The organism is Actinobacillus suis ATCC 33415, assembly GCF_000739435.1.
In the GTDB taxonomy this organism is placed as follows: domain Bacteria; phylum Pseudomonadota; class Gammaproteobacteria; order Enterobacterales; family Pasteurellaceae; genus Actinobacillus; species Actinobacillus suis.
In genome coordinates, this window is record NZ_CP009159.1 from 1,902,587 (window position 1) to 2,017,929 (window position 115,343).

118 protein-coding genes, 6 tRNA genes, 1 other RNA gene and 3 pseudogenes (1 of these 128 cut by a window edge) are annotated in these 115,343 nt (G+C 41.2%); 61 read left to right on the top strand and 67 right to left on the bottom strand.

Features of this window, described 5'->3' with window-relative positions; translation table 11 throughout:
- The 30 genes from rimM to rpsJ all read right to left on the bottom strand — a co-directional run.
- On the bottom strand, positions 1 to 467 hold the 5' portion of the coding sequence (gene rimM, locus ASU1_RS08655; protein WP_039195411.1) for a ribosome maturation factor RimM. 61 nt of this gene lie to the left of the window's left edge; only the first 467 of its 528 coding nucleotides appear in the window; the start codon lies at positions 465 to 467; the stop codon falls past the left edge of the window.
- Positions 468 to 500: 33 nt separating this feature from the next.
- On the bottom strand, positions 501 to 749 hold the full coding sequence (gene rpsP / locus ASU1_RS08660) for a 30S ribosomal protein S16 (RefSeq protein WP_005625134.1): 249 nt from the start codon (positions 747 to 749) through the stop codon (positions 501 to 503).
- A 239-nt stretch (positions 750 to 988) separates the two neighbouring features.
- On the bottom strand, positions 989 to 1,372 hold the full coding sequence (rplQ, locus tag ASU1_RS08665) for a 50S ribosomal protein L17 (protein ID WP_014992360.1): 384 nt from the start codon (positions 1,370 to 1,372) through the stop codon (positions 989 to 991).
- Positions 1,373 to 1,407: 35 nt separating this feature from the next.
- A complete protein-coding gene (locus ASU1_RS08670) occupies positions 1,408 to 2,397 on the bottom strand; it encodes a DNA-directed RNA polymerase subunit alpha (protein WP_014992361.1) in 990 nt (329 codons plus the stop codon).
- 66 nt (positions 2,398 to 2,463) lie between these two features.
- Positions 2,464 to 3,090 (bottom strand): 30S ribosomal protein S4, encoded by a 627-nt coding sequence (gene rpsD, locus ASU1_RS08675; RefSeq protein WP_005599325.1) that lies wholly within the window; start codon positions 3,088 to 3,090, stop codon positions 2,464 to 2,466.
- Positions 3,091 to 3,118: 28 nt separating this feature from the next.
- Positions 3,119 to 3,508, bottom strand: a complete 390-nt coding sequence (rpsK, locus tag ASU1_RS08680; protein ID WP_005599323.1) for a 30S ribosomal protein S11 — start codon at positions 3,506 to 3,508, stop codon at positions 3,119 to 3,121.
- 16 nt (positions 3,509 to 3,524) lie between these two features.
- Entirely contained in the window at positions 3,525 to 3,881 is a 357-nt protein-coding gene (gene rpsM, locus ASU1_RS08685; protein WP_005599322.1) for a 30S ribosomal protein S13, read from the bottom strand.
- Positions 3,882 to 4,017: 136 nt separating this feature from the next.
- Complete coding sequence (gene rpmJ, locus ASU1_RS08690; protein WP_005599318.1) at positions 4,018 to 4,131, bottom strand: 50S ribosomal protein L36; 114 nt, start codon at positions 4,129 to 4,131, stop codon at positions 4,018 to 4,020.
- A gap of 25 nt (positions 4,132 to 4,156) precedes the next feature.
- On the bottom strand, positions 4,157 to 5,479 hold the full coding sequence (gene secY / locus ASU1_RS08695; protein WP_014992362.1) for a preprotein translocase subunit SecY: 1,323 nt from the start codon (positions 5,477 to 5,479) through the stop codon (positions 4,157 to 4,159).
- Between the two features lie 3 nt (positions 5,480 to 5,482).
- Positions 5,483 to 5,917 (bottom strand): 50S ribosomal protein L15, encoded by a 435-nt coding sequence (gene rplO / locus ASU1_RS08700; RefSeq protein WP_014992363.1) that lies wholly within the window; start codon positions 5,915 to 5,917, stop codon positions 5,483 to 5,485.
- Between the two features lie 4 nt (positions 5,918 to 5,921).
- Positions 5,922 to 6,101, bottom strand: coding sequence for a 50S ribosomal protein L30 (gene rpmD / locus ASU1_RS08705; RefSeq protein WP_005599315.1), 180 nt, complete (start codon positions 6,099 to 6,101; stop codon positions 5,922 to 5,924).
- A gap of 6 nt (positions 6,102 to 6,107) precedes the next feature.
- Positions 6,108 to 6,608, bottom strand: coding sequence for a 30S ribosomal protein S5 (gene rpsE, locus ASU1_RS08710; protein WP_005625147.1), 501 nt, complete (start codon positions 6,606 to 6,608; stop codon positions 6,108 to 6,110).
- A 14-nt stretch (positions 6,609 to 6,622) separates the two neighbouring features.
- Positions 6,623 to 6,976: a 50S ribosomal protein L18 gene (rplR, locus tag ASU1_RS08715; RefSeq protein ID WP_005625149.1), complete on the bottom strand. Its 354-nt coding sequence runs from the start codon at positions 6,974 to 6,976 to the stop codon at positions 6,623 to 6,625.
- Between the two features lie 14 nt (positions 6,977 to 6,990).
- Positions 6,991 to 7,524 carry a 50S ribosomal protein L6 gene (gene rplF / locus ASU1_RS08720; RefSeq protein ID WP_014992364.1) on the bottom strand — a complete coding sequence of 178 codons (534 nt, stop codon included), beginning with the start codon at positions 7,522 to 7,524 and terminating at the stop codon, positions 6,991 to 6,993.
- Positions 7,525 to 7,540: 16 nt separating this feature from the next.
- Positions 7,541 to 7,933 (bottom strand): 30S ribosomal protein S8, encoded by a 393-nt coding sequence (rpsH, locus tag ASU1_RS08725; RefSeq protein ID WP_005619408.1) that lies wholly within the window; start codon positions 7,931 to 7,933, stop codon positions 7,541 to 7,543.
- Positions 7,934 to 7,969: 36 nt separating this feature from the next.
- Positions 7,970 to 8,275: a 30S ribosomal protein S14 gene (gene rpsN / locus ASU1_RS08730; protein WP_005625153.1), complete on the bottom strand. Its 306-nt coding sequence runs from the start codon at positions 8,273 to 8,275 to the stop codon at positions 7,970 to 7,972.
- An 11-nt stretch (positions 8,276 to 8,286) separates the two neighbouring features.
- On the bottom strand, positions 8,287 to 8,826 hold the full coding sequence (rplE, locus tag ASU1_RS08735) for a 50S ribosomal protein L5 (protein WP_005619405.1): 540 nt from the start codon (positions 8,824 to 8,826) through the stop codon (positions 8,287 to 8,289).
- A 17-nt stretch (positions 8,827 to 8,843) separates the two neighbouring features.
- On the bottom strand, positions 8,844 to 9,155 hold the full coding sequence (gene rplX / locus ASU1_RS08740; RefSeq protein WP_014992365.1) for a 50S ribosomal protein L24: 312 nt from the start codon (positions 9,153 to 9,155) through the stop codon (positions 8,844 to 8,846).
- A gap of 10 nt (positions 9,156 to 9,165) precedes the next feature.
- The gene (gene rplN, locus ASU1_RS08745) at positions 9,166 to 9,537 is read right to left on the bottom strand and encodes a 50S ribosomal protein L14 (protein WP_005619403.1); all 372 of its coding nucleotides are present in this window, start codon (positions 9,535 to 9,537) and stop codon (positions 9,166 to 9,168) included.
- Positions 9,538 to 9,777: 240 nt separating this feature from the next.
- Positions 9,778 to 10,032, bottom strand: coding sequence for a 30S ribosomal protein S17 (gene rpsQ, locus ASU1_RS08750; RefSeq protein WP_014992366.1), 255 nt, complete (start codon positions 10,030 to 10,032; stop codon positions 9,778 to 9,780).
- Positions 10,032 to 10,223: a 50S ribosomal protein L29 gene (gene rpmC / locus ASU1_RS08755; protein ID WP_005599295.1), complete on the bottom strand. Its 192-nt coding sequence runs from the start codon at positions 10,221 to 10,223 to the stop codon at positions 10,032 to 10,034. Before rpmC ends, rpsQ begins: the two co-directional genes overlap by 1 nt.
- Positions 10,223 to 10,633 (bottom strand): 50S ribosomal protein L16, encoded by a 411-nt coding sequence (rplP, locus tag ASU1_RS08760; RefSeq protein WP_005625160.1) that lies wholly within the window; start codon positions 10,631 to 10,633, stop codon positions 10,223 to 10,225. Before rplP ends, rpmC begins: the two co-directional genes overlap by 1 nt.
- Positions 10,634 to 10,646: 13 nt before the next feature.
- The gene (rpsC, locus tag ASU1_RS08765) at positions 10,647 to 11,351 is read right to left on the bottom strand and encodes a 30S ribosomal protein S3 (protein WP_014992367.1); all 705 of its coding nucleotides are present in this window, start codon (positions 11,349 to 11,351) and stop codon (positions 10,647 to 10,649) included.
- A gap of 18 nt (positions 11,352 to 11,369) precedes the next feature.
- Complete coding sequence (gene rplV, locus ASU1_RS08770) at positions 11,370 to 11,702, bottom strand: 50S ribosomal protein L22 (protein WP_005599292.1); 333 nt, start codon at positions 11,700 to 11,702, stop codon at positions 11,370 to 11,372.
- A gap of 10 nt (positions 11,703 to 11,712) precedes the next feature.
- Entirely contained in the window at positions 11,713 to 11,988 is a 276-nt protein-coding gene (gene rpsS / locus ASU1_RS08775; RefSeq protein WP_005539416.1) for a 30S ribosomal protein S19, read from the bottom strand.
- Between the two features lie 27 nt (positions 11,989 to 12,015).
- Positions 12,016 to 12,837 (bottom strand): 50S ribosomal protein L2, encoded by an 822-nt coding sequence (gene rplB, locus ASU1_RS08780; RefSeq protein WP_014992368.1) that lies wholly within the window; start codon positions 12,835 to 12,837, stop codon positions 12,016 to 12,018.
- 20 nt (positions 12,838 to 12,857) lie between these two features.
- Positions 12,858 to 13,163 carry a 50S ribosomal protein L23 gene (gene rplW / locus ASU1_RS08785; RefSeq protein WP_005599290.1) on the bottom strand — a complete coding sequence of 102 codons (306 nt, stop codon included), beginning with the start codon at positions 13,161 to 13,163 and terminating at the stop codon, positions 12,858 to 12,860.
- Entirely contained in the window at positions 13,160 to 13,762 is a 603-nt protein-coding gene (gene rplD / locus ASU1_RS08790; protein WP_005599282.1) for a 50S ribosomal protein L4, read from the bottom strand. The genes rplW and rplD overlap by 4 nt, the downstream gene beginning before the upstream one ends.
- Positions 13,763 to 13,777: 15 nt before the next feature.
- On the bottom strand, positions 13,778 to 14,404 hold the full coding sequence (gene rplC / locus ASU1_RS08795; RefSeq protein WP_014992369.1) for a 50S ribosomal protein L3: 627 nt from the start codon (positions 14,402 to 14,404) through the stop codon (positions 13,778 to 13,780).
- 25 nt (positions 14,405 to 14,429) lie between these two features.
- A complete protein-coding gene (gene rpsJ, locus ASU1_RS08800) occupies positions 14,430 to 14,741 on the bottom strand; it encodes a 30S ribosomal protein S10 (RefSeq protein ID WP_001181005.1) in 312 nt (103 codons plus the stop codon).
- A gap of 420 nt (positions 14,742 to 15,161) precedes the next feature.
- Here rpsJ and ASU1_RS08805 point away from each other — a divergent pair, with 420 nt between their 5' ends.
- The gene (locus tag ASU1_RS08805) at positions 15,162 to 15,806 is read left to right on the top strand and encodes a TfoX/Sxy family DNA transformation protein (protein WP_015674037.1); all 645 of its coding nucleotides are present in this window, start codon (positions 15,162 to 15,164) and stop codon (positions 15,804 to 15,806) included.
- Positions 15,807 to 15,859: 53 nt separating this feature from the next.
- On the opposite strand, the gene rpsT is transcribed toward ASU1_RS08805, so the two are convergent.
- Positions 15,860 to 16,123 (bottom strand): 30S ribosomal protein S20, encoded by a 264-nt coding sequence (rpsT, locus tag ASU1_RS08810; protein ID WP_005619152.1) that lies wholly within the window; start codon positions 16,121 to 16,123, stop codon positions 15,860 to 15,862.
- A gap of 406 nt (positions 16,124 to 16,529) precedes the next feature.
- Between rpsT and murJ the strand changes: the two genes are divergently transcribed.
- Positions 16,530 to 18,098: a murein biosynthesis integral membrane protein MurJ gene (gene murJ, locus ASU1_RS08815; RefSeq protein WP_015674038.1), complete on the top strand. Its 1,569-nt coding sequence runs from the start codon at positions 16,530 to 16,532 to the stop codon at positions 18,096 to 18,098.
- 21 nt (positions 18,099 to 18,119) lie between these two features.
- Positions 18,120 to 19,187: an MFS transporter gene (locus ASU1_RS08820; RefSeq protein WP_039195458.1), complete on the top strand. Its 1,068-nt coding sequence runs from the start codon at positions 18,120 to 18,122 to the stop codon at positions 19,185 to 19,187.
- Positions 19,188 to 19,318: 131 nt separating this feature from the next.
- On the opposite strand, the gene ASU1_RS08825 is transcribed toward ASU1_RS08820, so the two are convergent.
- Positions 19,319 to 19,413 (bottom strand) — tRNA-Sec (locus ASU1_RS08825).
- A gap of 69 nt (positions 19,414 to 19,482) precedes the next feature.
- Between ASU1_RS08825 and selA the strand changes: the two genes are divergently transcribed.
- The 5 genes from selA to fumC all read left to right on the top strand — a co-directional run bounded on the left by selA (position 19,483) and on the right by fumC (position 27,004).
- Positions 19,483 to 20,868: an L-seryl-tRNA(Sec) selenium transferase gene (selA, locus tag ASU1_RS08830; protein WP_015674040.1), complete on the top strand. Its 1,386-nt coding sequence runs from the start codon at positions 19,483 to 19,485 to the stop codon at positions 20,866 to 20,868.
- Positions 20,865 to 22,715: a selenocysteine-specific translation elongation factor gene (selB, locus tag ASU1_RS08835; protein ID WP_015674041.1), complete on the top strand. Its 1,851-nt coding sequence runs from the start codon at positions 20,865 to 20,867 to the stop codon at positions 22,713 to 22,715. The genes selA and selB overlap by 4 nt, the downstream gene beginning before the upstream one ends.
- Position 22,716: 1 nt before the next feature.
- Positions 22,717 to 24,024: a 16S rRNA (cytosine(967)-C(5))-methyltransferase RsmB gene (rsmB, locus tag ASU1_RS08840; protein ID WP_039195459.1), complete on the top strand. Its 1,308-nt coding sequence runs from the start codon at positions 22,717 to 22,719 to the stop codon at positions 24,022 to 24,024.
- Positions 24,021 to 25,397 (top strand): Trk system potassium transporter TrkA, encoded by a 1,377-nt coding sequence (trkA, locus tag ASU1_RS08845; protein WP_015674043.1) that lies wholly within the window; start codon positions 24,021 to 24,023, stop codon positions 25,395 to 25,397. The genes rsmB and trkA overlap by 4 nt, the downstream gene beginning before the upstream one ends.
- Positions 25,398 to 25,609: 212 nt before the next feature.
- The gene (gene fumC, locus ASU1_RS08850; RefSeq protein WP_015674044.1) at positions 25,610 to 27,004 is read left to right on the top strand and encodes a class II fumarate hydratase; all 1,395 of its coding nucleotides are present in this window, start codon (positions 25,610 to 25,612) and stop codon (positions 27,002 to 27,004) included.
- Positions 27,005 to 27,114: 110 nt separating this feature from the next.
- Here the strand turns inward: fumC and prmA are convergent, their stop codons facing one another.
- From prmA to tldD, 4 genes are all read right to left on the bottom strand, one after another.
- On the bottom strand, positions 27,115 to 27,996 hold the full coding sequence (gene prmA / locus ASU1_RS08855) for a 50S ribosomal protein L11 methyltransferase (RefSeq protein ID WP_015674045.1): 882 nt from the start codon (positions 27,994 to 27,996) through the stop codon (positions 27,115 to 27,117).
- 82 nt (positions 27,997 to 28,078) lie between these two features.
- A complete protein-coding gene (locus tag ASU1_RS08860; RefSeq protein WP_015674046.1) occupies positions 28,079 to 28,546 on the bottom strand; it encodes a GNAT family N-acetyltransferase in 468 nt (155 codons plus the stop codon).
- 3 nt (positions 28,547 to 28,549) lie between these two features.
- Positions 28,550 to 28,810, bottom strand: a complete 261-nt coding sequence (locus ASU1_RS08865; RefSeq protein WP_015674047.1) for a type II toxin-antitoxin system TacA family antitoxin — start codon at positions 28,808 to 28,810, stop codon at positions 28,550 to 28,552.
- A 120-nt stretch (positions 28,811 to 28,930) separates the two neighbouring features.
- Positions 28,931 to 30,391, bottom strand: a complete 1,461-nt coding sequence (tldD, locus tag ASU1_RS08870) for a metalloprotease TldD (RefSeq protein WP_015674048.1) — start codon at positions 30,389 to 30,391, stop codon at positions 28,931 to 28,933.
- A gap of 129 nt (positions 30,392 to 30,520) precedes the next feature.
- Between tldD and tilS the strand changes: the two genes are divergently transcribed.
- Positions 30,521 to 31,780 carry a tRNA lysidine(34) synthetase TilS gene (gene tilS, locus ASU1_RS08875; protein WP_015674049.1) on the top strand — a complete coding sequence of 420 codons (1,260 nt, stop codon included), beginning with the start codon at positions 30,521 to 30,523 and terminating at the stop codon, positions 31,778 to 31,780.
- A gap of 100 nt (positions 31,781 to 31,880) precedes the next feature.
- Here tilS and tpx read toward each other — a convergent pair whose 3' ends face one another.
- Positions 31,881 to 32,381 (bottom strand): thiol peroxidase, encoded by a 501-nt coding sequence (gene tpx, locus ASU1_RS08880; RefSeq protein ID WP_015674050.1) that lies wholly within the window; start codon positions 32,379 to 32,381, stop codon positions 31,881 to 31,883.
- Positions 32,382 to 32,513: 132 nt separating this feature from the next.
- Here tpx and ASU1_RS08885 point away from each other — a divergent pair, with 132 nt between their 5' ends.
- The 3 genes from ASU1_RS08885 (at position 32,514) to accA (ending at position 35,734) form a co-directional block, all read left to right on the top strand.
- Entirely contained in the window at positions 32,514 to 33,239 is a 726-nt protein-coding gene (locus ASU1_RS08885; protein ID WP_015674051.1) for a 1-acylglycerol-3-phosphate O-acyltransferase, read from the top strand.
- A gap of 7 nt (positions 33,240 to 33,246) precedes the next feature.
- On the top strand, positions 33,247 to 34,662 hold the full coding sequence (locus ASU1_RS08890) for a multicopper oxidase domain-containing protein (protein ID WP_015674052.1): 1,416 nt from the start codon (positions 33,247 to 33,249) through the stop codon (positions 34,660 to 34,662).
- A 118-nt stretch (positions 34,663 to 34,780) separates the two neighbouring features.
- A complete protein-coding gene (gene accA, locus ASU1_RS08895) occupies positions 34,781 to 35,734 on the top strand; it encodes an acetyl-CoA carboxylase carboxyl transferase subunit alpha (RefSeq protein ID WP_005625202.1) in 954 nt (317 codons plus the stop codon).
- 141 nt (positions 35,735 to 35,875) lie between these two features.
- On the opposite strand, the gene ASU1_RS08900 is transcribed toward accA, so the two are convergent.
- Positions 35,876 to 35,951: transfer RNA gene (locus tag ASU1_RS08900), tRNA-Thr, on the bottom strand.
- Between the two features lie 102 nt (positions 35,952 to 36,053).
- On the opposite strand from ASU1_RS08900, the gene pdxY reads away from it, so the two are divergent.
- Positions 36,054 to 36,914, top strand: a complete 861-nt coding sequence (gene pdxY, locus ASU1_RS08905) for a pyridoxal kinase PdxY (RefSeq protein WP_015674053.1) — start codon at positions 36,054 to 36,056, stop codon at positions 36,912 to 36,914.
- Between the two features lie 37 nt (positions 36,915 to 36,951).
- On the opposite strand, the gene ASU1_RS08910 is transcribed toward pdxY, so the two are convergent.
- The 6 genes from ASU1_RS08910 to ASU1_RS08935 form a co-directional block, all read right to left on the bottom strand.
- Positions 36,952 to 38,157: a hypothetical protein gene (locus tag ASU1_RS08910; RefSeq protein ID WP_015674054.1), complete on the bottom strand. Its 1,206-nt coding sequence runs from the start codon at positions 38,155 to 38,157 to the stop codon at positions 36,952 to 36,954.
- Between the two features lie 228 nt (positions 38,158 to 38,385).
- Positions 38,386 to 39,570 carry an elongation factor Tu gene (gene tuf / locus ASU1_RS08915; RefSeq protein ID WP_015674055.1) on the bottom strand — a complete coding sequence of 395 codons (1,185 nt, stop codon included), beginning with the start codon at positions 39,568 to 39,570 and terminating at the stop codon, positions 38,386 to 38,388.
- Positions 39,571 to 39,683: 113 nt separating this feature from the next.
- Positions 39,684 to 39,759 (bottom strand) — tRNA-Thr (locus ASU1_RS08920).
- Positions 39,760 to 39,762: 3 nt separating this feature from the next.
- Positions 39,763 to 39,837 (bottom strand) — tRNA-Gly (locus ASU1_RS08925).
- Between the two features lie 51 nt (positions 39,838 to 39,888).
- Positions 39,889 to 39,973: transfer RNA gene (locus ASU1_RS08930), tRNA-Tyr, on the bottom strand.
- Between the two features lie 35 nt (positions 39,974 to 40,008).
- Positions 40,009 to 40,084: transfer RNA gene (locus ASU1_RS08935), tRNA-Thr, on the bottom strand.
- 246 nt (positions 40,085 to 40,330) lie between these two features.
- Here ASU1_RS08935 and coaA point away from each other — a divergent pair.
- The 10 genes from coaA to ASU1_RS08985 all read left to right on the top strand — a co-directional run bounded on the left by coaA (position 40,331) and on the right by ASU1_RS08985 (position 46,748).
- Positions 40,331 to 41,281: a type I pantothenate kinase gene (coaA, locus tag ASU1_RS08940; protein WP_015674056.1), complete on the top strand. Its 951-nt coding sequence runs from the start codon at positions 40,331 to 40,333 to the stop codon at positions 41,279 to 41,281.
- A 165-nt stretch (positions 41,282 to 41,446) separates the two neighbouring features.
- The gene (locus ASU1_RS08945; RefSeq protein ID WP_015674057.1) at positions 41,447 to 41,992 is read left to right on the top strand and encodes a DsbE family thiol:disulfide interchange protein; all 546 of its coding nucleotides are present in this window, start codon (positions 41,447 to 41,449) and stop codon (positions 41,990 to 41,992) included.
- The gene (locus ASU1_RS08950) at positions 41,970 to 42,461 is read left to right on the top strand and encodes a cytochrome c-type biogenesis protein (protein ID WP_015674058.1); all 492 of its coding nucleotides are present in this window, start codon (positions 41,970 to 41,972) and stop codon (positions 42,459 to 42,461) included. The genes ASU1_RS08945 and ASU1_RS08950 overlap by 23 nt, the downstream gene beginning before the upstream one ends.
- On the top strand, positions 42,461 to 43,375 hold the full coding sequence (ccmI, locus tag ASU1_RS08955) for a c-type cytochrome biogenesis protein CcmI (RefSeq protein ID WP_015674059.1): 915 nt from the start codon (positions 42,461 to 42,463) through the stop codon (positions 43,373 to 43,375). The genes ASU1_RS08950 and ccmI overlap by 1 nt, the downstream gene beginning before the upstream one ends.
- 72 nt (positions 43,376 to 43,447) lie before the next feature.
- A complete protein-coding gene (gene mog, locus ASU1_RS08960) occupies positions 43,448 to 44,032 on the top strand; it encodes a molybdopterin adenylyltransferase (RefSeq protein ID WP_005621363.1) in 585 nt (194 codons plus the stop codon).
- Between the two features lie 121 nt (positions 44,033 to 44,153).
- Entirely contained in the window at positions 44,154 to 44,492 is a 339-nt protein-coding gene (glnB, locus tag ASU1_RS08965) for a nitrogen regulatory protein P-II (protein WP_015674060.1), read from the top strand.
- A 79-nt stretch (positions 44,493 to 44,571) separates the two neighbouring features.
- Positions 44,572 to 45,054: a signal peptidase II gene (gene lspA, locus ASU1_RS08970; RefSeq protein ID WP_015674061.1), complete on the top strand. Its 483-nt coding sequence runs from the start codon at positions 44,572 to 44,574 to the stop codon at positions 45,052 to 45,054.
- The gene (gene ispH, locus ASU1_RS08975; protein ID WP_015674062.1) at positions 45,055 to 45,999 is read left to right on the top strand and encodes a 4-hydroxy-3-methylbut-2-enyl diphosphate reductase; all 945 of its coding nucleotides are present in this window, start codon (positions 45,055 to 45,057) and stop codon (positions 45,997 to 45,999) included.
- Positions 45,999 to 46,247 carry an FAD assembly factor SdhE gene (locus ASU1_RS08980; RefSeq protein WP_015674063.1) on the top strand — a complete coding sequence of 83 codons (249 nt, stop codon included), beginning with the start codon at positions 45,999 to 46,001 and terminating at the stop codon, positions 46,245 to 46,247. The genes ispH and ASU1_RS08980 overlap by 1 nt, the downstream gene beginning before the upstream one ends.
- Positions 46,248 to 46,322: 75 nt before the next feature.
- Entirely contained in the window at positions 46,323 to 46,748 is a 426-nt protein-coding gene (locus ASU1_RS08985) for a PACE efflux transporter (RefSeq protein ID WP_081906454.1), read from the top strand.
- Positions 46,749 to 46,856: 108 nt separating this feature from the next.
- Here the strand turns inward: ASU1_RS08985 and ASU1_RS08990 are convergent, their stop codons facing one another.
- Positions 46,857 to 47,228 (bottom strand): glycine zipper family protein, encoded by a 372-nt coding sequence (locus tag ASU1_RS08990; RefSeq protein WP_015674065.1) that lies wholly within the window; start codon positions 47,226 to 47,228, stop codon positions 46,857 to 46,859.
- A 278-nt stretch (positions 47,229 to 47,506) separates the two neighbouring features.
- On the opposite strand from ASU1_RS08990, the gene ASU1_RS08995 reads away from it, so the two are divergent.
- The 4 genes from ASU1_RS08995 to ASU1_RS09010 all read left to right on the top strand — a co-directional run bounded on the left by ASU1_RS08995 (position 47,507) and on the right by ASU1_RS09010 (position 50,626).
- The gene (locus tag ASU1_RS08995) at positions 47,507 to 48,013 is read left to right on the top strand and encodes a TetR/AcrR family transcriptional regulator (protein ID WP_015674066.1); all 507 of its coding nucleotides are present in this window, start codon (positions 47,507 to 47,509) and stop codon (positions 48,011 to 48,013) included.
- A gap of 257 nt (positions 48,014 to 48,270) precedes the next feature.
- A complete protein-coding gene (locus tag ASU1_RS09000; protein ID WP_005621387.1) occupies positions 48,271 to 48,579 on the top strand; it encodes a helix-turn-helix domain-containing protein in 309 nt (102 codons plus the stop codon).
- Between the two features lie 249 nt (positions 48,580 to 48,828).
- On the top strand, positions 48,829 to 49,491 hold the full coding sequence (locus ASU1_RS09005; protein WP_039195464.1) for an NAD(P)H-dependent oxidoreductase: 663 nt from the start codon (positions 48,829 to 48,831) through the stop codon (positions 49,489 to 49,491).
- A 76-nt stretch (positions 49,492 to 49,567) separates the two neighbouring features.
- Positions 49,568 to 50,626: an NAD(P)-dependent alcohol dehydrogenase gene (locus ASU1_RS09010; protein WP_015674068.1), complete on the top strand. Its 1,059-nt coding sequence runs from the start codon at positions 49,568 to 49,570 to the stop codon at positions 50,624 to 50,626.
- Between the two features lie 109 nt (positions 50,627 to 50,735).
- Here the strand turns inward: ASU1_RS09010 and ASU1_RS09015 are convergent, their stop codons facing one another.
- Genes ASU1_RS09015 through ASU1_RS09025 form a run of 3 tightly spaced genes read right to left on the bottom strand, consistent with a single transcriptional unit; the run spans position 50,736 to position 54,125 of the window.
- Positions 50,736 to 51,161 (bottom strand): very short patch repair endonuclease, encoded by a 426-nt coding sequence (locus ASU1_RS09015; RefSeq protein WP_015674069.1) that lies wholly within the window; start codon positions 51,159 to 51,161, stop codon positions 50,736 to 50,738.
- Positions 51,158 to 53,056: an ATP-binding protein gene (locus ASU1_RS09020; protein WP_039195466.1), complete on the bottom strand. Its 1,899-nt coding sequence runs from the start codon at positions 53,054 to 53,056 to the stop codon at positions 51,158 to 51,160. Before ASU1_RS09020 ends, ASU1_RS09015 begins: the two co-directional genes overlap by 4 nt.
- 1 nt (position 53,057) lies before the next feature.
- A complete protein-coding gene (locus tag ASU1_RS09025) occupies positions 53,058 to 54,125 on the bottom strand; it encodes a DNA cytosine methyltransferase (protein WP_039195788.1) in 1,068 nt (355 codons plus the stop codon).
- A gap of 335 nt (positions 54,126 to 54,460) precedes the next feature.
- On the opposite strand from ASU1_RS09025, the gene ASU1_RS09030 reads away from it, so the two are divergent.
- The gene (locus ASU1_RS09030) at positions 54,461 to 55,072 is read left to right on the top strand and encodes an ACP phosphodiesterase (RefSeq protein WP_015674071.1); all 612 of its coding nucleotides are present in this window, start codon (positions 54,461 to 54,463) and stop codon (positions 55,070 to 55,072) included.
- Between the two features lie 56 nt (positions 55,073 to 55,128).
- Here the strand turns inward: ASU1_RS09030 and ASU1_RS09035 are convergent, their stop codons facing one another.
- From ASU1_RS09035 to ASU1_RS09045, 3 genes are all read right to left on the bottom strand, one after another.
- Positions 55,129 to 55,611, bottom strand: coding sequence for a pyridoxamine 5'-phosphate oxidase family protein (locus ASU1_RS09035; RefSeq protein ID WP_039195468.1), 483 nt, complete (start codon positions 55,609 to 55,611; stop codon positions 55,129 to 55,131).
- An 87-nt stretch (positions 55,612 to 55,698) separates the two neighbouring features.
- Positions 55,699 to 57,507 (bottom strand): monovalent cation:proton antiporter-2 (CPA2) family protein, encoded by a 1,809-nt coding sequence (locus tag ASU1_RS09040; RefSeq protein WP_015674073.1) that lies wholly within the window; start codon positions 57,505 to 57,507, stop codon positions 55,699 to 55,701.
- Positions 57,508 to 57,707: 200 nt separating this feature from the next.
- Positions 57,708 to 58,550, bottom strand: a complete 843-nt coding sequence (locus ASU1_RS09045) for a patatin-like phospholipase family protein (protein WP_015674074.1) — start codon at positions 58,548 to 58,550, stop codon at positions 57,708 to 57,710.
- Between the two features lie 229 nt (positions 58,551 to 58,779).
- Between ASU1_RS09045 and mglB the strand changes: the two genes are divergently transcribed.
- Genes mglB through mglC form a run of 3 tightly spaced genes read left to right on the top strand, consistent with a single transcriptional unit; the run spans position 58,780 to position 62,355 of the window.
- Positions 58,780 to 59,772 (top strand): galactose/glucose ABC transporter substrate-binding protein MglB, encoded by a 993-nt coding sequence (mglB, locus tag ASU1_RS09050; RefSeq protein WP_015674075.1) that lies wholly within the window; start codon positions 58,780 to 58,782, stop codon positions 59,770 to 59,772.
- 56 nt (positions 59,773 to 59,828) lie between these two features.
- Positions 59,829 to 61,328 carry a galactose/methyl galactoside ABC transporter ATP-binding protein MglA gene (mglA, locus tag ASU1_RS09055; RefSeq protein WP_015674076.1) on the top strand — a complete coding sequence of 500 codons (1,500 nt, stop codon included), beginning with the start codon at positions 59,829 to 59,831 and terminating at the stop codon, positions 61,326 to 61,328.
- A 16-nt stretch (positions 61,329 to 61,344) separates the two neighbouring features.
- Positions 61,345 to 62,355, top strand: a complete 1,011-nt coding sequence (gene mglC / locus ASU1_RS09060; protein ID WP_015674077.1) for a galactose/methyl galactoside ABC transporter permease MglC — start codon at positions 61,345 to 61,347, stop codon at positions 62,353 to 62,355.
- 109 nt (positions 62,356 to 62,464) lie between these two features.
- Here mglC and rpoH read toward each other — a convergent pair whose 3' ends face one another.
- Both rpoH and ASU1_RS09070 read right to left on the bottom strand, forming a co-directional pair.
- Complete coding sequence (gene rpoH, locus ASU1_RS09065; RefSeq protein WP_015674078.1) at positions 62,465 to 63,409, bottom strand: RNA polymerase sigma factor RpoH; 945 nt, start codon at positions 63,407 to 63,409, stop codon at positions 62,465 to 62,467.
- Between the two features lie 144 nt (positions 63,410 to 63,553).
- On the bottom strand, positions 63,554 to 64,891 hold the full coding sequence (locus ASU1_RS09070; RefSeq protein WP_015674079.1) for an MFS transporter: 1,338 nt from the start codon (positions 64,889 to 64,891) through the stop codon (positions 63,554 to 63,556).
- 179 nt (positions 64,892 to 65,070) lie between these two features.
- Between ASU1_RS09070 and ssrA the strand changes: the two genes are divergently transcribed.
- Both ssrA and ASU1_RS11910 read left to right on the top strand, forming a co-directional pair.
- Positions 65,071 to 65,436, top strand: a transfer-messenger RNA (tmRNA) gene (gene ssrA / locus ASU1_RS11830).
- Between the two features lie 349 nt (positions 65,437 to 65,785).
- Positions 65,786 to 65,866 (top strand): annotated as a pseudogene (locus tag ASU1_RS11910) (IS1595 family transposase); the annotation flags it as partial.
- Positions 65,867 to 65,933: 67 nt separating this feature from the next.
- On the opposite strand, the gene ASU1_RS09075 reads toward ASU1_RS11910, so the two are convergent.
- On the bottom strand, positions 65,934 to 66,824 hold the full coding sequence (locus ASU1_RS09075; protein ID WP_015674080.1) for a LysR family transcriptional regulator: 891 nt from the start codon (positions 66,822 to 66,824) through the stop codon (positions 65,934 to 65,936).
- Between the two features lie 116 nt (positions 66,825 to 66,940).
- On the opposite strand from ASU1_RS09075, the gene ASU1_RS09080 reads away from it, so the two are divergent.
- The 13 genes and pseudogenes from ASU1_RS09080 to ASU1_RS09140 all read left to right on the top strand — a co-directional run bounded on the left by ASU1_RS09080 (position 66,941) and on the right by ASU1_RS09140 (position 79,682).
- Positions 66,941 to 67,783: an aldo/keto reductase gene (locus ASU1_RS09080; protein WP_039195470.1), complete on the top strand. Its 843-nt coding sequence runs from the start codon at positions 66,941 to 66,943 to the stop codon at positions 67,781 to 67,783.
- A gap of 70 nt (positions 67,784 to 67,853) precedes the next feature.
- Complete coding sequence (locus ASU1_RS09085) at positions 67,854 to 69,509, top strand: carboxylesterase/lipase family protein (RefSeq protein ID WP_039195472.1); 1,656 nt, start codon at positions 67,854 to 67,856, stop codon at positions 69,507 to 69,509.
- A gap of 11 nt (positions 69,510 to 69,520) precedes the next feature.
- A complete protein-coding gene (locus ASU1_RS09090) occupies positions 69,521 to 70,630 on the top strand; it encodes an alpha/beta hydrolase (protein WP_015674082.1) in 1,110 nt (369 codons plus the stop codon).
- Positions 70,631 to 70,707: 77 nt separating this feature from the next.
- Positions 70,708 to 71,691: a Gfo/Idh/MocA family protein gene (locus ASU1_RS09095; protein WP_015674083.1), complete on the top strand. Its 984-nt coding sequence runs from the start codon at positions 70,708 to 70,710 to the stop codon at positions 71,689 to 71,691.
- A gap of 211 nt (positions 71,692 to 71,902) precedes the next feature.
- A pseudogene (locus ASU1_RS09100) lies at positions 71,903 to 72,978 on the top strand (alpha/beta hydrolase).
- Between the two features lie 96 nt (positions 72,979 to 73,074).
- Positions 73,075 to 74,178, top strand: coding sequence for a carboxymuconolactone decarboxylase family protein (locus tag ASU1_RS09105; protein WP_015674085.1), 1,104 nt, complete (start codon positions 73,075 to 73,077; stop codon positions 74,176 to 74,178).
- Between the two features lie 246 nt (positions 74,179 to 74,424).
- Positions 74,425 to 75,369 carry a DMT family transporter gene (locus tag ASU1_RS09110; protein WP_015674086.1) on the top strand — a complete coding sequence of 315 codons (945 nt, stop codon included), beginning with the start codon at positions 74,425 to 74,427 and terminating at the stop codon, positions 75,367 to 75,369.
- 10 nt (positions 75,370 to 75,379) lie between these two features.
- The gene (locus ASU1_RS09115; protein WP_015674087.1) at positions 75,380 to 76,159 is read left to right on the top strand and encodes an SDR family oxidoreductase; all 780 of its coding nucleotides are present in this window, start codon (positions 75,380 to 75,382) and stop codon (positions 76,157 to 76,159) included.
- Positions 76,160 to 76,170: 11 nt separating this feature from the next.
- A complete protein-coding gene (locus ASU1_RS09120) occupies positions 76,171 to 77,106 on the top strand; it encodes an alpha/beta hydrolase (RefSeq protein ID WP_039195474.1) in 936 nt (311 codons plus the stop codon).
- A 155-nt stretch (positions 77,107 to 77,261) separates the two neighbouring features.
- Entirely contained in the window at positions 77,262 to 77,891 is a 630-nt protein-coding gene (locus ASU1_RS09125; RefSeq protein ID WP_015674089.1) for a flavodoxin, read from the top strand.
- 81 nt (positions 77,892 to 77,972) lie between these two features.
- Positions 77,973 to 78,659 carry a DUF4405 domain-containing protein gene (locus tag ASU1_RS09130; protein WP_015674090.1) on the top strand — a complete coding sequence of 229 codons (687 nt, stop codon included), beginning with the start codon at positions 77,973 to 77,975 and terminating at the stop codon, positions 78,657 to 78,659.
- The gene (locus tag ASU1_RS09135) at positions 78,646 to 79,185 is read left to right on the top strand and encodes an MFS transporter (protein WP_015674091.1); all 540 of its coding nucleotides are present in this window, start codon (positions 78,646 to 78,648) and stop codon (positions 79,183 to 79,185) included. Before ASU1_RS09130 ends, ASU1_RS09135 begins: the two co-directional genes overlap by 14 nt.
- Complete coding sequence (locus ASU1_RS09140; protein WP_081541485.1) at positions 79,125 to 79,682, top strand: LysR substrate-binding domain-containing protein; 558 nt, start codon at positions 79,125 to 79,127, stop codon at positions 79,680 to 79,682. Before ASU1_RS09135 ends, ASU1_RS09140 begins: the two co-directional genes overlap by 61 nt.
- Before the next feature lie 88 nt (positions 79,683 to 79,770).
- Here ASU1_RS09140 and lldD read toward each other — a convergent pair whose 3' ends face one another.
- From lldD to yccS, 6 genes are all read right to left on the bottom strand, one after another.
- A complete protein-coding gene (gene lldD / locus ASU1_RS09145; protein ID WP_015674093.1) occupies positions 79,771 to 80,916 on the bottom strand; it encodes an FMN-dependent L-lactate dehydrogenase LldD in 1,146 nt (381 codons plus the stop codon).
- Between the two features lie 233 nt (positions 80,917 to 81,149).
- On the bottom strand, positions 81,150 to 82,628 hold the full coding sequence (mqo, locus tag ASU1_RS09150; RefSeq protein WP_015674094.1) for a malate dehydrogenase (quinone): 1,479 nt from the start codon (positions 82,626 to 82,628) through the stop codon (positions 81,150 to 81,152).
- Between the two features lie 177 nt (positions 82,629 to 82,805).
- Complete coding sequence (locus ASU1_RS09155; RefSeq protein ID WP_015674095.1) at positions 82,806 to 83,315, bottom strand: hypothetical protein; 510 nt, start codon at positions 83,313 to 83,315, stop codon at positions 82,806 to 82,808.
- A 73-nt stretch (positions 83,316 to 83,388) separates the two neighbouring features.
- Positions 83,389 to 85,017, bottom strand: coding sequence for a tannase/feruloyl esterase family alpha/beta hydrolase (locus ASU1_RS09160; protein WP_015674096.1), 1,629 nt, complete (start codon positions 85,015 to 85,017; stop codon positions 83,389 to 83,391).
- Positions 85,018 to 85,059: 42 nt separating this feature from the next.
- Positions 85,060 to 85,473, bottom strand: a complete 414-nt coding sequence (locus ASU1_RS09165) for a hypothetical protein (RefSeq protein WP_005621446.1) — start codon at positions 85,471 to 85,473, stop codon at positions 85,060 to 85,062.
- A gap of 185 nt (positions 85,474 to 85,658) precedes the next feature.
- Complete coding sequence (gene yccS / locus ASU1_RS09170; RefSeq protein WP_015674097.1) at positions 85,659 to 87,842, bottom strand: YccS family putative transporter; 2,184 nt, start codon at positions 87,840 to 87,842, stop codon at positions 85,659 to 85,661.
- 212 nt (positions 87,843 to 88,054) lie between these two features.
- Here yccS and thrC point away from each other — a divergent pair, with 212 nt between their 5' ends.
- Together thrC and ASU1_RS09180 are read left to right on the top strand one after the other, a co-directional pair.
- A complete protein-coding gene (gene thrC / locus ASU1_RS09175; protein WP_015674098.1) occupies positions 88,055 to 89,335 on the top strand; it encodes a threonine synthase in 1,281 nt (426 codons plus the stop codon).
- Between the two features lie 77 nt (positions 89,336 to 89,412).
- The gene (locus ASU1_RS09180; RefSeq protein ID WP_015674099.1) at positions 89,413 to 89,751 is read left to right on the top strand and encodes a hypothetical protein; all 339 of its coding nucleotides are present in this window, start codon (positions 89,413 to 89,415) and stop codon (positions 89,749 to 89,751) included.
- Positions 89,752 to 90,048: 297 nt separating this feature from the next.
- Here the strand turns inward: ASU1_RS09180 and uhpC are convergent, their stop codons facing one another.
- The 3 genes from uhpC to ASU1_RS09195 all read right to left on the bottom strand — a co-directional run bounded on the left by uhpC (position 90,049) and on the right by ASU1_RS09195 (position 93,325).
- A complete protein-coding gene (gene uhpC / locus ASU1_RS09185; RefSeq protein ID WP_015674100.1) occupies positions 90,049 to 91,374 on the bottom strand; it encodes an MFS transporter family glucose-6-phosphate receptor UhpC in 1,326 nt (441 codons plus the stop codon).
- Positions 91,375 to 91,667: 293 nt separating this feature from the next.
- Positions 91,668 to 91,997 (bottom strand): helix-turn-helix domain-containing protein, encoded by a 330-nt coding sequence (locus ASU1_RS09190; protein WP_015674101.1) that lies wholly within the window; start codon positions 91,995 to 91,997, stop codon positions 91,668 to 91,670.
- Positions 91,994 to 93,325: a type II toxin-antitoxin system HipA family toxin gene (locus ASU1_RS09195; RefSeq protein ID WP_015674102.1), complete on the bottom strand. Its 1,332-nt coding sequence runs from the start codon at positions 93,323 to 93,325 to the stop codon at positions 91,994 to 91,996. The genes ASU1_RS09190 and ASU1_RS09195 overlap by 4 nt, the downstream gene beginning before the upstream one ends.
- Before the next feature lie 396 nt (positions 93,326 to 93,721).
- Here ASU1_RS09195 and ASU1_RS11835 point away from each other — a divergent pair.
- Positions 93,722 to 94,750, top strand: a pseudogene (locus ASU1_RS11835) (Abi family protein).
- A 156-nt stretch (positions 94,751 to 94,906) separates the two neighbouring features.
- On the opposite strand, the gene ASU1_RS09210 reads toward ASU1_RS11835, so the two are convergent.
- Both ASU1_RS09210 and purL read right to left on the bottom strand, forming a co-directional pair.
- Positions 94,907 to 95,944 carry a YiiX/YebB-like N1pC/P60 family cysteine hydrolase gene (locus ASU1_RS09210; RefSeq protein WP_015674105.1) on the bottom strand — a complete coding sequence of 346 codons (1,038 nt, stop codon included), beginning with the start codon at positions 95,942 to 95,944 and terminating at the stop codon, positions 94,907 to 94,909.
- A 169-nt stretch (positions 95,945 to 96,113) separates the two neighbouring features.
- Entirely contained in the window at positions 96,114 to 100,010 is a 3,897-nt protein-coding gene (purL, locus tag ASU1_RS09215; protein ID WP_015674106.1) for a phosphoribosylformylglycinamidine synthase, read from the bottom strand.
- A 198-nt stretch (positions 100,011 to 100,208) separates the two neighbouring features.
- Between purL and ASU1_RS09220 the strand changes: the two genes are divergently transcribed.
- The 12 genes from ASU1_RS09220 to ASU1_RS09275 all read left to right on the top strand — a co-directional run bounded on the left by ASU1_RS09220 (position 100,209) and on the right by ASU1_RS09275 (position 113,395).
- The gene (locus tag ASU1_RS09220) at positions 100,209 to 101,051 is read left to right on the top strand and encodes a ChaN family lipoprotein (protein ID WP_039195478.1); all 843 of its coding nucleotides are present in this window, start codon (positions 100,209 to 100,211) and stop codon (positions 101,049 to 101,051) included.
- A 31-nt stretch (positions 101,052 to 101,082) separates the two neighbouring features.
- Positions 101,083 to 103,320 carry a TonB-dependent receptor domain-containing protein gene (locus ASU1_RS09225; protein WP_015674108.1) on the top strand — a complete coding sequence of 746 codons (2,238 nt, stop codon included), beginning with the start codon at positions 101,083 to 101,085 and terminating at the stop codon, positions 103,318 to 103,320.
- A 24-nt stretch (positions 103,321 to 103,344) separates the two neighbouring features.
- Positions 103,345 to 104,178, top strand: a complete 834-nt coding sequence (locus tag ASU1_RS09230) for a heme/hemin ABC transporter substrate-binding protein (RefSeq protein WP_015674109.1) — start codon at positions 103,345 to 103,347, stop codon at positions 104,176 to 104,178.
- A complete protein-coding gene (locus ASU1_RS09235) occupies positions 104,171 to 105,157 on the top strand; it encodes a FecCD family ABC transporter permease (RefSeq protein ID WP_015674110.1) in 987 nt (328 codons plus the stop codon). Before ASU1_RS09230 ends, ASU1_RS09235 begins: the two co-directional genes overlap by 8 nt.
- Positions 105,154 to 105,960 carry a heme ABC transporter ATP-binding protein gene (locus ASU1_RS09240; protein WP_015674111.1) on the top strand — a complete coding sequence of 269 codons (807 nt, stop codon included), beginning with the start codon at positions 105,154 to 105,156 and terminating at the stop codon, positions 105,958 to 105,960. The genes ASU1_RS09235 and ASU1_RS09240 overlap by 4 nt, the downstream gene beginning before the upstream one ends.
- Before the next feature lie 209 nt (positions 105,961 to 106,169).
- Positions 106,170 to 106,811: a YagU family protein gene (locus tag ASU1_RS09245; RefSeq protein WP_015674112.1), complete on the top strand. Its 642-nt coding sequence runs from the start codon at positions 106,170 to 106,172 to the stop codon at positions 106,809 to 106,811.
- A gap of 163 nt (positions 106,812 to 106,974) precedes the next feature.
- Entirely contained in the window at positions 106,975 to 107,634 is a 660-nt protein-coding gene (locus ASU1_RS09250; RefSeq protein WP_015674113.1) for an amino acid ABC transporter permease, read from the top strand.
- The gene (locus tag ASU1_RS09255; protein ID WP_015674114.1) at positions 107,624 to 108,292 is read left to right on the top strand and encodes an amino acid ABC transporter permease; all 669 of its coding nucleotides are present in this window, start codon (positions 107,624 to 107,626) and stop codon (positions 108,290 to 108,292) included. The genes ASU1_RS09250 and ASU1_RS09255 overlap by 11 nt, the downstream gene beginning before the upstream one ends.
- On the top strand, positions 108,293 to 109,024 hold the full coding sequence (locus ASU1_RS09260) for an amino acid ABC transporter ATP-binding protein (protein ID WP_015674115.1): 732 nt from the start codon (positions 108,293 to 108,295) through the stop codon (positions 109,022 to 109,024). It abuts the gene before it with no gap.
- A gap of 86 nt (positions 109,025 to 109,110) precedes the next feature.
- Positions 109,111 to 109,944, top strand: coding sequence for a cysteine ABC transporter substrate-binding protein (locus ASU1_RS09265; protein ID WP_015674116.1), 834 nt, complete (start codon positions 109,111 to 109,113; stop codon positions 109,942 to 109,944).
- Between the two features lie 144 nt (positions 109,945 to 110,088).
- Positions 110,089 to 112,146 carry a capsular polysaccharide biosynthesis protein gene (locus ASU1_RS09270; protein ID WP_015674117.1) on the top strand — a complete coding sequence of 686 codons (2,058 nt, stop codon included), beginning with the start codon at positions 110,089 to 110,091 and terminating at the stop codon, positions 112,144 to 112,146.
- A 28-nt stretch (positions 112,147 to 112,174) separates the two neighbouring features.
- Positions 112,175 to 113,395, top strand: a complete 1,221-nt coding sequence (locus ASU1_RS09275; protein WP_015674118.1) for a capsule biosynthesis protein — start codon at positions 112,175 to 112,177, stop codon at positions 113,393 to 113,395.
- 89 nt (positions 113,396 to 113,484) lie between these two features.
- Here the strand turns inward: ASU1_RS09275 and ASU1_RS09280 are convergent, their stop codons facing one another.
- Positions 113,485 to 114,447 carry a hypothetical protein gene (locus ASU1_RS09280; RefSeq protein ID WP_015674119.1) on the bottom strand — a complete coding sequence of 321 codons (963 nt, stop codon included), beginning with the start codon at positions 114,445 to 114,447 and terminating at the stop codon, positions 113,485 to 113,487.
- Positions 114,448 to 114,600: 153 nt separating this feature from the next.
- Entirely contained in the window at positions 114,601 to 115,281 is a 681-nt protein-coding gene (locus ASU1_RS09285; RefSeq protein WP_015674120.1) for a 3-keto-L-gulonate-6-phosphate decarboxylase UlaD, read from the bottom strand.
- Positions 115,282 to 115,343 lie beyond the last annotated feature (62 nt).

Below are 115,343 nucleotides of genomic sequence, written 5' to 3' on the forward strand. Positions count from 1 at the left end.
ACTTGTTCATATAAGAACGGAATTAATCGTTCTTGCTTACCGAAAGCATCTTTACTGTTAGCACGCACAACCAATACATCATTTGAACCTGTTTCCATTAATTCAGTCACAACGCCCATGGTATAGCCTTCGAGATTTACCACTTGGCAGCCGATTAAATCGTGCCAATAATAATCCCCTTCTTCCAATTCAGGAAACACAGATAAATCCACACCGATTTCGGCATTCGTTAGTAACTGCGCGCTTTCACGGTCGTCAGTACCTTTTAATTTCACAATCAAATCATTGCTGTGGTAACGCCAACTTTCTAATTCGATTGGTTGCCATTGTCCCTTAATTTTTAAGAACCAAGGCTGATAATCGAAGATACTTTCAGTTTCTTCAGTTGATGAATAGAGGCGTAACCAGCCACGAATCCCATAGGTTGACCCCAGTTTTCCGACAACTTCAATTTTTTGTTCGCTCATGCTACTCACCTACTTTGCAAAATTTTTAATAAATTAAGCCGCTTTACGAGCTTCTTTCACTAAAGATGCAACACGATCTGAAAGCTCAGCACCTTTAGCAACCCAAGCATCAACTTTAGCCACGTCTAAACGTAAACGTTCAGCTTGGCCTGCAGCTAATGGATTGAAGAAACCGATACGCTCGATGAAACGACCGTCACGTGGTGAACGGCTGTCTGCTACCACGATTTGATAGAATGGGCGTTTTTTAGCTCCGCCACGAGTTAAACGAATGGTTACCATAACCTTCCTCTAAAAATGTTGATAGTAAAAAAGAAAACCCTCGTTCGAGGTGAGGGTACTGATATGCTTTAATCATCTAAAAAAGATAGAAAAAGCGGATAGATTATACCGATTTTCCACTAAATTACAAGAAAAGATCTTTGCTACGATAAAGCAAATCGGTAAGAAAAAGTTTAAAAGTATTAGAAAAAAACAAAGCCCGAGATAACTCGGGCTTTTCAAATTAAGCTATTTAGCTATTATTCCGCAGCTGCTTCAGCAACTTCTGGACGGTCAACTAACTCAATGTAAGCCATTGGTGCGTTGTCGCCTGCACGGAAACCACATTTTAAGATACGAGTATAACCACCCGCACGTTGTGCAAAACGTGGACCTAATTCATTGAATAATTTAGCAACTGTTTCTACGTTGCGAGTACGAGCAAAAGCTAAGCGGCGATTTGCAACGCTATCTTCTTTTGCTAAAGTAATTAATGGTTCAACTACACGACGTAACTCTTTAGCTTTAGGTAAAGTTGTTTTAATGATCTCGTGACCGATTAAAGAACTTGCCATATTACGGAACATCGCTTGGCGATGGCTGCTGTTACGGTTTAATTGACGTCCACTCTTACGATGGCGCATAACCTATTCCTTCTTAGAAAATCTAATACCTAAAATTAGTCTTCAGCAATACTTGCTGGAGGCCAATTCTCAAGGCGCATACCCAGTGATAAGCCACGAGAAGCAAGCACATCCTTAATCTCAGTAAGTGATTTCTTACCAAGGTTAGGGGTTTTTAATAACTCAACTTCTGTACGTTGTACTAAATCACCGATATAGTGAATTGTCTCTGCTTTCAAACAGTTAGCAGAACGAACCGTCAACTCTAAGTCATCTACTGGACGAAGTAAAATCGGATCAAATTCCGGTTTCTCTTCTTTAACTTCAGGCTGACGAACATCACGTAAATCAACGAATGCATCTAGCTGTTCTGCTAAAATCGTTGCAGCGCGACGAATGGCTTCTTCTGGATCGATTGTGCCATTAGTTTCCATCTCAATGATAAGTTTATCTAAGTCTGTACGTTGTTCTACACGAGCAGCTTCAACATTATAAGCAATGCGATCTACTGGGCTAAAACGAGCGTCAACTAATAAACGACCGATTGGACGATCTTCATCTTGAGAATGTACACGAGCTGATGCTGGCACATAACCACGACCGCGTTGAACACGGATACGCATATTGATTGATGCGTTTTTATCTGTCAAATGACAAATAACGTGATTTGGATTTACAATTTCTACGTCACCATCGTGCGTAATGTCGGCTGCAGTCACAGGGCCAATTCCAGACTTATTAAGTGTCAGGATGATATCATCTTTATTTGACACTTTTACCGCTAGACCTTTAAGGTTTAACAATACTTCAAGAATATCTTCTTGTACGCCTTCTTTGCTGCTGTATTCATGTAATACACCATCAATTTCAACTTCTGTTACTGCACAGCCTGGCATAGACGAAAGTAAAATGCGACGAAGTGCGTTACCTAATGTATGGCCAAAACCACGTTCTAACGGCTCTAAGGTCACTTTTGCGTGAGTTGAACTAATTTGTTCAATGTTCACTAAGTGCGGCTTTAAAAATTCTGTCACAGAACCCTGCATTTTATCCTCTCTTTGTTTTTAAGCTTTATTTACTAATTTAATAATGTAATTTTAAAAAATTAACTATTATTTAGAGTAAAGCTCAACGATCAGATGTTCGTTAATATCTGCTGATAAGTCAGAGCGTTCAGGAGTACGTTTAAATACACCTTCCATCTTAGTTGCATCAACTTCTAACCAAGTTGGTTTTTCACGTTGAGTTGCTAATTCTAATGATGCTTTGATACGTGCTTGTTTTTTAGATTTCTCACGAACAGCAACTACATCATCAACAGAAACTTGATAAGAAGGAATATTCACTACACGACCGTTTACTACGATAGATTTGTGGCTTACAAGCTGACGTGCTTCAGCACGAGTTGCAGCAAAACCCATACGGTAAACTACGTTGTCTAAACGACCTTCTAATAATACTAATAAGTTCTCACCGGTATTACCTTTTAAGCGGTTTGCTTCTGTATAGTAATTACGGAATTGACGTTCTAAGATACCATAGATACGGCGAACTTTTTGTTTTTCACGTAACTGACTACCGTAGTCAGATAAACGTGGCTTGCGTGCACCGTGTTGACCTGGTGCTACATCAAGACGATTTCTACATTTTGATTCAATCGCACGAACGCCTGATTTAAGGAATAAATCAGTACCTTCACGACGGCTTAGCTTGAGCTTAGGACCCAAATATCTTGCCATTTTCTTTCTCCAATTATTCTAACGTCAATTAAACGCGACGTTTTTTCGGTGGACGACAACCGTTATGAGGAATCGGAGTCACATCAGTAATGTTCGTGATACGGAAACCTGCTGCATTTAATGCACGGATTGTTGATTCACGACCTGGACCCGGACCTTTAACCATAACTTCCAAGTTCTTTAAGCCGAATTCTTTAACAGCTTCAGCACAACGTTCTGCAGCAACTTGTGCAGCAAACGGAGTTGATTTACGAGAACCACGGAAACCTGAACCACCTGCAGTTGCCCATGCTAGAGCGTTACCTTGACGGTCAGTAATAGTCACGATTGTGTTATTGAAAGATGCGTGGATATGAGCTACGCCATCTGCAATCTGTTTTTTAACGCGCTTACGTGCGCGAACTGGTGTTTTAGCCATTATTTATCTACTCCGATTATTTTTTGATCGGTTTGCGTGGACCCTTACGAGTACGCGCATTAGTCTTAGTACGTTGACCACGTACTGGTAAACTACGACGATGACGTAAACCACGGTAGCAACCTAAGTCTAAAAGACGTTTGATGCTTAATGTTACTTCACGACGTAAATCACCTTCGACAGTAAATTTACCAACTTCTTCACGCAGTTTTTCAATCTGCTCTTCAGACAATTCTCTGATCTTTACATCTTCAGCAATACCCGTTGCTGCACAGATAGCTTTAGCACGAGTTTTACCGATACCGTAAATTGCAGTTAATGCGATTACAGTGTGTTTTTGATCAGGAATGTTAATGCCTGCAATACGGGCCACTATGCACTCCTATTATTTAAGTTTATTGATATGCTGATCTTGAAAAGCCCGTTTCAGGATACTCAAACAGCATATCAGGACGAATGAGCTGAGCAGTATACCTGCTCAGCGGGTTCTTTGCAAGAAAGAATACTAATTAACCTTGACGTTGTTTGTGTTTAGGATCGCTACAAATTACGCGAACAACACCTTCACGTTTAACAACTTTACAGTTACGGCATAATTTCTTAACTGAAGCACGAACTTTCATTGCTTATCCTTTTTGATCTAAGGGACTACTGCCCTAAGCCTTTCAAATTGGCTTTCTTCAACACAGAGTCATATTGTAATGACATTAAATGACTTTGAACCTGTGCGATGAAATCCATAATAACTACCACTACGATTAACAGTGAAGTACCGCCTAATTGGAATGGTACTTTCCATAAAGATGTAATGATATAAGGAACCAAACAAACAAAAGTAATATACAACGCACCGATTAAGGTTAAGCGTGTCATCACTTTATCAATATAACGTGATGTTTGTTCGCCTGGTCGATAACCTGGTACAAACGCACCTGATTTCTTCAAATTATCCGCTGTATCACGAGGATTATATTGCATTCCCGTATAGAAGAATGCAAAGAAGATTACTGCCATTGTGAATAACACAATATATAACGGTTGTCCTGGCTGTAATAATTGTGATAAGTCAAATAACCATTCAAGTCCTTCGCTTTGACCAAACCACTGCGTAATACTCGCAGGGAATAAGATGATACTTGACGCGAAGATTGCAGGAATTACACCTGCCATATTAACTTTTAATGGTAAATGAGAAGATCTAGCTGGCGCCATCATTCTGCCTTGCTGGCGACTTGCATAATTTACCACAATTCTTCTTTGTCCGCGTTCAACAAAGACAACAAAATATGTTACCGCAAATGCGATTACAGCTACTAATAAAAGAACAAGTGGAGAAATTTCGCCTTGACGAGCTTGCTCAATTGTTTGCCCAATTGTCGCCGGTAAATCCGCAACAATACCTGCAAAGATAATCAAAGAGATACCGTTACCGATACCACGCTCAGTGATTTGCTCACCTAACCACATTAGGAACATTGTTCCCGTAACTAGGCTGATTACAGAAGTTACATAGAATAAGATACTTGGATTAGGAACTAATCCTTGCAACATATTCGGTAGGGCAATGGAAATACCAATAGACTGAATAAATGCTAATAACAAAGTAGCATAGCGAGTATATTTACTAATTTTTCGACGTCCCGCTTCACCTTCTTTTTTTAGCTCAGCTAAAGGAGGATGAATCGCTGTCAATAATTGAACAATAATTGACGCCGAAATATAAGGCATAATACCTAACGCAAATATAGACGCTCGGCTTAAAGCACCACCAGAGAACATATTAAACATATCAATGATGGTGCCTTGCTGTTGTCGAACTAATTCGGATAATACAGAAGCATCAATGCCAGGAACAGGTATAAAAGAACCGATACGGAAAACGATTAACGCACCTAAAACAAATAATAATCTTGATTTAAGCTCGCCAGTCCCTTTTTGTGTACTACCTTGGTACCCTGGTTGCTTTGCCATCTATTATTCCTCGATAGAACCGCCAGCAGCTTCGATAGCAGCTTTAGCACCTTTAGTTACACGTAAACCTTTAACTATAACCGCTTTTTCAATTTTACCTGCTAAAATTACTTTTGCAGATAAAATATCTTTAGTGATTACGTTAGCAGCTTTAAGAGCTTCTAAAGTTACTTCGTTACCATCTACTTTAGCTAAGTCGTTTAAACGAATTTCAGCTACGTGGAATGATTTTAATGAAGTAAAACCAAATTTTGGTAAACGACGGTATAAAGGCATTTGACCACCCTCGAAACCACGACGAACGCCGCTGCCTGTACGAGATTTTTGACCTTTATGACCACGACCACCAGTTTTACCTAAACCAGAACCGATACCACGACCTAAACGTTTAGCACTGTGCTTAGCACCTTCAGCTGGAGAAAGAGAATTTAAACGCATTCTATTATTCCTCCACTTTAACCATATATGACACTTGATTAATCATACCACGAACTGCCGGAGTATCGATTAATTCAACTGTATGACGAATATGACGAAGACCTAAGCCTTTTAACGTTGCTTTATGTTTCGGTAAACGAGCGATAGAGCTACGAGTTTGAGTTACTTTAATTGTTTTTGCCATATTCAATTACCCCAAAATTTCTTCAACAGTTTTACCACGTTTAGCGGCAACCATTTCAGGTGATTTCATATTTGCAAGTGCATCAATTGTTGCACGAACAACGTTGATTGGGTTGGTTGAACCGTATGCTTTAGAAAGAACGTTGTGAACGCCTGCTACTTCTAACACAGCACGCATTGCACCACCAGCGATGATACCAGTACCTTCGCTAGCTGGCTGCATGAATACACGTGAACCAGTGTGTGAACCTTTAACAGGGTGTTGTAATGTGCCTTCGTTTAAAGCTACGTTAATCATATTGCGACGAGCTTTTTCCATCGCTTTTTGGATCGCTGCTGGAACTTCACGTGCTTTACCGTAACCAAAACCAACACGACCGTTACCATCGCCTACTACTGTTAAAGCAGTGAAGCTCATGATACGACCACCTTTTACGGTTTTTGATACACGGTTAACCGCGATTAGCTTTTCCTGCAGTTCACCAGCTTGTTTTTCGATGTTTGACATCTCAAATTCCTCTATTAGAACTGTAGACCAGCTTCACGAGCAGCGTCTGCTAATACTTGCACACGACCGTGGTATTTGAAACCTGAACGATCAAATGCAACTGCTTGAATACCTTTAGCTAAAGCACGCTCTGCAACTAATTTACCAACTACTGCAGCTGCGTCTTTATTACCAGTGTATTTAACTTGCTCTTTAATTACTTTCTCAACAGTTGAAGCTGCTGCTAGTACTTCTGAGCCATTAGGTGCAATAACCTGCGCATAAATATGGCGAGGTGTGCGATGCACAACCAAACGGGTTGCACCTTGCTCTCTCATTAAATGACGTGCACGGCTTGCACGACGGATACGAGCTACTTTCTTATCCATAGTGTTACCTTACTTTACTTTTTCTTCGCTTCTTTTGTACGAACTACTTCATCAGAGTAACGTACACCTTTGCCTTTATAAGGCTCTGGACGGCGATATGCACGAATATCAGCTGCTACTTGGCCGATTAACTGTTTGTCTGCACTCTTAAGAACGATTTCTGTTTGAGATGGACATTCACCAGTTACGCCAGCTGGCAACGTATGTTCAATTGGGTGTGAATAGCCTAAACTTAAAGCAACTACGTTACCTTTCATTTGTGCTCTATAACCAACACCTACTAATTGCAATTTCTTAGTAAAGCCTTCAGTAACACCGATAACCATAGCATTAACAAGTGCACGAGCAGTACCTGCTTGAGCATCTGCATTTGCAACACCAGCACGTGGTGCGAAAGTTAATGCGTTAGCATCTTGATTTACTTCAACTGCATTATGAATTTCACGAGATAACTCGCCGTTTTTACCTTTAACTGTTAATAGCTGACCGTTGAGTTTTACTTCAACACCGGCAGGAATATTAACAGGTGCTTTTGCAACACGAGACATTCTTCCTACCTCTCTATTATGCTACGTAACAGATAATTTCACCGCCGAGGCCCGCTTGACGCGCTGCACGGTCGGTCATTACACCTTTAGATGTAGAAACAACTGCGATACCTAAACCACCCATAACTTTTGGTAATTCGTCTTTACGTTTGTAAATACGAAGACCTGGACGGCTTACGCGTTGGATACTTTCTACAACTGGTTTATTTTGGAAATATTTTAAAGTGATTTCCAATTCAGGTTTTGAACCTTCAACAATTTTGAAGCTCTCAACATAACCTTCTTCAGCTAAAACGCTTGCAATAGCAACTTTTAACTTAGATGAAGGCATACTGATTGCAACTTTATTCGCAGCTTGACCGTTACGAATACGGGTCAGCATATCTGCGATTGGATCTTGCATGCTCATGTATTTACTCCCATGATTCCAAATTAAAAGAGGTTATTACCAGCTTGCTTTCTTAAGGCCTGGAATTTCACCGCGCATTGCAGCTTCACGTACCTTAATACGGCTTAAACCAAACTTACGAAGTACACCGTGTGGACGACCAGTTTGGCGGCAACGGTTACGCTGACGGCTAGGACTTGAATCGCGTGGAAGTGTTTGTAATTTTAACACTGCTGCCCAACGATCTTCGTCTGAAGAATTTACATCAGAGATGATTTTCTTTAACTCTTCACGTTTAGCGTAGAATTTATCAGCTAATTTAGCACGTTTAACATCACGTGCAATCATTGATTGTTTTGCCACGATAACCTACCTTATTTACGGAATGGGAAATTGAAAGCAGCTAATAAAGCTTGACCTTCTTCATCACTTTTCGCAGTTGTGGTGATAGTAATATCTAAACCACGTACACGATCTACTTTATCATAGTCGATTTCTGGGAAAATGATTTGTTCACGAACACCCATACTGTAATTACCACGACCGTCGAATGACTTCGCATTTAAACCGCGGAAGTCACGGATACGTGGAACAGCGATAGTAATCAATCTTTCAAAGAATTCCCACATACGTTCGCCACGTAGGGTTACTTTGCATCCGATTGGATATCCCTGACGGATTTTAAAGCCTGCAACAGATTTGCGTGCTTTAGTAATTAAAGGTTTCTGACCGCTAATTGCTGTTAGATCCGCTACTGCGTTATCTAAAAGTTTTTTATCGGTCAATGCTTCACCCACACCCATATTCAGGGTAATCTTTTCGATTCGTGGGACTTGCATGACAGATGAGTAGTTGAATTTAGCTTTTAATTCATTAACTACTTGATCTCTGTAGTAATCATGCAGTTTCGCCATCGCATTACTCCAGTTAATTAAATAATTTCATTATTAGATTTGAAGAAACGTACTTTTTTACCATCTTCGAATCTAAAACCTACACGGTCAGCTTTATTTGTTTTCGGGTTGAAAATTGCAACGTTTGATGCATCAATCGCAGCTTCTTTCTTCACTAAGCCACCAGCTTTACCTAAAGCAGGAACTGGTTTTTCATGTTTAGTGATGATTTTAACACCTTCAACAATCACTTTACCGTTTGGTAACACTTGAGTTACCTTACCACGTTTGCCCTTATCTTTACCGGTAAGAACAATTACTTCATCATTTTGACGGATTTTAGCAGCCATTACATTCCCCTTACAGTACTTCTGGAGCTAATGAAATGATCTTCATAAACTTCTCAGAACGAAGTTCACGAGTCACAGGTCCAAAAATACGAGTACCGATTGGTTGCTCAGTGTTATTGTTTAAAATTACACAAGCGTTACCATCGAAACGAATAACTGAGCCATCTGGGCGACGAACACCCTTCTTGGTGCGCACAACAACTGCTTTTAACACATCACCTTTTTTAACTTTACCGCGTGGAATTGCTTCTTTTACAGTAACTTTGATAATGTCGCCAATTGCAGCGTAACGACGGTGCGATCCACCTAGAACCTTGATACACATTACGCTACGAGCCCCTGAGTTATCAGCAACATCCAGCATAGTCTGTTCTTGGATCATATTAGTGCTCCGTTAAATTAAAAAAAACCCTTTCGGGACGAAAATCTACTTGCCCTATGCAAGTAGGTGGCGAATTATACCTCAATAACTCACCCGAAATCAAATAAAATTTACGGGCAAGCGGTAATATTTCCCTCAAAAATTGCAAATAAAAAAGCCCTAATCGCTTATAGCTTTAGGGCTTAAAATTTGCAAAAAACAAGCGGTATTAAACCGCTTGTTTTTAAATAGATTCGTAGATTAAGCTACTGCTTTTTCTACAACACGAACTAAAGTATGTGATTTAGTTTTTGAAACAGGACGACATTCCTTAATTTCTACTACATCACCTAATTTAGCTTCGTTATTTTCATCGTGTACGTGTAATTTAGTAGTACGACGAATGAATTTACCGTATAAAGGGTGTTTCACTGTACGTTCGATAGCAATAACAAATGATTTGTCCATTTTATCGCTAACTACTTTACCTTGTACTGTACGAATTTTATCAGTCATTACTCACCCGCCTTTTCGGTTAATACAGTTTTAACTTGTGCAATACTACGACGCACTTGTTTTAACTGATGGGTTTGTTGAAGCTGACCGGTGGCTGCTTGCATACGCAATTTGAATTGCTCACCTAAAAGGTTGATTAATTCAGCATTCAGCTCTTCAACATTTTTGTTACGTAGTTCTTGAGCTTTCATTACATCACCGTCTTAGTTACAAATGTGGTTTTAAACGGAAGTTTCGCTGCCGCTAACGCAAATGCGTGACGTGCGATTTCTTCAGAAACACCATCCATTTCATATAAAACTTTACCCGGTTGGATTAAAGCTACCCAGTACTCAACGTTACCTTTACCTTTACCCATACGGACTTCTAATGGTTTTTCAGTAATTGGTTTATCTGGGAACACACGGATCCAGATTTTACCTTGACGTTTTACCGCACGAGTCATCGCACGACGAGCAGCTTCGATTTGACGAGCTGTTAAACGACCACGGCCAATTGCTTTTAAACCGAATGTGCCGAAGCTCACTTCTGTACCGCCCGCGATACCACGGTTACGGCCTTTGTGTACTTTACGGAATTTTGTGCGTTTTGGTTGTAACATTCAGTGATTCTCCTTATTTACGACCTTTGCGAGCTGGCTTTTTAGGCTGTGCCGCTGGTTGTTGTTCTGATTCAATCACTGCAGCCATACCACCAAGAATTTCACCTTTGAAGATCCACACTTTAACGCCGATTACGCCGTAAGTTGTGTGAGCTTCTGCAGTGTTATAATCGATGTCTGCACGAAGAGTATGTAATGGCACACGGCCTTCACGATACCATTCTGAGCGAGCAATTTCTGCACCACCTAAACGACCGCTAACTTCAACTTTGATACCTTTAGCACCTAAACGCATTGCGTTTTGTACTGCACGTTTCATTGCACGACGGAACATTACACGACGTTCAAGTTGAGAAGCGATGCTATCAGCAACTAATTTTGCATCTAGCTCTGGTTTTTTCACTTCAGCAATGTTGATTTGAGCAGGAACGCCAGCAATTTGAGATACTGCGTTACGTAATTTTTCAACATCTTCGCCTTTTTTACCGATAACGATACCAGGACGCGCTGTGTGGATAGTTACACGAATGCTTTTCGCAGGACGTTCAATAGTGATACGTGATACTGAAGCGTTCGCTAACTCTTTATTTAAGAATTTACGTACTTTGAAATCGCCTTCTAAGTTATCAGCGAAATCTTGTGTATTCGCGAACCAAGTAGAGTTCCATGGTTTAACAATACCAAGGCGAATACCATTAGGATGTACTTTCTGACCCATTTGTTATTCTCCTACCGATTAACGATCTGACACAACCACTGTAATGTGGCTTGTACGTTTTAAGATACGATCTGCACGACCTTTTGCACGTGGCATTACACGTTTCATGCTTGGACCTTCATCTACGAAGATTTTAGCAACTTTAAGATCGTCTACATCTGCACCATCATTGTGCTCTGCGTTCGCAATAGCTGATTCTAATACTTTCTTAACTAAAGCAGCTGCTTTTTTGTTAGTGAAAGTTAAAATTTCTAATGCTTGCGCAACTTTTTTACCGCGAATTAAGTCAGCAACTAAGCGAGCTTTTTGTGCAGAGGTACGAGCGTAACGATGTTTAGCAATAGTTTCCATCTTTTACCTCTTATTTCTTAGCTTTCTTATCTGCGGCATGACCGCGGTATGTACGAGTCGGTGCAAATTCACCTAATTTATGACCGATCATTTCGTCTGATACATAAACTGGAACATGCTGACGACCATTATGGACTGCGATGGTCAAACCAATCATTGATGGAATGATCATTGAACGACGGGACCAAGTTTTAATTGGTTTTTTATCCCCGCTTTCCACCGCCTTCTCTACCTTCTTCAACAAGTGTAGGTCAAGGAAAGGACCTTTCTTGAGGGAACGTGGCATTGGACTATCCTATATTAATGAATAAAATTATTTGCCACGACGACGTACGATGTATTTATCAGTACGTTTGTTGTGACGAGTTTTCTTACCTTTGGTTTGAACGCCCCAAGGTGTAACAGGGTGTTTACCGAAGTTACGACCCTCACCACCACCGTGTGGGTGGTCTACCGGGTTCATCGCAGTACCACGAACTGTAGGGCGAACGCCTCTCCAGCGGTTAGCACCTGCTTTACCAAGAACGCGAAGCATATGCTCTGAGTTACCTACTTCACCGATGGTTGCAGTACACTCAGCTAATACTTTACGCATTTCGCCTGAACGAAGACGTAAAGTTACATAGTTACCTTCACGAGCGATAATTTGTACGTAAGCACCAGCAGAACGTGCAATTTGACCACCTTTACCAGGTTTTAATTCCACGTTATGAACTGTAGTACCTACTGGGATATTACGCATTGGTAACGCATTACCAGCTTTAATTGGAGCTGAAGCACCCGCTTGAATCGTATCACCAACAGATAAACCTTTTGGTGCTAAGATATAACGGCGTTCACCATCTTTATAAAGCACTAATGCAATGTTCGCAGAACGGTTTGGATCGTATTCTAAACGCTCAACTACTGCAGGGATATCTAACTTATTACGTTTGAAATCCACTAAACGGTAGTGTTGTTTATGACCGCCACCAATGTGACGAGTTGTGATACGACCTAAATTGTTACGACCACCAGTTTTAGATTTGCTATCTAATAAAGGTGCATAAGGTTTACCCTTATGTAATTCTGCGTTAACAACTTTAACTACGTGACGACGACCAGCGGAGGTCGGCTTACATTTAACGATAGCCATTTATAAATTCTCCTCCGTAATTACTCTGCCGCACCTTCAACGAAGTCAAGTGATTGACCTTCTTGAAGAGTAACATAAGCTTTTTTCCAGTCACTACGACGACCTGATTTAGCACCGTGACGTTTAGTTTTACCTTTAACAACAACAGTACGTACAGAATCCACTTTCACTTCAAATAATTGTTCAACTGCGTTAGCAATTTCAACTTTGTTAGCATCTAATGCTACTTTGAAAACGATAGTGTTGCCTTTTTCAGCATTATTCGTCGCTTTTTCAGAGATATGTGGTGCTTTAAGCACTTTTAGCAAACGTTCTTGTTGAATCATGCTAACATCTCCTCAATTTGTTTTACCGCATCAGCTGTGATAACCACTTTATCGAAAGCGATTAAACTTACTGGATCGATACCTTGAACATCACGAACATCTACTTTGTATAAGTTACGTGCTGCTAAGAATAGATTCTCATCTAAGTTTGCAGTAATGATTAAAGCGTCGTTTAACGCTAAATCTTTTAATTTTTGTACTAATACTTTAGTTTTTGGTGCTTCGATTTCGAATTTCTCAACAACCACTAAACGTTCTTGACGAACTAATTCAGAAAGGATGCTTTTGATTGCACCACGGTACATTTTTTTGTTCACTTTTTGGCTGTGATCTTGTGGTTTCGCAGCGAATGTGATACCACCTGAACGCCAGATTGGTGATTTGATATCACCTGAACGTGCGCGACCTGTACCTTTTTGACGCCAAGGTTTTTTACCTGAACCAGACACTTCAGCACGAGTTTTTTGAGCACGTGAACCTTGACGAGCACCTGCTGCATATGCAACAACTACTTGGTGGATTAACGCTTCGTTAAACTCACGTCCGAAGGTAGTTTCAGAAACAGTTAGTGCGTTTGCACCTACAACTTGTAATTCCATCTCTATCTCCTAGACTTATGCTTTAACTGCTGGTTTTACGATAACATCACTATTAGTTGCGCCTGGAACAGCACCTTTAACTAATAATAATTTACGCTCAGCATCTACACGAACAACTTCAAGTGATTGAACGGTTACACGCTCAGCACCTAAGTGTCCTGCCATTTTTTTACCTTTAAACACACGACCTGGAGTTTGGTTTTGACCAATAGAACCAAGTACACGATGTGATAAAGAGTTACCGTGGGTAGCATCTTGAGTACGGAAGTTCCAGCGTTTAACACCGCCAGCAAAACCTTTACCTTTAGAAGTACCAGTAACATCTACTTTTTTAACATCTGTGAAGATGTCAACATTGATTTCTTGACCTAAAGTGAATTCTTCACCTTCAGTACGAAATTCCCATAAACCGCGACCAGCTTCAACACCTGCTTTCACGAAATGGCCTGCTTCTGGCTTAGTTACACGACTAGCTTTTTTAGTACCAGTAGTAACTTGAATTGCAGAATAGCCATCGTTTTCAAGGGTTTTAACTTGAGTAACACGGTTGGCTTCGATTTCGATAACGGTAACTGGAATTGACACGCCGTCTTCAGTGAAAACGCGGGTCATACCAACTTTACGACCGACTAAACCAATCATTGTAATAACCTCTTAAAATTCCCAATTAACCTAGACTAATCTGAACGTCAACGCCAGCAGCTAGATCTAAACGCATTAATGCATCAACAGTTTTTTCTGTTGGTTCAACAATATCAACTAAACGTTTGTGAGTACGGATTTCATATTGGTCACGTGCATCTTTGTTCACGTGTGGAGAAATCAATACAGTAAAACGTTCTTTACGAGTTGGTAAAGGAATTGGACCACGAACTTGTGCACCAGTACGTTTAGCTGTTTCTACGATCTCCGCAGTAGATTGATCAATTAAACGATGATCAAATGCTTTTAAGCGGATACGGATTCTTTGGTTCTGCATTAGACCAGAGCTCCAATTAAAATTTAGCTAATAAAAAAACCGAACTACCACTTAAACCATATAGAATAAGGGAGCGCAGTTATACCTGTATAGTTTCCAAATCGGAAACATTGTATGTACTACAATATCTGTAGTACCGCTTAATAAATGATTACATTAAGCGACTTTAAAATCTTCGTATCTACATCGTAAATACGATGAGTATCAAAGTGCGCGTATATTACACTACTTCTCTGGTAAGCGCAAGAACAATGTGCATCGAAATAAACCATTAATAAAATATGGTTTTTAAATCACAAATCATTGACATTACTTAATTTATTTTACATTATTATACAGCCTCTTAATAGCTTATAGCTATAAGTAAGTGGCCCATAATGAATATAAAGTTACAAAAGTAAATCATCAAAAGGAGCTCGTATGAAATACACAACAAAGGAGTTAGAAAGACTTAAAGCGCTATTGTCCCCTCTCGGGGAGGTGACCTTTAAGCCTTATTTTTCATTCTTAGGTATCTTTAAAAACGATACCATGTTTGCCCTCTACAAAGATCAACATTTATATGTACGCAAATCAGCCCAATATTTAGAAGAAATAACTCAAACAATATCGATTCATTTTCTGGTTGATCGTCATATCAACTGTCGTTCCAAAATATTTTATCTTCTTCCTTCCTCAATTCTTAACAACCTACAAACTTACTCTCACTGGATCACTTCAGCCATTCACGAATATCAACAATCTAAAGCAAAAATTGAAAATCAAAATCAAAACAAAATTCGTATGTTACCAAACTTAAATATCAGTATTGAGAGATTATTGGCTAAAGTCGGTATTTATACAGTAACAGATTTAAAAGCGACAGGTGCTATTAACGTTTTTGTACGTTTAATCCAGCAAGGTTTGGAAGCAACCGCATTGTTATTATTTAAACTATATAGTGCGATTCAATATAAATATATTTATATGCTGACAGAACAAGAAAAACAGAATTTATTAATTGAAGCCGACAATGCGCTTTATCAAGCAGGATTACGGAAAAGATTCATGCTGTGCGTAAAATAAAGTCAGACATAAAAAAACCGACCATTTGGTCGGTTCTTTTATACAAAAAGCAATTACGCTAATTTTTTGATTTGAGCTGCTAATTTTGCTTTGTGGTTAGCTGCTTTGTTAGCGTGGATTAAGCCTTTAGATGCCATACGATCCACTACTTTTTGCATTTCAACGAAAGCTGCTTGTGAAGCTGCTTTATCGCCTGCTGCTACTGCTGCGTATACTTTCTTGATGAATGTACGCATCATTGAGCGTTGGCTTGCGTTGTGTTGGCGGCGTTTTTCAGATTGAACCGCACGTTTTTTTGCTGACTTGATATTAGCCAAGGTCAAACTCCTAAAATATCTGTGTAAAAATTAAAAAACATAAACTTTGGTTTATGTTTAGCTATCGATAGTTTAAATTCATTTTCAACGAGACACGTGCTTGAAAATAACACCGTTTTACTGATAGAAAACGATAGGCGGAGATTTTATCAGTTTTTTTCTGATTTTCCTACAACAAACTGATAAAATTCCATTCAATTTATATGAAGATCTTCATGCAAGCGGTCGGATCCTCGCAATTTTTTGCAAAAAATCACCTAAAAATGACCGCTTATGGAGAAAAAGTGAACTATTCCTCTATTATTTCTATGTTCTATCTCTAACAGGCATATGTGGTTCTTCACTTTTTTGTATTAACCTTTGTTAAACTAACTTTTTCTTTCCTATTTATAGTAAGCGATATTCTATGAGCAAAAAACTTCTTAAATCGGGCATATTAGTAAGTAGTATGACTCTCATTTCTCGCATCTTAGGTTTAGTACGAGACGTAGTTATCGCCGGATTACTCGGTGCCGGAGCGATGTCAGATGTATTCCTATTTGCTAATCGTATTCCGAACTTTTTACGCCGCCTATTTGCGGAAGGCGCCTTTTCAAAGGCATTCGTGCCGGTACTTGCCGAATATAACGCCGATAACGATTTGGATAAAACCCGTGAATTTGTCGCAAAAGTATCGGGTACATTAGGCGGTTTAGTCACCATTGTGACTTTGGTGGCAATGATTGGCTCACCGGTAGTTGCAGCATTATTCGGTACCGGTTGGTTTATGGATTGGGTCAATGACGGCCCTGACGCACAAAAATTCACCCAAGCTTCATTACTGCTGAAAATCACTTTTCCTTATTTATGGTTTATTACCTTCGTGGCACTGTCCGGTGCAGTATTAAATACCATTGGTAAGTTTGGGGTAATGGCGTTTTCGCCGGTATTACTGAATATTGCGATGATCAGTATGGCGTTATTCGGTGCAGATTACTTCGAACAACCCGATGTTGCCTTAGCTTGGGGGATCTTTCTCGGCGGCTTGCTGCAATTCTTATTCCAAATCCCATTTATGAAAAAAGAAGGTTTACTGGTTAAACCGAAATGGGCGTGGAAAGATGAAGGGGTCACCAAAGTCCGCAACTTAATGATTCCGGCATTGTTTGGGGTTTCCGTTACCCAACTCAACCTGTTAATCAACCAAATTATTGCCAGTTTCTTGGTCACCGGTTCAATTACATGGCTCTATTATTCCGACCGCTTAATCGAGTTTCCGCTCGGGCTATTCGGTATAGCGATTTCAACGGTAGTATTACCGAGTTTATCTCGTATTGCGAAGAAAAAAGAAATTGACGACGCACAGCGTGCGGTCGAATTCCAAGGCACGATGGACTGGGGTGTGAGAATGGTGCTATTACTCGGCATTCCGGCAATGATTGGTATCGCAGTATTAGCACAGCCGCTAATGATGACTATCTTTATGCGAGGCAAATTCGGTTTATCGGATGTGGTAGCCACCTCTCATGCATTATGGATTATGTGCCTAGGCTTAAACAGTTATATGTTAATCAGTATTTTGGCAAACGGCTTCTATGCCCGCCAAAATACCAAAACACCAGTCAAAATCGGCATTATTGCCACCATTTGTAATATCTGTTTCGGTGTGTTAGCCATTCCATTCGGCTATCTAGGCTTGGCAATGGCATCGGCACTGTCAGCGGCAGTGAATGCTTCGTTACTTTATCGTGGTCTTGCTAAAGAAGGAGCTTATCGTATTACCGGAAAAACTGCGCTCTTTGTATTAAAAGTCGCTATTTCGGCTTGCTTAATGGGGGCATTGGTTGCTTATTTCTCACCAAGTTTGGAAGGTTGGTATGCGATGACAACTTGGATGAAGGTGTATTGGCTGGCTTGGTTAATTGTCCTAGCAGCGATTGTTTATTTTAGTGCATTATTTGTACTTGGGATTCGTAAGCGAGATTTCAGAGCTTAATAAATATAGAAGGTAAATAATATGGATATGCAAAATATTATTTTATGGCGTAGGTTCTTTTCTGGACTCGCTTATACCGCAATGCAGAGCGTATTTTTTATTTATCTGACAAAATATAAAGGGTTTGATACAACACAGATTGCCAGTGCATTCTCGTTATTGGTGTTTGCCAGCCAAGCTTTCTCCTTATTTGCCGGCTCATGGGGAGATCGCTTCGGGCGAATGCCGATAATGTTGTTCGGATGCTTGCTCGATTCGTTAGCTTATATATTGTTACTTACCACTGATCATTATGCTCTACTCTTGCTGGCAACATTCTGCTTTGGTTTAGGTAGCACACTGTTTAGTACTAATGCCAGAGCATTTTTACTCTCCTCTGCCGAGGATAATTATGCGTCTAAAACCAAAGCGCAAGGAAAGTTTCTCAAAATCTCCAGTATGGCGTCTATGGTTGCACCATTAGTTTCCATTCCTTTTATTCATTATCAAAAAGCGGAATGGTTGATTTGGTGTAGCTGTGCAATTGAAGTCACGATGTTACTTTTTATGTGGCGGACAATGCCGAGAAGAAAATGCAACTTCCGTTTTACCCCTTTCCGCTTCGCACAATTTAAAGAAGTGATTAACAAGCGGTTTATTTTCGTGCATTTATTGCTATTTATTCCGCTCGGTATGGGCTCGGCATTTTATGTGATTTTCCCTTACATTTTTACCGAGCTGTTGGATCAGCAAGAATTAGTGCCGATTGCATTTTTTATCAATAATCTGATCGCAGTGCTGCTGCAAGCACAGTTCTCTCGCAAGGTAAATTTCGGCGTAGTGAAACTGAATTATATCGCACCGCTGCTTATCGCATTACTGATTGTGCCATGGTTTTATGCGCTGGAATATATTTCAGAAGTGACTGCTTTTTTATACCTGATTATCTTTTCGCTAGTCAGTTTATTTGCCAATACCGCATTAGCGAATATGTTGGTTAAACTGGATAAAGGTGAAAACCAAGGATTAATGTTCGGTTTATCTAAGCTCATTTTGGCAATTACGACTGCCGGGGTAATGAATATACTGCCTTATATATTCCTCGTGTAACAAGCGGTCGTTTTTGGGTAAAAATTTGCAAAACTTTGGCGAAATTAGACCGCTTGTAAAAAGTGCTAAAAAGCAAAAAGGCTTAACTTACATCGCATAAAAGCATTAAGTTAAGCCTTTTTAATTGAATTTGGCGGAAGTGAATGGGAGTCGAACCCACCCAAGAACGCTGGCGTCCTCAACAGGATTTGAAGTCCTGTCGCCTCACCGGAGACGACTCACTTCCATGGAAAAAGTAGCGGTATTCTACTTTATTTATTAAAATTGTTCAAAATCCTCCTATTCTTTTTTGATTATGCAAGCATTATTTCGACTCATTCCCTCAATGGATAAATTGATAAAAAGCCCGCAAGGTACTGATTTAATTCATCAATTTGGGCATCACGCCTTCGTCACACAGGCGAGATCCTTTATTGAAGAAGCACGACAGCAAATTGTCAAAAACCAAATGTTGCCAGCTTTTCTACAAGACGAGTCTGCGCTGTTTGCGCTGATTGAAGCGAATTTACAAGCTATGCGCCAGCCGCAAATCAAAAAAGTATTCAATCTGACCGGTACGGTGCTGCATACCAATTTAGGCAGAGGATTATGGTCGGAATCTGCTATTACTGCGGCAACCGATGCAATGCGTCATAACGTTGCCTTAGAATTCGATATTGAGCAAGGTCAGCGTTCCCATCGAGATAATGCTGTTTCCGCCTTAATTTCACAACTCACCGGTGCTGAAGCCGCTTGCGTTGTGAATAATAATGCGGCAGCGGTGTTACTCATGCTCGCTACATTTGCCCAGGGCAAAGAAGTGATTGTATCACGGGGAGAATTGGTGGAAATCGGCGGTGCATTCCGCATTCCGGATATTATGCAACAAGCCGGGTGCAAACTAGTGGAAGTCGGTACGACTAACCGTACTCATTTAAGAGATTATCGCAATGCGATTACTGAAAATACCGCCTTGTTAATGAAAGTACACACCAGTAACTATCAGATTCAAGGATTCACAAGCAGCGTCTCCGAAGAAGAATTAGTCGAACTGGGTAAAGCATTTAATTTACCGGTTATCAGTGATTTAGGCAGCGGCTCATTAACCGATATGACGCTGCTTCACTTACCTGCAGAGCCGATGGTGCAACAAAAAGTGGCTGCCGGCGTTGATTTAGTGTCGTTTTCCGGTGATAAGTTACTGGGCGGCCCTCAAGCCGGTATTATTGTCGGCAAACAAGCTCAAATCGCCGCATTACAAGCGCACCCGCTCAAACGCGTGCTACGTTGCGATAAAGTGATCTTATCGGCACTGGAAGCCACATTGCGCCACTATTTATTTCCAGAAAAATTAGCGGATGAATTACCTACGTTACATTTGCTCACGCAGCCGCTTTATGTATTAAAAGTTAAGGCGGAACAATTAAAACAAGCGCTAAGTAAGTATTTGACCTCGAATTTTAACGTGCAAATTGAGGAGAGTGTCGCCCAAATCGGCAGCGGCGCACTTCCGACCGAAACCTTACCTTCAATCGCTCTCACGATTAGCGCCGATAAACAAAGCGACTTATTAGCATTAGAGCAACGCTTTAAAGCCTTTAGTTGCCCAATTATTGGGCGTTTTGCACAGCAGAAGTTTTGGTTAGATTTGAGATCGGTTACGCAGTTTGAGCAATTAATTACCATGTTGGAGAAAGAATGATTATTGTCACGGCAGGCCATGTCGATCATGGCAAAAGTGCCCTTTTGCATGCTATCACCGGCACTCACACCGCCCATTTACCGGAAGAAAAAAAGCGTGGCTTAACCATTGATTTAGGCTACGCTTATTTGCCGATACACACAGATTCAAACCAAACCGATACGCTTGGTTTTATTGACGTGCCGGGTCACCAAAAATTTTTATCGAATATGTTGGCAGGATTAGGCGGTGTAGAACATGCTCTGTTAGTCGTTTCGGCGGAAGAAGGGATTAAACCGCAAACGCTTGAACATTTTGAAATTCTTAACTTGCTGAATTTCAAGCATATTATGGTGGTATTAACCAAAGCGGATAAGGTTGAACCGGCGCAAATTGATCTGCTTATTTCGCAGATCAAGCAACAATTACCTTCGCTCAATAGCGCACCTTTTTTTGTGACTTCTTGTATAACAGGTGCCGGCATTGCCGAATTAAAAGCATATTTAATTGCGCAAAACCGACAAGTGACGAATAACCAGCCGTTTCGTTATGTTATCGACCGTGTGTTCCACATTAAAGGCGCCGGGCAGGTAGTGACCGGTACGGCAGTTGCCGGTAAAGTTGTTGTTGGTGATGAAATCTATTTGTCCGATGGAACAAAAGTACGAGTTAAAGCGATTCACGCACAAAATCATCCGTCAGAATCTGGCGTTGCCGGACAGCGTTTAGCGCTGAACCTCGCTAATGTGGATAAACAAAAAATCGCCCGAGGTCACTGTCTCACTGAGTTAGCACCAACATTTGCAACCGACCGTATTACGGTAAAACTGAGCGCTGCACAGCCATTAAAAGAAACGTCAGTGGTGCATATTTACCATTTTGCCTCGCATATCACTGGCAAATTAAGCTTACTCAATGCGAAACAAGCGGTCAAAAATACCGAATATTTTGCAGAAGTACTATTAGATGAGCCGTTACACATTGCATTCAATGATAAACTGATTATACGTAATGGTGATGACAGCCAAACCGTTGCCGGCGCACAGGTATTAGAAATTCACTCACCGAAACGCCATAAACGTAGCGAAGCTCGTTTAGCTTATTTAACCGCTTTGGCACAAGCCGGTAATCATGCACAACGTATCGCGCTTTATCTGCAACACAATGTTCTTGCGCTGGAACGTTTATTATGGGACGAACAATTATTTGCGACAGAGATTGCCAGACTTGGTTTTGATACGAATGCCGAATGGCTTTATAGCTCGACTTTCAAACAAACAGCTCAACAAAAAGTGTTAACTAAACTAGCGGAATATCATTCGCTCCATCAAGATCAATTAGGCGTAGCGAAAGCCCGCCTACGTAGAATGGCATTATTGGAATTGCCTGAAAAGCTCGGATTGGCATTTATTGATGATCTGTTAACCACACAACTATTAGCCCAAACACGTGGCTGGTTGCATCTGCCCGATCATCGCATTGAGTTTAATCCGCAAGAATTGCAAATTTGGCAACAAATTCGACCGCTTTTCGAAGCAACCAACCAAGCATTATGGGTACGAGATATTGCAAATCAATTGGCAATTGATGAAACCGAAATGCGAAATTTATTATATAAAGCAGGGAAATTAGGCTATTTAATCCCTATTGTGAAAGACCGTTTCTTATTAAATGAACAAATTGAAGCCTTTGCGCAATTGATTCGAGACTTTATTCTCCAACACGGCGAAATCTCGGTAAATCAACTACGAGACGAACTTCAATACGGACGCAAGCTCACCGTACAATTAATTGAATATTTTGACCGCTCCGGCTTTTTACGCCGTAAAGGCAATGTACATTTATTAAGAGACCACGACATTTTTTAATATGAAAAACAAAAAACAAAATACACGTGCGATTGCCGCACAAATTATCTTACAAGTTTTAGAGCAGGGGAAATCACTTTCCAGCCTACTGCCGGAAGCACAAACCCAACTTGATCCGAAAGATGTTCCCTTAGTGCAAGAAATCACGTTTGGGATTTGTCGTGTATTACCACGTTTGGAACTAGTGATTAAACAGTTAGTCGCAAAGCCGCTTAAAGGCAAAACTCGCTTAGTCCACTGCTTATTACTGGTAGGGCTATATCAATTACTCTATATGCGAGTGCCTGCACACGCTGCGGTAGATGAAGTGGTTAACGCTACTAAAGTGCTAAAACTGGATAGCTTCAGAGCGCTAACCAACGGGGTATTGCGTCGCTTCTTACGTGAACAAGCACAGATTTTAGCAGTTGCCGATAAACATTGGCAGACGCTACATCCGGACTGGTTTGTGAATCGCATCAAAAAAGTGTACCCGCACTGGCGCGAGATTGTGGAAGCGAATAATCAGCGCCCACCAATGTGGATTCGAGCAAATCAGCAACATATTAAAGCACAAGACTATGCGGTATTACTCGGTGAATTAGTTGTAAAAAATTCTGAAAATTCGACCGCTTGTGTGCCGGATTGCGCCATTTTGCTTGAGAATCCGGTACCGGTGGCTAAACTTATGCATTTCGAGCAAGGTTGGGCGACCGTGCAAGATGCGCATGCACAATGGTCTGCCGAATTACTCGGTGCAAAAAACGGCGAATTAGTGCTGGACGCTTGTGCCGCACCCGGTGGCAAAACCACCCATATTTTAGAAAAAGCACCGCAAGCACAAGTGATTGCATTAGACATTGAAGAAAACCGTCTCAAACGTGTGCGAGAAAACTTAGCACGTTTAGGGCAAACCGCTAAGGTAATTTGCGGAGATGCTTCAAAGCCGCAAGAATGGCTTGAACCGGATGTGATGTTTGATCGTATCCTACTAGATGCGCCTTGCTCGGCAACCGGTGTAATTCGCCGCCACCCGGATATTAAATGGCTGCGTAAAGAACAAGATATTGCCGAACTTGCCGAATTGCAAAGCAAAATCCTACATGCATTATGGCAAAGGCTCAAACCAAACGGCGTTTTATTATATGCAACCTGCTCTATTCTGCCTGAAGAAAACGAACAACAAATCAACCGCTTTGTCGCCCAGCAAACGGATGCCAAACTGGTAGAAATGGATTTTAACGGTGAAAAAACAGCAATGAAGCAATTCTTCCCTCAGGAAAAAGGCGGAGACGGGTTCTTCTATGCAAAGTTGGTAAAAACTGAATGAAAATAATTATTTTAGGAGCCGGTCAAGTCGGCTCCACTCTCGCAGAAAATCTGGTAAGTGAAGATAACGACATTACCTTAATCGATGACGATCAGGGGCGTTTAAACACGTTACAAGATAAACACGATTTACAAGTATTAAAGGGGAACGGTGCATCGCCGCAAGTATTACGAGATGCGGGTGCCAGTGATGCAGACTTAATTGTCGCAGTAACCGAAAGCGATGAAACCAATATGATTGCGTGCCAAATCGCTCATACATTGTTTCATATTCCAACCAAAATCGCCCGTATTCGTAATTCCGATTACGTACGAGAAAAGGAAAAGCTCTTTACCGATAGTGCGTTGCCAATCGATCATATTATTGCGCCGGAAGTATTGGTAAAAAAAGAAATTCTGCGCCTAATTGATTATCCGGGTGCGTTGCAAGTGGCACATTTTGCCAATGAGCTTGTCAGCCTCGTCAGTGTGAAAGCTTATTATGGTGGCCCGTTAGTCGGCTACCCGATTTCGGCATTACGTGACCATTTGCCTTATATCGAAGCACGTATTGTCTCGATTTTCCGCCAAGACCGTGCCATCATTCCGCAAGGCTCAACCATTATCGAAGCCGGCGATGAAGTATTCTTTATCTGCGCAACCCATAATATCAAAGCGGTTATGAGTGAGTTACAACGCTTGGACAGACCGCATAAGCGAGTGATGATTGTCGGTGGCGGCAGTATTGGTACCGGTCTGGCAAAAGATCTCGAAGAACAATGCAGCGTTAAAATGATTGAACGAGATCCTCGTAAGGCGGAGAAGCTTGCTGAAAAATTAGAAAAAGCGTTAGTGTTGTGCGGTGATGCATCCGACCAAGAGTTACTGTTTGAAGAACATATCGAAAATATTGATTTATTCCTCGCACTCACCAGCGATGATGAAGCCAATATTATGTCGGCGTTATTAGCAAAACGACTTGGTGCGAAAAAAGCGATTGTTCTGGTACAGAAAATGGCTTACTTACACTTAATTCAAGGCGGAACCATTGATATTGCTCTATCACCTAAACAGGCAACCATTTCCGCCCTCTCCAGCCATGTTCGCAAAGGTGATATTGTGCAGGTCGCTTCATTAAAACAAGGGCAGGCGGAATGTATCGAAGCCATTGCGCATGGTGATGCGGAATCGTCTAAAGTTGTCGGACGTACCGTACGAGAATTGAAACTGCCGCAAGGTGCGATTGTCGGCGCTATTGTGCGAAATGAAGAAATTATCATCGCCCATAAATCAACCCAAATTGAAGAAAACGACAGAGTGATTGTATTTGTGAACGACAAGAAACAAGTCAGCGAGATTGAAAAACTCTTCCAATTAAGCACTTTCTTCTTATAAATTGTAATAAATAAAAGCCATAGTGAAAAATCGTTACTATGGCTATTTTTTTAGCTAATTCGGTAAATTCTGATCCATATCACAAAATAATAAAAAAAGTAGAACGGAATGTTTTGAGCCGGTTTCTTTCTTCTTTTGCCAGTGCTACTATCCTACCTAGAAATTATTAGATACCCAAATTAAACATTTACATTATCCACAGGAGAACACAAATGGAATATCGTATTGAGAAAGATACAATGGGCAAAGTTCAAGTACCTGCTAATCGTTATTGGGCGGCGCAAACCGAGCGCTCTCGTAATAACTTCAAAATTGGCCCGGAAGCATCGATGCCCGCTGAAATCATCGAAGCGTTCGCTTACTTGAAAAAAGCCGCAGCCTTTGCAAATACCGATTTAGGCGTGCTTCCTGCTGAAAAACGTGACCTAATTGCAACCGCTTGCGATGAAATTCTTGATCATAAACTAGACGGCGAATTCCCATTAGTGATTTGGCAAACCGGTTCAGGTACACAGTCAAATATGAACCTCAATGAAGTTATCGCTAACCGTGCCCACGTAATTAATGGCGGCAAATTAGGTGAAAAATCAATTATTCATCCGAATGATGATGTAAACAAATCACAATCTTCAAACGATACCTACCCGACAGCAATGCACATTGCGGCATACAAAAAAGTGGTAGAACACACCTTACCTTGTGTAAAACGCTTACAAAAAACCTTTGCAGAAAAAGCGGAAGCATTCAAAGACGTGGTAAAAATCGGTCGTACTCACTTAATGGACGCAACGCCGTTAACATTAGGTCAAGAGTTCTCTGCATACGCGGCACAATTGGCATTCGGTATTAAAGCGTTGGAAAATACTTTACCGCACTTATCTGAATTAGCATTAGGCGGTACAGCGGTAGGTACCGGTTTAAATACACCGAAAGGTTATGATGTAACAGTAGCGAACTATATCGCTAAGTTCACCGGTTTACCGTTTATCACTGCGCAAAATAAATTCGAAGCGCTTGCAACACACGATGCAATCGTAGAAACCCACGGTGCATTAAAACAAATTGCAGTATCACTTTATAAAATTGCTAACGACATTCGTTTACTTGCTTCAGGCCCTCGTTCAGGTATCGGTGAAATCTTAATTCCTGAAAATGAGCCGGGTTCATCAATCATGCCGGGTAAAGTAAACCCAACACAGTGTGAAGCAATGACCATGGTTGCGGCACAAGTATTAGGTAACGATACAACCATTTCATTTGCTGGTACGCAAGGTCATTTCCAATTGAATGTATTCAAACCGGTTATGGCGGCAAACTTCTTACAATCAGCGCAATTATTAGGTGATGTTTGCGTATCATTCGACGAACACTGTGCAACCGGTATTGAGCCAAACTTCCCACGCATTAAGCAACAACTTGAGCAATCATTAATGTTGGTAACCGCATTAAACACACATATCGGTTATGAAAATGCAGCGAAAATTGCGAAAACCGCACACAAAAACGGCACAACCTTAAAAGAAGAAGCGATTAACTTAGGTTTAGTAACTGCTGAACAATTCGATGAATGGGTTCGTCCGGAAGATATGGTAGGCAGCTTAAAATAAGCTGTTAGCTGACAGATAAAAGAAGGGCTATCGTTTGATAGCCCTTTTTACTGTTTACAAGCGGTCTAATTTTCTGCTTTTTTTGCAAATAATCTGATAAAAATGACCGCTTATTTCTTCACGCCGGTAATACGGCACCACTCTTCTTTTTCTACTACCGGATCAAGATTGAAGTCCGGCGCATAGGCTTCGCAGACCGATTCCGCTTGCGTTGCTAAAATACCGGATAAACCTAAATCACCTTGTGGTTTCACCAAAGTAATAATATTTGGTGCAAGCTCTTTCAACGGGCCGGCAAGAATATTCGCTACCACCACATCGGCTTGTAGATCTTGCGGTTGATCTTTCGCTAAGAATAACTGTAAACGATCCGCCACACCGTTTGCTTCCGCATTATTGGTAGAAGCTAAAATCGCCTGCGGGTCGATATCAATCCCGATCGCTTGCTTTGCACCGAGTTTAAGTGCCGCAATCGCTAAAATACCTGAACCACAACCAAAATCGATCACCGTTTTACCAGCTAAATCTAAGCTATCCAACCATTGCAAACAAAGTGCGGTTGTCGGGTGCGTACCGGTACCGAAAGCAAGCCCTGGATCAAGCATCACGTTCACCGCATTCGGATCCGGTACTTCACGCCAACTTGGGCAAATCCATAAGCGTTTACCGAATTGCATCGGGTGGAAGTTATCCATCCATTCACGCTCCCAGTCTTTATCTTCGATTTGCTCGATCTTATGTGCAAAATCCGCTTCGACTAAACGGCTGGCAATTAATGCTTCAACAATCGCTTTCATATCGGTTTCCGCATCAAATAAACCCACTACATCCGTGTTACCCCATAAACGGGTTTCACCCGGTAACGGCTCAAAAATCGGTGTATCCTGACTGTCCATAAAAGTTACCGACACCGCCCCGATTTCTTCTAAAAAATCACTGATTTGCTCAGCCTGTTTATCCGTACTATTTAAACGAATTTGTACCCATGCCATATTATTTTTTCCTTGTTTTTATCCACTTTCCTCAAACGAAAACCGATAATTTGTAAAATATCAGTCAAAAATGACTGCTTGTTTAGAGTTTTAACATTAAAACCATCTCATCAATGGGTGAACATGAAAAACCATACTTTAAATAAAATTGTTTTGCTTGCGGGTTTAACGCATGAACAAGCAATGCTTTTACCCCGATTTGGTTCGCCACCGTCTTCGACTTTAAGACCGCATCTTTTAACATTGATACGCCTAACTGCTTACCCTGTGCTGAGCAATCGACCGCTAATCTACCTAAAATAATCACGGGAATCGGATCGGGCATATTACGTCTTAATGCGCCTGCAACAAACTGACGACTCACCGAACCGGCAGATAAACAATAAAATCCCATCACCTGTTTATTCTCATCACACACAACAAAAGTTTTACTGGCATTATTTTGCTGATTTTTCAATGCAGTACGTTGTAGCCATTGGTCTAGTACGACCTCACCGCATTGAAAATGTTGCACAATATGTTGCTCGGAAAGCAGTTCCGGTGCGTGCATTTTCTACTCCCACACCGCTTTGGTATTTAACAGTTTATCTAACCCCGGATTATCTGCTGTTGGTTGTTCTAGCAATCGGTTAAATTGCTCAAAAGTCTGCTCATTTAATTGGAAAACAGTGCGATCTAAAATCACATTTTGGGCAGCTTGGCATGCGGTTTCTAACATAAAGTCAGAACGTGTCTTACCTAAAATACTTGCCGCATAATCAATTAAATCACGCTGATCAGGCATCGCTCGTAAATTAATTGGCGCAGTTCTCATGCTTCCTCCACTTCCACAGATACACAATAGATATACATCTTAAAAGATTTAACGAAGTAAGGCAATCACAATCGCTTTAGTATAAAAAACAGCAAGATCGTTGAATCTTGCTGCCTTTATTTACCCTCGTCCACCAACCGTAATCTTATCTAACTTCACGGTCGGTTGGCCTACACCGACCGGTACGGATTGCCCTTCTTTACCGCAAGTGCCGATACCTGGGTCGAGCTCCATTTTCTTACCGACCATAGAAACCTGCTGCATAGCATCAATACCGCTGCCGATTAAGGTTGCACCGGTAACCGGTTTAGTGATTTTACCTTTTTCGATTAAATAAGCTTCTGCAGTTGAGAACACAAATTTACCCGAAGTAATATCCACCTGACCGCCGCTGAAATGCGGTGCGTAAATACCGTAATCAACTGATTCAATCATTTCTTCAAAGCTGTGCGAGCCTTCTGTGAGATAGGTATTGGTCATACGGGGCATTGGTAAGTGTGCATACGACTCACGGCGGCCATTGCCAGTTGGAGCAACTCCCATTAAACGGGCGTTAAGTTTATCTTGGATATAGCCTTTTAAAATCCCGTTTTCAATCAATACGTTACGTTGCGAAGGAACTCCCTCGTCATCCACCGTAATCGAACCTCGAACATCCGGTACCGTACCGTCATCAATGATCGTACAAAGTGGCGAAGTTACTAGTTCGCCAATTTTGCCGGTAAATAGCGAAGATTCTTTACGGTTAAAATCGCCCTCTAAACCGTGCCCAACCGCTTCATGTAATAAAATACCTGGCCAACCCGCACCCAATACAATCGGCATCGTGCCGGCTGGTGCCGGCATTGCGCCTAAATTGACTAATGCCATACGTACCGCTTCTTTCGCCAGATAAACCGCTCGAGTGTCACCGGTCATTTCCCCGTTAACCACTTGCGGTTCAAAGAACCAGTTTAAGCCGAAACGTCCACCGGCACCGGCAGAACCTCGCTCACGTTTACCATTTTCTTCTACCAATACCGAAACCGATAAACGTACCAACGGGCGAATATCCGCCGCAAGCGTGCCGTCTGTTGCCGCTACCAACATTTCTTCATAGACCGCTGAAAGCCCCGCATTGACTTGAATCACACGAGGGTCTTCCGCACGTGCAACTTTATCGACTAAATGGAGTAGCTCAACTTTTTGCTCACGGCTTAACGTATCTAACGGATTGACCGACGCATAACGTTTGATCGCATTCGTTTGTTTGAAACTTTTTACCGATAATTGACCGCTTGCATTAGTAATCGAGCGAGCTGCGGTCGCACATTGTTCAAGCTGGCTCAAGCCGATTTGGTCTGCATACGCAAAGCCGGTTTTCTCGCCCGATACTGCACGCACACCGAAACCACGGTCAATATAAAAACCGCCCTCTTTGATAATCGAATCTTCTAACGACCAACTCTCGTCTTGGCTTAATTGAAAATAGAGATCCGCATAATCAATTTGGCGATTCGCAAAATGATCAAGCACTTTACTCAAGTGCGATAACTCAAGCCCACTTGGCGCAAGCAAGCTTTCTGAAACTTGATTTAACATTGTTTTTCTCTTCTTAATAAAATTCTTTAAATTTTAACATATTAAAACCGGCTCTCACTGCTCTTTTTCAAAAACAGTCGCTGAATAATGATAGAATGAGGAAAATGACCGACACAGATAAGGCGCAATATGTTACTGGATACACTTCAAACACAGTTTAGGCACTATTTCCCGACTCAGCGGGATTTTGTGCTTGGCTTAAGCGGTGGTATTGATTCGATTGTGTTATTGCACCTGTTAGCCGAATTACAGCTCAACCTAAGAGCGGTACATATTCACCATGGGCTTAGCCCGAATGCCGACAGTTGGGCAGCTTTTTGTGAACAAGTTTGCAAGCGGTTAAAAATCCCATTTATTTTGCAAAAAGTTACGGTGGATCGCAGTGAAGGTATCGAAGCCGGCGCCAGAGCGGCACGTTATCAGGCAATCGGTGAAATCATTCTGCCTAACGAAGTGTTAGTGACCGCTCATCATCTTGATGATCAAGCGGAAACCTTCCTGCTTGCCCTAAAACGTGGCAGTGGAACCAAAGGGCTATCGGCGATGCAAGCGGTCGGATTTTGGCAAAATTTTACCATTTTTAGACCGCTTCTTAATGTGAGCAAAACGCAAATCGAACAATATGCACACCAAAAACAATTCACTTGGATTGAGGACGAAAGTAATCACGACAGCCATTACGATCGCAACTTTTTACGCAATGAGGTGTTACCGATCGTGAATCAACGTTGGCAGCATTTCAGTCAAATGGTGGCTCGTTCTGCACAGCATTGTGCCGAACAACAAATGCTATTGGAAGAATTGCTTGCTCAAGAATTACAACGCTATGCGGATTTTTCGGAAAAGCGTTTAAATATCGAAGCGTTTCCACAATTTTCTTTGGCAAAACAGCAACAATTGATACGTTTATGGCTGGAAAAATGTGGCGCACAAATGCCAAGTACGGCACAGCTGATGCAAGTGATTCAGCAAACAATTTATGCGGATGCCGATAAAAACCCACAGCTTAAATTAGCCGATTTTTGGCTACGCCGTTATCAACATCATCTCTATTTAACCGGTGAATTGCTTGAACCGGATGATTTTTGCCAGCCGCTCTTTGCCCAACAATCGTTAACGCTACCGGACGGAATCGGTGAGCTACAACATTTAGGCGAAAGCATTATTTACAAAAAATCAGGTAAAATTGACCGCTTGTTATTACCGGAAGCGTTAGTAAATGCTCCGTTGCAAATAAAGTTGGCGCATCAAGGTAAAGTCAAACAGTATGGCAAGCCAATGCGAGAAGAAATGAAAAAATGCTACCAACAAGCGCAAGTGCCGGTCTGGTTACGTAAACGCACACCACTTATTTTTTGGGATGATCAGTTAATTTTTGTTTGTGCCTAGCGTCGGCCACACAAAAAAGCCCACGTTTTGCTGCGTGGGCTTTTTGTCGATAAGCGGTCATTTTGGCTAAATTTTTTGCAAATTCTACCGCTTGTGAAGATTACGCTAAAACCGCTAATGCCGCTTCGTAATTCGGTTCAGTTTTAATTTCTGCCACTAATTCGCTATGTAATACACGATTATTTTCATCTAATACAATCACCGAACGTGATGTTAAACCGGCTAATGGTGAGTTTTGAATATCGACACCAAGTTGTTGATGTACTGCTTTATGACGGAAGGTTGAAAGCGTTTGTACATTTTCAATGCCCTCTGCACCACAAAAACGCGCTTGTGCAAAAGGTAAATCTGCAGAAATACATAAAACGACCGTATTTGTTAAATCCGCTGCTTTTTGGTTAAACATACGTACTGAGGTTGCGCATATACCGGTATCAATACTTGGGAAAATATTTAACACTTTGCGTTTACCGGCAAAATCTGTCAAAGAAACATTCTCTAAACTATTATTCACTAATGTAAAATTTTCAACGGTTTCGCCCGCTTGTGGAAAGTTACCCTCTACATCAATCGGGTTACCCATTAATGTTACCTTGCTCATATCAAACTCCTATCATTGGTTAAAAGCCAACCTAATATAGCGACTTTTAATTACCGTTTAAACCTTTTAATAAAATAAGTAAATTTTGTTATACTGCTTGCAATTAAATGTTGATTTTTTGAAGGGCTTACTATGCTAAAACTCGCTCGTATTCTTGCGGTCGCCGTGACTGCGATTCTTATTTCTATCATTGGTACAGTGTACGCTTTTATTCGTTTCCGTCACCCTAGCACGGTCGGCATCGTAGCTAGAATGTATGCCTCAATGCACAAACTGGTCGGCTTGAAAGTGATTTATCGTCCACGTCCGGAATTTTCTCAACCGGCAATCTATATCGCTAACCATCAAAATAACTACGATATGCTTACCATTGCCGGTATTGTGCCGCCTCGCACCGTTACGATCGGTAAAAAAAGCCTGATTTGGATTCCTTTTTTCGGTTTGGTGTATTGGGCGACTGGCAATATTTTTATTAATCGAGAAAAACGTAGTAGCGCAATTAGCACGATGAATAAAGTGGGTGAAATTATTCGTGAGCGTCAAATTTCTATTTGGATGTTCCCGGAAGGCACTCGTAGCCGAGGCCGTGGCTTATTACCTTTCAAGACCGGCGCATTTCATACTGCAATCGCAGCAGGCGTACCGATTGTGCCAATTGTGTGTTCTTCGCTACATAATAAGGTTGATCTCAATCGTTGGGATAATGGCACGGTCATCTGCGAAAGCTTAGAGCCGATTGATACGAGCGGTTACAACCGTGACAATATCAAAGAATTGATTGAAAAATGCCATAGCATTATGGCAGCCAAAATTGCTGACTTAGATGCTGAAATTGCAGCGTTAGATGCCAAGAAATAAGCACATAATGAAACAAAATCTGACTCGAAGACAACTACTGAAACGCTCCGCATTAGCCGGAGCGATGCTTTCTGCACCCAACACACTTTTTGCCGCAGAACGCCAGCCATTACGCATTCCACCGATTATTGAAGTGGGACGAGGTCGCCCTGTTCGTTTGGATTTACGTCCGGCACAAACACAATTTAATAAAGGAAAATTGGTGGATGTTTGGGGCGTTAATGGGCAATACCTTGCGCCGACCGTCCGAGTAAAATCGGATAATTTCGTCAAATTAACTTATGTGAATAATCTACCACAGCCGGTATCCATCAATATTCAGGGGCTATTAGCACCGACTGAAATGATTGGTTCGGCACACCGTAAATTAGCGCCGAAAAGCAGTTGGTCACCGATTCTTTCCGTCCATCAACCCGCTTGTACCTGCTGGTATCACGCTGACACTATGCTAAATTCTGCGTTTCAGCTGTATAGAGGTTTAGCCGGACTTTGGATCATTGAAGATACCAATAGCAAAACGGCATCGCTACCCAATAAATACGGGGTGAACGATATTCCGCTAGTCTTGCAAGACCAGCATATTAATAAAGACGGCATTCAGCTGCTCGATTTAAATCAGAAGCAATTCTTTGGCAAACGTTTATTTGTTAACGGACAAGAATCGGCTTATCACAACGTGGCACGAGGCTGGGTACGTTTACGTATTGTTAATGCGTCTTTATCACGAGCTTATGAGCTACGTTTAGATAATGATAAACCTTTACACGTGATTGCCACCGGCATGGGAATGCTTGCCGAGCCGGTAGAAATGCCTAGCGTCACGCTTGCTCCTTCCGCTCGTATTGAAGTGTTAGTCGACCTCAATGACGGCAAAATCGTCTCACTAATAAGCGGTCAAAAACGGGATATTTTTTACAAAGCGAAAAGCCTATTCGCCGATAATAACGATTTAGTGGACAATGTCATTTTAGAATTGCGCCCCGAAGGTATGGCATCGGTATTCACCACCAAACCTTCATTACCGGTTTTCGATTTAGATTCGTTCCAACTGAAAATCACTCAGGAACGCCGTATCGCATTACGCCCGTTAGATCGTTTAATCAACCAACAGCGGTTTGATCCTAAACGTATTGATTTTACGGTTAAACAAGGCAGTGTGGAACGCTGGTACATTACCAGCAACGAAGCGGTCGGTTTTACCCTACAAGGTGCAAAATTTATTGTCGAAACCAGAGATCGTAAACGTGAACCGCATAAACAACTAGCGTGGCAAGATACCGTATGGGTAGAAAAAGACCAAGAAGTCACCTTGCTGGTTCGCTTTGACCATCTCGCTTCCGCCCAGTTACCGTTCACCTTTGGCGTTTCTGACTTTATGTTAAGAGACCGAGGAGCGATGGGACAATTTATCGTTGAGGAATAAGCGGTCGGATCTGTTACGAAAATTGCAAATTTTTTGCAAAAAAACACCGCTTTTCTGCCTATTTTCCTTCTATCACTGATAGAATAGATAGAATTTTCTGCAAAACAGGATTGAAAGAATGAGCCAAGAATATTTAGATTTTGAATTACCGATTGCCGAGCTTGAAGCTAAGATTGAATCGCTTCGTGCTGTGAGCGCGCAAGACGGTAAAATTGATTTAGATGATGAAATTAAACGCCTACAAAAGAAAAGCGAAGAGCTGACGAAGAAAACCTTTGCGAACTTAGATGCATGGCAAGTATCACGTATGGCACGCCACCCGAATCGTCCATATACTTTAGATTATATCGAACATATTTTCACCGAATTTGACGAATTAGCCGGTGACCGTGCTTTTGCTGACGACAAAGCAATTGTCGGTGGTATTGCTCGTTTAGAAGGTCGTCCGGTCATGGTTATTGGTCATCAAAAAGGCCGCACAACCAAAGAAAAAGTAAAACGTAACTTTGGTATGCCGGCACCTGAAGGCTACCGTAAAGCCTTACGTTTAATGGAAATGGCAGAGCGTTTTAATATGCCGATTATTACCTTTATCGACACACCGGGCGCATATCCTGGTATCGGTGCGGAAGAACGTGGTCAGGCGGAAGCTATCGCACGCAACCTACGTGAAATGGCGCAATTAAAAGTGCCGGTTATCTGTACGGTAATCGGTGAAGGCGGTTCAGGCGGTGCATTAGCGATCGGCGTAGGTGATAAAGTAAATATGTTGCAATATTCAACTTACTCGGTTATTTCACCGGAAGGTTGTGCTTCGATTCTGTGGAAAAGCGCAGAAAAAGCGTCAACCGCCGCAGAAGTTATGGGCTTAACCGCACAACGTTTAAAAGAGTTAAACTTAATTGACGGCATTGTTGCTGAGCCATTAGGTGGTGCACATCGTGATGTTGCCCAAATGGCACAAAACCTTAAAGAACGTATTTTAGCGGACTTAGCTGACCTTTCACCGTTAAGCACAGAAGATTTATTAGATCGTCGTTACCAACGCTTAATGAGCTACGGATACGTTTAAGCGAAAACAAGCGGTCGGATTTTGGCAAAATTTTGCGGAAATCTTACCGCTTTTTTATGCGCAAAAAAATAGACAATAAACTAAAAGTTAGAAATTTGAGTGAAGAATAAATTTGAAGAAATAAAAGGAAATAAATAAGAATGGTGCCGACTACCGGAATCGAACTGGTGACCTACTGATTACAAGTCAGTTGCTCTACCTACTGAGCTAAGTCGGCATACTTCGTTGGAAGAGCCGTTATTATAGGTATTTTTACTATACATGCAAGTTTATTTCGTCCAAATTATCCACAATTGAACATAAAAAAGGAATCAAAAGAATGAAAAATATCCTCTCTATTCAATCCCATGTTGTATACGGTTATGCAGGAAATAAATCCGCAACTTTCCCAATGCAATTACTCGGTGTGGATGTATGGGCATTGAATACGGTGCAATTTTCAAACCATACGCAATACGGTAAATGGAAAGGTATGGTGATTCCAAAAGAACAAATCGGCGAAATCGTACAAGGTATTGCTGAGATTGATGCACTTAAACATTGCGATGCAGTGTTATCCGGTTATATCGGTTCGGCAGAACAGGTGGAAGAGATTGTTAAAGCCTATCAAGCGGTTAAATTACAGAATAAAAATGCAATTTACCTGTGTGATCCGGTGATGGGCCATCCGGATAAAGGCTGTATCGTGGCGGACGGAGTCAAAGAAGGCTTAATTAATATCGCCATGGCGCACGCAGACATTATTACACCAAATTTGGTCGAGCTTCGAGAACTAAGCGGTTTAACCGTTGAAAACTTTGAGCAAGCGATCGAAGCGGTTAAAGTTATTTTAAGCAAAGGCCCGAAAAAAGTCTTAGTCAAACATTTAAGTAAAGTAGGCAAACAAGCGGATAAATTTGAGATGCTTTTTGCAACGGCTGAAGGTATTTGGCATATTAGCCGCCCACTCTATCAATTTGACAAAGAACCTGTTGGCGTAGGCGATTTAACTGCCGGACTCTTCTTAGCAAATTTATTGAATGGTAAGTCAGACTTAGAGGCATTCGAACACACGGCAAACGCAGTAAATGATGTGATGGAAATCACCGCAAATTCGGGTGTATATGAGTTACAAATTATTGCCGCAAGAGAACGCATTGTGAATCCAATTAGCACATGTAAAGCGGTTAAAATCGCCTAATATTGCCACAAAAAAGCCGACCAATCGTCGGCTTTTTTTATGAGGACAAACTACAATAATACACCTGTTCTTGGCTAACAAGCTGCATTTCTAACATCGCCTGAGCAAGCGCATACTGTTTTATGTAGCCATCGGAAAGCTGGCGTTCTTGCTCATCGGTTGAGGTCAAAAAGAATAATTTCGCTAACTTACTTTGCTCACTATTTACATGAATTGTGCTAGCAAAACCGCCGATTTTCTGCGGACTAAAGCCTAATAAGGTTAATATTTCAAACGGAATATTTTCCGGTAAAAATATCACATTAGGATAATACTCTCGTAATGCCTGATTAATTTCCGGACTATTCGGATGGCCTTTAAACACAAATAAATAAGGCTCGCCAATAAACAGTTGGCTATTGGGATCCAAATGTTCACGAATCAGTATCGCATGAATATTGGCTAAGCGCTGTTTATCTTCAAAGCTAATATTAAAAAATGTCGTACCGCTGAAAAAATAAACCGGTTGAGCAGTTAACTTTTGCATCAATGATTCTAATTCGGTATCAATCTTTAATATTTGCTTTAACCATAACAAATCTTCGCTCGATAAATATTGATATGCGGAAAGATTGAGTAATTGATAATGCCCTAATTCAGCCTTTAACGGTTGTAACTTTTCATCTAATAAAAAATGGTCAGAAAGCAAATAATAGTGCGTTTCAAGCACAGCATTCCAAACATAGCGAATCAAATCAATTTGTGAAAATGATCCTTCCCCATTCTCAAATAAAGAAACTAAAGAGGCTTTTGTTGCTGCTAAATCTTGTACCAATGAAGAAGATTTCTGTAACTGATACTGTTTCATCACCCCTTCCGAGCCGTCATCATATAAATGTAAAACGATCTTACTGATTTTTTCCTTATACTGTGTATAAGTCGGCGATAAATTCAGAAACATCTCAAAACTATGAAACAAATTTAAATGCAAATGTAATTCGAATTGTTTACCTTCTTGAGACAAAATCGTTTGTAATTGTTCAAGTAACGGCTCCACATTATGTTCAACATTACGAGAAAATTGAATGATGCCTTCATATTGTTCGATAAGCGTTTGTGGCATTTCAAAACGTGCTAATGAAAATAGACGTAATCTTTGATCATCATGCTTGTGTTTAAGAAAATGCAAAAAGTAACTTAAACTGGGAATGGTTGCAAAATCAATATAGATATCGACTGCCTGTAGTTGGGGGGTTCTTTCCATAACTTTTTATTTTAAACAATAATTTAATCAGGCAATCTAGCTATAGCGAGGTCAAATTATTTATAGATTATTTGTGAATCGGAGAACAAATACTTCTATGTTCTGCTTATTTGCATAAAGCGCGCTGAATTATACTCTGTGATTCAAATAGATACAAAACAAAAAAGGCGTGTCTTTCGACACGCCTTCTCTAGCATTTCGCTCTCAAATATTAAGTCTAATACCTAATTATTTGATGATTTTCGCTACAACACCTGCACCTACTGTACGGCCACCTTCACGAATCGCAAAACGTAAACCTTCGTCCATCGCGATTGGGTGAATTAAGCTAACAGTCATTTTGATGTTGTCGCCTGGCATTACCATCTCTACGCCTTCAGGTAATTCGATTGTACCTGTTACGTCTGTTGTACGGAAGTAGAACTGTGGACGGTAACCTTTGAAGAATGGAGTATGACGACCACCTTCTTCTTTTGATAATACGTAAACTTCTGATTCGAAGTCTGTGTGTGGTGTGATTGTACCTGGTTTCGCTAATACTTGACCACGTTCGATTTCTTCACGTTTTGTACCACGTAATAATGCACCAACGTTTTCACCCGCACGACCTTCGTCTAATAATTTACGGAACATCTCAACACCAGTTACTGTTGTTTTTGTAGTTTCTTTGATACCTACGATTTCAACTTCTTCACCTGATTTGATGATACCGCGCTCTACACGACCTGTTACTACTGTACCACGACCTGAGATTGAGAATACGTCTTCGATTGGTAATAAGAATGGTTTATCAATCGCACGCTCTGGCTCTGGAATGTATGTATCTAAGTGGTTCGCTAACTCAAGAATTTTTTCTTCCCACTCTGCTACGCCGTTTAACGCTTGTAACGCTGAACCACGTACGATTGGTGTATCATCACCTGGGAAGTCGTATTGAGAAAGAAGTTCACGAACTTCCATTTCTACTAATTCTAATAACTCTTCGTCATCTACCATGTCGCATTTGTTTAAGAATACGATGATGTATGGTACACCTACTTGGCGACCTAATAAGATGTGCTCACGAGTTTGTGGCATTGGACCGTCTGTCGCTGCTACTACTAAGATTGCACCGTCCATTTGCGCCGCACCAGTAATCATGTTTTTAACATAGTCCGCGTGTCCCGGGCAGTCTACGTGTGCGTAGTGACGTGTTTCTGTATCGTACTCAACGTGTGAAGTGTTGATGGTGATACCACGCGCTTTTTCTTCCGGCGCGTTATCGATTTGGTCGAATGCACGAGCTGCACCACCGAAGTGTTTCGCTAATACAGTTGTGATCGCTGCTGTTAAAGTTGTTTTACCATGGTCAACGTGGCCGATTGTACCCACGTTAACGTGCGGTTTTGTACGTTCAAATTTTTCTTTAGACATTTTTAAAAGCCTCTTAAACAAACACGGTTACAAATGGTACATAACCACATTAACCAAATGTAGAAATTGTTACTAAGATTTAAAACACTGAAAAGAAGATTTTAGAAGAGTAGTGGTGCTGATAGGCGGATTTGAACCGCCGACCTCACCCTTACCAAGGGTGCGCTCTACCAACTGAGCTATATCAGCGCTTGGAGCGGGCAGCGGGAATCGAACCCGCATCATTAGCTTGGAAGGCTAAGGTAATAGCCATTATACGATGCCCGCTGTTCTAAATTCGTCTGTCCGATGTCATATGCGATTCAATTAAGTAAGAAATGGTGGAGGGAGAAGGATTCGAACCTTCGAAGGCTGAGCCAACAGATTTACAGTCTGCCCCCTTTGGCCGCTCGGGAATCCCTCCACGATAATTGAATACTTAATCACGATTTGCAATAATGGTGCCGACTACCGGAATCGAACTGGTGACCTACTGATTACAAGTCAGTTGCTCTACCTACTGAGCTAAGTCGGCGTTGCGTTGTCGTAAGCAAGTGAGGTGCATTATAGGGAAATTTTGAAACTGTGCAAGCATTTTTTCAAAAAAAATTGAAAAACCTGTTTTTTCGCTTGTTTAATACGCAAAACGTCTGTTTTTTGTATGTTTTACGTGATTTTAACGAGATAAAACGCCCTATTTTTAGATTTATATTGTATATTTGTGACTGCGCATTCCATTGGAAATGCAATCTGCACTACCTGAAAACTAGAGAATTTGGCTATGAGCCTGCAAAAATCAAACAAAATTACTCCTTTTTTAACTTTTGATCGCCAAAAATGGGCTGAATTGCGTAAATCAGTGCCATTAAAACTCACAGAACAAGATTTGAAACCGCTACTCGGCTTTAATGAAGATCTTTCATTAGAAGAAGTGAGTACGATTTATTTACCTTTGGCACGTTTGATCAACTATTACATTGAAGAAAACCTTAAGCGTCAGACCGTATTACACCGTTTTTTAGGTGTTGCGGCACCAAAAGTCCCTTACATTATTAGTATTGCCGGCAGTGTTTCCGTTGGTAAAAGTACTTCAGCACGTATTTTACAAGCCTTGCTTTCGCAATGGCCGGAAGAACGTAAAGTCGATTTAATTACCACGGACGGTTTTCTATATCCGTTAAAAACGTTGGAAGAAAAAAACCTATTAAAGAAAAAAGGTTTTCCGGAATCATACGACATTCATCGTTTAATCGGCTTTGTATCAGACATCAAGTCAGGTAAGCGCCATGTGCAGGCACCGATTTACTCGCATTTAACTTACGACATTATTCCGGACCAATATAATGTGGTTGATCAACCGGATATTGTGATCTTAGAAGGATTGAATGTGTTACAAAGCGGTATGAACTACCCTTCCAGCCCGCATAACGTCTTTGTGTCGGATTTTGTCGATTTTTCCATTTATGTCGATGCGGATGAAGATTTGCTAAAAGAATGGTATGTACATCGTTTCTTAAAATTCCGCCGTAGTGCGTTTTCTGATCCGAATGCTTACTTCCACCATTATTCTAAACTTTCAGAGCAAGAAGCCATTCAAACCGCTTCTACCATTTGGGACGAAATTAACGGCTTAAATCTGAAACAGAATATCTTACCGAGTCGTGAACGTGCGAATTTAATTTTGGTAAAAGGTGAAGATCACGCCATTCAAACCGTTAAGTTGAGAAAATAACAGACAGGCGCTAGAGATAGTGCCTTTTTTATAGGTAAAATTTAGCAAAAATTTAACCGCTTAGATAAAACGCAAAATACAGCGAATTAGTAGGCGATTAATACACAAATTTTTGTTAAGCTAACGTTCTATTTGCAAAATTTTAAACAAAACAGACCGCTTGTTATGAATAAGAAACTTTTACTTCCTCTCATCATTTTTTTAGCTTTAACCGTTACCTTTATGGTACAGCTTTCCCGTAATGCTCAAGGCGATGATCCGAAAAAGCTCGAATCCGCATTAGTGGGTAAAACCATTCCAAATTTCCAATTAGAGTCCGTTTTAGATGAGAAACAGCTACTTGATCAAAATGTCGTAAAAACAGGCAAACCTCGTTTATTAACCGTTTGGGCGACCTGGTGTCCAACCTGCTATGCCGAACACGAATACTTAACCCTACTGGCAAAACAAGGTGTGGAAATTGTCGGTGTGGACTACAAAGACGAACGCTCAAAAGCAATGAAATTCCTAGCGAATTATGGCAATCCTTACAAAGCGAATATTTATGACCCGAAAGGTTCTCTCGGCTTAGACCTCGGCGTATATGGTGCACCGGAAACTTTTATTATTGACGGTAAAGGCGTTATCCACTACCGCCACGCCGGTGATGTAAATGATCAAGTATGGAATGAAGTATTAAAGCCGATTTATGAAAAACTTAAGCAACAATAATATGAAAAAACTCCTCCCAATTTTTTTAATGGCAAGTGCCATAGCGACTGCCGCGCCGGTTGAATTCAACCAATTCGATAATCCGCAGCAAGAGTCGGATTACCGTGCATTAATTCAAGAATTACGTTGTCCGCAATGTCAAAACAATAATATTGCCGATTCAAATGCAACGATTGCGACCGATATGCGTGCCAAAACGTTGGAATTGTTGAAACAAGGCAAAAATAAAGATGAAGTCGTGGATTATATGATTGAGCGCTATGGCAATTTTGTCACTTATAATCCACCGATAACACCGGCTACCGTATTACTTTGGGCATTACCCATCGCATTACTGTTATTCGGTTTTGCGTTGATTTGGAGACGCAAATCGAAGCAAAAACAAGCGGTCGAATTTAACCCAAATTCTGCAGATTCAACGCTTGATCAAGCACGTTTAAAACAAATTCTTAACGAGAAGGACAACTAATGAACTTTTGGATTATTGTAGTGGCAATGACCGTGGTTATCTGCTTAATTGCGTTTTATCCTTTGCTTACCAAGCAAACCAAACGCCAAAGCTTAAAACGAGATAACTTGAATAAAGCTTTTTACTTTGACCGCTTAAAAGAAGTTGAACGTGAGGCGAATGAAGGGATAATTGACGACCCTGAAAAAACTAAATTAGAGCTTCAACAAAGTTTATTAGACGATATTCCCGAACAAGCGGAAGCAGTACCGACTAAACAAAGTCATATCGGTAAAATTTGGTTTGCAGTGTTACTGATCGCAGTTGGGATTATCAGTACCAGTGCTTATGTCAGCGTTGGTTCATGGCAAGCCGGTACCATGATTGATATGACCCATAAAAAATTAGAATATTTTTATGAGCGTATCAAAGATGAAGACACTAATCCGTTGTCTGAGCAAGAGTTAAACCAATTTGCCATGGCGTTACGTGTCGAATTACAAAATAAACCAAATGACGCCAAAGGTTGGTTTATGTTAGGTCAAATCGGCATGGCGAAAGATGACGGTCAATTGGCGCTAGAGAGCTATGAAAAAGCGAGCAAATTAGACCCGAAAAATCTGCAATATAAAGGCAGTTATGCACAGATACTGATGTTCTCGCAAGATCAGGCGGATAAAGCCAAAGGTAAAGAAGTGCTAAAAGAAATTTTACGCCAAGATCACACCAATTTAGATGCACTGAGCCTACTCGCTTTCAGTTCTTTTGAAGAAGAAGACTACAAAATGGCGGCAATGACTTGGGGTATGATGTTAAAACTGATTCCTGAAGGCGAGCCACGCCGTGCTACGGTTGAAAAAAGTATCAATATGGCAATGTCGATGCTGAAAGAACAAGAAAGCAAACAACCGGCAAAAGCGGAAGAGAAAAAATAATCACGTTTTAGTGAATTTATAACTGATTTGGGCGGGTTTCATACCCGCCCTAAAATTGCAAAAGGATAAATAATGTTAAGTAAAGAGACATTAAAAATCGGTTTGGTTTCTGTTTCAGACCGTGCTTCTAGCGGTGTTTACCAAGACCAAGGCATTCCTGAATTACAAACGTGGTTGGAATCCGCATTGACTGCCCCGTTTGAAGTTGAAACACGTTTAATTCCGGACGAACAAGCTGTCATTGAGCAAACTCTAATTGAATTGGTGGATACACACCATTGCCATTTAGTATTAACCACCGGCGGTACCGGACCGGCAAAACGAGATGTTACGCCGGATGCGACCCTTGCGGTGGCACATCGTGAAATGCCGGGCTTTGGCGAGCAAATGCGTCAAGTGAGCCTACATTTCGTACCGACCGCAATTCTTTCTCGCCAAGTTGGTGTTATTCGTCACGACTCGCTGATTTTAAATTTACCGGGGCAGCCGAAAGCGATTAAAGAGACGCTAGAAGGCGTTAAAGACGTACAAGGTAACACGCTAGTACGAGGCATTTTTAGTGCCGTGCCGTACTGTCTGCAATTATTGAGCGAAATTTATATCGACACTCACCCTGAAATCTGCGAAAGTTTCCGTCCGAAATCAGCGAGAAGATAATCTTTAAAAACCACGGAACACATTCGTAACTCGGAGAACTAAACAAGCGGTTAAATTTACTGAGAATTTTACATTCCGAGTAATCTGCGTTTTTCGTGGTGATTTAAAATAGGAACTTATTATGAAAAAAATCGAAGCAATTATTAAACCATTCAAACTGGATGATGTGCGAGAAGCGTTAACCGATGCGGGTATTACCGGCATGACCGCCACCGAAGCGAAAGGCTTTGGTCGTCAAAAAGGTCACACCGAGCTTTATCGCGGTGCAGAATATGCGATTGATTTTCTGCCGAAAATTAAATTGGAAATCGTGGTAGCGGATGACCAAGTGGACGCTTGTATCGAAGCAATTATCGATACCGCACAAACAGGTAAGATCGGTGACGGCAAAATCTTTATCTATGATGTCGAGCGAGTGATTCGTATCCGTACCGGTGAAGAAAACGAAGACGCCCTTTAACCGTCTTTAGCGATATTATCCCCCTGTGAGAGGGGTAATAACCAACTAGACATACTATTCACATTCAAATAGGAAAACTATGAAACAAACCGGAATCAAATGGTTGTGGCTAAGTTTAGCGACTATTATTATTGATCTATGGACCAAATACATTGTGGTACAACGCTTTGAGTTATATGAAAGCGTAAACGTACTACCGATTTTCAATTTAACCTACGTACGCAACTACGGTGCGGCATTCAGCTTTTTGGCTGATCACGGAGGTTGGCAGAAATATTTCTTCTTAGGATTAGCCATTGTTATTTCACTGGGTTTAATCGTAATGCTGTGGCGTAATCAAGCGGTCAAAAAATTGGAAAATTCTGCGTATGCACTGATTATCGGCGGTGCTATCGGTAATGCGATTGACCGTGCTTATAATGGCTATGTGGTTGATTTCTTTGATTTTTATTGGGATATCTATCATTATCCCGTGTTTAATGTGGCGGACATTGCCATTGTAGTGGGTGCGGGATTGCTCATCTTGGAAGCATTCCTCGACAAAAAGAAAAAGAGTGATTAAATGAATATTTTATTAGCAAACCCAAGAGGTTTCTGTGCCGGTGTAGATCGAGCAATTTCGATTGTAGAACTCGCTCTCGAAATTCACGGCGCACCGATTTATGTACGTCACGAAGTAGTACATAACCGTTTTGTGGTGGACGGCTTAAAAGCCAAAGGTGCGGTGTTTGTCGAAGAGTTGGACGAAGTGCCGGACGATGCGATTGTGATTTTCTCGGCACACGGCGTATCGCAAGCGGTTCGCCAAGAAGCGAAACGCCGCGGCTTAAAAGTATTTGATGCAACTTGCCCATTAGTTACTAAAGTGCATATGCAAGTGGCACGTGCCAGCAAAAAAGGCACCAAAGCGATTTTAATCGGACATGAAGGTCATCCGGAAGTGATCGGCACGATGGGACAATATGATAACCAAGACGCCGGTATTTTCTTAGTGGAATCGGTTGAAGATATTGCCAGACTGCCGGTTAGCAACCAAGACGAGCTGACTTTTATGACGCAAACCACGCTTTCGATTGACGACACCAGCGATGTGATTGAAGCGTTAAAAGAGAAATATCCGGCAATTCAAGGTCCGCGCAAAAACGATATTTGTTATGCAACAACCAATCGCCAACAAGCGGTACAAGAATTGGCGAAACAATCACAATTGGTATTAGTGGTCGGCTCTAAAAATTCTTCAAACTCAAATCGTTTAGCCGAACTGGCTTCACGTATGGGTGTGCCATCTAAATTGATTGACGGTCCACAAGATATTGATCCAAGCTGGTTAAATGGTGTGGAAACCATCGGTATTACCGCCGGCGCATCAGCACCGGAAGTTTTAGTACAATCGGTAGTGGAACACTTAAAAACCTTAGGTGTAACCGGTGTGAGCAACTTAGAAGGTTGTGAAGAAAATATGGTGTTTGAAGTGCCGAAAGAACTACGTATTCATGAGGTGAAATAATGGCTGAATTAAATCGTTTTAAAATTGAGTGGGAATGCCGCCGTGGTATGCGCGAATTAGACAAAATGATTATGCCTTTTTACAAAGCGCATTTTGATGATTTAAGCGAAGTACAGCAGCAAACTTTTGTGGCAATGCTCAAATATACCGATCCGGAATTATTCCGCTGGTTTATGCACCAAGCCCCTGCGCCAACGCAAGAAATGACCGATTTAATCGAATTGATTCGTTCTAAAATCGAGCGTTAATTTACCCTATTACAAGCGGTTGTTTTTGGTAAAAAATTTGCTAGAAACGACCGCTTATTTTTTTGGAAAGCAACTATACCAATGAGCCGTTTAGAACGAATCTTTCACGCTGTTTTGTTTGAACTCTTCGCCATTTTGTTTACTGTTATCGGTATGAGCCTGTTTACTTCGCATCATACCGGTTTACTGACCGGTACGATTGTCTCAATCTCAATTGTGGCGATGTTATGGAATATGCTGTTTAACACGGTTTTCGATCGTATCTTTACCGCCCCTCGAGAAACTCGTACAGTCGGATTACGCATTTTTCACACCTTAGCTTTTGAAGGTGGTTTACTACTCTTCACCATTCCGTTGGTGGCATATATACTCGATGTTGATTGGTGGACGGTGTTTATTATGGATATCGGCATGACGCTTTTTGTGATTGTGTATGCCTTCTTCTTTAATCTTAGTTACGACCATCTGCGTATTTGGTGGCTTAAACGTTCAACCCCATAAAACAACACAGGCACGAGTGACAGTCCTCGTACCAACAGGGCTTAACCCTATAAAACAAGCGGTCAAATTTGCAGAAAATTTTGCAAATTTGACCGCTTATCGGTTTACTTAATCGTCATCATGATGACGGCGATGTTTTTTATAATGTCCACGATGGTGACCGTAGTCTCGATGACCTACTTTATGTTTATGATGCTTTTTATAACGATGTGCATGCGATCGTCTTTCATGATATCGTTCTGAACGATAGCGCTCATCACGTTCTCTTTCGATTTTATGCGCATTCCATTGGCTTCCAACCACACCGCCTAGCGCTGCACCAGCAACTGTTGAAGTGATATCTTGCCCCGCCACTGCACCGGCAACACCACCTAGCACCGCCCCCACAGCAGTATCATGTTGTGAACGACTTAACGCATGTGCGGTTACCGATGTCGATAATAAGGCGATCATTAAGCCTTTGATCATTACTGATTTCATAAATTACCTCGAATTTTTCGATTCTAAATCTGTAAAAAATAAAAATAATAAGCATAGCGAATCAATTTGTGAGGCATATTTTCAATATTGGTCTTAAGCTCGTCAAGCCTAGAAAAGCCAACTGAAACAATAAGATAGATTTGTAACAGCACTAAAAAATTTTTGAACTTTTCGTTTTTGTACTATCCATGTGCAATTAGGGGCATTTTTTTGTAAAGCTGAGAACTTCATCTTTTGATTTGCCTCTAACACAGGCAAGATAAGGAACTGATAATCATATGAAAAAAACCGTGAATTGCGTAGTGAAGGAAAGTATCACTGAAGCACTATTACGTTTAATGCAAAAGAAAAATTTCTACACTATCAGCATTACCGAACTAACTAATTTAGCAGGCGTCAGCCGCATTTCGTTTTATCGCAACTTTGAATCAAAAGAAGATGTGCTGATTAAACATATGTACGAACGCTCTGTTGCCACCTTTACTGATTTAAATGCAACCAATGTTCGAGAGCGTTTAATCGGTTTATTTAAAGTAACTGATGAATTAGGCGATATTTTGGATCTGCTCTATTCACAAAACCTCTCACACCTCTTTTTACAATATTTTGCCCACACAATTGGCGCCAAGCCGGAACAAACAAATCTGGAAGCATTTCAAAATTCAATGATGATGGGAATCTGCTTCGGTGCGTTAGATGAATGGGTTAAAAGAGGCAGAAACGAAAGTCCCGAGCAAATGGTTGAACTTCTACAAGATGTGGTCAAACGTTGCCTTGCTGACTAAATACTTACCAAAAATTTACTGATATTCTCATTTGTCTCACTCGCACCAAATTAGTGGATATTCAATAGAATTTTTTTGACTTTAAATTACAAAACTTGACTTTTCTGAAAAATCAAGTACATTCTCATATTTCTGCGACCTAGATCGAAAAAGCAATGATTGCGAAATGCAATATCAACCATTATTCGCTATGGTTATGCTTTACATAAACAACTTGCCATCCATGGATTGGTCGCAGCATAACAACGAGGTCCAAAATGAAAGAAACAAATCTGGATGTAGTACTTGAACAACGTTCTCCCGAAGATAAAAAACTTAAGCTCCGCCAAACCTTAGCGGAAGTGAATGTCGAGCTCAAATTGAGCCATTTGCGTGAAGAACTGCACATTACTCAACAAGAACTCGCCCACAAACTCAATATAAGCCAACCGTCTGTCGTAGCACTGGAAAAACGAGGTAATGATATCAAGTTATCCTCCATTCAGCGTTACATTGATGCAATCGGTGGCAAAATCCATTTAGCAGTTTCCCTGCCTACAGGTAAATCCGTGATTTACCGCCTCTAAGAATAAAATTTTCTCGTTAACCAAGCGGTTTAATTTCACTTACATTTGCAAAAATTGAGTGAAATTAAACCGCTTACTTTTTTGCTTTCCTTCTCAATCGCTCCAGCTCTTATATCAACATTATTTATATTGCATATAACAAATAATGATTGGATTTTATATCTAGAGATGATTAGGATCTAAACGATTTGTCGAATTATGATAACGATAAAGTTATCGCTATCACAAAACTTATTAGAAGGAAGTTTTATGTTTAATATTCAAAAAGAAAATGTGTTAGAAGCTTTCAAATACCGTCGTGCAACACGTAACTATGACGCTTCTAAAAAAATCAGCGATGAAGATTTTGCATATATTTTAGAATTAGCGCGTCTTTCACCAAGTTCTGTCGGCTCTGAGCCGTGGAAATTTGTAGTGATTCAAAACCAAGAATTACGTAACAAATTAAAACCGGTTGCATGGGGTATGGTGGCACAAATGGACGCAGCAAGCCATTTAGTGGTGTTACTTGCTAAGAAAAATGCAAGTCACGATAGCGAATACTTCAAAAAAGCACTTGAACAACGTGGTTTAACCGCTGAAGAAATGGAAAAAACGTTAGCGTTATATAAACAATTCCACGAGCAAGACATCAAAATCGCAGGTGATGAGCGTGCATTATTCGACTGGTGTTCAAAACAAACCTACATCGCATTAGGTAATATGATGAGCGGTGCGGCGATGATTGGTATCGACAGCTGCCCAATCGAAGGTTTCAACTATGATGCGGTTAACCAAATTCTTGCTGAAGCCGGTGCATTCGATCCGAATGAATACGGCGTTTCTGTAATGGCAACTTTCGGTTATCGTGCCGGTGACATCACACCAAAATCACGTAAACCAATCAGTGAAATTGTAAGCTGGATTAAATAATCACAAGCGGTGTAAAAAAGCCTAATTTTTACACCGCCTTTTTATTGGTACTCTAAACGCAAAAAAGGAACACACTATGACATTCAAAGTAAAAGGCTTTGCTGCCTTAGACCCGAAATCTCCTCTCGTTCCACACACATTTGAACGCCGTGACGTACGTGCGGACGATGTGGAAATTGATATTCTTTACTGCGGCGTATGCCACTCAGATTTACATCAAGCACGTAATGACTGGGGATTTGCCACTTATCCTGTCGTACCGGGTCATGAAATTATTGGTCGTGTTAGCCGTGTAGGTGACAAAGTCAGTAAATTTAAAGTAGGCGATTTAGTAGGAGTAGGTTGTATCGTAGATAGCTGCCGCCATTGCCACCCTTGTGAACAAGGCTTAGAGCAATACTGCGATCATACTGCAGTACAAACCTATTGCGATACAGACCGTTTTGGCGACAATATGCCGACCTTCGGTGGTTACAGCGAAAAAATCGTGGTAACCGAAAACTTCGTGTTAAGCGTACCGGAAAATTTAGATACTAAAGCGGTTGCCCCATTACTTTGCGCAGGTATCACTACTTGGTCACCATTACGTCATTGGAACGTAGGTAAAGGCTCAAAAGTGGCTGTTGTCGGTTTAGGTGGTTTAGGTCATATGGCAATCAAACTGGCACACGCATTAGGTGCAGAAGTGACGTTATTTACACGCTCACCGGGTAAAGAGGAAGACGCTCACCGTTTAGGCGCAAGTCGTGTGGTGATATCAACTGATGAAGAACAAATGAAATCTGTTGCGAACACCTTCGATGTCATTATTGATACCGTACCTTATACACACGACCTCAAACCTTACGTACCAACACTTGCAATCAGCGGCACGCTTGTATTAGTAGGTTTAATCGGCGATCTTGATCCAAGCATCACGACCGTACCACTCGTATTAGGCAGACGCTCAATCGCAGGTTCAATGATTGGCGGTATTAAAGAAACCCAAGAAATGTTAGATTTCTGCGGCGAGCACAATATCGTACCGGACGTAGAAATGATCAACATTCAAGACATCAACCACGCCTACGAACGTATGCTCAAATCCGACGTGAAATATCGCTTTGTAATTGATATGCAATCGTTGAAGGCGTAATTTATAAGAGGTCGTAAATGGTGAAAAATTTACGACCGCTTGTTTTAAATGTTAAAATACAAACTTCCAACGCGAAATAAGATATAAAATTGGGCATTTTGCTATTTTTTCAGTCGTAATAATGCCTTATTTCATTAACTAAACGAATCAAACGATCTTCACGTAACGCTTTATTTTTTAATTCGCATTCCCAAATAATAATAACGTGAAATCCAGAATTCTCAAGTAATCGAATATTTTTAGCGTCTCGTTCTTTATTTCTGGCAATTTTATCTTTCCAAAATTCAGTACGACTAGTCGGTAAACCGCCTTTAGCACAAGTATGGCCGTGCCAAAAGCAACCATGTACGAAAATTGCCGTTTTATATTTCGGTAAGAGAATATCGGGTACTCCCGCATATCGTTTATCGTTTTTCCGATAACGAAAACCCATTGAAAATAAAAACGTTCTAACAATTATCTCGGGTTTAGTATTTTTACTTTTAACCCTAGACATTATTTCAGAACGTTTTTGAGGAGAGAAAATATCGGTCATTTATTTTTTAAGTCTTCATATTTGTCAATAAACTCATTATGATACATTTTTGCATTTGCAAGTAATTCGGAATATGTTTTTACATATACATTTCCATCATTTCTATACGAACGAGCTTTTCTTTCTACCGATTTATCTTGGACCAATCTTTCTCCAATTAAATAACAACATACTTTCGTACCTGTTTCATTCCCTAAATGATCTTCAATAAATGTTACATAATCAAGGGCTTGATCCAGTTCTTTATCACTCAATTTACTTTTAGGACGCTTTAATTCGATAATGAAAACACTGTCAGCAAATCTTTGACATAAAAAATCAATTCTACGATCATCAATACTTAAGGTGTCATCAGGATATTTTTCCCGTAATAGCGTTGAAAAAGTAACTTCATCCCTAAAAGACATAATCCTTGGGTCTAACAACCAAGGAAACTGTTTTAGAAAATTATGAAGAGTTGGTACTTCTCTTGCATTATTTTGAATATAGTTTTCAAATTTATTAATCGTTTCTAATCTAACTTTTGCAAGTTTATAAAATTCTCTGGCTTCAATAAGTTGCCATTCTTTCATTAAAGCAACCAATTTTTCCGGTTCTTGGAAATCATCATTAGCAATATCATGAGCAAGCTCTTTGAAGGATTCAAATTGATAAGAATCTTGTACAAATTGCACTAAACTTCTGGCTTTATCTGGTTCTAATCCTTCTGCATTAACGATCTGCTTCATTATCTTTTTAGCTAATACCCGCTCATGTTTAGGCAAAGTTGCATACCATTCTTCAAAATTAATACCGAGATCTCGTTCAATTTTTTCTTGTTTATCTTGTTCTCGTTTACTTTTTTGAAAGTTATATAATTTTTTAATCATTATTTGAAGAACTTCTTCAAGTCTTTTCGTTTCATCCAACTCCCAATTTAATGAACCTCTATCCGTCGAAATTACATCCCCTGGAAAATCTTCGATAAAATCAACATTTAACCAACCAGTAATATAAGAATAACCGAAACTGGTTGCAGACAATCCGTAAAATGAATATTTGTTTACTAATTTTCCTCGAGAAAATAAAGCTACGCCTCGCATTTTTTCAGGAATAGTCTCTCTACCGCCGGCAATTAACTTACCCGTTATTTTTTCCAGATAATTTTCACAAGTTTTTTCTTCATCACTATTTAGCTTTAATTCATTCCAAGGACTTTCCCAAGTAACTAACGTATCTATTCCCTCATAACGTAAATCATTAGTAACAGGAAAAGGAGATTTCTTATTATCATCGTTATGATAAATAAACACATTAAAATCTTCCTCATTAAATACTTGAAAATATGCGGAGAGAGAGTGAGCTAAATCCTTTGCGTCAAACTTAGACTTTCGTTTAATTTTCATTAACTTAATAATCGTACCGGATTCTTTATCTACAGACTTCTTATGATCTAAGATTTTTGGATGATACGTTCCTTTTTCACTCTCTTGATTTTGCATTTCCTCCCAATCTAATAAAAAAGTTGTTTGCTTATAATTTTGAATTGTTGAAATTGTAATTTCATTAGCAATGCCAAAAAACGCTAATTTTCCAATCCCTTTTTTCCCTATAACATCCCTTTTACCGTTTTTACTTTTTTCCGATTTTTCTTCCTTTCTTCGATTACGACCAATGACTAAAAACTTTTGATTAATTTCTTCAAAACTCATCCCATGTCCGTTATCTTCAATGATAATTGACTTTTCATCACTTTTATCATTTAAGAAAATATTAACATCTTCTGCTTCAGCATCATAAGAATTAGATACAAGCTCAGCAACGACAGGTGGTAAAGTAGAATACATTTGTATACCTAAATGCGTAATTACATTAGGATCAAATTTCATTTCTAAAATATCATTAGTTGATGTCATTTTATATCTCCATATATTTCTTTGAATTATTCACAATCGCTTTACCGATTTGTTCAGCATATTTAGGCGGAACGGCATTACCGATTAATCGCGCTATAGCCTCCCTTCCGTTCGCCTTAAACACATAATCTTTAGGAAAGGATTGTAAAGTAGCTCCTTCACGTAAAGACAAGGCCCGATCTTCTTCCGGATGAGCAAAACGCCCGTTGGAAATACTGAAAAATTTTGTTGTAATCGTAGGCGAAGGCTGATCCCACCATAAACGACCGAATGTATCTTTAAAGTAGTTATCTTTTCCAATAAAGCATTTAAGTTGTAAGTCAGGTCTATTAGCGAAAGCTAGGCGAGTACCGCCATCTTTAGGCACTAAACTCAAACGCTGCATATTAATTTCGGATAATCCTGCGCAACTATGTAGATATTCGCTTACATCTTGGTGACCTGCTGGTATTTTAGGAAATCCGTTTTTTTCACCCAATACGTCTCGAACCGTTAGTACTTTGTCTTTTAATTCTAAAGGCTCTAATTTATCTTGCGTTACTCGATTTGCAATTAAAGTGAAACGTTTACGACTTTGCGGAACACCGTAGTTCTTTGTGTTGTGTATTCCGAAATGAACCGTATACCCCAATTCTTCCAATCTTCGTACAAAAATATCCAGACCGCTTTCTTCTTGACGAGTGAAAATCCCCGGGACATTTTCTACAACAACATATCCTGGAACAAAATATTCTACGAATCGTTGGAATTCGGACAGTAGGCTTTTAGATTTTTCCGATTTTTCTTTACTGGTTCGAATAACACTCCAATATTGACAAGGGCTACAACCGACTAAAATCAAATTATCGTCTTTTCGAGAAATATCTAGAGTCTTTTCTAATTCTTTTTCCGTTAATTCAAAAACGTTTGCATGAATAAAGGAAGCTCCTTTTATATTTGTCTCGTAAGTTTCTTTACAATTTATTTCGTAATCGATCCCTGCAAGTATTCGAATACCCGCTTCTTGTAGACCGTAACTCATTCCCCCGCCACCACAGAAAAAATCAACGGCTTTCAATTGTTTCATCATATTTTCAACCATCTTAAACTCTATATTTCAACTGTATAACATCACTATTTATTTTTTAGGAAATGATAACCGTATATCCTGTAATAAGGAAGCTATTCTAGACAACCAGCAAGATTCTTTTCTCATTACTTGTTAAAAAATTACAACTGTTTTCTTCCTAAACAACTTTAAAGCCATTAAACAAAATTCAGTTATCCTAAAATTTCGAATAAATGTTAATACGCTCAAACCAACCGCACTTTCTCCAGTGCGGTTTTTATCTCTCTTCGTCCAATTTCTTTATTCTGCTAACTAAGCTATGATGCACTGATGATAAATAGTTATAGCGAGCCACAATGAACTTTCTTGCCCACAGTATGATTTCCTTTGAATTAGACAAAATAATGCCGAATAGCCGTACTTTATTTGGTAATTTTGCCGGCGATTTTTATAAGGGACGAATCGAGAATTTAGCGGTGGCAAGCCATATTCAAAACGGGGTAAGACTACACCGCTTGATCGACAGCACGACAGATCGGCGAGAAAACTTCCTCAATCCGTTACTTGCCGAAGAATTGGGGCGATTTAAAGGGATTGTGTCGGATATTGTGATTGACCACTTTCTCGCGAAAAATTTTAACCGCTTGTTTGGACAAGAACTGGCACAAGTTGAAACCGACATTTTGGATAACATTATTCAACATCAACCTATTTTCCCACAGGGTTTCTCTTCGCTATTTAATTGGTTGGCACAGAACCGAGCCTTGTCTCACTACACTGACGTTGATTTTTTAACTGACCGAGTATTTACAGGAATGGCGCAACGTATCACACGTGGCGAGATACTACGCTCCGCAGGAGATGTGCTGAAAAAGCACTATGTAGAACTGGAGATATTAGCGATACAAGAATTTAGCTACACCAAACAGGAAAGTCTGCGTAAATATTTAGCGTTGTTGAACCAGTAAACAGCAAACAAGCGGTTAAAATTCACAAATTTTTTGCAAAATTTAACCGCTTGTTATTAATGCTCCTTACACGCCCATTCCGTAACAATTAGTTTCATCACGGCGATGCGGTTCAGTTCGTTTTCCTCAAACTGCCAATCGGATTTGCCGGTGTAATGTTCCATTAAATATTGCAGAATCGTGACTTTTTCCGAACGTTCTTCAATCAGAGAAATTTCGCCCTTGCCGATAATACTTTGATAGCGGAAAGAATAATGGCAAGCAATCTCTGCCGTCACCAGTTCGTGTTTACGATCCATTTGAAAGCCCACAATCTTTTGTTGTTTGATTAAATCGATCTTCTTACCTTTTTGATGACCGTGAAAATAAAGCTCTAAGCGATCATCAAATTGCTTGAAGGCGAAGTTGAGCGGCAGAATGTAAACCCCTTGTTCTTCTTGAAAACCCAATCGACATACATCGCACTGGCGCATAATCTCAAGCATTTGTTCATAATCATTCACCGCTCGGTCTTTACGTCGGATTTTGTTGTGCTGCATATTTTTCCTGTAATGTTTAAGTTTGATATTGCAAAACAAGCGGTCAAAATTCGCAAACTTTTTGCAAAATTTAACCGCTTGTAAATATTACTCTCTCGCTAAAATTTTCTGAATTTCCGCCATAATTTCTTGGTCTTGTTCGAGAGCGATACGATACATTTCTTCGTTTTTGAAACGCTCGATTTTCGGGTCATACACTTCTGACATAAGCTTCACACTATGGCGATCTTTGCCGAAGTACATATTGCCGATTTCATGCACTTTATCCGCATCCAGCCCGAGTTCGCGTAACGCTTGTTTGCCGGTACGCAATGCACCGTCAAAGGTCTCTCGCACTTCAATATCCGCACCGGATTGTACCAACTCGTAAACGTGATAACGGTCGTAAGCACGTGCGATGATTTTAATATGTGGGTTCACGCTGCGTGCGTATTTCACAATTTCTAACGTTTGTTTCGGATTATCAATCGCCACAATTAGCATTTGTGCGGTTTGAATACCCGCCGCTTTAAGTAAATCAGGGTGAGCACCATTACCGTAATAACTTTTTACACCACGTTTTTTCATTCCTGCGATAAGTTTCGGATTCAGCTCGATAATGGTCGGGTGATAGCCTGTCATTTGCAATAAATGATTGACCACTTGTCCGAAACGACCTAAGCCGACCAAGATAATCGGGTTCTGTTCTTCAATATGATCATGCGGTTTGATTTCGTCAATTTTTTGCAAGCGAGGCACGATAAATTTCTGGCTCACAATAATCATTAACGGCGTGAAGACCATCGATAGCACCACAATTGCCGTCATATTGGCGTGTACCGTGTCATCAATTACTTTTTGGGCGTGCGCTGCTGCAAACAACACAAACGCAAATTCACCACCCTGCGCCATTACGATTGCACGGTCGTGTGCGTCTAAATTGTTACTGCCGGAAAGGCGAGCGACTAAGAAAATCACCCCACCTTTAATCAACATCATTAATGCCACACCCGATAAAATCAGCCCTAAGTTGTCCCACACGACATTTAAGTCGAGCGACATCCCGACCGCAAGGAAAAATAAACCGAGCAATAAGCCTTTGAATGGGTCGATATCCACTTCTAATTGATGACGGAAGCTAGATGTGGAAAGCAATACGCCGGCAGCAAATGCCCCCATTGCCGCTGAAAGGCCACTCACTTCCATTAATAGCGCTGAGCCAAGCACCACGAAAAGTGCTACGGCGGTCATCATTTCTCGGATTTTGGTACGTGCCAGCATTTTAAAGAATGGATTTAGCACCTTGGTTCCGATAATAAATAAGAAAACCATCGCAAACACGGCAATCGAAATTTTTTGCCAAATCGGCGTGCTAGCGCTTTCTGTTGAATGAATTGGCGAGAGAAAAGCGACAACCGCCAATAACGGTACAATCAACATATCTTCGAATAACAGGATGGAGACCATTTTACGACCACGTTCAGAGGTCATTTCGCCTCGTTCACTTAACACTTGCATCACAATCGCCGTGGAAGTCAACACGAAACCTGCCGCACTGACAAATGCCACCTGCCATGAATAGCCGAATGCCATCACTAAACCGGTGAGCGCAATCGCCGCACCAACCACCTGAAAGCTACCCAAGCCGAAAATATATTTGCGTAAGCCCCACAAATGCGCTGGCTGCATTTCCAATCCGACTAAAAACAGGAACATTACCACACCGAGTTCGGCAATGTGCAAAATGGTATGCGGATCGGAAAATAAGCCCAAACCGAACGGACCAATCGCTAGTCCCCCCGCTAAATAACCTAATACCGAACCTAAACCGATACGCTTAAAAATCGGCACGGCAATAATTGCCGCACCCAATAACGCCACCACACTTGTTAATTGACTTGCTCCTTCTGCTGCCATAAAACCTCCAAACTCAGAGACAAAAAAACAAGAATAAAAATAACATAAAATATATAAATGTTTGATAAGAATTGAAAAGTTAAAAAAATTCTAATTTTCCAAACTGCTAATAAAGTCATAAAACAAGCGGTCGAATTTCGATAAAAATTTGCAAAAGTTTTACCAAATTCGACCGCTTGTGCTTAGAAACTTATCGGAGACTACGCCGCTAAATACTCACGTAAAGCGGCTATTGATCGCTGGGCGTCCGCAACGCCCAGATCATACATTTGCTGTAATTTATGAGGATCTTTTTCCAAACGACTTAACGGAACGGTTTGTGACGGACGAATCACAAAAATTTGTTGCGCTTGGTTTAGCTGAATAATGCGTTCTACCGTTTGATTGTAATCTTGATAACGCTGTTGCCAGCGCTCAATTAAGTGAGGATAACCACGATAAACCCACTTAAACAATGCCATTGAACTAGGCTTTTTGCGATATTCCAACGGGCGAGTTAAAACCAATACGATTTTGTCGTAGCCCAAATCAAGGCACTTCTGTAACGGAATACTATCGGCGATTCCGCCGTCCAAATATTTTTTGCCGTTAATTTCGACAAACTGAGACACAAACGGCATAGCTGAAGTGGCACGAAACAACGCCATTTCCTTAAACACGTCTTGCACCTTAAAATATTCCGGTTCACCGGTTTCCACATTGGTAAGCGTAACCCAAAAGTCCATTTGCGATTGGGCAAAAGTGGCTTGGTCAAACGGATCATGAATAGTCGGCAATTCATAGAAAGCAAAATCATGATTAATCAGATTACCGGTGGTAAACCAGCTTTTCAGACTTAAAAAGCGCTTATCATTCATATATTTTTTGTTGTAGCGTAATACTCGCCCACGCTGTTTAGACGGCAGATTCACCCCGAATAATGCCCCTGCGGATACGGTAACGGCTCCATCAAATTCAAGTTGTTCATCCAGAAATACATCTAATACGCCGGCGGTAAACATTCCTCGCATCGCACCGCCTTCCAGCACTAATCCTACTTTCATCTACTTCTCCTCATTTGCTTAATTATTATAGGCAATAAAAAGATTAGGCTCTATATTGATACTATAAACGAAGTAAAATTCCACAAACACCTTATGGATTTAAGTTATTTACTTCATTTTTTTGGATTTGTGAAAATGATCACAGTATTTTTTTCTGAGATTTTGTATGCTTCGCCCAACTACTTTAACCGTAGCTCATCATAATACTTTTATACCAGAGGGTAACTCTATGAAAAAAACCGTATTAAGCACCTTAGCATTAGCCATTGCATTAGGCGCAGGTATTAGTACCGCACAAGCAGAAACACGTATCGGTGTGACCATCTACAAATATGACGATAACTTTATGGCGTTAATGCGTAAAGAAATCGATAAAGAAGCGAACCAATTAAAAGATGTGAAGTTATTAATGAATGACTCACAAAACACCCAATCCATTCAAAACGACCAAGTTGACGTATTGCTTTCTAAAGGCGTAAAAGCATTAGCCATCAACTTGGTTGACCCTTCAGCGTCAAAAACCATTATTGATAAAGCGAAAAGTGAAGATTTACCAATCGTGTTCTTCAATAAAGACCCGGGTGCAAAAGCCGTAGCAAGCTATGACAAAGCTTATTACGTGGGTACTGATCCGAAAGAATCCGGTTTAATCCAAGGTGATTTAATTGCAAAACAATGGAAAGCAAATCCGGCATTCGACCTAAATAAAGACGGTAAAGTGCAATACGCTTTATTAAAAGGTGAACCGGGTCACCCTGATGCGGAAGCACGTACTAAATACGTGGTGGAAGGCTTAGCCGCACAAGGAATCCAAAGCGAACAAATCTTTATGGATGCGGCATTGTGGGATGCGGCACAAGCAAAAGATAAAGTGGACGCTTGGTTATCCAGCGGTAAGGCGAAAGATATTGAAGTGATTATCTCGAATAACGACGGTATGGCGTTAGGCGCATTAGAAGCTACTAAAGCGCACGGTCGTAAATTACCGATCTTTGGTGTGGACGCATTACCTGAAGCATTACAATTAATCAAAAAAGGCGAATTAGCCGGTACGGTGCTTAACGATGCTGCCGGTCAAGGCAAAGCCGTAGTGCAATTAGCGGCAAATCTTGCAGAAGGTAAAGCGGCAGGTGAAGGCACCAGCTGGAAAATTGAGGAACGTGTTGTACGTATTCCTTATGTTGGCGTAGATAAAGATAATTTAGATAAATTTTTAAAATAAGTGAAGTTGTTTAGGCACGGGTGGATCACTCGTGCCTATTTTTTAGGGAGTGAGATATGACAAGTGAAGTACTGCTCACAATGACAAATGTTAGTAAGTCTTTCCCCGGCGTAAAAGCGTTGGATAAAGCTAACTTAACCGTAAAATCCCATAGCGTACACGCCTTAATGGGCGAAAACGGCGCGGGTAAATCCACCCTGCTCAAATGCTTATTCGGGATTTATGCCAAAGATGAAGGCGAAATTTTATTTTTAGGCAAACCGGTAAATTTTAAAACCTCAAAAGAGGCACTCGAAAACGGGATTTCAATGGTTCACCAAGAATTGAATCTCGTAAAACAAGTGAGCGTCATGGATAACCTTTGGCTTGGGCGTTATCCGCTAAAAGGACCGTTTGTCGATCACGATAAAATGTACCGTGATACCAAAGCAATTTTTGATGAATTAGATATTGATGTCGATCCGCGCGATAAAGTGGCGAAATTGTCTGTATCACAAATGCAGATGATTGAAATCGCTAAAGCCTTCTCCTACAACGCTAAAATTGTGATTATGGATGAGCCGACTTCTTCGCTTTCTGAAAAAGAAGTTGAACATCTATTTAAAATCATCCAAAAATTAAAAGATCGTGGCTGCGGCATTATTTATATCTCGCACAAAATGGATGAAATCTTCAAAATTTGTGACGAAATTACTATCTTGCGTGACGGAAAATGGGTAAACACCGTTGCGATTAAAGATACCTCAATGGAACAAATCGTTTCAATGATGGTAGGTCGTGAACTGACTCAACGTTTCCCGGAAAAAACTAATACACCGAAAGAAACCGTACTCGTGGTAGAACATTTAACCGCCAAAAATCAGCCGTCTATTCAAGATGTGAGTTTTGAACTACGGAAGGGTGAAGTGTTAGGGATTGCCGGTTTGGTCGGCGCAAAACGGACTGATATTGTCGAAACTATTTTTGGGGTGCGTGAAAAAGCCGGCGGAACTATTACCTTAAATGGTAAAGCGGTAAACAACCGTAATGCATTTGAAGCAATCAATAACGGTTTTGCGCTGGTTACCGAAGAACGCCGCTCAACCGGTATTTATGCAAATCTCAGCATCGAATTTAACTCTTTGATTTCAAATATGAAATCTTACTTAGGTAAATTAGGTTTACTCAGCAATAAAAAAATGAAAAGCGATACCCAATGGGTGATTGATGCGATGAACGTTAAAACACCGTCCCATCAAACCAGTATCGGTTCACTTTCCGGCGGTAACCAACAAAAAGTGATTATCGGCCGGTGGTTGTTAACCCAACCGGAAATTTTAATGTTGGACGAACCGACCCGAGGCATTGATATCGGGGCGAAATTCGAGATTTACCAATTAATTCTCGATTTAGCCAATAAAGATAAGGGAATCATTATGATTTCATCTGAAATGCCGGAACTATTAGGGGTCACCGACCGAATTTTAGTCATGAGTAACGGGAAAGTGGCGGGCATCGTGGAAACCGCTAAAACCTCTCAAGAAGAAATCTTGCAGCTCGCTGCAAAATATTTATAAAAGCAAGGAGTGATGTATGTCCGCTTTAAAACAGAATCGCACCATGGATTTTTTTAAACAAAATGCGATTTATTTTGTGTTATTAATTTTGTTAATTGTCATTATTGCACAAGACCCAAGTTTCTTAAGTTTACGTAACTTCAGTAACATCTTATCGCAATCTTCCGTGCGTTTAATTATTGCGTTAGGGGTTGCCGGTTTAATTGTGACGCAAGGTACAGACTTATCCGCCGGTCGTCAGGTGGGACTGGCTGCGGTGATTACCGCAACCTTAATGCAATCGATGGAAAATATGAACCGAGTATTCCCCGATTTAGCTGAAATTCCGATTCCGGTTGTGATCCTTGCCGTATGTGCTATCGGCGCGGTTATCGGTTTATTAAATGGTTTTGTTATTGCTTATCTTAACGTAACGCCATTTATCGCCACCATGGGTACGATGATCATCGTTTACGGTATCAACTCACTTTATTATGATGCGGTAGGCGGTTCACCAATTGCCGGTTTTAGCGATAGTTTCTCCTCTTTTGCGCAAGGCTTCTTCCGCTTCGGTGATTTTAAACTTTCGTATATCACAATTTATGCGGTAATCGCTACGTTAATTATGTGGACGCTTTGGAATAAAACCCGCTTCGGTAAAAACATTTTTGCGATCGGCGGTAACCCGGAAGCAGCTCGAGTTTCAGGGGTAAACGTACCGCTTAACTTGATGGGTATTTATATGTTATCCGGCGTGTTCTACGCATTCGGCGGTATGTTAGAAGCCGGTCGTATCGGCTCGGCAACCAATAACCTCGGCTTTATGTATGAAATGGATGCGATCGCAGCTTGTGTGGTAGGTGGCGTTTCATTTGCCGGTGGTGTCGGCACCATTATCGGCGTGGTGACTGGGGTAATTATCTTTACCGTTATCAACTACGGTTTAACCTACATCGGTGTAAACCCATACTGGCAATACATTATTAAAGGCGGCATTATCGTGCTTGCGGTAGCGATTGACTCACTCAAATACGCGAAGAAAAAATAAAGATTGTCCTTGTCCAAGCGGTGCTTTTTGCAAGATTTTTTGCAAATCGTACCGCTTTTTTATTGCCTAAAGCGGTTAACTAATAGACCGCTTATCTACGTATAGCACATTACTCTAAAGTAATTGCGTCTTTGATTTTTTTCAGTGCCGCATTTTCTAATTGGCGTACACGTTCGGCTGAAATGCCGTATTTATCCGCCAGATCTTGTAAAGTGGCTTTGTCTTCATCCAACCAACGGGTTTTAATAATATCTTGGCTACGTTCATCCAAGGTCGCCAGCGCATAAGCCAATTGTGCAGTCGCTTCGCCCGTATGCTCTTCGTCTTCCAGTTCATCGGCAAAGTTTGAGCTATTGTCTTCAATATACATTGAAGGCGCATAAGCCTCGTCATCATCTTCACCGGCAGGCAAATCAAAACCTAAGTCTTGACCGGTCATACGAGATTCCATTTCTCGTACTTCTTCAACCGAAACACCTAAATCCTCCGCCACTTTTTTGATTTCTTCTTCATTAAACCAAGCGAGACGATTTTTGTTTTTGCGTAGATTAAAGAATAACTTACGTTGTGCTTTGGTGGTCGCCACTTTCACGATACGCCAATTTTTTAACACGTATTCGTGAATTTCCGCTTTCACCCAATGTACTGCAAAAGAGACTAAACGCACACCGACATTCGGATCAAAACGTTTTACCGCTTTCATCAAGCCAATATTCCCTTCTTGAATCAAATCGGCAAGCGGCAGCCCGTAACCCAAATAACCGCGCGCAATATGAATCACGAAGCGCATATGCGAAAGAATAAGTTGTTTTGCCGCCTCTAAATCTTCATCATAATAATAACGTTCAGCCAGCTCTTTTTCTTGTTCGGCACTGAGAATCGGGTATTGATTTGCCATACGAATATAGCTGTCGAGATTCCCTTGCGGAACCGGCATTCCACCTTGCACTAAAGCAGGGTGCATCGCCTCACTCGGCTCGTTTTCTAGCACTTCTACTTCATCCGGCTCAATAATTTCTGCATCTTCTATCTCGTGTTCGTCAAATTTTCTCATCTTATTTCTCATTGGCTAGTCATGACCCGTACATTATAACAGCGTTAGAATGATCCGGCGTGGATTTCTTACGAAAGCATTGGACGACAATAAAAAAGCGGAGTTCCCGCCTGAGAAATCCGCTTTTTAAGTATATGAATTTATTTAAGCTTTAATGGTTTTTTCTTCATGTTTTGCTAACACTAAATAACCCACCGCAGAAAACACGGAAAGCGCAGCAATTACTACATAAGACCAGAACCAACCGAAGTTATCCGCCATAATCGGCATAATCCAGTTTGCGCCCATATTACCGAGTAAATAGGCTGTCACACCAACAAAGCCGATCGCCGTACCGGCAACATTTAACGGCACAAAATTGATGGTGAGAATATTCACTATTAATTGCGGACCGTAAATCAACGCTCCCAAAATACCGCAAATCACCAACAATAACGGATAATTCGGCGTACCGCTTGCGGCAACATATTCATAAGCGAAAACAATACCCGCCATAATAAATAAGCCGATTGCCCCCATTTTTGCCATTTTATTCGGATATTTAACCGCTAGCCACGCAAACACCAATGACCCCGGAATCGCCACCCATTCTAAAACAGAAATCGCCATATGCGATTCGGCATCGCCCATTTTCGCCACTTCATGCAAATAAATCGGCATCCAGTCTTCTACGCCGAAACGAATAAAATAGAGCGCCACATTTACCGCCGCCACCAGCAATAATGCCGGATTTAAAAACACATATTTCCAAATTAATTGCCAATAGCTCAGACTATTCTTTTCTTCTTCGGTTGCCACATTGGATTCGCCCGCTTCACCATACATAGTACGTAACGAATCTAACCCCTCACCTTCAGGTGTGTCTCCACCGAATTTCCAACAAAACAGTGCAAAACATAGCACTAAAACAGCAGGCACTAAGAACGCCATTAACACATTACCGCTGGAAGGCACAATAAAGCCCATGGTGGTCATGGTTGCAATCATCATCGGTAACAATGCAGACCCCATATTTTGCGAAATATTCCAACCGGCAATTGCCGCGCCACGGGTTTTGTTCGGATAGTAATTGGCAATCATACTTTGCGATGCCGGCGCTAATGCCCCTTGCACCACACCGCATAACACCAATAACACCGCAAGCGTAATAATTGAGGTATGGTAGAAACCGATCGTAATACAAATTACCGCACTTGCCGCCAAGCAAATAGCGAATAACTTACGCAAACTCACACGGTCGCCCAATGCCCCCATATAAAATTTTGCCAAGCCATAGGAAATGGTCAGACAGGACAGTAACATCGCAATATCCGCTTTTTCCCAGCCGTTGGTCACCATAATGGACTTCGACATAAGTTTAAAATTATTACGCACTAAATACGCACAGACATAGCCGAGAAATGCCACAATAAAAATCATTTTTTGGCGTTTAAGAAAAGTAGCGAACTTTTCCGGCTCTTTTTGTTGGTATGCGAAAGTCATAATGACTCCTTATCAAAAGAAAAATGATTAACTGCGCGAAATTACAATAAATCGGAGTCTATTTGTCAAAATAAAAAAGTGAAATATTCGAACTACTCCGCAAATTAATTTACCAAGCGGTCGAATTTGCAAAACTTTTTGCAAAATCAACCGCTTTCCATTAGAATTGCAAGACTTTTGGGGCTGATTCTGGATTCGACGGGATTAGCGAAGTCCAAGGTGCACGTCGAGGTGCGGTAGGCCTCGTAAACAAACCGCAAAAAAATAGTCGCAAACGACGAACAATACGCTTTAGCAGCTTAATAACCTGCTCATAGCCTTATCGCCTCAGCTTCCGCTCGTAAGACGAGGGCAACGATAAGTCACCCAAAACGAGATCGTGTGGACGCCGCCGTTTGAGGATCGAAACACTAAATTGAATCAAACTAGCTTATTTCTTGCGTGTCTGTCCGCTGGAGATAAGTGAAACTAAAGACCAGACTAAACGTGTAGTGCTGAAGATGGAGTAATTTCGGACGGGGGTTCAAATCCCCCCAGCTCCACCAAAACACAGTTCGATAGAGTTCTATCAAATACGAAAAAGCCTTGAAAATAAACGTTTTCAAGGCTTTTTTGTTCCTATGTAGTCCAATGTAAAACAATCACATCCAACAAATTAAGTACCTAACTGGTATAATGGCATTATCGTTAGGTACTTAAACGTAAATGTTAAGTACCTAGCCTCTCGTAAATACTTGTGATAGGAGCATTTATGGCAAAAGTTAAACCTTACAAAACAGGGGGGCCCTTTTTTACATTTATTTTGATATATAACTCAATTTGATAGTATTTATATATGTTAAGGGGTTATCCTAGATAACTAGGGGACATTCGAATTCAGTCAGAATAACCCCTATGAGAAACAGCCGTTTAAGCCACTATAAACAAAATAAACTCATTGAACTATTTGTTGCAGACGTTACAGCACGGACAGCGTAAAGGTAAAATCTAAATTTTCATTATATGCACCTAATAAAAAATTTTTTGCAAAACGACTACACTTTTACCCTTTCAGTACCTCTACTAACGCCTTAAACAGAGGTGTGTTTTGACGGCGGTTTGGATAGTAAAGATGATAGCCTTCATAACTCATTGCGTAGTCATTTAAAACCTCTACTACTTCCCCACGTTCTAGCTCTTTTGCCATTCGATCTTTAGGCATTAAAGCTAAACCTAAATGGGAAAGACAGGCTTTTTTCACCAGAAAATTATTATTAACGACCAATCTTCCCGAAGGGGTAAATTTAATCACCTCTTTTGTTTTAGGAGAACGAAATTCCCAGACAAACACGCCTTCAGAAGTCGGCATACGTACACATAAACATTTATGTTTGACTAAATCGCTGATTGTTTGAGGCGTACCATGTTTCTCTAAATATTGTGGGGTCGCCATTAGTGCCATTTGCATATCATCGGAAATCCGCACCGCGATCATATCTTGATCCACTTCTTTACCTAAACGAATTCCCGCATCAAACCGCCCAGCAACAATATCGGTAAATTTCATATCGCTCGTTAGTTCTAATTTAACTTCGGGATATTTTTCCATAAAAACCAACAATTTATCCCAAATGGCATACATAAAAGAATGATCTGCGCCGTTAATACGTAGCGTGCCGTTTAAAGTATCTCGAAAGGTGCTTAATGCATTCACATTGTCTTCAATACTTTCAAATAGCGGATAAAGTCGTTTAAAAAGCTGTTCTCCCGCTTCAGTCGTTGCAACACTTCTCGTGGTTCGATTAAACAGTTTAATTTTGAGCTGTTCTTCCAATTTACGCATTGAGTGGCTTAACGCCGATGTGGAAACGCCCAAACGTGCCGCCGCTTTGGTAAAACTGCCTGTTTGCGCTACGATAATAAAACTACGCAATTCGTTCATATTGTCAATCATCTCAAAATTCCTTGATTGTTGAATTTTGTTCAAAAGCGTATCAAATTATCCCCTACTAATCAAAACAATCTTGCTCATCTATAATGCACTCATTCAAATCAAACAGGAGTAAAAAAATGAAATCAGTGAAATTAAACAACGGAATTGAAATGCCAATGGTTGGCTTTGGTGTGTTCCAAGTGAGCGATGAAGACACTGAAAAAGCGGTTTTGGCAGCGTTAAAAGCAGGCTATCGTTTATTAGATACAGCAGCGGTTTATGGCAACGAGGCAGGCGTTGGGCGTGCAATCAAAGCAAGCGGTATTCCACGGGAAGAAATTTTCGTTACGACAAAATTATGGATTCAGCGTGAAAACGGCTACGAAAATACCAAAAAAGCGTTGGAAGATTCACTAAACCGCTTAGGTTTGGATTATGTGGATTTATATTTAATGCACCAACCGTTTGGCGATGTACACGAGCAATGGCGTGCGATGGAAGATTTATATAAAGCTGGCAAAGCCCGTGCGATTGGCGTGAGCAACTTCCATATGGATCGCTTAATGGATTTAATCACTTGCCACGACATTGTGCCTGCGGTAAACCAAATCGAAACGCACCCATTCTATCAACGTGATGCGGAAATCGCTTTCCATAAAGAACTCGGCATCGTGCAACAAGCGTGGGCACCGCTTGCAGAAGGTAAATTTGAGATTTTCAGCAACCCGATTTTAACCCAAATTGCCCAAAAACACGGCAAATCGGTGGCACAAGTGGTCTTGCGTTGGCTCAATCAACGTGGCGTGGCAATTATTCCGAAATCGGTCAAAGTAGAACGAATGATTGAAAACCGTGCGATTTTTGATTTTACCCTTGATGAACAAGATTTAGCCCAAATCGCCACACTCAACCGTGATGAAATCATCTTCAATCATCGTGATCCGAAAATGGTGAAATGGTTGGCGGAACACCGCGGATAATAGGCAAGCGGTCGGTTTATGAAAAAACATTGCAAAAACCGACCGCACTTTTCCCCCAAAGGAGCAAATAATGAAACCAACAAAATCTAAACTTTTTCCACTTTTATTACTTTCAGCCTCTATTTCAATGACGACAATGAGCTACGCCGAAACGCAAGTTCAGGCAGGCAATAATATTGCGGTGGTGCAAACTCAAGCAGGTGCAGTGCAAGGTTATGTGCAAAATAGCGTGGTAACTTATAAAGGCGTGCCTTATGCCACCGCCGAGCGTTTTATGCCGCCGCAAAAAGTGGCGAACTGGCAAGGGGAAAAATTAGCCTTAACTTATGGTGAAGTCTGTCCGCAAGTGCCGATGGGCGGACGTTCGTTCTTCTTCACAGGCCCTGAAATGACGGAAGGCGAAAGCTGCTTAAATCTTAATGTTTGGTCGCCTTCGGTGTCAGACGGCAAAAAGCGGGCGGTGATGGTGTGGATCCACGGTGGTGGTTTTCAGTCGGGTGCATCTAACGATTTAAACAGCTATGACGGTGCAAACTTAGCACGCACAGGCGATGTGGTGGTCGTGTCGGTCAATCATCGTTTGAACGCTATGGGCTTTTTGGACTTGTCCGCTTATGGTGAGCAATATAAAAACTCGGCGAACTTGGGAATGCAAGATTTAGTCGCATCACTTGAATGGGTTAAAGAAAATATCGCTCAATTTGGCGGCGATCCGAATAATGTTACGATTTTCGGCGAAAGCGGTGGCGGTGCGAAAGTATTGACTTTAATGGCAATGCCGTCTGTAAAAGGTTTGTTTCATAAAGCTGTTGTACAAAGCGGTGCAGTGGAAAAAATGGGAATGACATTAACCTCCCAAAAAGTAAGTCGCCGTGTAGCGGAACTTACACTAGCAAATTTAGGCGTAAAATCAACCGCACTTGATAAGCTCAATAAGTTTACACCAGCGCAAATTAATGAAGCGGCAACCAAAGCTAATTTACAAACCGCAAAAGAGTTAGGTTTAACCGATTTATACAACCGAAATACAGCTTTATCTTGGGCGCCAACGCTTGACGGTAGCATTATTCCACAACAACCTGTAGGCGAAAAATACCCTGAAATCGCCAAAGATATTCCGTTGCTGATCGGTTCAAATTTAACGGAATGGGAAAGTTTTCCACTGCAAATGGATTTGCAAAATTCACAAAAAAGCAACCGCTTTACTTGGACTGAAAGTGAAACAATGGATCGCTTAAAAGCCAAATATGGCAACAAAACCGATGAAATCGTGGCGGCGTTCCGTGCGGCTTATCCAAACCGAATGATTGCTGATGCTTTATATGTGGACAGTTTCCTGCGTACGCCAGCCTTAAAAACCGCACGCTTAAAAGCGGATCAACAAGGTGCGCCTGTGTATAACTATATTTTCAGTTGGGATACGCCAGTGTTTAACAGTGTGCCGATGAGTTATCACACCTCCGAAATCGCTTTTGTGTTCAATAACATAGAGCGTATGGCACAGGCGACAGGTGGTGGCAAAGATGCTCAAGCCCTTGCCGATAAAATGAGCCGTGCGTGGACAAACTTCGCTAAAACAGGCAACCCAAACGCCGAAGGTTTACCGCAATGGGACGCTTACACTCGTGAAAATGGCAAGGTGATGATTTTTGATAATCAGCCTGAAGTGAAACAACATCACGATGAAAAATTGCAACGCTTATTAGCCCCGAATTATAACTTTTAAGGAATAATCCAATGAAAAAATCTGCAAAATTATCCTTAATTTTGACCGCTTGTGCGATGGCGGTGCAAAGTTTCGCCGCTCCGCTTTCCATTGAACAGCAAGGCAGTTTTGCCGTGGGTGGCACGGTGAAAACCAGTAGCGGCACTTATCAACCGCTGCCTGAAATCGCCAAAGGCAAAGAAAGCAATAACTTTATGGACGTATTTAGTGCGTCCATTCAGGCAGGCGGACAAACATTGCACGGCGACCACGCTAGCGTGTTCTACCAAATTCCAACCAATCCACGCTCTTATCCGTTGGTGTTTTTACACGGCGCAGGGCAATCTATGCGGACTTGGCAGACCACACCGGACGGTCGAGAAGGTTTCCAAAATATCTTTTTACGCAAAAACTACCCTGTTTATTTAGTGGATCAACCACGCCGTGGCTGGTCGGGACGTAGCACGGTGGACGCAGAAATCAAAGCTACACCGGACGATCAATTCTGGTTTGCCCAATTCCGTATCGGCACTTACCCGAATTTCAATCAAGACGTTGCGTTCCCACAAGACGAACAGTCGCTTAACCAATTTTTCCGCCAAATGACCCCAAACACAGGCGCATTTGACGCAAAAGTCATCAGCGACAGCCTAGATCAACTGTTTAACCGCATTGGCAACGGCGTTTTGGTTACCCACTCGCAAGGAGGTATTGTCGGCTGGTTAGTCGGTATGCAAAGTGATAAAGTCAAAGGCATTGTGGCGTATGAACCGGGCAACTTCCCATTCCCTGAAGGAGAAGTGCCACCGACCATTACCAGTAAATTCGGCGACATCAAACCTGCGGTCGCCAGCCAAGCGGACTTTGAAAAACTGACCCAAATGCCGATTGTGATCTACTTCGGCGATTTCATCAGCGACAACTCCTCCAACAACCAAGGCGAAGACCAATGGCGCATCCGCCTAAGCCTCGCCAAACAATGGGCTGAAGTCGTGAACAAACACGGTGGTAAAGTAGAAGTGATCGAACTGCCGAAAGTCGGTATCAAAGGCAACACCCATTTCCCTATGTCTGATACTAATAATGCACAAGTAGCAGAGCATTTGGCGGAGTGGTTGAAGGAGAAGGGATTGGATAAGTAAGGATTTGATGCCATCTGGAGTACGCCACTTGGATTAAAAAATAGAGCAATTATTGGAATACCAAGAAGGAAAGTATTATGAAATTAGGTATTGTTGGTACAGGTATGATTGTGCAAGATTTAATGCATATTCGTTCACATCTTCCTATCAAAAAATGGGCTATTTATGGTCGAAATCAAGAAAAAACATTGGAATTAGCACAAAAATATCAAATTTCTGATTATTTTTTTGATTATGCAGAGATGCTGCAGTCTGATATGGATACGTTATACATCGCTCTGCCTAATCATCTGCACTTTAGCTTTGCAAAACAAGCACTTAAAGCAGGTAAACACATTATTTTAGAAAAACCAGTGACATCAAATTATCAAGAATTTCAGCAATTAAGAGCATTAGCTAAGGCTCAAGATAAAATTTTAATCGAAGCGGTTACGGTGCATTATTTGCCTGCTTATCTCAAAATTAAACAGCAACTCTCAGCATTAGGTAAAATCAAAATTGTGAGTTTAAATTATAGCCAATACTCTTCCCGATATGACCGCTTTAAAATGGGGGAAATTCTTCCTGCTTTTGCCCCTGAGAAATCAGGTGGGGCATTGATGGACTTAAATGTCTATAACTTGCATTTTACAGTGGGTTTATTTGGTAAACCACAATCTTGTTTTTATGCTGCAAATATTGAACGCAATATCGATACCAGCGGCATTATGTTGTTAGATTATCCAACATTTAAGGTTGTTTGTATTGGCGCTAAAGATTGTAATGCACCAGTGATGTTATCTATTCAAGGCGATCAGGGTTGTATTACCGTCCCGATGCCGGCAAATGCGATGAACTACTTTGAGTTTGTGGATAACCGAGGGCAAAAGCAGGCATTTCAATTTGAGCAACAACATAGAATGTTTTATGAATTTCAACAGTTTATACAGATAATTGATCATCAAGATAGAAAAGTGGCAGAACAAATGCTTGATGTCAGTGAAGCGGTCTGTCAGCTAATGGAGCAAGCAAGAAAACAGCAAGGGATCATATTTGGCTGTGAGAAAAAAGATCATTTCTAATGATAACAAGGGGGGGAATATAAGCCCCCCTTTACACGTTATTTTTTGAAAATTATTCAATAATCTAAGCTTATACTATTTATCCAAATACATAGAAACCTCTCCGCACTTTGTTGAATTTAATTCAATACCCTATTCACTTTTCCCTATCTAATCAAAACAATCTTTTTTCTCTATACTGCCCTCATTCAATCAATACGAGGAAATCCCAATGAAAAAATCATTTAAGAAAACCCTACTTTCAGGTTTATTTATCTCAACATTATTTTTAGGAGCAAACGCGATGGCAGCAGATTACAAACAAAATCCCTTTACTTTAACCTATGACGGAGCGATTACGGAAAACGTGCAAGGCAAAGTGAATATTCAACCTGTGAAATATCAACTCAACGGTTTGACCATTGCAGCAAATGTTTATACCCCAGCGAATTTTGACTCAAGCAAAAAATATCCGGCAATCGTAGTGGCGCACCCGAACGGTGGCGTGAAAGAGCAAGTGGCGGGCTTGTATGCGCAGAAATTGGCGGAACAAGGTTATGTGACCATTGCCTTTGATGCGGCATATCAAGGCGGTAGTGGTGGCGAGCCGCGTTATGTGGATAAACCGGCTAACCGCATTGAAGATATTCGTGGTGCAGCGGATTTTATCAGCCAATTTAAAGGGGTAGATGCAAACCGTATCGGCTTGCTAGGTATTTGCGGTGGCGGTGGTTACTCTATTAAAGCCGCGGAAACCGACAAACGCTTTCAATCGGTGGCAACTATTTCCTTGTTTAACAGCGGAGATGCGCGTCGCAACGGTTTTATGCGCTCGCAAACCAACAACATTCAAGAACGTTTGAAACAGGCATCAGATGCCCGTGCGCAAGAGGCGGCTGGCGGTGAAATTCTTTATACACCAGCTTTTGCCGCAGGAATGACACCTGAACAAGTAGCGGCGTTGCCTTATGATCTGTATCGTCGTATCGTCAAGGTTATGAATATTACGCGCAAACCCACGCCCACCCGAATTCGCAAACCAATTTTACCGTGAGCAGTTTGTTGGATTTGATGGTGTTTGATGTGAATACTAATGTGGAACTTATCAATCAACCGTTGTTGATGATCGCAGGTGAAAAAGCGGACAGTTTGTATATGACTGAAGAAGTGTTTGCCAACGCCAAAGGCACGCAAAATAAAGAGTTGTTTATCGTGCCGAATGCGAAACATATTGAAACCTACTGGAAACCTGAATATGTGAAACAAATCAGCGAAAAACTGACAGGTTTCTTTGGTAAGAATTTATAGTTGTAAAATTTATAATTGTAGGGGCGAAACATCTTTCGCCCCAATTTCCCGATTGTTTCAGGGCGAAAAATATTTCGCCCCTACAGAGAACACTCTATGAAAAAAACGTTGTTATTTTCCACCGCACTTGCTTTCGCCACGTCATCGGCTTTTGCGGAACAAACCATTACGCCTTATACGCAACATCAATGGACGGTCGCACCGAGCGAGCATTTTTCAGGGGCAGCACGTTTTACTCGGCTGCCTGAAATCCCGAACAGCCCTGACGGTTCGGCGATTGTGGAATTTCAGGCAGGTGCTATTACCGATTGGCACAGCCATTCGCAAGGGCAATACTTAATTGTTACCGAAGGCGAAGGACGCACGCAGGAATGGGGCAAGCCGATCCAAATCATCAAAAAAGGCGATGTAATTTGGTGTCCGCCGAACGTGAAACATTGGCACGGTGCGAGTGAGTACAGCAAAATGTCGCATATCGCCATCAGCCCGAACGCCAAAGAAAATAAAGCCACTTGGTTAGAAAAAGTGGAACTGCCGAAAACCGATCCCAAAGCCGATTTGCAAAAAATCAGCCAAAACACACCGCTTGCAAATAAGCAACTTGCCATTGTGCCGATTGCGTTCCATTCCGCCCGAGGCGATTTAGATCATCTAAAACCAGCCATTGAACAAGGCTTGGCAAGCGGTTTAACGGTGAATGAATTACGTGAGATTTTCGCTCATCAATACGCCTATGCAGGCTTTCCGCGTGCTTTAAACGGCTTACTGACCTTACAAAACGTACTGAAAGAACGCGGCGAAAAAGGTATTCAAGATCCACAAGGTAATCCGCCAACGCAAGCCGAACCGACCGATTATTACGCCTTAGGTACGCACACGCTCAACACCCTAAGCGGTCGGGATAATTCCGCTGTGTTGTGGAATTTTGACGGTGTAGATTACGCCCTAAAAGCCCATTTATTCGGCTATTTGTTCAGCCGTGATAATTTGAATCCCGTAAACCGTGAATTGGTTACGGTCAGCACCCTTGCCAGCCTTGAAACCGTGCAGAATCAACTGCGCTCGCATTTAGGCATTTTGAAAAATCTAGGCTTAAATGAAACAGAATTAAAACGAGTGATGGATAAAATCCGCCAACAAAACCCAACAGCTGCGGATAGGGGGGAGAGCGTGTTGAAAGACGTGTTTAAGGTGCAATAATGCGTAGGGGCTAATCACATTAGCCCCAAAACAATCATAGGAACATCAGGGCGAATGTAATTCTCCCCTACAAATGGATTTTAAATTTTGTGTAGTTTACAAAGTGCGGTCAAAACCACCGCACTTTTTTATTCCCCACAGCTCATTATTGAATTTCATTCAATACCCCATTCATTTTTCCCTATCTAATCAACACAATCTTTCCGACCTATAATGTTTTCAACTTAATTTAATCGGAGAAAAACAATGATTTCGTTAGTTGCTGCGCCTGTTGGCGTGTTGGTGGGAATGGGGATTGCGTTGCAGACGGGGATAAATTCGGTGTTGCGTAAAAATGTTGTGTCGCCATTGTTGTCGTCTTTTGTATCTTTTGGCTTTGGCTCTATCTTATTGATTTTGCTGATTTTTGTGCAAAATGAACCGCTTGCGGTTTCAACAGAAACATTAAGCCAATCGCCTTGGTGGATTTGGTTAGGTGGTTTGTTGGCGATGTTCGGGCTGACGGTCAATATCTTGATTTTCCCTCGTTTGGGCAGTGTGCAAACAGCGATTATGCCGATTTTAGGGCAAGTCATCACGGGCACGTTGATTGACACATTCGGCTGGTTTTCGGCACCACAATATGATTTTACCCTATTGCGCTTAGTCGGCTTAGCGGCAGTAATGGTGGGCATTGGCGTGGCGATTGTACTGCCTTCGCTCAAACAACGCAGCCTGAAAAACCGTGCAGAAAGTTCATTGTTGGTTTGGCAAATTCTCGGCATCAGCGGCGGCGTGGCATCAGGCATTACGCCTGCGGTCAATGCTGCCTTACGCCAGACTTTACATTCCACCAGCTTTGCGGTCTTCGTTCCCTTTGCTATCGGTACGCTGTTATTGGCTTTGGTGATTTGTTGCAAAGAACCAACCGCTTGGCGATATCTCAAAAATGCGCTGAAACAACCGCAACCTTGGTGGCAATGGTTCGGTGGTTTGCTCGGGGCGATTTATATCGGCGGTATTGTGCTGATCGTGCCACAAATCGGCACAGGCGGTGCGATTGTAACTTCGTTATTTGGCTTGTTAGTCGGCAGCTTGTTGATTGACCAATTCGGCTTGCTCGGCGCAACCAAAAAACCGATTAACGCCTTACAAATCATAGGCTTGCTGGTGTTATTGGCGGGTGTAGTGATTATTCAAATAAGTAAATAAGGAAAGCAAAATGCAAAAAATAAACAAAATTTTAGTGGTTGGCGCCACAGGCAGTATTGGGCAATATGTCGTAACTGAAGCCCTAAATAAAGGTTATCAAGTTCGTGCGTTGGTACGTAATCCAAACAAAGTTCAGTTTGATAAGAGAGTTGACGTTTTTATCGGCGATTTAACCCAACCTGATACGTTAAAAGGTATTTCAGATGGCATTGATGGCATTATTTTCACCCAAGGCAATTATGCTGATCCTGAAAATGTGGATTATCAAGGGGTAAAAACCATTGTGAATTCCCTCAACGGTCGCTATACCAAACTAGTACTGATGAGTACGATTTACAGTATTCTAGTCGTGAATGAACTCCGTTTTGACAATGGTTGTGCTTGGAAACGCCGTACTGAACGCTTAATTCGAGCTTCTCATCAACCTTATACTATTATTCGCCCTAGCTGGTTTGACTGCAATGAAGCAGATGAACAACAGCTCTTTATCACGCAAGGCAAAACAAATTACTCCCTGACCGCAAGCGATGGTGGTATTTCTCGTGTACAACTAGCAGAAACCTTAGTCCAGGCTTTAACGGTTCCCGAGGCAGAACATAAAACCATTGAATTATTTGCCGAAAAAGGCGAGCGGACAATGGGTTTTAATCGTTTGTTTGCGACAGCGATTGCAGATGAACCAACAGAAAATTTTGACGGAATTAAAGACCCGAATAATCGCCCTTTTAATCTAGAGCCTGCTAATGTGGTACAAGATTTACAAAGTCTAGCAAAAATAAAGCGCGCTTAGAGGGATAAAAAATGAAATATTTATTACTCATTGGAGGACTTTTAATGCAGCCCCTTTCTGCTCAACCATTTACCCAAAACAGTAGCGTAAACGATATTCTTACCCAACCAACATTTCAAGGGTTTGCTGAGCGTCTGCTGCCTTGGGATGACAAAAGTAATGAGCCAAATTTACAACTAAACCAAATTGAACAGTTAATGCCTTATCATAGCCATATTTCGCCACAGGTAGTGACGACAACGCTAAATAAAATGCTCCAGCGAGCAGAACAAGGCGATACCATTTTTTACGAAATTTATAGCGAAGTGGAAAAACGCCAAGATCCAAGCAAGCAACATACAGGCATATTTGTATTTAAAGGCAAACCGAATGCGCCCTTTGCGATGATTGCCCCAGGCGGTGGCTTTGCTTACGTTGGATCACTGCATGAGGGCTTTCCGATTGCGCAATCTATTGCCGAACAAGGCTATAACGCATTTGTCGTGAAATATAGAGCGGGCATGGGTGGACAAATCGCCACCGAAGATATGGCTCAAGCGGTCGAATTCGTGCAAAAAAATGCAAAAAGGTTACAAGTCGACCCTAACGGCTATTCCGTATGGGGCGCCTCCGCCGGGGCAAGAATGGCAGCCTATATCGGCTCATACGGCACTCAGGCTTTTGGCACAACACAAAACTCCAAGCCCAACAGTGTGATTATGCTCTACACAGGACACAACGATTACAACCGCCAAGGCGAACCAGCAACCTTTGTTGCTATCGGCGAACAAGACGGCATCGCATCACCAAATGTGATGAAACGCCGTCTTGAAAAACTCAACGAAATGGGCGTGCCAACAGAATTTCATCTTTATAAAAATCTTGGGCGCGGTTTCGCATTAGGCACGGGAACAACAGCAGAAGGCTGGGAAAAACAGGCTGTTAAATTTTGGCAACAGCAACGTTAATATATTTACAAACGGTCGGATAAGTAAACATTTTTACAAATTCCACCGCACTTTCATTGAATTTTATTCATAAGCCTATTTAATTTTTCCCATCTAATCAGTTAAATCCCTTTTTCTTATAATAATCTCCATTCAATCATTACGAGGAAAAATAGATGAAATTAAAAAAGACATTACTTCTTAGTGCGATTTTATCCACGACCACAACATTATCTGCTCAAGCCAAAAACTTGATTATCTACTTCTCTCAACCTGAAAACTACACAGCCGATCAATTAGTGGACGGTGTCTCAGGGGCGAGTAAGCTGATTAAAAACGGCGAAATGCTGGGCGCAAATGAATATTTGGCGAAAGAAATTCAGAAAAACACAGGCGCGGAATTATTCCGTTTGGAAACGGTGCAAAGCTATCCGGCCACTCATCAGCCGTTGCTAGATTTTGCGCAAAATGAACAGCGTCAAAATATCAAGCCAGCGTTGAAATCGCTGCCTAATTTAGCGGACGTGGACACGGTATTTTTGGTCTATCCGATTTGGTGGTATCAAATGCCGATGCCGCTTTATTCTTTGCTTGAACAAGTGGATTTTAGCGGAAAAAATATCGTGCCTGTGGTCGGTCACGGCGGTAGTCGCTTGGGCGGAACGGATAAAGTTATTCAGCAACTTCAACCCCAAGCCAAAGTGAAGAAAAGTTTTGAGGCGTATTTACATAAAACGGTCAGAGCAGAGCCTGAAGTAGAAAAACGGTTGGCGAAGTTCTTAACTGAAAATGGTTATAACAAATAATTTGTAGGGACACACTGAGTGTGTCCATCTTGTTATATTGCCTTTTACGGACACACGCCGTGTGTCCCTACATTGATTATTATGAAGAAAAAATATCTCTTCCAACTCGCTCAAGATTTGGTTCTCACGGCAATTTTGCTTTCGCTTTTTGGTTATCATCTTTATGAAGAAATCACGCACGAATGGCTCGGTTTAGTCTTTTTTGCCTTGATTATCTCACATCTTTCGCTGAATATCTGGTGGCTCAAAAAGCTATTTTCAGGCAGCTATAACGGATATCGCATTTTGCAAAGTGCGGTTAATTTGGCAACGTTTTTGTTATTTTTAACCGCTTGTATCAGTGGCATTATGCTTTCTAAACATCTGTTTGCAGAAATGCCGTTCCACTCTACCACCGATTTTATGCGAAAAATTCATATGACCAGCACTCATTGGCTGCAAATTTTCGCAGGCGTCCATTTGGGGTTACATTGGAAAGCGATTGCGAATTTATTAGCAAACGGCTACCGTTTAGATCTTGAACATTGGCTCGCTCGTTGGCTTATTCCTGCTTGCTGGTTGATTATCGCTACTTGTGGCATTTTCATTTTTGTACAACGAGAGTTGTTGCCCTATTTATTGCTGAAAGTGGATTTTGCCTATTTCAATTATGATGAACCACAAGCGGTCTTTTATTTTGACTTTTTTGCGATTTTAATTGCGGTGGCTTACAGCACAAGATTTTTGGTTTGGTTAATTTTATTTAGGCAAAACAATGCAACAAGTTAAAACTATCAACAGTATTTTATTACTCATTATTTTATCGGCATTGATGGCATTTACTTCGCTTTCAACGGATATTTATCTGCCTGCGATGCCACAAATGACCCAAGATTTAGGCGGTCAAGCAGAATTAACGGTTACGGGATTTTTGATTGGCTTTGCTTTAGCACAGTTGCTTTGGGGCCCGATTAGCGACCGTATCGGACGTAAAATACCGCTTTATATGGGTATGGTTTTATTTGTGATTGGCTCGGTAGGCTGTGCGATGTCGGAGACAATTGGGCAAATTGTTTTTTGGCGTGTATTTCAGGCATTCGGTGCTTGTACTGCACCGATGTTGGCTCGCGCAATGGTGCGTGATTTGTTTGACAAAACACGCGCCGTGCAATTGATGTTCACACTGATGATTATTATGGTGGCAGCGCCGATTGCAGGGCCTTTGATTGGTGGACAACTGCTCAAAGTCAGCTCGTGGCATACAATTTTTTATTTGTTGGCAGCCATTGGGACGCTTATCCGCAAATTGAACTGATTTTACTGACGGATGACAGTATCGCAGATTTAATGGATGGTTCAATTGATATTGCTATACGTGCTGCCGAACCAGCCCCTAATAGCCAATTGATCGTCCGTTACCTTACTCAATGGCGACTTTGTCTATGTGCTTCCCCCGCATATTTAGCTGAAAATCCTATTCGTACGCCAACGGATTTATTAGCACAAAAATGGCTGAAATATAACGATAGCGTATTTAATAATGCTTTTAGCAATCTAAATTTGGGGCAATTTCGTAGCAGTAAAATTCTACACTGCCCAACGATTCTTGCAGCGAGAACCTTGGCTATTTCAGGCTTCGGACTCACCTTCCAACTTGAAGGTGAAATTGCCTCAGCAATTAAAAAAGAAGAATTGGAAATAGTACTGCCGCATATTCAAATGCCGTACTACAATCTATATGCCGTCACTGCTCATCGTAAGCAATCCGCCAAAATGGAATGTGTTTTGAAATTATTAAAAGAAAGTTTTTAACAAAAAATAGTCCAAATACTCCAGCAAATCTCACAAAAAAACCCTAGCTCTTTCGAGCTGGGGCTTTTTGTTTATATAAGATTTAATGTTATAACTTACTCAAATCCACTAACGCATCACGGGTGATGTCGCTGATTTTTTGGTTGCTGGTAAGGGTCATGGCAACGTGCATTTCTTTCTTGAAGATATCTAACATATTTTCTACACCGGCTTTGCCTGCTGCGCCAAGAGCGTAAACAAACGCACGTCCAAGCATCGTAGCATCCGCACCTAATGCGAGCATACGTACAATATCTAAGCCGTTACGAATACCTGAATCAGCAAGAATTTTAATATCGCCTTTCACCGCATCAGCAATTGAAGGTAATGCTTTTGCTGTAGATAATGTACCGTCTAGCTGGCGACCACCGTGATTTGAAACCACAATACCATCCGCACCGAAACGTACCGCATCTTTCGCATCTTCCGGATCTAAAATGCCTTTGATCACCATTGGACCATCCCAGAAATCACGAATCCATTCCAGATCTTTCCACGAAATTGACGGGTCGAAGTTCTCGCCTAACCACACGACGTAATCATCTAAACCTACCGCTTTACCGGTATAAGCTGAAACGTTACCAAGTGAATGTGGTTTTCCTCTAAGACCAACATCCCACGCCCAGAACGGATGCGTTACCGCTTGTAATGCACGGCGAATTTCTTTGTAATCGCCACTCATACCCGAATGACGGTCACGATAACGAGCACCTGGTGTCGGCATATCCACGGTAAAGACTAAGGTTGAACAACCTGCCGCTTTGGCACGTTCTAACACGTGTTTCATAAAACCGCGGTCTTTTAACACATAAAGTTGGAACCACATTGGACGTTTAATTGCGGCGGTCACTTCTTCAATCGGACAAATTGATACCGTAGAAAGCGTGAACGGAATGCCTTTATTTTCCGCTGCCTGTGCCGCCTGTACTTCACCACGGCGAGCATACATACCACAAGCACCTACCGGTGCAAGCACCGCCGGCATTGCCAGCTTTTCACCAAATAATTCAATTTCGGTATCAAGCTTCGACATATCTTTTAACACACGTTGACGTAATGCTAGATCGGCAAGATCAGTCACATTGCGCTCTAGGGTACGCTCAGCAAACGAACCGCCGTCCGCATAATGAAACATAAACGGAGGAACTCGACGGCGTGCTGCTTCACGATAATCATTGGCTGATGAAATAATCATTTTTACCTCTTTATTCTAAATATTATGGCCTTAATTAAAATGCGAATGGTTAACATTTAGATTCTAGATCAAAAATGTTAGAGAAGATATAAAATGATGTGAATTTTTTGTAAAAATGCGCCGAAGATCACACAAATTCTCGAAATGCGTTGGAAAGTAGGGAAAAAAAGCGGTCAATTTTGGTGATTTTTTTGCAAATTGCAAAAGTCACACAAAAATTGACCGCTTATCCGTTAATTGAGGGTGAGTTTCAGACTTGAGGCAAAGCGTGCTTTAAGCTGTGTATAAAGTTCCGGCTCATTGCGTAACGCTTTATTGAAAGAAGGCATCATTTGTTCAAGTTTAGTCTGCCATTCTGGCAACTCATCAACAAAGCAGCGACAAATCACATCTAACATTGCTTTTACCGAAGTGGAGGCGCCCGGAGATGCGCCAAGCAGCACCGCAAGCGAACCGTCTTGAGCGTGAATCACTTCCGTACCGAAACGCATATCGTTTTGACGAATCACCTGTACCCGCTGACCGGCAACTAACAAATCCCAATCTTCACTTTTCGCATTCGGCATAAACTCTCGTAACTCCGCCATACGTTGTTCTTTGGTTAACATCGCTTGTTTCACCAAATAATTGGCTAGTGGTAAGTTTTTAACGCCGGCAACCATCACCGAGCTAAAATTCGCCGGACGAATAGAGGTAATTAAGTCGAAATGGCTGCCTTGTTTTAAGAATTTAGTCGTAAAACCGGCAAAAGGCCCGAACAATAATGTTTGCTTACCATTGATAAAACGGCTATCTAAGTGAGGCACGGACATTGGCGGCGCCCCTACTTTCGCTTTGCCATACACTTTAGCCTGATGCTGGGCAATCACTTGCGGATTGTTACACACCATAAATAAACCGCTAACCGGAAAGCCGCCAATACTTTTCGCCTCGGCAATGCCGGATTTCTGTAACAAATGCAAACTACCGCCACCACAGCCGATAAACACAAATTTACTACGATGTTTACGTAGCTGATTTGAAGCGTCAATCACGGAAATTTCCCATTCGCCATTCGGTAAGCGGACCAAATCTGAGACTTGATGATTTAAGTTTAGCTCCGCACCTTGCGAAGCTAAATAAGCGAATAGTTTACGAGTTAATGCCCCGAAATTGACATCGGTGCCTCCCGCCATATAACTGGCGGCAACCGGCTGGTTAGTGGGACGATCCGCCATCATCAACGGCATCCATTGTGCTAATTGCTCCGGCGCTTGGCTAAATTGCATCTCGGCAAAAAAATGATGTTGGGTTAATGCTTGATAGCGTTTTTTCAGAAACGCAACATCCGCCTCGCCCTGCACGAAACTGATATGTGGAATCGGCTGAATAAATTGCTGCGGCTGACTAATTTTTCCCGTTTCAACCAAGTAACTCCAAAGCTGTAACGACAACTGGAAATCTTCGAAAATTTTCAACGCGCGTTCGGTTTCAATTTCACCATTCGCTTGCTGTGCGGTGTAATTCAGCTCGCATAATGCTGCATGACCGGTGCCTGCATTGTGCCATTCATTTGAGCTTTCTAAGCCTACTGCCGATAATTTTTCAAAGACACTGATGGTCTTGTGAGGTGCAAGTTCTTTTAACAACGTACCTAAGGTTCCGCTCATAATCCCAGCCCCAATTAAAGTGACATCCGAAAACGAGGAAACGGCAGAAGGCGAGTTACTCATAACATTCCTTTATTAAATTATTGTTAAGTTTTTGTGAAATTATACCGTGAAATAGGTATCAAAAATGTGAGCCAGATCACATTTTTATAAACTCTATGTAGAAATGAGGCAAAATAAAAGCGGTCTCTTTCGTGCAAAATTTTGCACAAAAATGACCGCTTATAAAGGGTTAATACGTTATAGATCGTCAATCAAGCTATTCGCCTTTTTCGGTTGATAGCGTAGATTTAATTGTGCCGGTACGCTAGTCTGCCCTTGTGGGGTTTGCACTTTCGCCGCCGGAATGAAGATCAAGCGGATGCTGTCGTCATCAAACACCATAAACCATTTTTGATCGGTTGGTAACACTTGCCCTAATTTGATATTGCCGGAAATTTGTGTTGGTTCACCGTATTTCTGACGTAAGCCTTGGCTGACACGATCTCGTTCATGCGCCGCCAGCACTAGATTGATTAATTCTAACTTCTGATCGGCAAAACGAATAATGGCTTTTATCGGCTGTTCGGCAAACTTAAACTGATTACAGCGCCAAACATTATTCGCTTCAAGTTCTTCCCACACGCTCTGACATAATTTGCTCTTACGCACTTCATCAATTGAACTGCCAAATTTTAGATCTTTATAGCCTTCTGCCGCCAAAACATTTAAAGAGAATAGGCTGATTAATAACATTAGATATTTTTTCATTGGAATCCTCAGTAAGCGGTCAAATTTGCAAAAAATTTTACAAAATCAACCGCTTGTCTATTAGGGCTATACCCTATTTACATTCAAAGCTGGTAGCTTTGTTTTCGTCTCCGCCAATATAAGTCGCAATTTTCGGATATGGACACAGCGGCATTTCTTTCGCTTTATTTGACATCTCAGGTCCAGCTTTTGCAAGAATAAAATCAGGCGCTTTGCCCTCATCCGTCCATTGCTCTAACGCCGTAAGCGGGTCGAAATTCTCCGTTGCCGGCCCCATACCGCAATGGTTCATACCCGGCACCATAAACACCCGAGCAAAACCTTGTACGTCTTGCATATTTGCCTGCAATTGGTTATACCAATCACGTAAATCATGTGCGGAGAATACCGGGTCAGACACGCCTTCAAAGATAATCATCTTGCCGCCTTTCGCTTGGAAGTAAGATAAATCCGTTTCATCGGCATCATGTACCCCTGCGATTTCAGCTGTTTTGGCAACATCTTTATCAAAATCGAATGTGAGCGTATCAAACATCGGATTATGCGGTGTCATAAAATATTGCGCTAAACTTTGTACGCCCATCATAAAATTGATGGCATTCGGTTCAGCCGTTTGCGAAGAACCGTGTTTCCACACTCGCCAGCCATTGGTATTAAGCCCTGCGTCATAAGGCCAAGAAGCATATACGTTTTCACCACGGCTATTTTGCGCACCACCAAAAATCGCATTTAATAATGCTACCTTTTGCTCTGCTCGTTCGCCTAATTCTGCTGTTACCATTTCCGGTTTAAAGTCGCACTGTTCCCAAGCGTTAATGATGCCGTCCGCTAAGCCGTCTTTGGCATCACACTGTTTCAATACGCCTTTTACCACCACATCTAAATCCGCTTGCGTCAGCGCATTGGCAACAATTTTTTCGCCTTTTTCATTGGTTGGGGCATATTTCAAGAAATGTTGGTTATCCCACGCTTCCGCCACAGCAGCTCTCGATAAACGAAAACCCGGGTTGCCGGCTACCACACCGTCAAACTCTTGCGGATAACGCATCGCCGCTTGCATCGCCTCTCGTCCGCCATTCGAACAGCCCATGAAGAAGCTCTTGCTCGGCTTTGTTTGATACATTTGTTCGATCAGTTGTTTAGCGACTACAGTTACCTTACCGGTGGAAGCCAACGCATAGTTAAAACGAGCCAATTGATCTTCAGAAAATGAGATATCTCGTGAACCACCACCGTGACCGCTATCGGTACTCACCACCGCATAACCACGAGAAAGAGCCGGTAAAGCATCCGAACCACGTACCGGTGTTTTACCAATTGCAGGGGAAACGATGCCATTTGTGCCGCCACCGCCTTGAAATAAGAATTTTTTATTCCATTGTTCCGGTAAGCGGAGTTGGAAACTAATCGCATACGGTTTGCCGTTTACCCCGATGCGTTTTTCGATTTCACCGGTGACAATACAATGCGCACCAGCGGTAACCGGCTTAGCACTCGCACCACTCATCGCCGCATTCTTATCTTGGGGTAATTCACCGGCTGGCAACCATTCTGCTTTGATAATCTGCGTATCGTAAATCTTCGCTTCTTTTAATGCAGCACATTGCTGTGCAGCGGACGAAGGAGTAGGAGTCGTAGCATATGCCATTTGACTTATGCCGATCAGCGCTATCGCACTGGAAATTGCCGTGAGTTTGAGCATAGGTTCACTTCCTTATCATCATGTCATCAAAATAATTGCCGTCTAATAATACCGGCCTTTAAAAGCGTTAATTGCCGCCAGTCCGAAGAAAAGACCAAATAAGAAATCGCCAAAACCATAGCTGGCAAAAAAGCAAAACATCAGCATAGATTGTCCGGCAAGTGCATCTAATTTTTCGGGCTGAGTTGCCAGCCAATATGCCCAAGCGGCGGCATACAACATTTTTTCCAAACAAAAAATTAATACTAAGTGAGGCGTTAGCCAAAAGCGACGAGCGACCGACCAATAAGCCAAGCCCCATAAAATAATCGCAATTTGACCAAGCCAAGAGAAAACGATCGGATCATTTTCCATTAAGGTGGGATTGGTGAAAAACTGAGTAAAACCTAAAATACCGACAAGATTATATAACCCTGCCAAAATAAAGCCCTGAATCGCAGACTGTTTACTTAACACGAAAACTCTCCATAAATAAATCTATTCCGCATACCCCTATATGGCAAACTAAGGATATGCAAGTTCGCATTCTAAGACTATTTTGCGAAATTTCATACAATCTATGGTGCATTGTTATACGAATATGTAATAAAAAAGCGGTCCGATTTGCAAAAAATTCGACAACTCGGACCGCTTGTTGACGGTTAGTGCTGCTGTGAATAGAAATGTTCTTTATTCACCAGTGCCTGAAGTTGAGGTAACAGCTGCACAATCAAACGCAATTGTTGTGTTAACACCAAGGCTAATCTGTCTTCTCCGGCTTGATTTGCAATTTCAAATTGATTTAACGCCTGATCTATGTCCGCTAGCTGTTGCTCAATATGCGCACCGCTAGCTTTCGCATAAGTCATTTCATCTAAAACCTTCACGACTTTTTTACCTTGGCTAAAGAAAATGGCGGAAAAATCAATATGATGATTCAGTTCATGACTTTCTACCCGATAAGCACCCAATGCGGAAATATAACCCAACAACGTATAAGTTACCCCCAATAGGGTCGGGGCAAAATGCAGCGCATTTTGATATTTTTGCGGCTCGCTGTGCATATTTGAAATCACCGCACTCAACGCTGAAATATGATTATGTACGTCTCGGCGTGCCACTCGATAGCCAAGCTGATCGTTATAACCGAATTGCAGCTGCGCCAAAATATGGCGTAAATATTGCCCGCTTGCTTTCAGCGTATTCTGTAGATTTTGATGTAAATTTAAATATTTCCAGTCCGGATAAATAAACGAAACCGCCAACCACGCAATTGCCGTGCCTAATAGTGTATCGAACAAGCGAGGCAATAACGCATTTTGTGCGCCTAAGCCCGCCACATCTAGGCTCACAAACACCAACAGCGTAATAAAAAAGGTGGAAGAGCCGTAATTGCTTACCCTAAAAAAGTAATACAAACTGCCGGTTAAGGTAATTAGCCCTAATTGTGCTTCCAAACTCGGTGAAAAATATTGGAAACAATAGCCGACAACCACCCCGAGCATTGTTCCAATCACTCGCTGAATTAAACGTTTTTTGGTGGCGGAATAATTCGGCTGACAAACAAAAATCGCAGTCAGCAAAATCCAGTAGCCTTTGTTATCTAAGCCGGATAAAAACACCAGTAAACTACAAGCGAATACCACTAACGATAAACGTAACGCATGACGAAATAGCTGTGAAGAAAGCGTACATTGGCTGCGAATTGCCGAAAACATATTGCGTAAACCTGAGACATTTTCCGCCGTTAAGCGGGCGGATTTGGCAAAATCTTTGCGTAAATTATCTACTGATGTCTGTTGCTCAATTTGGCTTAATTGCCCTTCAATATTGCGTAAGTTCTCGGCAATTGATAGCCAACGATGCGCACTATGTAGCCCTCTTGCCTGATGATAATTCAATGAATTCAACAAACCTTGTAGCGCTTTCTCGCCCCGCACACTGTGTTGATAGCTCTCTCGATGACGCAGCGCTGAAGCGATTCGTTGGCAAGCTATCGCCTGAAGTTCCATCACTCGCTGAAACCGGAACATTAAATCGCTATTGCTGAGTTGTTGAAAAAGTTCATGGTATTGATAATGACTGGAACTTGCGCGTTCTAAAATATCTTGTGCAGTAAAGTAATAGCGCAATAAACGGCGGGTGCGAACATGGCGATGTTGCCCTTGTAAACGATAAAACAGTGAAACTCGAGTTTGGTCGAAAGCCGCCATCACTTGCTGATTTGCCTTTGCCAACGCCAATTGCTTAGCCGGCAAATCATCATCGTCCGGATCAAAATATTCTGATTTTGCCTGTAAATAAGCGGCTAACGCATCATACGCTTTCGCTAAGTTTTCCTGCACCAAACGATTCGGAAAACATAAATGCACGACAATACTGACCAGCCCATATAACAGCGCACCGGCTAAAATCATTAACGGACTGCCGTACCAACTATCGTCTGCGCTGTAGGTTAGGCAAGTATAAACCGACACAATTAACGTGCCGAAAGCAATCGTACTATAACGCTGCCCAATCGCCCCCAACATCACTAATGCAAAAGTACTAACCATTGCCACCGGCAAAAACAACCAACCTACACTGAGCGACCACTGCGCACTCAAAGTGGATAACGAAAAAGCGACTAAACTCAGCGCTAAATTCTTTACTCTGCCGGTTAAACTGCTATCTAAATCTACTAAACCGCCGGCAATTACCCCCAGCACCAATGGCATAGCAAGATGTGACATCTGTAATTGCCACACCACAACCGAAACAAGGTTTATCGCAATAAAGATAGGGAACGTTTTAATAATATTTTCCGACAACCAGTCGGTTTGAATCTTTTTGAATAGGCTTTTCATAGGCTACAAGCGGTCGAATTTATGCAAAAGTTTGCAAATTTTAAAGCAAATTCAACCGCTTGCAAAAGAGAATGGCGAGATATTTCTTTGTGCATTACCTAAGCGGTGAAGATTTTAAAAATTTGCGCAAATAATCACGCCTTTTGCATTGACTAACGGAGGATAATGGCTAGAATCAGATAAATCACTCTTAATATAAAGGACCCATCCTAATGAACTTATACAACATCAAACATCCCGAAGAACAAGTTAATTTTGCACAAGGCGTGCGCCAAGGTTTAGGTAAAGATCAGGGCTTATTTTTCCCTGAAGTGTTACCAAAATTTGACGATATCGAGGCGTTACTCGATTTACCTTTAGTTGAGCGCAGTCAAAAAATTCTTACGGCACTGATTGGTGAAGAGCTTCCGCAAGAAACGGTAAATGCGATGGTAAAAAATGCGTTTACCTTCCCGGCACCGCTCACAAAAGTGAATGACGACATTTATGCACTTGAGCTGTTCCACGGCCCGACATTGGCGTTTAAAGACTTCGGCGGTCGTTTTATGGCACAAGCACTGGCAAGCGTGCGTGGTGACGGCAAAATTACCATTTTAACCGCAACCTCAGGCGACACCGGCGCAGCAGTTGCACACGCATTCTACGGTTTAGAAAATATCAATGTGGTGATCCTTTATCCAAAAGGCAAAATCAGCCCGTTACAAGAAAAATTATTCTGTACCTTAGGTGGTAACATTCGTACCGTTGCGATCGAATCGGACTTTGACGCTTGCCAAGCGTTAGTAAAACAAGCGTTTGACGATGCCGAATTACGTCAAGCGATCGGCTTAAACTCAGCAAACTCAATCAATATCAGCCGTTTATTAGCGCAAGTTTGTTATTATTTTGAAGCGGTAGCGCAATTACCGAAAGAAAAACGTTCAGATGTTGTGGTTTCTGTGCCAAGCGGTAACTTCGGTAACTTAACAGCAGGTTTAATCGCAAAAACCTTAGGTTTACCAATCAAACGTTTTATCGCATCAACTAATGCGAACGACACCGTGCCACGTTATTTAAAATCAGGCAAATGGGAACCGAATGCGACGGTTGCGACCCTGTCAAATGCAATGGACGTAAGCCGCCCGAACAACTGGCCACGAGTGGAAGAATTATTTAAACGCAACGGCTGGGCGCTAACCGATTTAGGTTCGGCGGCATTAAACGATGCGGAAACCGAAGCGGCATTAAAAACACAATATGCGGAAGGTTACTTATGCGAACCGCACGGTGCAATCGCTTACCAAGTGTTAAAAGATCAGCTTCAAGCAGGTGAAACCGGTATTTTCCTCTGCACCGCTCACCCAGCAAAATTCAAAGAATCGGTAGAGCGCATTTTAGAGATCGAATTACCACTACCGGAAGCGTTAGATAAACACAATAAAATGGAATTGTTATCTGACACCATGCCGGCAGATTTCGCAAAATTACGTGAATATTTATTAGCAGGTAACTAATCTATTTAGCTTAAACAAGCGGTAAGTTTCTGAATGAATTTTGTCATTCAGACTTACCGTTTTTTTATGGAGAAAATATGAATAAGTGGTTCAAAAATCTAATCTCATATAGTGAATTTCATTGTAATAAAATGCCAAACTGGTTAAAGGTTATTTTTGCTGCAATGATTTCAGGAGCAATTCTATTAAACCCAAAATCTTTTGTAGAATTATTAGATTTAAATTTTGAGGACGTTAAAACACTTAATAGCTTTTGGACAATATTTACTTTAATTGCTTCTGCACCAGTCGCTTTTATTATTTGGCATTTTCGAGATCAAAATATATCTCAACAAATTGAAAATGCTCGTAAGGATACTAACTTAAAAGAATTTCAGAAATTAGAGAATCCTGACTGGTTAATTACGTTTGAGTAAAAAGATCTTTATTATCAAGAGTATTATGATAGCCCCCACATCCCGACGGATGTTGATAATTAATTGAAATATAAAAGCCTCCCACTGAAGTGGGAGTAAGATACATAAAGAGCCACAGCGTGGCTCAACAGGCTCGAAGAGCCCCCTAACCACGTACGGCTCGTGCGTGGTTATATGCTCAGCTAGAGCTGAAATGAAAACCACAAGCGGTCAATTCTTCAATAACACAAGCAAAAATAAAGGCACTCGACAGAGTCGAGCGCCATCAGAAAAAGAGCTTCTCAGCTCAATCAACATTTAGCTAATCGCTTGATTTCGTCTGTTTTGCAATACAAACACTAAAACGAGTAACAACGCACAAGCTAATGAGATAATGAATAACGTGCTGAAGAAACCGTTCCATTTGAATTGTTCGATAATCAATGATAACGGTAAACCGGCAATTGCCGCACCAATATAGGCAAATAAACTCACAAAACCAGTTGATGCGCCAGATGCATATTTATGTGAGTTTTCCGCTGCCGCCATCGCAATTAAGAATTGTGGTCCAAAGATAAAAAAGCCCATCAAGAAAAATAAACTCGACATAATGAATTTATCATCACTTGGAATCAACCATAACCCCAAAGCCACCGAAATAATTCCTAACACATAAATAATGTTCATTTGTGTGCGGTTACCTTTAAAGAACTTATCGGAACCCCAACCGGCAAATAATGCCCCTAAAAAGCCCCCGATTTCAAAGAATGCGATAACCGTATTCGCTTGCAATAAATCATAATGATGGGTCTCGGTTAAATATAAATTACCCCAGTCATTAATACCGGTTCTGACGATATAAACCAAACCATAAGAAATCGCCAACGCCCAAATGATTTTATTTTTAAAGACGTATTGTTTGAGAATTTCCCATGTGGTTAAGCCTAAGCCGTCACTTTCATGTTTTTGTTCCGCAATATCATTACGCCACTCCCCTACGGTCGGCAGCCCCATTGAAGCTGGTCTGTCTCGCAATAAAACACACAAACCAATCCCGACAACAACCGCAATCACACCAGGAATAATCATTCCGTAACGCCAGCCCCAGGCTAAAGTTGCCGCCCCTGCGAGTAACGGAATCACCGCTCCGCCTAAATTATGCGACGTATTCCAAATCGCCCACCATAAACCACGCTCATTACGAGAATACCAAGTATTTAAAATTTTTGAGCATGGCGGCCAGCCCCAGCCTTGGAAGAACGCATTAATCATCCACAACGTAACGAACATAAAAATGGAAGAACTCATCCCAAAGAAGATATTCACCAAGCCGGTTGCCATTAAGCCTAATCCCATAAAATATCTCGGATTAGAACGATCTCCGATGACACCGGATAAAAACTTAGATACACCGTAGGTCAAATAAAACGCCGTCCCCATCATACCGATATCCGCTTTTTGCAGCCCCAAATCAGTCAACATTGCCGGCATCACAAAATTAAAACCTTTACGGGTAAAATAGAAAACTGCATAACCGACATAACTGACCAACATCAACTGTATCCGCCAATAACGATAGGTTTTATCGATCTCCTCTTTTGTTTTGGTCACAGGAAGATCCGGCGCTTCTTTAAAAATATTCATTTGATACTCCCAATCAGAAAATTTACTCATCCGACCGGACTATATATGAAAATTCACGCTAAAAAAGTGACCGCTATCACATTTTAATAATGTGCGAGAACAGTATTTACAGCTATTTGATTTCGCTAAAGGTTTTCACCAAGAGCCACAGCGTGGATTAGGAAATTCCACTGTGACTAGAGCAAAAACAGCAAGCGGTCACATTCCCCTAATATTTTGTAAATTTTTAGGAAAATTTGACCGCTTGTTTTGACATTACACGATAGCGCCCATCTCCCGACAGGTGCCGGTAATTATTTTAGAAAGGAATCCATCAAGTCTTTTGAAATCGGCATAAGACCTAGCTTTAGCCCCATCGGTTTAAAAACCTGATTAATCGTTTCTATACTATAGTTTCCTTTATCATTTTCGATATTAGAAAGAGTTTGCCGAGAAACTTTCGCTAATTTCAGATAATCTTGCTGGTTTATTCCCAATGCTTCCACTCTTAATCGACGCAGTGCTTGCCCTTGGCTAATCTCACCTTTTAAGAGCTGTACTATAATCGTTTCACGGATTAATTGTCGTTCAATGCCATTCACTTTAGAGCGCGTCGGTGAGGCATTTTTATGTTGAATCGTCATACCAGCCCCCAACGTTGTAACTTCTCAGGTAAGTAATCAAAACCAATGGCGGGAAAATCTAAAATGCTTTTCGGAACACCTCGCTTCGTAAGTCTAGATTTTAAATCTACTAATTGGGTCGCAAGCATTCTTAATTCTCTTAACAATATATCTGGTTCAATAAGGTCAGATAAACTGTCAGCTATTTTATCAAAGCGATATTCTCCGGCGAACTCTTGAGAGTTATCTCCATTTTTAGCCCAAGTGGTCGTTCTGATAATGCCTTCCGGATCTGCCCGCATCGGAGCAAAATCATAGATAGGGGATAGCCAAATACGATTATCATCACGTAAAAATGCAGTATTTCTGCCATGATTATCACTATTTCCAAAAGCAATATTCAACAAATCCCTTTTTACCCATTCAATAACAAAATGCCGGTTATCAAAATCATTAGAAAATTGCGAAGCTGAAATAACATTGAGTAAGTTGCGAATAGTCTGCTCATGATCAAGATTTCCACCATATTTTTGCAACATAGAATAAACCGATTCCATAGCATATCGCTCCCATTTTCCATCTTTGAACTTCATATCGAATCTAGGTAGCCATAAAGACGGATAACGTTCCCCTTCTTCTAATTTCATTAGATCAGTATCTATAGTTGAAAACCCTAATGCACGCAGCTCATGATAATAATGATATTCAGCTCTTAAAATATCACAGTCCAACTCTGAATAATTCCCACGAGGATATTTCACTAAATAAGCCGTATCGCAATCTAAACCTAATTGCAAATTATCAATCCAAACTTGTTTATCTTGGCGTTTAAGTAATAACTTTGGTGCTTCTCCCCCAGCCCCGGTCGCTCCGCCTACAATAGCTCCTGTCTGATTTGCATATTCTAAAAAATCACTCTGCCTGTTTTGTACCACATTTAATGGAAAATAACGCTCACTTTGTATTTCTGGCACAGCCTCTTTAACTCGAACATTGCCGATAGGGGATATTGCGCCATTTTTTAGTAATAAGTAATTTTGATGAGAAATAGATAGGTGCTTGATATCAAGAGCTTCCAGCCAATAACGCCGACTCGCTCCGGCAGGAATAATATCGGCAAGTGTAGTCATCAGCTTATCAGCATGATCAATAAACACATTTACAGGATAATTAATTGATATGGATCTGGCATTCGCTTGCCCAAAAAAATCGACGGCATAGTCCGTTAAATATTCCATGCTCTCTAATTCATACTGAGCATTGAAATAAAGCTCCGCCATATCTCGCCATAAATTATCAACATAGGTCTGCAATGTTAGTTTTTTAATTTTGATTGATATATCACTCATAACTTCACCTTTTTGGCTTATTTTGTATGATATATTATACAAAATAAACTTATGGAACAAGCTATAATCTAAGAGAAACAAGCTGCTTGCGGTTACATATTACTAAGTTCTAAGGATAGGAAACACAAAAAATACAGTTCCACAGCGTGGCTCAACAGGCTCGAAGAGCCCCCTAACCACATACGGCTCGTGCGTGGTTATATGCCCGGGGCTGGAGTAAAAACAACAAACAGTCAAATCCCCCTAATATTTTGTAAATTTTAAGGAAATTTGACCGCTTGTTTGCGACAAAAATATCATTTTGATATACTTTGTCCAACATACTTGCTATGCCTATGACTGAGTTTTCTTAGTTACGCACAAATTTGCAGGTTTTTTTTACACGGAAGATAGAAAATGGGGCAATTTAATAAACCTGCAAAATCCAATCAAGAGCTTATACAACAATGGAAAACAAGAGGTTTGATTGTACCTGATGAAGCTCGTGCGGAACGTTATTTGGAACATATTAGCTATTATCGTTTTTCCGCTTATACCATTCCTTTTCAACAACTCAACAATCCAAATCATCACTTCAAGCCAAATACTACATTTGACGATATTCTTAATCTATACATCTTTGACCGTGAATTACGTTTGCTTGTATTAGATGCGATTGAACGTATTTAAGTCTCTGTCCGTACACAAATCAGCAATGTAATGGGAACACAAGCTCAAAATCCTTTTTGGTATATGCAAGAAAGCTATTTCAAAAAGGATTTCAATATTTATCGCTTACTCGCTCAGCTTGAAAAACAACTGGCTGAAGAACAGCAACGCTTAGAGCGTGATGAAAAACATATTCAGAAACGCTACAAAAATAATAATATCGATGAACAAGAAAGAGATCGCTTATTAAATAATGTTCGTAAAGAAAATTTCTTACGCCACTATCTCACTCAGTACAATACACCGAAATTATTACCCTCGTGGATGATGATTGAAATGCTAACTTGGGGCGAACTTAGTCATTTATATGCGGGGCTATCAGAAAAACATCAAAAACCGATTGCCAAAAATTTAGGCGTACAAGCGCCTATTTTAGAATCTTGGTTAAAAGTTTTAAATGATGTTCGCAATATCTGTGCTCATCACAGCCGATTATGGAATAGAGAATTTGGGCGCATTATTAAAACCCCAACGAGTCAAAATACCCAATGGCTTTTATCAGCCATTAGCTTAAATAATACTCATATTAACGCAGAAAAACGCCTTTATCCGATTTTAGTCGCAATTCAAGTACTACTTTATACCATCAGCCCAAATTCAACATGGGCAAAACGCTTGAAGGAATTGTTAGATAGTTATCCTGACATTCAGAAAGAATATATGGGTATTCCACAAAATTGGGAATTAGATAGCTTTTGGGATAAGGCTTTGAGATAAAAAATGAGCCACAACGTGGCTCAACAGGCTCGAAGAGCCTCCTAACCACGTACGGCTCGTACGTGGTAGTGAATAACAACAAGCGGTCAAATTCCCTTAAAAACTTACAAAATATTTAGGAAATTTAACCGCTTGTTGTACTTAGAATAGTAAAACTCATTTCTGTTCAGTTCCGCTAGAGCTACTATTTTTGTGCTCAATTCGTATTAAAAATCGTTTCGCTGAATTGAAATGAATATTGACTAACCTAAAGTATAAGTCATTTATCAGGTAAAAATATTTTAGATTTAAATTTCTAAGCATTTTTTGAGCTTGAATATATGTTTCATAATGTCTTTTATACAAATCCCTCTGTAATTTATACTCGGAGATAAGATTAATATCTTTAATATTCAAAAGTTTATCTAATTCATTATCATCATACCTATATTTGTTTTTAGGTATTTCAAAGTCTTCTAATAATGTTAAATATCCTGATTTCTGCAATATATCAGAGAAACATTGATCGAATTCTCTATTGTTTATAAGAAATGATTCTACATCCTGCAGAGTCAAAAATTCAGCATTTGCTAACTTGGAACACTCATCAATTAAAAAGTTTGTACTTTTCTTTTGAACTTCTAAAAAATTTTCACTTTTTGCAAACTCAATTTCTTCTTGTGTTGCTAAATTTATACAATCATTTACACATTCAAGCTCTTGACTATTTTCAAGATCAGCGGGTGTACAAATTTCAGCCTCCTGAACTAAATTTATTCCCGCATCTTTAAATGCTAAAGCTACTAACTTTGAACAAAATTGTTTACGATCATCATCAGTAATAAAAGAAATCTTAGTTCCAATTGCCAATAATGTAGAATATGGTGTTCCAATTTTACTCCTTACACTAGAAACTATCCTATCAATATAAGGAGTAATATCTTTTTTATACCTTAATACTTTAACATCACTAGGTTGTTTATATAGCGTCCTCTTTATATTATTGGAATGAACGCCATCAGACAACGCTTCAATACAAGAACCTTGACTCCAACAAATTTTAGCATGTGAGTATTGGCTGTTTGTTGCAAGTTTTATACCATTCGAATACCATGAATCCCCAGATTCTAATATAATATCCCCTTTTTTCAGTTTAGCAATGTCCAAGATATATAGCTTTTCATCTTCTTTAAATGTTATTTTTTGTTTTACCATAAATATATTTTCATTCCCTTATGAGGCTTTTACTTATTCTAATAAAAACATGAGATAAATATTAACAAAATGTAAAAAGTAAATACTATTAAATACAGAATCAAATAAGGACAACAAAAAGACAACCACCTTCCAGCAGTTGCCTTTTCTTTTATTAACTTACGCTTGGCTATTTAAGTGCCACTCTCGCATTTCTAAACAATCTCATCCACGCCCCATCTTCGGTCCAGTCTTCTGGATGCCATGAGTTGCTGACTGCGCGGTAAACACGTTCCGGGTGTGGCATCATGATAGCTACACGTCCGTCTGTGTTTGAGATTGCGGTGATGCCGTTTACCGAGCCGTTCGGGTTAGCCGGGTAAACTTCGGTCGGTTGTAAGTTGTTATCGATATATTGTGCGATCACAAGTTTCTGTTCGGTTAAGCCGGCAAGTTGTTGTGCCGATTTGAATTCTACTTGACCTTCACCGTGTGAAACGGCAATCGGCATATGTGAACCCGCCATACCTTGGAACCAATGGCTGTTGGTTTCGTTGATTTTCACTAAACCAACACGTGCTTCAAAGCGTTCCGACTTGTTACGCACGAAACGAGGCCAGTTTTCTGTACCTGGGATAATTTCCGCAAGGTTTGAAACCATTTGGCAACCGTTACACACACCTAATGCAAGCGTATTCGGGTTGGCAAAGAATTGGCTGAACTGTTCACGCAACATTGGGTTGAATAAAATTGATTTCGCCCAACCACCGCCTGCACCGAGTACGTCACCGTAAGAGAAACCGCCACACGCCACTAACGCATTGAAATCTTTAAGGTTTCTTCTACCCGCCATTAAGTCTGACATATGTACGTCAATCGCATTAAAGCCGGCACGGTCGAATGCCGCCGCCATTTCGTAATGACTATTTACGCCCTGTTCACGCAAGATAGCAATAGTCGGTTTCACACCTTTATTGATAAACGGTGCGGTAATATCTTCGTTAACATCATAGGTTAAGAAGGTTGATAAACCTTTGTTGTTCGGGTCTTTTTTGGTTTCAAACTCTTGATCCGCACATTCCGGATTATCACGTAAACGTTGCATTTGGTGGGTTAATTCTGCCCAAATTCCACGTAATTCCGAACGTTTTTCGTTAAGAAGTTTGAGGCTGCCACGGCTAATCACAAAACGATCGTCTTCGTGTACCGTACCTAAATCTTTGGTTAAGCCCAATAAGTTATGTGCATTTAACACTTCACGTACACGCGCTAAATCCGCATCTTTTACTTGAATAACCGCACCAAGTTCTTCGTTGAACAATACTGCTAAATCATCATCACCTAACGCTGAAATATCAATCTCTACGCCACAGTTGCCGGCAAACGCCATTTCCGCAAGCGTGGTAATTAAACCACCGTCTGAACGGTCGTGGTAAGCAAGCAATTTGTCTTCCGCCACTAAAGTCTGCATTGCATTAAAGAAGTTTTTGAGGCTGTCTACATTCACAACGTCCGCCGGTTTGTCACCGAGTTGTTTGTAAACTTGCGCTAATGCGGTTGCACCTAAACGGTTTTTACCTTCACCCAAGTCGATTAATAATAGGCTTGATAAGCCTTTATCGGTACGTAATTGTGGGGTAACGGTTTTACGCACATCTTCCACACGAGCGAATGCCGAAATCACTAATGAAAGTGGTGCAGTTACCGATTTTTGCTCGCCATTTTCTTCCCACGTAGTGCGCATTGACATTGAGTCTTTACCTACCGGAATCGTAATGCCTAACGCCGGGCAAAGTTCTTCACCAACTGCTTTTACCGCTTCATAAAGACCGGCATCTTCACCTTCGTGACCTGCTGCCGACATCCAGTTTGCCGAAAGTTTAATACGTTTTAATTCACCGATATTGGTCGCCGCGATATTGGTGATCGATTCTGCCACTGCAAGGCGTGCAGACGCACCGAAATCTAATAAAGCAACCGGCGCACGTTCGCCCATCGACATTGCTTCACCGTGGTAGCTGTCTAAACTTGCCGTAGTTACCGCACAGTCCGCTACCGGAATTTGCCACGGGCCAACCATCTGATCTCGTGCCACCATACCGGTTACCGAACGGTCACCAATGGTAATTAAGAAGGTTTTTTCTGCGACAACCGGTAAACGTAACACACGATGTAGTGCTTCTTTTAATTGGATTTGTTGGCTATCAAGCGGTTGATTTTCAACCGTTTTTGACGAAACATCACGGTGCATTTTCGGCGTTTTACCGAGTAATACGTTCATTGGTAAATCAATCGGGTTATTGTCGAAATGATCGTCCTTAAGCGTTAAATGTTTCTCTTCAGTCGCTTCACCGATCACTGCAAACGGCGCACGTTCACGCTCACATAATTCGGTAAATAATGCTAATTTTTCCGGCGCAACCGCTAATACATAACGTTCTTGTGATTCGTTACACCAAATCTCTAGTGGTGACATACCTTTTTCGTCACATAAAATTTTACGTAAATCGAATTTACCGCCACGATCGCCGTCGTGGACTAATTCCGGCATTGCGTTAGATAAACCGCCTGCACCTACGTCGTGAATAAATAGAATCGGGTTGTCTTCGCCTAGTTGCCAACAGCGGTCGATCACTTCTTGGCAACGGCGTTCCATTTCCGGGTTTTCACGTTGTACCGAAGCAAAATCTAGATCTTCTTTTGATTTACCGGAAGCCATAGACGAAGCCGCACCGCCGCCTAAGCCGATGTTCATTGCCGGACCACCAAGTACGATTAATTTCGCACCGACCGGAATTTCGCCTTTTTGCACGTGTTCGGCACGGATATTACCGATACCGCCTGCGAGCATAATCGGTTTGTGGTAGCCACGTACTTCTTCGCCGGCAAAGCTATTTACTTTTTCTTCATAGGTACGGAAATAGCCTAATAATGCCGGACGACCAAATTCATTGTTAAATGCCGCACCGCCTAATGGGCCTTCGATCATAATATCGAGTGCCGAAGCGATACGATTCGGTTTTGAAAGCGGGTTTTCCCACGGCTGTTCAAAGTTTGGAATCACAAGGTTAGACACCGAGAAACCGGTTAAACCTGCTTTTGGTTTTGCACCGCGACCGGTTGCACCTTCGTCACGAATTTCACCGCCTGAACCGGTTGCTGCGCCCGGGAATGGCGAGATCGCAGTCGGGTGGTTATGGGTTTCCACTTTCATTAAGATATGTGCATCTTCTTGGTGCGCACGGTATTGACCGTCTTGATCCGGGAACCAACGACCGACTTTCGAACCTTCCATTACCGCCGCATTATCTTTATAAGCTGAAAGCACGTAATCAGGCGTTTTCTCGAAGGTGTTTTTAATCATTTTGAATAATGATTTTTCTTGTTTTTGACCATCAATCGTCCAATCCGCATTAAAGATTTTGTGACGGCAGTGTTCTGAGTTCGCTTGTGCAAACATATAAAGTTCGATGTCGTTCGGGTTACGATTTAAAGCAGTGAAATTTTCCACTAAATAATCAATTTCATCATCCGCTAACGCTAAACCTAAGTTCACGTTCGCTTCTTCTAACGCTTTACGACCGCCATTTAAAATATCTACGGTGGTAAATGGCTTCGGCTCCTGTTGAGCAAATAAATTTGCCGCTTGCGCTTCGTTATCTAACACCGTTTCTAACATACGGTCGTGTAATAAACCTTTTAAGGTTTCGATTTGTGCTGCTGTCGGCTCTGCGCTGAATTCAAAATAGTAAGCTAAACCACGTTCGATACGATTTACCGCTTGTAAGCCGCAGTTGTGTGCAATATCGGTCGCTTTTGAAGACCATGAAGAGATGGTACCGATACGAGGGGTCACAATTAAGCAAAAACCGGTCGGCTCGTGTTCGGCAAGAGTCGGACCGTAATGTAAAAGCTCTTTAATTTCAGCGGTTTGTGCTGCGCTAAGTTCAGCATTTAAATCGACAAAATGCACATATTCCGCATAGACCGATTTTACCGGTAACGCATTTTGTTGGAATTTAGTTTGGAATTGGTTAAGACGAAATTCAGAGAGGGCAGGAGAGCCACGAAAGGTTTGTACAGTCATTGTTGATTCCGTATTTGAGAAATAAAAAAATTCTCTGCCATTATAGCGGATAACGCAAACGTTTGCATTGCAAAATTTTACTCAAATAACACGAAAATCGGATTTTATTTCCATAGAAATTTTAAGAACGTTCTCTTGAAATTTTTCAGATTAAAAATATAATGCAAATCATTTTTATTATTATAACAATGTTTTTATATGCTAAATAAGTTTTCATTATTGCTCAGCTTGAGCTTTTTTTTATTAGGTTGCACTCAAAAATCACTTTCAGAACAACAACTACATTCACTTGGCAACATTATCGATTTAAAAACTCAACAATCGCTTTCCCTATCAGAATTACTACAACGCTTACCCACTTACACTTATGTATTGATCGGTGAAGAGCATGACCAACCCGTTCACCATCAAATCGAAACTTACTTGGTGCAAAAATTAGAGCAAAAACGACCGCTTGCGGCGGTGGTGCTGGAAATGCTCTCAGTTGATCAACAAGCGCAAATCAGTCACTTGCAACAGTCACAAACACCGTTATTTGCCGAAGAAATTCCGGCACAAATCGGTTGGAAGCACTGGGATTGGCATCAATATCAAGATTTAATCATTAGCCGTTTGTCTTCAACGACACCGTTAATTGCCGCTAATTTAACTGAAACTGAAGTCAAAACCTTATATGCCGGAGCACAGCCGTTACGAGGCTCAATTTCTGTGACACCCCAAGTTCAAACACAGTTGGCGCAACTGATTCAGGCACATCACACGTTGCCCACAGATATTTTAGAAAAAACGGTAACCGTACAGCAATTTCGTGACCGCCGCATGGCGGAAATGCTGGTAAAAAATACGCAAAATTCAACCGCTTATGCCCTCTTGGTGGCGGGTAATAATCACGTACGCAAAGACCTTGGCGTACCACTCCATTTACAAGACTTTGATAAGAAAAATAAAGCAAAAACGATTTCAATTATGCTCAAGAGCCAGTATTCGGAAGCTAAAGCCGTCACGCTACAGCAAGCCGACTACGTTTGGTTTACTGAGTAATTTTTATAACATCTATAATTAAGGAGAATGAATGAGATTAAAGCGTTTAAATCAACTATTGCTTGGCAGTTTAGCCGGCGTTACTTCTCTACCCGGTATAGCGGCGGAAGAAAATATGACCTTGGATCCGGTTTATGTCTTAGAAAAAAATCAAACGAACGCTAATTTTGAATCATACGGTAAAGCCGGTGCGACAAGCAGCCGTGGTGTCGGCGAAAATGCAATGCAAAATCTGGATAGCGTGGTGCGTTCGATCGCCGGCGCTTATACGCAAATCGACCCAGGTCAAGGTGCGGTAAGCGTGAATATTCGCAACATGACCGGTTTAGGGCGTGTGAATATGATGGTGGACGGCATACCGCAAACCCAATTAGGTACTTCGGCAAACGGCAGCGGTAAATTCCACGAAGGAAACGGGCCGATGAGCCAATTCGGGGCGTTAATCGACCAAAACTTTTTGACACGTGTGGATGTTTCTAAAGGGCATTCGGACGGTGCTGCTGGGGTGAACGCATTAATGGGCAGTGCCAATTTTAAAACGATCGATGCGGAAGACGTGCTTTTGGAAAACCGAAAAGTCGGCGCATTAACTAAACTGAATATCGGTTCTAACGGTTTAGGTCGCAACGGAATGCTCGCAGTTGCGGCAAAAGAAAATTTTGCACAATCAGGCAGTCTCAGCGGTTTATTTGCGCTGAGCAAGCACAAATTATCGCAAAATTATAAACGAGGTGATGGTTCTTCTTCTGAACAAACCAATTATTTGAGCGGACTCGACCAGCGACCTCGTTCTTATTTAGCCAAAATCGCATTAAAACCGGAACAAAACAGCGAATTAAAAGTCTCTCGCCGTGTTTATCATAACAACATTGCCGGGCGAGAAATTGACAGTTACACCAATGCGCTCGAAGCAAAATACGATGCCCATCCGTGGTTAAATTTACATTTACTCGCTTCTAACAGCAGAACATCGCAGGTTTATAACCAAGGCGCTACACTCTGGACTTTAAGTGATGCGGCAACGTTAAACCGTTCTAACACATTTGATATACACAATAATGCAAAATTTGATTTTGGGCATAGTAACTTAGATATCGCACTTGGTTTGAACTTCTTTAACAATAAATACGTGCGTCACTTACCGCTTAATGAAAATAATAACAGCGGCGCAGTAGCCAATAGTGCTTTTGCACCGCAGGGCAAACAAAAAATTAAATCATTCTACTGGAACACTATGCTGGAAACAGGCATTTTTACCCTGAAAACCGGCGCAAGCCATTCACATTACCGCTTAACCGGCGATAAACCGGAATGTGATACGGATGATGCGATCTATTGTGTTCCCTCTTGGCGTTTAAATATTAATCGCAAGTACAGTTCTGCTGATCCATCAGTAAATTTATCCGCAAAAGTGACCGCTTGGTTAGAGCCATTCCTTGAATATACAGAGACGACTCGTGCGCCGAATGTACAAGAGATGTTTGATACTAACCGTAACGGCTTAAGTGTTAATCCGTTCTTACGCCCAGAAAGTGCGAAAACTAAGCAAGCCGGTTTTAATATCACTCAAGATAAAGTATTCACTGAAAACGATATGTTAGGTTTAAAAGTGGTTTATTTTAATTCACATATTACCGACTATATTTTCAAAGAGTCTTTTTACGGTTGCGGCAACCATTTATGCAACGACTTAAATACATCCGATGGTTCGCTGCAAACACAACTTTATGTCAATGCGCCAAACAAAGTAAAAAGCAAAGGCTGGGAAATCGAGCTCAATTACGACGCGGGACAGTTCTTTACTAATTTTTCCTATACTCGTAGTGCAACCACCGCTCCAACATCCGTTGGTGCAATTATTCTCGGCGGATTCGGTACGGAATCTTATACGGTACAACCGAAAGATCACGCTACATTAGAACTCGGAACACGCTTATTGGATAAAAAATTAACGCTTGCAACCCATTTGAAATACACCGGTAAAGCGCATCGTGTACATATTGAAGGCGTTGATTCCGACGATAACATTCTGATCGAAAAACTGCCGAAAATCCCGTTAATTGTCGATTTTTATGCCAACTATAAATTGAACCGACATGTCACCTTAAAAGCCGGCATACAGAACCTGATGAATAAAAACTATTTAGACGCACTGAACTCGTACAACTCTTCTACTCATGAAGATTATGATGATGATACCGGACTGTATAAATTCAGTAATACCGCACGTGGTAGAACCTACACCGCAGGTGCGGAAATTCGTTTCTAAGTGCGGAACAAGCAGGAGAACAACATGAAACTGGTAAAATTTTTGGCTTTTTTAACCGCTTGTATCGGACTGAATCCGGCGCTGGCACAAGAACGTATCGTCAGTATCGGCGGTGATGTCACTGAAATTATTTACGCATTAGGCGCAGAACAAGCACTTGTCGGGCGAGACAGTACCAGCATCGCACCGCTTGCCGCACAGCAGTTACCGGATGTTGGTTATATGCGCCAACTAAATGCAGAAGGCATTCTGGCTCTCAAACCGACCAAGGTGATTAGCTCCGAAGTCGCACAACCTTCTGCCGTATTTGAGCAGCTTAAAAGCGCTGGAATTACGATTGAACGAGTACCGTTTGAATATTCACCGGAAAGCGTTATTCATAAAATTCAGCTCATTGGAAAATTGGTAAACAAACCACAACAAGCGGTTAAATTAGCCGAAAAATTTACAAATGAGCTAAAAGCTGTCTCCAGTTCACCATTAAATGTGCGCGTATTATTTATTCTTAATCATGCCGGTTCAAATTATATGGCTGCCGGACAAAATACCGTAGCAGATACCGCCATTCGCTTAATCGGCGCCACCAATGCGATGCAAAACAGTGTACGTTTTTCACCGATTTCACAAGAAGGTGTGATTGCCGCTCGTCCGGATTTGTTAGTGCTGACGAAAATGAGTTTGGAAAGTTTAGGCTCAATAGACAAACTCTGGGAGTTACCCGGTATGTCGCTAACCCCTGCAGCGAAAAAGCAAAATGTGATTGTGGTAGATGATTTAGCCGTACTCGGTTTTAGCCTGACAACACCGACCGAATTATTAAAAATGCGTCAAGCCGCCGAACAGGTGCGACATGACTAAAACGATTTGGTTAGTTGCTCTCGGCTTCGCACTGTTATGTAGCGCTATTCTTGCAGCCAACCTTGGCGCTCTCTCGATTACTTGGCGTGATTTATGGCAACTTACTTTTGATGATAGCCAATGGCAAATTTGGCTCAACATCCGACTGCCTCGCATTTTACTTGCTATTTTAGTCGGTGCGGGGCTAGCGATTGCCGGTACGTTATTTCAAGGTTTGTTTCACAATCCGATGGCGGATCCGGCATTAATCGGCGTAAATAGCGGTGCATCTTTAGCAGTGGCGCTATTTATCTTGCTGCCAAATATTCTGCCGGAACAATGGCTATTGTACGGCACAATGTTGGTCGCCTTTAGCGGCAGTATATTGGTTGCTACACTGATTTATTGGTTGGGATATCAAGGACAAGCTTCGGTTAATAAGCTATTGCTAGCGGGAATTGCCGTTAACGCCCTTTGTTTTTCCTTGGTTGGGATTTTGACCTATGTGAGCAATGACCAACAATTACGCCAATTTAGTCTATGGACCATGGGCAGTCTCGGACAAGCGCAATGGCAACCGCTGATAGTTGCAAGTTGTGTGATGATTCCGACCGCTTGTTTTGCCTTAATGCTCGCCCGCTCACTCAATTTACTGCAGCTCAGCGAGGAAGAAGCGCATTATTTAGGCGTAAATGTCGTGCGCTTAAAAAAAGCGTTAGTTTTAAGCGGTGCGTTATTAGTCGGTTGTGCGGTAGCCGTCAGCGGTGTAATAGGTTTTATCGGTTTGGTGATTCCACATTTAGTACGTTTTAAATTCGGTGCCGATCATCGTTGGGTAATCCCTGCCTCCGCTATATGTGGTGCAATCCTATTATTATGGGCGGATACTTTAGCTCGTACCATAGTTGCACCGGCGGAAATTCCAGTAGGAATGCTAACCAGCTTTCTCGGCGCACCCTACTTTTTATGGTTGGTAATTAAATATAAGGAAGGCAGATGATTTGCAAAAAATCCGCAGAATTTGACCGCTTATCCGAGGTATTAAGCGCCAAACAATTGGCTTATCGGATTGATGGGCACTCTATTTTACAATCGGTCAATCTGTCACTTAAATCCGGTGAAATTAGTGTGTTAATCGGCACCAATGGCGCAGGAAAATCTACGCTGTTGCGATTACTTGCCGGTTATCTGCCGCCAACCACAGGTAACATTCAGCTCAACCAGCAAAATTTAGCTGGTTTTCGACCGCTTGCATTAGCGCATCAGCGAGCGGTGATGCAGCAACATAGCCAAATAAACTTTCCGTTTTTAGCGGAAGAAGTCATCCGAATGGGCAGCTATCAACGCCATATTAGTGAGACGGATATAGAGCAAGTTGTGATGGCAACCGAATGCCAATCATTGCTGAACCAACAGTATCGTGCGTTATCCGGTGGCGAACAGCAGCGGATTCAACTGGCGAGAGCTTTATTGCAACTCTGGCAGCCGGATATGCAGGGTAAAATCTTGTTTTTAGACGAGCCGACCTCCGCCTTTGATTTATACCATCAACAAGCCTGTTTGCGTTTATTACGCAAGCTCTGTGATGAACGAGGCTTAACGGTTTGTGCCATTCTGCATGATCTCAATCTTGCTGCGCTTTATGCCGATCAGCTGATGTTATTGGCTGAAGGAACAATTCAGGTGCAAGGCAGCCCGCAAGCGGTCATAAATCAGGCAAATATTGCAAAATGGTATCGTTCGGAAGTGGCGATCGTTTCTCACTGTATTCATTCAACCCCACAAGTAATGCTCTTACGTTAAAAAATTGTAACGAACAAGTAACATTAAAATTGCACATAAACGGAATTTTTTAAGTATTTAAAAATTCCGTTTATGCTGTTTCTTTCACAGTAAATTAGATTGCAATTTATATTAATTAGGCGGAAAATAATAAACATATTTCTGAAATGCCGTTTCAGAAATGATGTAAACTCAATTTCATCTTAATTTTCATTTATAGGATTATTAGTATGGGTCTTTTTGAACAAACTAACCCTAATCGTCGTCGTTACGGTTTAGCAGTATTTATCGGTATTATCGCCGGCATTATTTCCGCATTCGTAAAATGGGGTGCAGAACATCCATTCCCACCACGTAGCCCGATCGATTTATTCCAAGCAGCGTGTCCACAACCTGTTTTAGATGCGTTAAATTCAGGTTCATTAGCGATGGAAGGTGCATTAGCACAATGTTCACGTGCGGTTTTAAACCCACCGGCAGTTTTCTTACGTGATTACATTGGTATCGACCCTTATAACACCGTGGCATTTACTTTTGCGGATCACCCGTTTAACTCAATCGGTGTAACACACATGATTTTCTCATTAGTGTTCGCTATCGGTTACTGCTTAGTGGCGGAAGTGTTCCCAAAAATTAAATTCTGGCAAGGTATCGGTGCAGGTATCATCGCGAATATCTGTGTACACTACATCACATTCCCGGCATTAGGCTTAACACCACCGGTAGCGGAATGGCCTTTATATGAACACATTTCTGAATTAGTCGGTCATATCTTCTGGTTCTGGACAATTGAGGTAATTCGTCGTGATTTACGTAACCGTATTACCAAAGAGCCGGATGCGGAAATTCCTTTAGATCAACCGCATCGCTAATCGAAACACTTGTTTCAACCATAAAGCCACCCACTGGGGTGGCTTTTTCATAACAAAAAATTATAAAGAATAGCTTCTTATACTTTCCATTTCCGATGGATTCGATCGAAAATCTTTTCCAGTTTTTTAAGCATTTTTGTCTTAACCTCACCTACTACTTACTATGAATTGGTCTTACGTTGTTAATGCGATTCCACGCTTTATTGACGCAGCTATCATTACCCTCCAGCTTTCGTTTTGGGGGATTTTGCTGTCGTTAGTTTTCGGCTTATTGATCGCGATTGTTACCGCTTATCAAGTTAAACCGTTTTACGGATTAACTCGTGGTTATATTGAATTATCTCGTAATACTCCTCTGCTTATTCAACTCTTCTTTCTTTATTACGGCTTACCGAAAATTGGCATTAAATGGGACGGTTTTACCTGCGGTATTATTGCGTTAGTTTTTCTTGGGGCAAGCTATATGGCGGAAGCGTTACGTGCCGGTTTACTTGCCGTGCCGAAAGGGCAAACCGAAGCAGCAAAAGCAATCGGGTTAAATCGTTTTCAGGTGTTTCGCTATGTCATTTTTCCGCAAGCTTGGGCGGTATCCATTCCGGCTATCGGCGCAAATGTTCTGTTTTTAATTAAAGAAACATCGGTCATCAGTGCAGTTGCCGTAGCAGAATTAATGTTTGTGACCAAAGATATTATCGGTATGGATTACAAAACCAATGAAGCCTTGTTCTTATTATTCGCCAGCTATTTAGTGATTTTATTACCGATTTCGCTGTTAGCTCGCCACTTTGAAAATAAAGCTCGGGGTGCAAAATATGGGGTTTGATTGGTTATTCGAAGGGCAAAATGCCGCAAGACTCGCACAAGGCTTATGGCTAACCGCCCAGATTTCGTTTATTTCGGTCGGTTTCTCCTTGGTATTCGGTACGCTATTCGGCTTATTGATGCGAGCCAATAATGTTTTTGTACGTGCCGTTTGTCGTTTTTATTTGGAAACTATTCGGATTGTACCGATTCTAGTTTGGCTATTTGCGCTCTACTTCGGACTATCTACTTGGTTTAATCTGCATATCAGCGGTTTTTGGGTATGTATTTGGGTATTTACCTTATGGGGTGTTGCCGAAATGGGCGATTTGGTACGAGGTGCGTTAGCCTCGATTGAAAAACATCAAATCGAATCCGCAAAAGCATTAGGTCTAAATCGTTGGCAAATTTTTCAATATATCGAATTACCACAAGGTACACGCCGAGTATTACCGGGGGCGATTAATCTGTTTACCCGTATGGTAAAAACCAGTTCGCTCGCCGCCTTAATCGGCGTGATCGAAATGGTTAAAGTCGGGCAACAAATCATTGAGAATGCGTTATTGACGAACCCTAGCGCCTCTTTTTTTGTCTATGGATTAATCTTTATTTTATATTTTCTGATTTGTTACCCGTTGTCACTGCTTGCAACACGCTTAGAACACAAATGGGAGAGCTAAATGGCGTTACTTTCTATCCGTAATTTACAGAAAAAATATGGCGAAACGGTCGCAATTCCCAATTTAGATTTGGATTTAGCCAAAGGTGAAGTGGTGGTAATTTTAGGCCCGTCCGGCTGTGGCAAAAGCACGTTATTACGTTGTGTAAACGGCTTGGAAGAAAAACAAGGCGGCAGCATTGTGATGCAAGATGTTGGCAAATTCGGCAAAGATTTAAGCTGGGAAGCCTCTCGTCAAAAAGTCGGTATGGTGTTCCAAAGCTATGAATTATTCGCTCATTTAAATGTGATCGAGAACATTTTATTAGGCCCGCTTAAAGCGCAAAAACGCTCACGCCAAGAAGTGGAGGCGCAAGCGGATAAATTACTCGCTCGTGTTGGTTTACTCGATCGAAAAAACGCCTTCCCTCGAGAATTATCCGGCGGACAAAAGCAACGTATTGCGATTGTGCGTGCCTTATGTATGAATCCGGAAGTGATTTTACTCGATGAAATTACTGCGGCACTTGATCCGGAAATGGTACGAGAAGTGCTTGATGTCGTGTTGGAATTAGCGGAAGATGGAATGTCAATGTTAATTGTTACTCACGAAATGCGCTTTGCCGAAAAAGTGGCAGATCGGGTTGTCTTTATGGATAAAGGCGTGATTATCGAACAAGCGCCACCGCATCAATTCTTTACACAGCCACAAACCGAGCGAGCCAAACAATTCTTAAGCGGTATGGCTTATTAATTTGCAGTATTCAAGCGGTCAAATTTTGCTAAAATTTTACAAAATACGGCTTCTAGCCGAGCAACGATTTTAAACAGGAGCATTTTATGAAACTGAACACAACATTAAAAACATTACTGGCAACTGCTATTGCCGCTTTTGCCTTAACGGCGTGTGACAATGGGAATAGCACACAATCTTCCTCTCAAGATAGCGTTGCACAAATTAAACAAAACGGTGTTATTCGTATCGGCGTATTCGGCGATAAACCGCCATTCGGTTATGTTGATGCTGAGGGTAAAAACCAAGGCTTTGATGTCGAAATTGCTAAAGAAATTGCTAATGATTTACTCGGTAGCTCGGATAAAGTGGAGTTTGTGTTAACTGAAGCGGCAAACCGTGTCGAATATTTAAAATCGAATAAAGTTGATCTAATTTTAGCTAACTTTACTAAAACGCCGGAGCGTGCCGAAGTGGTGGATTTTGCCGCACCTTATATGAATGTGGCACTAGGTGTTGTATCACCCAAAGGGGCGTTAATTACCGACCTTAAACAGTTGGAAGGTAAAACTTTATTAGTCAATAAAGGGACGACTGCCGATGCCTATTTCACCAAAAATCACCCTGAGATCAATCTGTTAAAATTCGACCAAAACACAGAAACCTTTGACGCGCTTAAAGACGGTCGTGGTGTAGCCTTAGCCCACGATAATGCGTTAGTTTGGGCGTGGGCGAAAGAAAACCCGACCTTTGACGTAGCAATCGGTAGCGTAGGTCCTGCAGAACAAATTGCTCCGGCAGTACAAAAAGGTAATCAAGCACTGTTAGATGTGATCAACAAAGAAATTGCCGAATTAAAAGCAAATGGCAAACTAAAAGCGGCTTATGAGAAAACCTTAGTGCCTGTTTACGGTGATAAACCTGAATTGCTTGCACAATAATCCGTTCCCTTTACAAAAGGGCCCGAAGAAAGTGTCTGTTTCTTCGGGCTTTTTAATTGGCTAAAATTTACTTTATCGGTACTAGAGAGTAAACTCTATGTTTTGTAAAAGATTATTTACGCATCGATTTAAACAAAGTTAGCTATGGCAAAATCCCTTATTTTCTCACGTGGAATTTTAAAAATCCCGCACCTTAATGCTTTCTTACATGACAGTGAGATTATTGCTTTTCCTCATCTAGGAACCGCCCCTCTAGTGGACAATGTCATCGGCTGGGGATTACGCCCTTCTACCCAAAAAGCTCGAGATTATGCGCAAAAACATGGCTTACTTTATATCGCATTAGAGGACGGATTTCTACGCTCGCTTGGTTTAGGTGTAATGGGATATCCGCCGTTTTCGATAGTTTATGATGATGTCGGTATTTATTATGACACGACTCGACCATCTCGTTTAGAAGCACTGATTTTACACTCGCAGCTTACGCCGGAACAAATGTGTGCTGCCGAGCGAGCCATCAGTTTAATTCAGCAGCACCAATTATCCAAATACAATCACAATGTTGATTTCGATGTGCCCTTAGATACCGCAGCACCTATCGTTTTGGTTATAGACCAAACATTCGGTGATATGGCGGTAAAATTTGGCAGTGCAGGCGAAGAACAGTTTAGACAGATGTTAGAGGCTGCAATCCGTGAGAACCCTCAAGCACAAATTTGGGTAAAGACTCATCCTGACGTAATTAGCGGTAAGAAAAAAGGCTATTTAATCGATTTACATAGCTACGGTAATCGTATCCGTTTATTTGCCGAGGACGTTAATCCGCTTTCGCTGCTTAAACAAGTCGATAAAGTTTATTGTGTTACCTCTCAAATGGGGTTTGAGGCATTATTACTCGGAAAACAAGTGATCACATTTGGCGTACCATGGTTTGCCGGCTGGGGCGTAACAGACGATAGACATCCAGATATTGAAATTTTAAAACAGGCACAACGCCGCAAAAACCGATCGTTTATTCAGTTATTTGCTGCAGCTTATTTGCAATATAGTCGTTATATCAACCCGAATAACGGCAAGATCGGTACAATTTTTGATGTAATAGACTACCTAAGCAAAACTAAAGCATTAAATCAACGTCTAAGCGGAAGTCTTTATTGCATCGGGATGTCATTATGGAAACAAGCGGTGATTAAACCGTTTTTTGATTTACCCTTATGTAAATTACATTTTGTGCGTTCGCTAAAAAAACTTGAAAATCGACCGCTTGCATCGGATGCAAAATTGTTGATTTGGAGCCAAGGTAAACCGGAAATTCTTGCCTTTGCAGCCAAACACCAGTTACCGATATTACGTATGGAAGACGGTTTTATTCGTTCGGTCGGGCTAGGCTCAAACTTAGTTGCGCCATTATCATTGGTAGTTGATGATTTAGGCATTTATTTCAATGCGCAAACGCCATCTCGCTTAGAAGAGATTCTGCAATATCAGGAATTTAGCGAGCAAGATTTAGCACTAGCCAAACAATTACGACAACGCCTGATTCAAGCTAATATCGGTAAGTACAATGTTGGTAATACCGGTTTCCGCTTATCAGTTACCGATAAAAAAACGATTTTGGTGCCAGGCCAAGTTGAAGACGACGCTTCTATTCGTTTCGGTTCTCCGCAACTTAAGCGCAATGTTGATTTGCTCGAAAAAGTCAGAGAATTGAATCCGGATGCCTACATTATTTATAAACCGCATCCGGATGTGGTCAGTGGTAATCGACAAGGGCTGGTAGTTCACGAACAAGCGGTCAAATTTGCCGATGAAATTGTAGAAAATGCCAATATTTTAGATTGTATTAATCAAGTTGATGAGGTTCATACAATGACCTCTCTGGCTGGATTTGAGGCGCTATTACGAGGGAAAATCGTGCATTGTTACGGCTTACCGTTTTATTCCAATTGGGGATTAACGCAAGATCATATCCCTCTTACAAGACGTACGCGTCAATTACGTCTTGAAGAATTAATTGCTGCGGTATTAGTTTATTATCCGCAATATGTCGATCCTGAAAAGAGAGTCATGATTGACGCTAACCAAGCAATTGCGATTCTTCAGCAACAAAAACAAAAATTAGCAAACAGCGGGATTAAACGCCCTTGGATTGCTAAACAATTCGGTAAGTTAAAACAACTTTACCGAACCTTAAAATATTAAAAATAAAATTCTCAAAGAGTATTTAACGATGATCAACCATTATTTAGATGATTTGATTGAGCAATCAAATCGGATTTTGCTATTGCAAGGTCCGATAGGCGCTTTCTTCACCCAATTATCGGAATGGTTACAAACTCAAAATCGCAGTGTATTTAAAATTAACTTAAATGCCGGTGATGAATTTTTTTATCCGAATAGCATTGCTAATACCTTTGCTTATCGCGATACCTTAGAAAATTTTCATCAATATTTAACCGACTTTTGCCAAACGCATAACATTGATAGCGTGGTATGTTTTGGTGATAACCGTAAATATCACAAATTGGCTAAAACGGTTTGTCAGCATTTAAATATCGCATTTTGGGCTTTTGAAGAAGGTTACTTCCGTCCGGATTACGTCACGTTTGAAAAAACCGGGGTAAACGCTTATTCACCCATTCCAAAGCAGGCAGATTATTTCCGAGCGTTCGAACACTTATCGGAGCCAAACAAAGCACAAAGTGTAGCCAAAGGTTTCTGCCCGATGGCAAAACTGGCCATCCAATATTACGTGTCGGCATATTATCGCCGTCATCAATATCCGGAATATCGCCACCATCGTTTATTAAATGTGTGGTACTACGTAAAATTATGGATGGTTTCAGGGATTAAACGGCTGCACTATTATATGCACGATCGCAATTTTTCTAAGCGTGTTGAGCAAGGCGAATTCGGTGAGTTTTTTATTTTGCCGTTACAAGTTTATGATGATAGCCAAATTTTAGTGCATAGCGATTATCCTAGCGTAGCTGCAGTGTTACGGGAAGTGTTGTCATCTTTTGCCACCAAAGCACCGAAACATTTAAATTTAATCGTAAAACATCATCCGATGGATCGTGGCTTTATTGATTACGGTAAAGTGATTGATGAATATATGGAACAATATCCTGATCTGAAAAAGCGCATTTACTATATTCACGATGTGCCAATGCCGGTTTTCTTGCGCCACGGGAAAGGAATGGTTACGCTAAATAGTACCAGCGGTATTTCAGCGTTATTACACAATATGCCGGTCAAAACCTTAGGTCGAGCCAATTATGATTTTGCCGGGCTAACCTATCAAGGCAATCTAGACGACTTTTGGAGCAATCCAGAAAAACCGGATGATGGATTATTTCATGCTTATCGTAAATTCCATCTGTATAAAACGCATATTAACGGTAGCTTCTATAACAAGGTAATTCTGCGTTATCCATACAACCAAAAGTAGCTGACAAGCGGTTATTTTTCGAGACTTTTTTACAAATAAAAAAGACTGCGTAATTTGTTTTACGTAGTCTTTTTTGATCATACGAAAAGTTAAAAAATCACTTCTAAACGCACAAAGGTATTAATAAAATGGTTACGATCTTTGTCTTTATCGTTATAAAAACTGATTTCCGGTTGAATAAATACCCAATTGCGGAAAATGGATTGACGATAGTTAATGAACGGCCCGTAAGTATTGAATTTGGAGTGATCTTTATCAAAACGTCCCCCCATAAAAATACCGTAGCTTAGACGTTTAAGTGGTGCAAAATTATGCTGACGATATAAGCTATTACCCCAACCGGTTTCTTCATCCACATCGTGCGTATATTGTAGGAAAGTATGATTCATAATGAAGGTGTTTTCACTATCAATATAACGATTTTCTAAATTGGTACGGAGGTAATGCTTACTATTGGTACCATAACGATAAATTTGTTCTAAACGAGTACCGAAGTTATCGGTCATCTCCCACGTTTTACTTAGACGTAAACGACCAAAGATATCACCGCCCGAACGTAAACCGCCGTCCAAATCACTTTCAATCCCTAAACGTTTAATTTCATTTGACCAACGTAAACCGATAGAGGCGTTATCGTTACGAGCTTGGCGGCTGTCATAATTACGATCACGAGGCAGGTTACGGTAATTTTGTCCGACATGATTTTTATCGCGCGCTTGGTTTTCCAAATCCTCATCACCGAATACCACGCTGACGTGTTTTTTCAGTACCGGTAATCTGATTTTGCCTCGTACACGAGGTTTATAAGAAAAACGATCGTGTTTATTCCATTGATTGTCTAACATCACACGTAAACTTGCCGATGCCGGTTTACTTGGATCCGTTTCACCCAGCCAATCGTTAATACCGTTTGACCAATCGTGTAATTTCGAACGAATCGAACTGCGTTGTTGATCCGCCCAAGTATTTTCAGCATCATTTGTTTCATTCGCAACAGAGGAAACAGCAAATGTTGTAAATAATGCGATATAAGTAAGTTTAAAATATTTCATGTGAGTTATCTTTATCAAGGAATTTGCCCGTATCATAATCCAAATGAGTAAGTGATTCAAAAAATACCTTTCGTTTAAAAAACAAAAAAGCGGTCGATTTGCAAAATTTTGTTACAAATCAACCGCTTGTATGCTTTAACGCAATACTAAACATTACGCCCAATATTTATCAATTTCAGCACGAATCGCTTCCGCAGTTTGTTTACCTTTTTCACCCACTAAAGCGCGACCGGCAATGAAAGCTTTCGCATTTTTGATTTCTTTAAATAAGTGAATTTCTTCCGGTACAATACCACCGGTAATCGATAATTCTAAGCCGAGTGCAGAAAGTTGTTTCATTAGTTCCACGTCTTCCGCCGTCCAACCCTTACCTGCTAATTCCGCATCGCGAGAACGGTGGTAAATCGCTTGTTTTACGCCTAATTCAACCCATTCTTTCGCATCTTTTTCTACTGTCCAGTTGCCGTAAATTTCGATTTGGATTTCTTTCTTCACTTTTAATTCCGGATGTGCCACATTGAAATCATCCGCCACTTTCTTACACGCCGCTTTAGTTGCTGGATGTGCTGCTGCTGAAACAGTTAACCAGTCTGCGCCCGCTTCAAATGCCATTTTCGCTAAAATCGCCCCACCGTCCGTGGTTTTTAAGTCACATACGATAATATGGTTCGGGTGTAACGCACGTAAAGTTGAAACCGCTTTCATCCCTTCCGCACAGGCAAGAATCGTACCGCACTCAATAATTTCTACTACACTTTCCGCCTGTTTTGCATCTGCAACCGCTTTTTCTAAACTTAATGAATCTAATGCAATTTGAAGTAATGGTTTTGACATATTTTGTTCCTTTTACGAATTTTTAAATTGTTCTTTATTCCTCTCTCCCGCAAGCAGGAGAG

Coding starts and splice junctions, on each gene's coding strand:
- rpsP (WP_005625134.1), bottom strand. CDS start 749: ATGGTAACCATTCGTTTAACTCGTGGCGGAGCTAAAAAACGCCCATTC.
- rplQ (WP_014992360.1), bottom strand. CDS start 1,372: ATGCGCCATCGTAAGAGTGGACGTCAATTAAACCGTAACAGCAGCCAT.
- ASU1_RS08670 (WP_014992361.1), bottom strand. CDS start 2,397: ATGCAGGGTTCTGTGACAGAATTTTTAAAGCCGCACTTAGTGAACATT.
- rpsD (WP_005599325.1), bottom strand. CDS start 3,090: ATGGCAAGATATTTGGGTCCTAAGCTCAAGCTAAGCCGTCGTGAAGGT.
- rpsK (WP_005599323.1), bottom strand. CDS start 3,508: ATGGCTAAAACACCAGTTCGCGCACGTAAGCGCGTTAAAAAACAGATT.
- rpmJ (WP_005599318.1), bottom strand. CDS start 4,131: ATGAAAGTTCGTGCTTCAGTTAAGAAATTATGCCGTAACTGTAAAGTT.
- secY (WP_014992362.1), bottom strand. CDS start 5,479: ATGGCAAAGCAACCAGGGTACCAAGGTAGTACACAAAAAGGGACTGGC.
- rplO (WP_014992363.1), bottom strand. CDS start 5,917: ATGCGTTTAAATTCTCTTTCTCCAGCTGAAGGTGCTAAGCACAGTGCT.
- rpmD (WP_005599315.1), bottom strand. CDS start 6,101: ATGGCAAAAACAATTAAAGTAACTCAAACTCGTAGCTCTATCGCTCGT.
- rpsE (WP_005625147.1), bottom strand. CDS start 6,608: ATGTCAAACATCGAAAAACAAGCTGGTGAACTGCAGGAAAAGCTAATC.
- rplR (WP_005625149.1), bottom strand. CDS start 6,976: ATGGATAAGAAAGTAGCTCGTATCCGTCGTGCAAGCCGTGCACGTCAT.
- rplF (WP_014992364.1), bottom strand. CDS start 7,524: ATGTCTCGTGTTGCAAAAGCACCTGTTAATATTCCTGCCGGTGTTGAA.
- rpsH (WP_005619408.1), bottom strand. CDS start 7,933: ATGAGCATGCAAGATCCAATCGCAGATATGCTGACCCGTATTCGTAAC.
- rplE (WP_005619405.1), bottom strand. CDS start 8,826: ATGGCGAAACTGCATGATTACTACAGAGATCAAGTAGTTAATGAATTA.
- rplX (WP_014992365.1), bottom strand. CDS start 9,155: ATGGCTGCTAAAATCCGTCAAAATGATGAAGTAATTGTTCTTACCGGT.
- rplN (WP_005619403.1), bottom strand. CDS start 9,537: ATGATCCAAGAACAGACTATGCTGGATGTTGCTGATAACTCAGGGGCT.
- rpsQ (WP_014992366.1), bottom strand. CDS start 10,032: ATGACTGATAAAATTCGTACAGTACAAGGTAAAGTAGTTAGCGATAAA.
- rpmC (WP_005599295.1), bottom strand. CDS start 10,223: ATGAAAGCTCAAGAACTACGTAACAAAAATGTTGAAGAGCTGAATGCT.
- rplP (WP_005625160.1), bottom strand. CDS start 10,633: ATGTTACAACCAAAACGCACAAAATTCCGTAAAGTACACAAAGGCCGT.
- rpsC (WP_014992367.1), bottom strand. CDS start 11,351: ATGGGTCAGAAAGTACATCCTAATGGTATTCGCCTTGGTATTGTTAAA.
- rplV (WP_005599292.1), bottom strand. CDS start 11,702: ATGGAAACTATTGCTAAACATCGTTACGCTCGTACCTCTGCACAAAAA.
- rpsS (WP_005539416.1), bottom strand. CDS start 11,988: ATGCCACGTTCCCTCAAGAAAGGTCCTTTCCTTGACCTACACTTGTTG.
- rplB (WP_014992368.1), bottom strand. CDS start 12,837: ATGGCTATCGTTAAATGTAAGCCGACCTCCGCTGGTCGTCGTCACGTA.
- rplW (WP_005599290.1), bottom strand. CDS start 13,163: ATGATTCAACAAGAACGTTTGCTAAAAGTGCTTAAAGCACCACATATC.
- rplD (WP_005599282.1), bottom strand. CDS start 13,762: ATGGAATTACAAGTTGTAGGTGCAAACGCACTAACTGTTTCTGAAACT.
- rplC (WP_014992369.1), bottom strand. CDS start 14,404: ATGATTGGTTTAGTCGGTCGTAAAGTTGGTATGACCCGCGTTTTCACT.
- rpsJ (WP_001181005.1), bottom strand. CDS start 14,741: ATGCAGAACCAAAGAATCCGTATCCGCTTAAAAGCATTTGATCATCGT.
- ASU1_RS08805 (WP_015674037.1), top strand. CDS start 15,162: ATGAAATACACAACAAAGGAGTTAGAAAGACTTAAAGCGCTATTGTCC.
- murJ (WP_015674038.1), top strand. CDS start 16,530: ATGAGCAAAAAACTTCTTAAATCGGGCATATTAGTAAGTAGTATGACT.
- ASU1_RS08820 (WP_039195458.1), top strand. CDS start 18,120: ATGGATATGCAAAATATTATTTTATGGCGTAGGTTCTTTTCTGGACTC.
- selA (WP_015674040.1), top strand. CDS start 19,483: ATGCAAGCATTATTTCGACTCATTCCCTCAATGGATAAATTGATAAAA.
- selB (WP_015674041.1), top strand. CDS start 20,865: ATGATTATTGTCACGGCAGGCCATGTCGATCATGGCAAAAGTGCCCTT.
- rsmB (WP_039195459.1), top strand. CDS start 22,717: ATGAAAAACAAAAAACAAAATACACGTGCGATTGCCGCACAAATTATC.
- trkA (WP_015674043.1), top strand. CDS start 24,021: ATGAAAATAATTATTTTAGGAGCCGGTCAAGTCGGCTCCACTCTCGCA.
- fumC (WP_015674044.1), top strand. CDS start 25,610: ATGGAATATCGTATTGAGAAAGATACAATGGGCAAAGTTCAAGTACCT.
- prmA (WP_015674045.1), bottom strand. CDS start 27,996: ATGGCATGGGTACAAATTCGTTTAAATAGTACGGATAAACAGGCTGAG.
- ASU1_RS08860 (WP_015674046.1), bottom strand. CDS start 28,546: ATGCACGCACCGGAACTGCTTTCCGAGCAACATATTGTGCAACATTTT.
- ASU1_RS08865 (WP_015674047.1), bottom strand. CDS start 28,810: ATGAGAACTGCGCCAATTAATTTACGAGCGATGCCTGATCAGCGTGAT.
- tldD (WP_015674048.1), bottom strand. CDS start 30,391: ATGTTAAATCAAGTTTCAGAAAGCTTGCTTGCGCCAAGTGGGCTTGAG.
- tilS (WP_015674049.1), top strand. CDS start 30,521: ATGTTACTGGATACACTTCAAACACAGTTTAGGCACTATTTCCCGACT.
- tpx (WP_015674050.1), bottom strand. CDS start 32,381: ATGAGCAAGGTAACATTAATGGGTAACCCGATTGATGTAGAGGGTAAC.
- ASU1_RS08885 (WP_015674051.1), top strand. CDS start 32,514: ATGCTAAAACTCGCTCGTATTCTTGCGGTCGCCGTGACTGCGATTCTT.
- ASU1_RS08890 (WP_015674052.1), top strand. CDS start 33,247: ATGAAACAAAATCTGACTCGAAGACAACTACTGAAACGCTCCGCATTA.
- accA (WP_005625202.1), top strand. CDS start 34,781: ATGAGCCAAGAATATTTAGATTTTGAATTACCGATTGCCGAGCTTGAA.
- pdxY (WP_015674053.1), top strand. CDS start 36,054: ATGAAAAATATCCTCTCTATTCAATCCCATGTTGTATACGGTTATGCA.
- ASU1_RS08910 (WP_015674054.1), bottom strand. CDS start 38,157: ATGGAAAGAACCCCCCAACTACAGGCAGTCGATATCTATATTGATTTT.
- tuf (WP_015674055.1), bottom strand. CDS start 39,570: ATGTCTAAAGAAAAATTTGAACGTACAAAACCGCACGTTAACGTGGGT.
- coaA (WP_015674056.1), top strand. CDS start 40,331: ATGAGCCTGCAAAAATCAAACAAAATTACTCCTTTTTTAACTTTTGAT.
- ASU1_RS08945 (WP_015674057.1), top strand. CDS start 41,447: ATGAATAAGAAACTTTTACTTCCTCTCATCATTTTTTTAGCTTTAACC.
- ASU1_RS08950 (WP_015674058.1), top strand. CDS start 41,970: ATGAAAAACTTAAGCAACAATAATATGAAAAAACTCCTCCCAATTTTT.
- ccmI (WP_015674059.1), top strand. CDS start 42,461: ATGAACTTTTGGATTATTGTAGTGGCAATGACCGTGGTTATCTGCTTA.
- mog (WP_005621363.1), top strand. CDS start 43,448: ATGTTAAGTAAAGAGACATTAAAAATCGGTTTGGTTTCTGTTTCAGAC.
- glnB (WP_015674060.1), top strand. CDS start 44,154: ATGAAAAAAATCGAAGCAATTATTAAACCATTCAAACTGGATGATGTG.
- lspA (WP_015674061.1), top strand. CDS start 44,572: ATGAAACAAACCGGAATCAAATGGTTGTGGCTAAGTTTAGCGACTATT.
- ispH (WP_015674062.1), top strand. CDS start 45,055: ATGAATATTTTATTAGCAAACCCAAGAGGTTTCTGTGCCGGTGTAGAT.
- ASU1_RS08980 (WP_015674063.1), top strand. CDS start 45,999: ATGGCTGAATTAAATCGTTTTAAAATTGAGTGGGAATGCCGCCGTGGT.
- ASU1_RS08990 (WP_015674065.1), bottom strand. CDS start 47,228: ATGAAATCAGTAATGATCAAAGGCTTAATGATCGCCTTATTATCGACA.
- ASU1_RS08995 (WP_015674066.1), top strand. CDS start 47,507: ATGAAAAAAACCGTGAATTGCGTAGTGAAGGAAAGTATCACTGAAGCA.
- ASU1_RS09000 (WP_005621387.1), top strand. CDS start 48,271: ATGAAAGAAACAAATCTGGATGTAGTACTTGAACAACGTTCTCCCGAA.
- ASU1_RS09005 (WP_039195464.1), top strand. CDS start 48,829: ATGTTTAATATTCAAAAAGAAAATGTGTTAGAAGCTTTCAAATACCGT.
- ASU1_RS09010 (WP_015674068.1), top strand. CDS start 49,568: ATGACATTCAAAGTAAAAGGCTTTGCTGCCTTAGACCCGAAATCTCCT.
- ASU1_RS09015 (WP_015674069.1), bottom strand. CDS start 51,161: ATGACCGATATTTTCTCTCCTCAAAAACGTTCTGAAATAATGTCTAGG.
- ASU1_RS09020 (WP_039195466.1), bottom strand. CDS start 53,056: ATGACATCAACTAATGATATTTTAGAAATGAAATTTGATCCTAATGTA.
- ASU1_RS09025 (WP_039195788.1), bottom strand. CDS start 54,125: ATGATGAAACAATTGAAAGCCGTTGATTTTTTCTGTGGTGGCGGGGGA.
- ASU1_RS09030 (WP_015674071.1), top strand. CDS start 54,461: ATGAACTTTCTTGCCCACAGTATGATTTCCTTTGAATTAGACAAAATA.
- ASU1_RS09035 (WP_039195468.1), bottom strand. CDS start 55,611: ATGCAGCACAACAAAATCCGACGTAAAGACCGAGCGGTGAATGATTAT.
- ASU1_RS09040 (WP_015674073.1), bottom strand. CDS start 57,507: ATGGCAGCAGAAGGAGCAAGTCAATTAACAAGTGTGGTGGCGTTATTG.
- ASU1_RS09045 (WP_015674074.1), bottom strand. CDS start 58,550: ATGAAAGTAGGATTAGTGCTGGAAGGCGGTGCGATGCGAGGAATGTTT.
- mglB (WP_015674075.1), top strand. CDS start 58,780: ATGAAAAAAACCGTATTAAGCACCTTAGCATTAGCCATTGCATTAGGC.
- mglA (WP_015674076.1), top strand. CDS start 59,829: ATGACAAGTGAAGTACTGCTCACAATGACAAATGTTAGTAAGTCTTTC.
- mglC (WP_015674077.1), top strand. CDS start 61,345: ATGTCCGCTTTAAAACAGAATCGCACCATGGATTTTTTTAAACAAAAT.
- rpoH (WP_015674078.1), bottom strand. CDS start 63,409: ATGAGAAAATTTGACGAACACGAGATAGAAGATGCAGAAATTATTGAG.
- ASU1_RS09070 (WP_015674079.1), bottom strand. CDS start 64,891: ATGACTTTCGCATACCAACAAAAAGAGCCGGAAAAGTTCGCTACTTTT.
- ASU1_RS09075 (WP_015674080.1), bottom strand. CDS start 66,824: ATGATTGACAATATGAACGAATTGCGTAGTTTTATTATCGTAGCGCAA.
- ASU1_RS09080 (WP_039195470.1), top strand. CDS start 66,941: ATGAAATCAGTGAAATTAAACAACGGAATTGAAATGCCAATGGTTGGC.
- ASU1_RS09085 (WP_039195472.1), top strand. CDS start 67,854: ATGAAACCAACAAAATCTAAACTTTTTCCACTTTTATTACTTTCAGCC.
- ASU1_RS09090 (WP_015674082.1), top strand. CDS start 69,521: ATGAAAAAATCTGCAAAATTATCCTTAATTTTGACCGCTTGTGCGATG.
- ASU1_RS09095 (WP_015674083.1), top strand. CDS start 70,708: ATGAAATTAGGTATTGTTGGTACAGGTATGATTGTGCAAGATTTAATG.
- ASU1_RS09105 (WP_015674085.1), top strand. CDS start 73,075: ATGAAAAAAACGTTGTTATTTTCCACCGCACTTGCTTTCGCCACGTCA.
- ASU1_RS09110 (WP_015674086.1), top strand. CDS start 74,425: ATGATTTCGTTAGTTGCTGCGCCTGTTGGCGTGTTGGTGGGAATGGGG.
- ASU1_RS09115 (WP_015674087.1), top strand. CDS start 75,380: ATGCAAAAAATAAACAAAATTTTAGTGGTTGGCGCCACAGGCAGTATT.
- ASU1_RS09120 (WP_039195474.1), top strand. CDS start 76,171: ATGAAATATTTATTACTCATTGGAGGACTTTTAATGCAGCCCCTTTCT.
- ASU1_RS09125 (WP_015674089.1), top strand. CDS start 77,262: ATGAAATTAAAAAAGACATTACTTCTTAGTGCGATTTTATCCACGACC.
- ASU1_RS09130 (WP_015674090.1), top strand. CDS start 77,973: ATGAAGAAAAAATATCTCTTCCAACTCGCTCAAGATTTGGTTCTCACG.
- ASU1_RS09135 (WP_015674091.1), top strand. CDS start 78,646: ATGCAACAAGTTAAAACTATCAACAGTATTTTATTACTCATTATTTTA.
- lldD (WP_015674093.1), bottom strand. CDS start 80,916: ATGATTATTTCATCAGCCAATGATTATCGTGAAGCAGCACGCCGTCGA.
- mqo (WP_015674094.1), bottom strand. CDS start 82,628: ATGAGTAACTCGCCTTCTGCCGTTTCCTCGTTTTCGGATGTCACTTTA.
- ASU1_RS09155 (WP_015674095.1), bottom strand. CDS start 83,315: ATGAAAAAATATCTAATGTTATTAATCAGCCTATTCTCTTTAAATGTT.
- ASU1_RS09160 (WP_015674096.1), bottom strand. CDS start 85,017: ATGCTCAAACTCACGGCAATTTCCAGTGCGATAGCGCTGATCGGCATA.
- yccS (WP_015674097.1), bottom strand. CDS start 87,842: ATGAAAAGCCTATTCAAAAAGATTCAAACCGACTGGTTGTCGGAAAAT.
- thrC (WP_015674098.1), top strand. CDS start 88,055: ATGAACTTATACAACATCAAACATCCCGAAGAACAAGTTAATTTTGCA.
- ASU1_RS09180 (WP_015674099.1), top strand. CDS start 89,413: ATGAATAAGTGGTTCAAAAATCTAATCTCATATAGTGAATTTCATTGT.
- uhpC (WP_015674100.1), bottom strand. CDS start 91,374: ATGAATATTTTTAAAGAAGCGCCGGATCTTCCTGTGACCAAAACAAAA.
- ASU1_RS09190 (WP_015674101.1), bottom strand. CDS start 91,997: ATGACGATTCAACATAAAAATGCCTCACCGACGCGCTCTAAAGTGAAT.
- ASU1_RS09195 (WP_015674102.1), bottom strand. CDS start 93,325: ATGAGTGATATATCAATCAAAATTAAAAAACTAACATTGCAGACCTAT.
- ASU1_RS09210 (WP_015674105.1), bottom strand. CDS start 95,944: ATGGTAAAACAAAAAATAACATTTAAAGAAGATGAAAAGCTATATATC.
- purL (WP_015674106.1), bottom strand. CDS start 100,010: ATGACTGTACAAACCTTTCGTGGCTCTCCTGCCCTCTCTGAATTTCGT.
- ASU1_RS09220 (WP_039195478.1), top strand. CDS start 100,209: ATGCTAAATAAGTTTTCATTATTGCTCAGCTTGAGCTTTTTTTTATTA.
- ASU1_RS09225 (WP_015674108.1), top strand. CDS start 101,083: ATGAGATTAAAGCGTTTAAATCAACTATTGCTTGGCAGTTTAGCCGGC.
- ASU1_RS09230 (WP_015674109.1), top strand. CDS start 103,345: ATGAAACTGGTAAAATTTTTGGCTTTTTTAACCGCTTGTATCGGACTG.
- ASU1_RS09235 (WP_015674110.1), top strand. CDS start 104,171: ATGACTAAAACGATTTGGTTAGTTGCTCTCGGCTTCGCACTGTTATGT.
- ASU1_RS09240 (WP_015674111.1), top strand. CDS start 105,154: ATGATTTGCAAAAAATCCGCAGAATTTGACCGCTTATCCGAGGTATTA.
- ASU1_RS09245 (WP_015674112.1), top strand. CDS start 106,170: ATGGGTCTTTTTGAACAAACTAACCCTAATCGTCGTCGTTACGGTTTA.
- ASU1_RS09250 (WP_015674113.1), top strand. CDS start 106,975: ATGAATTGGTCTTACGTTGTTAATGCGATTCCACGCTTTATTGACGCA.
- ASU1_RS09255 (WP_015674114.1), top strand. CDS start 107,624: ATGGGGTTTGATTGGTTATTCGAAGGGCAAAATGCCGCAAGACTCGCA.
- ASU1_RS09260 (WP_015674115.1), top strand. CDS start 108,293: ATGGCGTTACTTTCTATCCGTAATTTACAGAAAAAATATGGCGAAACG.
- ASU1_RS09265 (WP_015674116.1), top strand. CDS start 109,111: ATGAAACTGAACACAACATTAAAAACATTACTGGCAACTGCTATTGCC.
- ASU1_RS09270 (WP_015674117.1), top strand. CDS start 110,089: ATGGCAAAATCCCTTATTTTCTCACGTGGAATTTTAAAAATCCCGCAC.
- ASU1_RS09275 (WP_015674118.1), top strand. CDS start 112,175: ATGATCAACCATTATTTAGATGATTTGATTGAGCAATCAAATCGGATT.
- ASU1_RS09280 (WP_015674119.1), bottom strand. CDS start 114,447: ATGAAATATTTTAAACTTACTTATATCGCATTATTTACAACATTTGCT.
- ASU1_RS09285 (WP_015674120.1), bottom strand. CDS start 115,281: ATGTCAAAACCATTACTTCAAATTGCATTAGATTCATTAAGTTTAGAA.